Genomic DNA, 113,765 nt, shown 5'->3' with positions numbered 1-113,765 from the left:
GTGCCGTCGAACTCGGCGACCGCCAGCCCCTCGGGCTCGCTGCCCTTCTTGGCGGCGCGGTCGTTGTTCGCGAGGCCGTGCTGCACGGCGAGGCGCTCGAACGTGTTGCCCGCGTCCCAGACGACGTCGCCGTCGGCTGCGTCGAACACCGTCCAGCCGCGGGTGCCGCCCTTCCAGTCGCCCTCGTTCGCGGTGGCGAGCCGGTCGTCGCCGATCCAGGCGATCGCATCGGGTTCGCGCGGCGTCGCGGGAATCGACCCGGTGAGGTCGATCCGCGCGTCCTTCTTCACGTCGATGCCCGACACGGCGACCGAGCCCGCCGAGAACGCGCGGGTCACCTCGCGGGTGGCGAGGTCGATGATCGCGATGCCGTTGTTCTCCTGCAGCGTCACCGCGAGCTCGTTGCGCGAGTTGATCGCGACGTACTCGGGCTCGGGGTCTTCGGGGGTGTCGAGACCGGCTGCGGCGATCACGTCGATGGGCGTGCCGTCGTCGTTCAGGAACGAGACCGCGTCGAGCGTCCACGTCGCCGGGTCGGCCGGGTCGCGGCCGTCGCCGCCGAGCCCCAGCACCTGCACGAACCCGCCGGGCAGCTGCGGCAGATCGCCCTCGTCGCCGCCCTCGGGCGTGAACTCCTCGTCGCGCTGGTTCTCGATCGCGATGGCGGCGTACGCGCCGTCGTTCGAGATGGCGATCGAGTCGGGCTGACCGCCCAGGTCGATCGAGCGCACCACGGTGCGGTCGCTCACGCGCAGCACGTCGAGTCGACCCTTCGGCGCGGTGAACTCGCCGCCGGTCTCGTCGATGACGACGAGCACGAAGTCGCCGTACGCCGCGACCGAGGTCGGCTGGTCGTCGGCGTGGCCGAGTTCGGCGAGCTCGACGGTGCCGGTGCCGACCGGGTTCGACGGGTCGGTCACGTCGACGAACCCGATGCGCTTGCCGAGCGCGTCGGTGTAGACGACCGTGCCGTCGTCGGTGATGGTCGAGATCTCGGCGACGGTCGCCTCGGCCGGGTCGACCCCGTCGGGCACGTTCTGGAACACCGGGTAGGTGGCGGTTCGGGCGAAGGGCGCGACGGATGCCTCGGGCTCGCCGTCGGCCGCGAGCGCCGGCGCTGCGGCCGCGCCGGCCGCTCCCGCCGCGATGATCGAGGCCACGGCGAGCGCGGCGATGGACAGGGGACGTGACATGGGCACACTCCGATACGGGGGCGGTTGCGGGTCACGCCCACGCTGGCGAGCGCACGCGACGCCCGGATGTCACCTCGATGAACGAGCACGGCCTCGAAGATGAACGGATGCCGCGGCATCCTGCGACCCGATCCATACCGTTCTCAGGAACACCCGCCCGAATCGCACCGTATTCAGGAGAACACGCCGTCCACGCGCGCGAACCGACCCATTACGCCTGAGAAACGCATGCAGCGGGGTGTGAGGCGAGCTCCCCCTCACACCACCTCGGCCAGCAGCCCCGGCTCAGCCGTCGTCGGCACCGACCCGAGCGAACGCCAGGCCACCGCGAGCGCCCGCACCGAGGCATCCACCTGGTCGGGGGTCAGGCAGATCGGCAGCCGCAGGAACCGCTCGAACGCGCCGTCGATGCCGAAGCGGGGGCCGGCCGCGACGACGAGGCCCTGCGTGCGCGCCGCGAGCGCGAGCTGCGAGCTCACCGGCGCGCCGAGCTGCACCCAGGTCGCGATGCCGCCGTCGACGTGCGGCACGCGCCACTCGGGAATCGACTCGGCGAGCGCCGCCTCGAGCCGGTCGCGGCCGACGCGCAACTGCTCGCGGCGATGCTCGAGCACCTCGTCCATGCGTTCGACGAGCCGCGCCGCCATGAGCTGCTCGAGGATCGGGGTGCCCAGGTCGCCGGGCGCGCGCGCGGCGACCAGCCGGCGGATCAGCGGCCGCTCGGCGCGGATCCACCCGATGCGCAGGCCGCCCCACACCGTCTTGCCGAGCGAGCCGATGAGCACGGCCGGGCCGTACCCGGCGAACGGCAGCGGCGGGTCGACGCGATCGATATCGAGCTCGGCGGTCGTCTCGTCGGCGATGACGAGCGTGCCCTGCCGTGCGGCGGCGTCGAGCACGAGCTCGCGCGCGTCGGCCGGCAGGGTGCGACCGGTGGGGTTCTGGAAGTCGGGCATGAGGTATGCGATCGCGGGGTTCGCGTGCCCGAACGCCCGGGCGAGCTCGGCGGCCTCATCGTCGGCCTCGCCCGACTCCTGCGGCTGCACCGGCACCGGCACGAGCCGGGCTCCTGCCATGCGCAGCGCCTCGTATGCGTGCGGATACGTCGGCGCTTCGATCACGGCGCGATCGCCGCGACCGACCACGGTGCGGGCGATGAGCGCGATGGCGTGCTGCGCGCCGATGGTCACCATGATCTGCTCGGCCGAGGTGGGCAGGCCCCGCGCGGTGTACCGGTCGGCGAGCGCGGCGCGCAGCTCGGGCAGGCCGATGGGGTCGAAGCCCGAGTCGCCGAGCTGTCGCGGCAGGTCGTCGGCGGCTGCGCGGGCGATCTCGCCGAGCCAGGGCAGCGCCGGCGGGGCGGCCTTCGACAGGTCGAGGTACTCGGCCGACGGCGGTGCCGGCAGGAACGTGGGCGCTCCGCGCAGACGGGCGACGCTGCCCGAGCCGCGCACGCTGTGCAGGTACCCCTGCTCGCGCAGCAGCCGGTACGCGTTCGTGACGGTGGTGCGGCTGAGGTCGAGCCGGTCGGCGAGGTCGCGCTCGGCGGGCAGCCGGGTCTCGACGGGGATGCGCCCATCGAGCACGAGCAGCCGCAGCCGTTCGGCGAGTGCCCGGTAGGCGCTCGCCGGGTCGGCGCCGCGCCAGTCGCCGAGCAGGGCCTCGAGGGCACGGGCGCTCAGGGTGGACTGGGCCATGCGAGCCACTTTAGAAGAATTGGACTGTTGCCGAAAGGCCAATCCTCGAATTGGATGTCTCGTATGCGTCGTCTTCCGTCCTTCCGCGATCCCGCTCCGATCCTGACCCGTCGTCTCGTGCAGCTCTTCGTCGGGTTGTTCCTCTACGGCATCGGCATCGCGCTGATCGTGCGCGGCGAGCTCGGCGCCTCGCCGTGGGACGTGCTCACCCAGGGCATTGCGAAGCAGACCGGCCTCAGCTTCGGGCTCATCACCGTGATCGTGAGCGGCATCGTGCTGCTGCTGTGGATCCCGATCCGGCAGCTGCCCGGGTTCGGCACCCTGATGAACGCGCTGCTCGTCGGGCCGTCGGCCGACGTCGGCCTGTGGCTCATCCCGCCGCACCTCGACCTGTGGGTGCGAGCACTGCTGCTGCCCGCGGGCATCGTGGTGCTCGCGATCGCCACCGGGCTCTACATCGGCGCCCAGTTCGGCCCCGGCCCGCGCGACGGGCTCATGACGGGTCTGCACCAGCGCACCGGCCTGAAGATCTGGATCGTGCGCACGGCGATCGAGGTGACCGTGCTCGCGATCGGCTGGATGCTCGGCGGCATCGTCGGCATCGGCACGGTGCTGTTCGCCGCGACGATCGGCCCGCTCTGCGGGTGGACCATCCCCCGCTTCACGGTCAAGCGAGCGGATGCCTCGCGGCCGGCGCCGCGACGGCGCATCCAGCCCTCCGCGGCCCCGGCCGTCGACTAGCCCACCCGCAACCCACCTACCCACCTACCCACCTACCCACCCACCCACCCACCCGTCGATTGGACGGGATTCGGCGGGGTTCTCCCGCGGCGCCCGCCGAATCGCGTCCAAACGAGGCGGGCTGGAGCGTGGGGGCCCGGGCCGGGGACAGGAGGGGGCGAGGGGCCGAGGGGCGAGGGCCGGGGGCCGGCGCGGCACCGGCTAGAGGTTCGCCTCGGCGTACGCCCGCAGCGCGTCGCGCACGAACGTCGCCCCGGCCTCGCCGCCGTAGTTCGCCGCGAACCGCTCGTCGGCGACGTACATCTCGCCGAGCCCGACCACGTACCCCTTCAGGTCGCCGCCGGGCGTCGCGGCCGGCGTGCCCGGGATGCCCCGCAGCCACTCGACGTGCCGCGCGGCGAGCACCTGCGCAGTCTCGCTGTCGGGCGCGACGCCCGACTCGGCGGCGGCGGTCCAGTCGCGACCGAGTGCGTCGACCCGCGCCGTCCAGTCCCGCTGTCCCTCGGCGCCGAGCTCGCGCCACCAGCGGTCGCCGCGCGCATACGCGTCGGCGCCCCAACGCTGTTCGACTTCCTCGCGGTACTGCGTGTGGTCGAATCCGTCGAACATCTCCTGAGCCATGATCTGCTCATCTCCTTCCACTGCGTGCATGGTCTTCTCGACCGACGCGATCTGTCGCGCCAGTCGTTCGCGCTCCTGCCTGAGCCACTCGAGGTGGGCGGCGAGCGCCCGCGCCTCGGACTGCTGGCCGTCGAGCACCTCGGCGATCGCGGGCAGCCCGAGACCGAGGTCGCGCAGCAGCAGGATCCGTTGCAGCCGTACGAGCGCGCCCTGGTCGTAGTACCGGTAGCCGTTCGGGCCGATGCGGCTCGGCGGCAGCAGTCCCAGGTCGTCGTAGTGCCGCAGGGTACGGCTCGTGGTTCCCGCGAGGCGGGCCACCTCCTGTATCGACCAGTCCATGCCTCTCACGGTAGAGGTTGACGTTGCGTCAAGGTCAAGGCGAAGCATCCGGCCCGCTCTTGCATCTCGACCAAACGCGATATATCGTGTTATTGGTAAACGCGATATATCGCGAGACTTCCAGATCCAAGGAGCCCTCCCCATGACCATCGAGAAGTGGGTCGTCGCCCCCGGCGAGTCCCGGACCATCGACCTCGAACTCGTCCGCAAGCTCAAGGTCGGCCTCATCGGCGGCCGCGTCGACCTGATCGCGCACGACGAACCCGGCGCTCGCGTCGAGATCTCGGGCGTCACGGGCAAAGAACTGTCGGTCACGATCGACGGCGACGCGCTCGAGGTCGACCACCCGCAGCTGCGGTGGGACAACTTCATCGACGTCTTCAACCACTGGCGAGGCAACGCGCGCGCCGAGGTCTCGATCCTCGCGCCGCGGCACGTGCTGCTGAAGCTCGGCATCGTCTCGGGCGACGCGCTGGTGTCGGGGTTCGACGGCGACGCGAAGTTCAGCACCGTCTCGGGCAGCCTGGTGATCGACAACCACGTCGGCGACGTCGAGGTCTCGACCGTGTCGGGTGAGGCGTCGGTGGGCAACCACGTCGGCCGCGTCACCGCGCACTCGGTCTCGGGCGACCTCGTCGTCTCGGGCGACCTCGTCGGGTTCAAGGCCGACACCGTCTCGGGCGACATGATCGTCGACGCGCACGGCACACCCTCGAAGATCGACACGAACACCGTCACGGGCGCGTTGACCGTGCGGTATTCGGCCGGCTCGGGCGCGCGCTACCGCGTGAACACGGTGAGCGGCACCGTGCTCATCGACGACACCCAGTTCAAGGGCATGCTCGGCAAGGGCTTCGAGCGCACGGTCGGCGAGCTCGCGGGCACCTGGCTCGACCTCGGCGCGAACAGCGTCTCAGGCAGCATCTCGGTCATGCAGCGCGAGGCGGCTTCGGCGTCGAGCACGCCGGGCAACGGCGGCTCCGCGGATGCCGCGACCGACGAGGCATCCGCATGACCCCGCCCGTCTTCGCCCATGGCAACCTGCGCCTGTACCTGCTCGCGCTGCTCGACGAGCGGCCGCGGCACGGGTACGAGCTGATCCAGGCGCTGTCCGACCGGTTCGGCGGCACGTACTCGCCGAGCGCCGGCACGATCTACCCGCGTCTCTCGAAGCTCGAGGAGGAAGGGCTGGTCACCAAGGCCACCGACGGCCGCAAGACCGTGTACGAGATCACGGCCGCGGGCCGCGCCGAACTCGAGGCCCGGCGCCCCGAGCTCGATGCGATCGAGGACGAGGTGACCGATTCGGTGCGCCGACTCGCCGAGGGCGTGCGCGCCGAGGTCGGCGAGGCGATGCGCTCATTGCGCGCCGAGCTCGCGAGCGCGGCTCGCGAGGCGAAGCGGGCGGCGAAGGATGCCTCGCGTGAGCCGGCCACGGGCGCCCTCGGGCCGAACGCCGCCGCGATGCGCCTGGTGCACGAGGCCGACCTGGTGCTGAGCGAGTTCCGCCAGCAGGTGCGTCTCGACCTGCGCCGTCAGGCGCAGCAGGGCGGCGTGGTGGATGCCTCGACGGTCGAGTTGCTGCGCACGCGTCTGGCCGCGGTGCGCGACGAGGTGCTCGCAGGCGTTCGCGGCTCGTAGGCCCTCCCCGTTTCCGCGCGCTCTGGCGCTCGATCTCTGCCCACTCGATCTCGGCGCCCGCCGAGACCCGACCGAGCGATCAGCGCGCGAGCGCCTCGGCCGTCTCGGGGTTGCCGGCCCACCAGCCGAGGGTGTGCGCGATGTGCCGGTGCATGAGGTCGCGCGCACCGGCCGCGTCGCCCGCGGCGAGCAGATCGAGCAGCACGAGGTGCTCGGCGGCCGACTCCCCCAGTCGGTCGGACTCGAGCATCGCGACCAGCCCGACGAGCCTCGTGCGCGATCGCAGGTCGCGCACGAGGTCGACGAGCAGATCGTTGCCGAGCAGGGCGGTGAGGCCGAGGTGGAACTCGACGTCGGCCGCGAGATACGCCGGCAGGTCGCCGCGCGAGGCACCCGCGACGATCTGCTCGGCGAACGCCCGCAACGGCTCGAGCCGGTCGGCCGGCAGTTCGGGCAGCACGCGTGCGAGCTGTTCCATCGCGGGCGGTTCGAGCAGCTGGCGCACCGCGACGAGCTGCCGCAGCGCCTCGTCGCTGACCTCGGTCACCCGGAACCCCTTGTTGCGCACGGGCTCGACGAATCCGCGGTGCTCGAGTTCGAGCATCGCCTCGCGCACCGGAGTCGCCGAGACGTCGAACCGTGCGGCGAGCGTCGGCACGGTGAGCAGTTCGCCCGGCGCCAGCTCGCCCGAGATGATCGCCGCTGACAGCGTCTGCTCGACCTGGGCGCGCAGACTCCGGGGCTCGGGCAGGCGCAGCGATTCGAGGGTCATCGCGCCCGCATCCAGTCTTCGATGCCGGCGGCGTCGATGGGCAGCGCGTCGCTCAGCACCTCGGCCCCGGTGTCGGTGACGAGCAGGTCGTCCTCGAGGCGAACTCCGATGCCGCGCAGCTCGGGCGGCACGGTCTCGTCGAAGGTGTGGAAGTACAGTCCGGGCTCGACGGTCAGCACCATGCCCGGCGCCATGGTCGCCCCTTGGTAGGCCTCGTAGCTCGAGGTCGCGCAGTCGTGCACGTCGAGGCCGAGGTGGTGGCCGATGCCGCACACCAGGTACCGGCGGTGGTGCTGGCCGTCGGGCGAGAGCGCCTCGTCGACCGAAACGGGCAGCAGGCCCCAGTCGTGCAGGCCGTTCGCGATGACCTCCATCGCGGCATGGTGGAAGTCGCTGAACGCGCGCCCGGGCGCCACGGCCGCCAGGCCCGCCCGGTGCGCCCGCTCGACGAGGTCGTGCGCCTCGCGCTGGGCGGCGCTGAACGTGCCGTTCGCGGGGAAGGTCCGCGTGACGTCGGCGGTGTAGAACGCGCGGGTCTCGACGCCCATGTCGAGCAGCAGCAGCTCGTCGGGCACGACCGGCCCGTCGCAGCGCACCCAGTGCAGGGTCGGCGCGTGCCCGGCGCTGCCGACGATGGTCGAGTATCCGGGCCCGTTGCCGACGGTGCGCGCGTGCCGGTCGAACGTGCCCTGCAGCCAGCGTTCGCCGCCGCGCTCGACGGCGGTGGGGATCTCGCGGATGACGCTCGCGAACCCGTCGACGGTGTCATCGACGGCACGGCGCAGCTCGGCGATCTCCCACGCGTCCTTGAACATGCGCAGTTCCGCGAGTACGCGGGCCAGGTCGGGTGCGGCGCCGCGATCGAAGGGCGGATGCCACGGGGCCCCGCCGAACAGGACCTCGCCGTTCGAGCCGCCGACCGACGAGGCGCCGACCAGCTCGCCCAGCCGCCCGAGCGCCCGCACCTCGATGCCGAGCGCCGCCGACCAGTCGTCGAGGCTCGGCGCCGATCCGACCCACAGCTCGCCGTGCGCGGCGTCGCGGAAGAACGCGGTGTCACCCGGGTACGCGGGCGGGGGCACGAACAACGTCGCGTCGTGCGCGGAGCCCGCGGGCGTGAGCACGAGCACCGCGTCCTCGATGGCGCATCCGGTGAGCCACGCGAAGTCGCTGTGCGGCCGGAAGTCGTAGAACGTGTCGTTCGCCCGCACGGGCGCCGACCCCGCGGCGACCGCGATGACCCGGCCCGGGAACTGCGCCGATAGCCGTGCGCGGTGGGCGGCCGCCGCCTCGGCTGCGCCGGCCGGCAGCTTCGGGTCGCGGTCGGGGGTTCCCCAGCCGGTCGCCATGTAGTCGCGGAACGCCGGGATCTCGGCGAGCCGCGGCAGGCGCGGGTCGGGCGACGACGGCGCCGGCATCGACGACGCCGCGGCCGGAGCGTGGTCGTGGCCCGCGTGCGTGCCCTGGGCGAGATCGGTCATCCAGCGACTCCTTCGTTCGACGTGCGGTTCGAGACATCCGTGCGGTTCGAGACATCCAGCCTGGGCCCGCCGCGCTCGGCGACCAGCTCGACCAACCGGGGGAACACCCGCGCCGAACCGATGCCGTCGTGCTCGTACTCGTTCGTGACCCACGGCTGCAGGTTGCCGACCCGCCGAGCGGTGTCGAGCTGCAGCCCCGAGTCGACGTACATATCGTCGAAGTAGACGGCGGCGGCGACCGGCACCTCGTTGTCGGCGAGCCGGTCGAGGTCGTACAGCGGCGACCAATCGGCGCGCTCGGCGAGCAGGTGCACCGCATCGCGGAACGGCCGCAGCAGGCGGATCTCGTCGAACATCCAGGGGTACATCATCTCGCCGGTGAGCAGCAGCGGCCGGGCGTCCTCGGCGAACTGCGGATGCTGCGCCAGCTCGGCCTCGGCCGCCCACGCGGTCGGCCCGTTCGCGCCGTGACCGTAGATCGATTCCTGCATGACGGCGAACAGCGGGTTGTCGGCGTACGAGCTGCGGGCGAGCACCTGCGCCAGGAAGGTATCGGTGAACTCGTCGGATGCCGCGTCGAACGCCTCGTCGACCAGGGCGTGCATGCGTTCGTACCCGGGCTTCATGCCGAAGTCGATGCCGAGGCTCTGGAACCGTCGCACGGTCAGGCGGTCGCCGTCGGGCAGGCGCACGTCGTCGGCGGCGAGGCGGTCGGCGATGCGGGCGACGGATGCCACGTGCTGCGGGTAGCGGGCGTAGAACTCGCGGTTCTTGCCCTCGGTGCGGGGATACGTGCGGCGGTACACCTCGGCCGCGTCGGGGTGCACGCTCGCGAGGCCGCCGGTGACGTAGCAGGCCGCGAGCCCCTCGGGCGCCTTCGACAGGTACGTGAGGGTGAGGAATCCGCCATAGCTCTGCCCCAGCGTCGACCAGCGCCGCCCGCCGAACACCGTCTTCCGCAGATGCTCGGCGTCGGCGACGATCGAATCGGCGCGGAAGTGCGCGAGGTACGCGGCCTGCGCCGCGGCATCGCCGACGCGCGCGATCGAGCGCCCGCTGACCGGCGTGCTGCGGCCCGTGCCGCGCTGGTCGAGCAGCACGACCCGGTGGGTCTTCAGCGCCTCGCCGATCCAGCCGTCGGCCGCGGTCGGCCGCGGGCTCTTGCCGCCCGGGCCGCCCTGCAGGTAGACGAGCAGCGGCAGGTCGTCGCCGCGCTTCGCAGGCGCGACGAGCTCGCGCGCGAACACCTCGATGCCCGGCCCGGATGCCGCGCCGAACCAGTCGAGCGGCACCGGCACGACGTGGTCGCGCACGTGCATGCCGGGAATCGTGTACTCGGCTGTGATCATGCCGGCGCTCCTTCCAGGGCGGCCTCGGCCGCGAGCATCTCGAGCCGGCGGCGATCCCACTCGGGGTCGATGCGGGGCACCGCGGCCAGCAGGGTCTTCGTGTAGTCGTGCTGAGGCCGTTCGAAGACCTCCTCGCGGGTGCCCGTCTCGACGACCCGGCCCCGGTGCATGACCGCGACGGTGTCGGCGATCTGGCGCACCACGGCGAGGTCGTGCGCGATGAAGACGTAGCTGAGGCCCAGGTCGTCCTTCAGCTCGTTCAGCAGGTTGATCACGCGCGCCTGCACCGAGACATCCAGCGCCGACACCGCCTCGTCGCAGATCACCAGCTTGGGCGACAGCGCGAGCGCGCGGGCGATGCCAATGCGCTGCGCCTGCCCGCCCGAGAACTGGCCCGGGTAGCGCTGGGCGTGGTCGGGGTTCAGCCCCACCCGCTCCATGAGCTCGCGCGCGAGCCGCCGCTTGCCCTGCTTCGGCGTGATGCGCTGATAGTCGAGCGGCGCCGTGATGAGGCGTTCGACGGTGTGCTTCGGGTTGAGCGACGAGTACGGATCCTGGAACACCACCTGCACGTTCTGGCGGAACGCCGTGAGGGCGCGCCCCGTGGCATCCGTCACATCCTGCCCGTCGAACCGCACCCGCCCGCTCGTCGGAGCGATGAGCTTCGCGATGATGCGCGCCGTGGTCGACTTGCCCGACCCCGACTCGCCGACGATGCCGAGCGTGCCGCCGCGCGGCACCTCGAAACTCACGTCGTCGACGGCGGTGAACCGGGTCTTGCCGGCCACGATGCGGCCGTTGCCGCGCAGCACGAACTCCTTGGTGAGGTGCTGCGCCTCCAGGATCGGCGACGCCTGCGCCTGGCTCTGCTCGCTCACGCCTGCACCCCCTTCAGGGTCTCGAACGGGTCGTCGATGCGCGGCAGCGCGTCGAGCAACGCCCGGGTGTACGTCGCCTTCGGTGCGGTGAAGATCTGCTCGACCGTGCCGCGCTCGACCTCGGCGCCGTCCTTCATGACGAGCACGTCGTCGGCGACCCGGCTGACGACGGCGAGGTCGTGCGTGATGAAGACCATGCCCATGCCGGTGCCGCGCTGCAAGTCCTTCAGCAACTCGAGGATCTGCGCCTGCACGGTCACGTCGAGCGCCGTGGTCGGCTCGTCGCAGATCACGAGGTCGGGCTCGAGGCAGATCGCCATCGCGATCATGATGCGCTGGCGCATGCCGCCCGAGAACTGGTGCGGGTACTGGTCGAAGCGTCGCTCGGGGTCGGCGATGCGCACCCGGTCGAGCGCCTCGATCGCGACCTTCCTCGCCGCCGCGCGACTGCCGCCGCGGTGCGCGCGGTACGCCTCGGTGATCTGCAGGCCCACCGTGTAGTACGGGTTCAGCGACGACAACGGGTCCTGGAAGACCATCGCGATGCGGTCGCCCCGGATGCGCCGCAGGTCGCGGTCGCTGCGACCCAGCAGCTCGTGGCCGAAGAGGCGTGCACTGCCGGTCGCGGTGCCGCCGCGCGGCAGCAGGCCCATGATCGCGAGCGAGGTCATCGACTTGCCCGACCCCGACTCGCCGACGATGCCGAGCGTCTGCCCCTCGTCGACGCGGAAGCTCGAGCCGCGCACCACGTCGACCGGCCCCGACGAAGTCGGGAACGTCACCGTGAGGCGTTCGACCTCGAGCAGCGGTGCCCCGGCGACGGGGATCGAGATCGTGCGCGGCGTGCTCATGATGCTCATGCCGACTTCACCCTCACTCTCGGGTCGAGCCCCGTGTACGCGAGGTCGACGACGATGTTGCCGATCACCACGAGCAACCCCGCCAGCAGGGTCACTCCCATGATGACCGGCTGGTCGTTCTTCGTGATCGAATCGGCGGCGAGCTTGCCGACGCCGTTGAGCCCGAACACCGTCTCGGTGATGAGCGCGCCGCCGAGCAGCCCCGCGAAGTCCATGCCGAACAACGTCACGACGGGTGTGAGCGACGGGCGCAGGGCGTGCCGGCGCATCACGATCGACCCGTCGAGACCCTTCGCGCGCGCGGTGCGCATGAAGTTCTGACCGAGCGTGTCGATGACGTTGGTGCGCACGATGCGCGAGTACATCGCGGCGTAGCCGAACGCGAGCACCAGCCATGGCATCAGGTACGACTGGAACCACAGCACCGGGTCGGCGCTGAACTCCACCGCGCGCGGGAACGGCAGCCACTGCAACTGCACCACGAGCACGTACTGCAGCAGCAGCGCGACGAAGTAGTTCGGCAGGCTGATGCCGGCCAGTGCGCCGAACATGACGGTGCGGTCCCAGCCGGTGCCCTGCTTGACGGCACTGAGGAGTCCCCCGCCGACGCCGGCGAGCAGCCACAGCACGGCCGCGCCGACGGCGACGGTGATGCTGACGGGCATCCGGGCCGCGATCATGTCGGTGACCGACTGGTTCGTCTGGAAGCTGAAGCCCAGGCAGGGGGCCGCGCACTCGATCGCGCCGGGGCCCTCGCCGTAGGTGCGGCCGACGAAGATGCCGGTGAGGAACTGCCAGTACTGCGCGAAGAACGGCTGGTCGATGCCCAGTTGCGAGCGGATCTGGTCGATGCGCTCGGGCGTGCAGGTCTTGCCGCAGATCTGCACCGCCGGGTCGGGCGAGAGCCAGAAGAAGATCGCGAACGTGAACAGCGAGATGAGCGCGAGCACGACGATGCCCGCGAGGATGCGACGGATCAGGGTGAAGAGCATCAGGCGGCGTCTCCCGCGTCGAGCGCTTTGCGCAAGTGGTCGCCGAGCACTGTGAAGGCGAAGACGGTGAGGAACAGGAACGTGCCCGGGATGAGGAAGAACATCGGGTCGACTGCGTACCAGCCGACGGCCGTCGAGATCATCTGGCCCCACGAGGGGGTCGGCGGCATGACGCCGACGCCGAGGAACGAGAGCCCCGCCTCGGTGCCGATGTAGCCCGGCACGGCGAGCGTGGCGAGCACGATGATGGTGCCCCGCAGGTTCGGCAGCACCTCGCGGAACGCGATCCGCAGCGGTCGCGCGCCCGAGGCGCGGGCGGCCTCGACGAACTCGCTGTTGCGCAGCGACATGGTCTGGCCCCGGATGACCCGGGCGGTGTACGGCCAGCCGAAGATGCTGAGCACGATCACGAGCAGGGCCGGCCGATTGCCGGCGGGCAGCGCCGAGAGCAGCGCGATCATGAAGATCAGGGTCGGGAACGCCATCAGGAAGTCCATGACCCGCGAGATGACCTGGTCGGCGACGCCCCCGAAGAACCCGGCGATCATGCCGAGCACGACGCCGACCGTGGTGGTCAGCAGGGTCGCGCTCACCGCGATGAGCAGCGACACCTGGGCGCCGTAGGCCACACGGATGAAGATGTCCCGGCCGTTGCCGGGCTCGACGCCGAACCAGTGCTCGGCGCTGATGCCGCCGAGCGGACCGACTGGCATCCCGCCGAGATCGGAGTCGATCGCGGACGGGTCGAACTCGTACGGGTCCCAGCCGGTGATGGCCGAGAGCACGGGCGCGAAGATCGCCATGAGCGCGATGATCACGATGATCACCACGCTCGCGATCACAGCCGGGGAGGAGCGGAGGGACGCGATGACGCGTCGAGCCGGGGTGGGGGCGCCGCCCGAAGGCAGCGCCCCCTTCGCCTCGGTCTCGACGGCCAGTTCGCTGGGAACCGTCGTCATGAGGCGATCACTCGACGGACTTGAGCCCGATGGAGACGTAGTCGGTGCCGCCCGAGAACCCGGCGTGGCTGTACGCGCCGGCGATGTTCGAGCCGAGCACCATGACGGTCTTCTCGTAGAGCATCGGCACCTGCGGCGCGAGCTCCATGATCTGCTCGTCGAGAGCGCCCCACGCGGCGTTCGCCTCGTCGACGTCGGTCATGAGCCGGATCTCGGCCATCCGCTCGTTCACGGCCGGGTCGTTCAGCTGCGCGATGTTCGAGTTGCCCTTCTCGAAGATCTGCGAGCCCTCGAACAGCGGCGGCAGGAACGTGGCGCCGGTCGGCCAGTCGGGGCACCAGCCGGTGATGGCGGCATCGTGCTGCTGCGAGAGCGTGCCGATCACCTCGTAGTACGTCGACGTGTCGATCAGGTTGAATTCGACCGTGATGCCGGCCTTCGCCAGCGCCTGCTGCACGGCCTCGGCCTGCGCCTGCATCTTGGGCTGGTTGCGGATGTCGAGCACGAACGAGAACCCGTCGGGGTAGCCGGCCTCGGCGAGCATCTCCTTGGCCTTCGCGGGGTCGCCGGTCTGGTCGTCGGTGCCGTAGAGGTCGAAGTCCTGTCGGCCGACGACGGTCGGCGGCAGGATGGTCGTCGCGATGTCGGCGAGCTGGCTGCCGCCCGTGGCATCCTTGACCGCCTGCTTGTCCATGGCGACGTTGATCGCCTGGCGCACGAGCGGGTTGTCCATGCCGGGCTTGGTGGTGTTCATCGCCATGTAGGTGGTGCAGCCCTGCAGGCCTTGCACGGTGCGCGCCTGGATCTCGGGCGTCTGGATGCGGGCGATGGAGGACGCCTGCACCGAGCCGGCGATCGCGTTGCGGTCGTCGCCCTGGCCGGCGATCATCCGCTCGTCGATGGTGGCGCCGTCGAGCCCGAAGGTCCACTCGAACGAGTCGGGGGCGGCGGTGCGCACCTCGTCGGTGTCGGCATCCCAGTGCTCGTTGCGCTCGAGCACGAGGGTGCTGCCGCGCTCGTACTCGGTGACGCGGTACGGGCCCGACGCGATCGGCTGCTGGTCGATCGACGTCGCCGTGACGCCGGCGTCGGCCGGGAACGGCGTGAACGGCGCCTGCCCGACGACCGCGTCGAAGTCGGCGTACGGCTGGTTCAGGTGGAAGACGATGGTCTTGTCGTCGGGCGTCTCGATCGAGTCGAGCGGGCCGGAGGTGTAGTAGCCCTCGTAGCCTTCGGGGATGTCGAGCACGATCTTCGCGTACGGCGAGCCGATCGAGATCGACGGGTCGAGCGAGCGCTCGACCCCGAACTTGACGTCCTTGCTCGTGATCGGGGTGCCGTCCTCGAAGAAGATGTCGTCCTTGAGGGTGTACGTCCAGACGGTCGCGTCCTCGTTGTGCTCGCCGAGCGAGACTGCGAGGTCGGGCACGATCTCGGTGCCCTCGGCGCCTTCGCCGGCGCCCTGCGTGGTGAGGGTGCGGTAGATCAGGCGGTAGAAGTTGTTCACGCCGCCGTCGAAGCCCTGCGCGGGGTCGAGGTGCGAGAAGTCGGCGTTCTGCAGCACGAACACGGTGCCGCCCTGCGCGGGCGTGCCGCCGACGCCGGTGTCGGACGACGGAGTGTTCGCTGCGGTGCCTCCGGCGGTGCAGCCGGTGAGCGCCAGTGAGCCGGCGATCACCAGCCCCAGGAACAGGGTGCGTTGCTTCATCGGGGGGATCTCCTCTTGGTAGGGGTGGTGCGTTCGGTGGTGCAGGTGCGGGTGGTGATGCAGGTGCGTCAGCCGCGACGGAGCCAGACGCGCATGGCGCCCGCGCCGCGGTTGCCCCACAGCTGGTAGGGCACGAGGCGCAGCTCGGTCGGTTCGGTCTCGATCGGCGCGGCCGCGGCGGTGGCCGGATCCTCGCCGAGTTCGGGGTAGAGCGGCCCGGCGGGGTCGGTCGCCACGCGGGCGGTCGCTCGGATGCTTCGCACGGCCGGGTCGGCGTGCTCGGTCACGGGTTCGTGGTCGAGGGTCGCCGCCCGCACGTCGGCGACGCCGAGCACGATGCGGTCGAGGTCGGCGGCCTGGTCGACCTGCTCGGCGCAGTACACGATCGGCCCGCGGGCGACGGCGACCGAGTCGCGCAGCGCGTCGACGCGCGGGTCGGCGCCGTGGGCTCGCACGGGCATCGGCAGCACGAGTTCGAGCTCGTCGCCGGCCGCGAGGGGCCGATCGATGCGCAGCCAGCCGGGCGCGGCATCCGCGGCGAGCGCAGCGCCGTTCACGGCGACGGATGCTCCGCGGCACCAGCCGGGCACGCGAAGCGCGAGCCGCGACGCGCCGGGCTCGGCCTCGCGCACGCGGATCGCCACGCGCTCGTCCCACGGGTAGTCGGTCTCGACGTCGAGCACGAGGCCGCCCGCGGCGATCGTGCCGGTCGCGTACTGGGCGAGCTGCACCTCGTCGCCGGCGAGCGCGGCGAGGTGGTCGGCCAGCTCGGCCGTCCACCGCACGATGTTCGGCGGGCAGCACGGGCAGACGAACCAGGCGCGGCGCAGCGGCTCGCCGGTGGGCTCGGCACCCGACCGTTGCTGGTGGTCGGGGCGGCGTTGCAGCGGGTTGTCGTAGAAGAACGCGCGACCGTCGTCCGAGACGCCGACCGCGTACGCGTTGTGCAGCACGGTCTCGAACACGTCGAGGTACTTGGTCTGCCCGTCGGCGAGGTACATGCGCCACGCCCACTGCATGACGGCGATCGCGGCGCAGGTCTCGCTGTACGACCGCTCACTCGGCAGTTCGAAGCGGTCGCCGATCGCCTCGTCGGAGTGCCGGCTGCCGAGGCCGCCGGTGACGTACAGCTTCGATGCGACCATGTCGTCCCAGAGCCGCTCGAGCGCGGCGTGAAGGTCGTCGTCGCCGGTCTCGAGCGCGACATCCGCCGCCCCCGCCGCGAGGTACGCCATGCGCACCGCGTGCCCGGTGACCGAGTCGAGGTCGCGCAGCGGCGCGGAGTCCTGGAAGTACTCGGCCGGGAAGATGCGCAATTCGACGGTGCCGTGCCCGCGCCGCTCGACGAACAGGCGCGCGAGTTCGAGGTAGCGTTCGTCGCCGGTCTCGCGGGCGAGCTCGACGAGCGCCATCTCGACCTCGGGGTGACCGCACACCTGCGGGTCGCCGTCGGGGCCGAACCGCTCGACGGCGAGGTCGGCGAACCGGGTCGCGACGCCGAGCAGCCGGTCGTCGCCGAGGCGGCGGTTGGCCGCGACCGCGGCCTGGATGAGGTGGCCGAGGTTGTAGAGCTCGTGCCCCCACGCCAGGTCGCTCCACGGCTCGCGATCGACGTCGGGGGCCTGGAAGTAGCTGTTGAGATACCCGTCGTCGCGCTGGGCGCGTGTCAGCAGGTCGACGGCCTCGTCGAAGAACGCGCGCAGGGCGGCGGTGTCGGCGGTGTCGTTGGTGTCGGCGGTGTCGTTCGGCTCGCCGTCGGCGAGCAGGTGGGCGAGCCCTTCGAGTGTCTTCGTCACGTCGGTATCGAGGAACGGGTAGCGCCCGCGATACGGCTCGGAGGCCTCGGGGCCGGTCGGTTCGGCGATGCGGCGCAGGTTGTGCAGGTTGCCCGCGAGGCGGAGCTGGGCGATCACGTGCGGAGCGGTGGCCTGGGCGTTGCGTGCGCGCCAGCCGGCGAGGGTGCCGCCGGTGATGGATGCCTCACCCGCCCCGAGCGGGCGTCGGGCACCGTTGACCGGGTGCACGGCCGGAGCGTGCGGCACGGCGGGCGCGGCGGCGGAAGCGACCTGGTCGCGGATCGGAACTCCGACTGACGACATGGATTCTGTGACCTCCACCCTGCGCACAGCTCTGTACGACGTGACATATTACTGGAATAGTGGGTGACATATTACGTAGATCACCCGCGGTCACGTCAAGCCCTGCGCAGCGATTGCCAGGAACGCGTCAGAGCATCGCCATGATCTGGCGGGCGATCATGCGGCCGGCCCGGCTCGCGCCGACGGTCGATGCCTGCGGGCCGTAGCCGGCGAGGAACACCCGCGGGTCGTTCCACGCGGCGCCCTGCCCGACCGTCACGCCGCCCGACTTCTCGCGCAGCCGCAGCGGCGCGAGGTGCCGCAGCTCGGGGCGGAACCCCGTCGCCCAGATGATCGCATCGGCCTGCGCCGTCGACCCGTCGGGGAACACGACGTGGTCGGCCTCGATGCGCTCGAACATCGGACGCGCGACCAGCAGCCCGCGCTCGATGCCCGCGGCGATGCGCCGGTTCTTCGGAACCCCCGTGCCGCTCACCACCGACGGCAGCGCTCGACCCGACCGGGCCGCCTCATCCTGCTTCGCGACCGCCGCCGACGCGCCCTCGAGGTCGAGCTCCTGCCGGTCGAGCCAGTCGATCGGTCGTCGGCTCACCCACGTGAGCTCGGCCGCGACGTGCTCGAGCTCGAGCATGAACCCGATCGCCGATGTGCCGCCGCCGACCACGATCACGTGCTGGTCGCGGAAGTCCTCGGCGTCGACGTAGTCGGACGTGTGCAGGTGCCGGCCACGGAATTCGGTCATGCCGGGGTAGTAGGGCACGAATGGCGAGCCCCACGTACCGGTCGCATTCACGACGAAGCTCGCGCGCAGTTCGCTGGTCGGCACGGCCGGCCGGCCGGGCTGCTCGAACGTGCGGCGGCGTCGACCGAAGAAGCCGCGCACCCGCTGCTCTTCGACGGGCTGGGGCGAGAGATCCTCGTACTCGATCAGCAGGTCGGCGCCCTCGTTCGAAACGCGGCGCACGCCGACGGGCCGGTGCACGTTCAGCTGGAAGTGCTGCTCGTACCGCCCGTAGTAGTCGGCGATGACCTCACGCGCGGGCAGCGACCGGTCGGCGGTGTCGAACGACAGCCCGAGTTCGGCCATGCCGGGCAGGTCGTTCACGCGGTGCGCGGTGCCGAGCCTCAGCGCAGGCCATCGGTGCTGCCACGCCCCACCCGGCCCGGGCGCGCGATCGAGGATCACGAAATCCTCGTCGGCGACGAGTTCGAACCGTCGCAGGTAGAAGGCGACCGAGAGGCCGGCCTGACCGGCGCCGATCACCGCCACTCTCACGCGTTCGGGCACGGACATCACGTACTCCATCCCATCACGTCAGGCTGGGTGCGCGCAGTGCACACGGGCGCCGTGACGGCCCGCGACGGAGCCGCCCGCGGCGGACAGGGTGCCGGGTCGTGGGTGCTAAACTCGCGTCAGGGAAAACAATTCTTATCAGTGCGAGCCGAGTGATGATCATTCCACTCGGCCTGAAGTCGTAAGGGGGTCACGCATGGGGCGCGGCCGTCAGAAAGCCAAGCACACGAAGGTGGCTCGCGAGCTGAAGTACTTCAGCCCCGAGACCGATTACAGTGCGCTTGAGCGCGAGCTCACCAACTCGCAGCACGATCACTACGACGATGAAGCATCGAAGTGGTCGGAGTATGCCGAGGACGACTCGTACGTCCCCGGAGACAGCCCCCAGCGCTGACCCGGCTCACTCGCCGCCCGCCACCCACGTGGCCGCTCGTTCGGCGAACGCCTCGAGTTCGGCGAGCGTGCCGTTCGGTGTGATCGCGCGCAGCACGACCTCGTCGACCACGTCGAGGTCGTGCAGCCCCGGTGGGTCGGTCACGGTCGCGTCGATCGCGCGGATTCCCAGCCGCGCGAAATTCGCCGCGTAGTTCGGGTACGACGCGTAGCGGGCTGCCTCGGCCTCGAGCTCGCTTCGGGCGGCGTCGTCGACCGCGGTGCGCGCATAGAGCACCGCGCGCACCGGGTGCTGGGCTGCCGGGCGAGCGGATGCCGCGGCATCCGCCTGCAGTTCACGTGCCGCCGCGGCGGCCGCGGGCGCCGTCAGCCAGGTCAGCACCGCGCCGTCGCCGTCGGTCGCGGCGAGCCGACGCATCCGGGGGCCGAGGGCGCCGACGACGATGGGGGCGTCGGTTCGCTCACGCAGGGTCGCGATGCCCTCGCGCACGAGCGCCACCGGATGCCGCGCACCGCCCGACCCGACGCCGAGCACCAGCCGGTCGACGGCGAGCCCCGCGAGGTCGAGCGTGTCGGCGGGCCGCCGGTCGAGCGGAATCACCCCGGTCGCGAGCCCGAGCCGGCTCGTCGTCTCGGCGACCGCCCGCAACCCGGCGAGCGCGTCCCCGCGCGGCACGTCGTTCAGCCACAGCGCGCGGAACCCGAGGCGTTCGAGACGCGGCGCCAGCGCGCGCAGCAGCGAGACATCCGTCGTGCCCGCAAGCCCGAGCGAGACCGCCGCGCGCATCGCCCTACTCCGCGTAGCGTCCGACCAGGCGCACCGCGCCGCCGTCGACGCCCTTGGCGCCTTGTTCCCAGCCCTCGCCCACCGGTGCAGCGATGTCGAGCGACACTGTGCCGACCTGCCAGGCGGGCAGCCCGAGCGTATCGAGCTCTGAGATCACGGCGGATGCCTCGGAGCCGGTGACGACCGCGAAGAACCCGATGCCGAGGTTCCAGGTGCCCTCGGTGGACTCGAGCGTCGTGCCGGCCAACTCGTTCAGCACCCGGAACACCGGCTGCGGCGACCACGTCGACCGGTCGACCTCGGCGCGCGAACCGCGCGGCAGCACGCGTGCCAGGTTCGCGGCGATGCCGCCGCCGGTGACGTGCGACAGCGCGTGCACCGCCTCGCCGTGCGGGCCCTCGAGCAGGCGCACGAGCAGGCCCGAGTAGAGCCGCGTCGGCTCAAGCAGGGCCTCGCCCCACGTGGTGCCGAGCTCTGGCGCGGCATCCGTGTAGCCCAACCCGGCCTCGCGCAGGATGTGCCGCACCAGCGAGAACCCGTTGGAGTGCAGCCCACTCGAGGCGATCGCGATGACGGCGTCGCCGTCGGCGACCCGCTCGGCGCCGAGCGCCCGGTCGGCCTCGACGATGCCGACCGCCGCGCCGGCGACGTCGTAGTCGTCGACGCCCATGAGCCCGGGGTGCTCGGCCGTCTCGCCGCCGACCAGGGCGGTGCCGGTCGCCTCGCACGCGCGCGCGATGCCGGTGACGATCGACGCGATGCGCTCGGGTACGACCCGGCCGCACGCGATGTAGTCGGTCATGAACAGGGGCTTCGCGCCGACCACGACGATGTCGTCGACGACCATGCCCACGAGGTCTTGGCCGATGGTGTCGTGCACGTCGAGCGCCTGCGCGATCGCGATCTTCGTGCCGACGCCGTCGGTCGAGGTCGCCAGCAGCGGCCGCGTGTAGCCCTTCGCGAACGAGAGGTCGAACAGGCCGGCGAAGCCGCCGACGCCGCCGAGGACGCTGGGGCCGTGGGTTCGACCGACCGCCTCCTTCATGAGTTCGACGGCGAGATCGCCGGCAGCGGTGTCGACTCCGGCTGCGGCGTAGGACGAGTTCGCGCTCACCCGTCAAGGGTACCCGGCGCCCCGCCCGCCGCTCCGCCCCCTCCCTCCTGCCTCCCCTTCCTGCCTCCTCCCGTACCGAACTCGGGTTCGCGCACGGCGTGTCGCCTCGACGCGCGGTGCAGATCGCGGCGACACGCCTCCCGACCTGAATCGCGTTCCTCGGGGGAGCGGGTGTGCGGACGTAGAATTCCGGTATGCACGCGGGGGGCGGGCCATCGTGGGTGATTCGCGAGAATGCGACTCGCGCGGTGCTGCTCGCGCTCTACCTGCGCGAAGTGCTGTCGATCGCGTCGCCGGTCGAGTTGCCGCGCCTGCGCGACATCGGCGCGATCGGCGATCGGTTGCCCGTCGATGGACAGGACCGGCTCGAGCGCCAGTGGCGTGAGTGGTGGGCGATGACGGTCGAACCCGAGGCGCATCCGTCGCCGGTTCCGCTCGAGTTGGTCGCCGAGTACGACACGGATGTCGCGCTGCCCGTGAGCGGCGCCGATGACCTCACGCGGGCGATCGTGCCCCACGCCGAGGCGGCGCGCGCCTGGGCCGACTGGGCGCACTCGGGCTACCGGCAGGCGGCCGCGACGCGCCGCGGCGACTCGTATCGCGCATACGCCGGGTCGATCGCCGAGCACGAGCGCGAGGTGGGGCGACGTGCGCACTCGTTCGAGCTGAACGTCGAGGTGATGCCGCTCACCGAGCCGGGCGTGTGGTGGATCGGCAGCATGACCGTCGCCGTCACCGACACGCTGCGCGCCGACGCCGCGGCGTTCGACGACGCCATCCACCCGATCATCGCGGAGCTCGCCTGAGCCGCGTGCTGGTCGAGGAGTGCGAAGCGCGTATCGAGGCCAGGTGACCCTGCATGCGAGACTCGTGCGATGAGCATCTGGTTCGAGGAGCCCGACCTCGCACGGGCGATGTCCCGCAGCACCGACACCGCGATCACCGCCCTCGGCATCGAGATGACCGAGGCGACCGATGATTCCCTGAAGGGCCGCATGCCCGTCGACGGGCGGACGCGCCAGCCCGGCGGGGTGCTGCACGGCGGAGCCTCCGTCGCGTTCGCCGAGACGCTCGCGAGCTGGGGCGCGAGCTTCACCGTCGACCCGGCGCAGTTCTACTGCGTCGGAATGGAGATCAACGCGAACCACGTGCGTCCGGTCGCCGACGGCTGGGTCTCCGGCGAGGCCCGCCCGCTCACCCGCGGTCGCACGACGCAGGTCTGGGACATCCGCATCACCGACGAGAACGGCAAGCTGGTCTGCGTGTCGCGCTGCACCATGGCCGTGCTCGCGAAGCCGTCGGAGTACTGACCGCCTACGGCCCGACTCGGCCCCGCCGTGCGGCGTCGACGGCCGCGAAGACGACCGCGACGGCCTGCTCGAAACGGTGCTCGGGCGGCGCGCCGATGCCGACGACGAGCGCGGGCGGGCGGGCCGCGGCGGTCGACGGCGTCTCCGCGTCGGCCGCGTACTCGGCCAGCCCCACGATGCGCAGGCCCCGCGCGGATGCCTCGGCGACGGCCGCGGCTTCGTCGACGCCGGGCGGCAGTTCGAGCAGGCACTGGATGCCCGCGGCGAGGCCGACCACGCGTGCGTCGGGCAGGTGCTGCGCGATGAGCGCCTCGAAGCGTTCGCGCCGAGCCCGGTACCGGCCGCGGAGCCCGCGCACGCTGCGGTCGTAGCCGCCGGCCTCGATGAACGCGGCGAGCGCGAGCTGCGAGAGCGCGTCGGTGGCCGAGCCGGTGCGACGCCGCGCGTCGAGCACGTCGGCGCGGAGCGCCCGCGGCACGACGCCCCACCCGAGCCCGAGCGCCGGCGAGAGCGCCTTCGACGCGGTGCCGCCGTAGACGGTGTGCTCGGGCGCGAGCGGCTGGAACGCGCCGATGCTCTGCCCGTCGAAGCGGAACTCGCCGTCGTAGTCGTCCTCGATGACGACGCCGCCGGTGCGACCGGCCCAGTCCGCGAGCGCCGCCCGACGACCTCGCGACAGCGGTACGCCCGTCGGGAACTGGTGCGCGGGGGTGAGCAGCACCGCGTCGCAGTGCGGCACATCGAGGGAGGGCGGGCCGGAACCGCCGAGCAGGTCGGTCCGCGCGCCGTCGGCGTCGATCGGCAGCGTGACGAGTTCGAGTCCGGCGGCCTCGAGGATGGCCCGGTGCGAGACGTGCCCATACGCCTCGACGGCGACGCGGCGCGCCCCGCGGGCGACGAGGGCGCGTGCGACGAGTCCGAGCAGACCGCCGAAGCCGTGCGTCACGATCACGTCGTCGGGGGTCGTGCGCACGCCGCGCGTCCGTGCGAGGTACTCGGCGAGCCGTTCCCGCAGCACGAGCACGCCCGCCGGCGCGCCGTAGCCGAGCGCGTCGGTCGGAGCGTCCGCGAGTGCTCGGCGCATCGCGTCGACCCACGCCGACCGTGGGAACGCCGATCCGTCGGGCAGTCCGCCGCGCAGGTCGAGGTCGAACCGCGTCGAGCGGTCGACGGGCGCCGATGACAGCGGGGCCGCTCGCGCGCGGACCCAGGTTCCGGCGCCGACGCGAGCTTCGAGCCATCCCTCGCCGACGAGCCGCCCGTACACCTCGGCGACGCTGTTGCGCGCCATACCGAGGTCGGCCGCGAGCGTGCGACTCGGCGGCAGCCGGGTGCCGGCGGCGAGCCGGCCGTCGCGCGCCGCGGCACGAAGGGCCTCCTCGAGCGAGGCGGCCTTGCGCCGCGGATCGAGCACGAGATGCAGATCCAATCCGGAATTGGCCCACTCAGCCGCCATGCGAATGGACGTTACCAGCGCAACGGCCGCTCCGTAGCGTCGACGACATGACCATCACCACCGATCCGACCGACACCCGAACCGACCCCGCCTCCCCCATCGCGCCGCGGCGCCGCCTCGACTTCGACGGCGTCGCCCCCGCCTTCTCCCGCGCGGTGAGCGCCCTCGACGAGGCGGCCGTGGCCGAAGCCGACCGCGCCGGCATCGAACCGCTCATCCGTGAACTCGTGCGCCTGCGCGCCTCGCAGCTGAATGGCTGCTCGTACTGCGTCGACCTGCACTCGCGCGACGCGCTCGAACGGGGCGAACACGACCAGCGTCTGTTCGCAGTGGCGGTCTGGGAGGAGTCGAACTTCTTCACCGCCCGCGAGCGCGCGGCGTTCGCCCTCACCGACTCGGTCACGCGGCTGAGCGAGACGCATGTTCCCGACGCCGTGTGGCACGAGGCATCCGCGCACTTCAGCGATGACGAGCTCGCGGCGCTGCTCGCCCTGCTGGTCTCGATCAATGCGTGGAACGAGCTCGCCGTCGCGACCCGCGGATGGCGGCCGAAGCTCCGCGCGGCCTGACGCGCCGGCCCGACGCGCCGGCCCGGCGCGCCTGATGCCGGCCCGCTCGGCGGCCCCGCGACATCCGACCGCCGCCCGCTGCGCATCCGAATGCTCAGGTGCGCAGCAGGCGGCGTTCAGCCGGCTCACACGCGCGCGTATGGGAGGATGGAACGTCCAATCGGACGACCTGAACCCCCACCTCGAGGAGCCATCGCTCGCATGTGCGGCATCGTCGGCATCGTCTCCACCGAACCGGTCAACCAGCAGATCTACGACAGCCTCCTCCTCCTGCAGCACCGGGGTCAGGACTCGACCGGCATCGCGACCGCCGACGGCCCCGTCTTCCACATGGCGAAGGCGCGCGGGCAGGTGCGCGAGGCGTTCCGTACGCGCGACATGCGCTCGCTGATCGGCAACATCGGCCTCGGCCATGTGCGCTACACGACCAAGGGCGCCGCGGAGCGCGAAGAAGAGGCGCAGCCGTTCTACGTGAACGCGCCGTACGGCATCATCCTCGTGCACAACGGCAACCTCACCAACACGCGCGAGCTCTCGAGCGACCTGTTCTCGATCGACCGCCGCCACGTGAACTCGACGAGCGACACCGAGATGCTGCTCAACGTGCTCGCCACCGAGCTGCAGGGGCAGATCAAGGGCATGGAGCTCGACCCCGACCAGGTCTTCGACGCCGTCACCCAGGTGCACGAGCGCGTCGAGGGCTCGTACGCGGTGATCTCGCTCATCGCCGGGTACGGCCTGCTCGCGTTCCGCGATCCGTTCGGCATCCGGCCGCTCATCCTGGGTCGTCGGTACACGGATGCCGGGAAGCCCGAGTGGATCGTCGCCAGCGAGTCGCTCGTGCTCGAGAACGGCGACTACGAGATCGTGCGCGACGTCGCGCCCGGCGAGGCCGTCTTCATCTCGCTCGACGGCGAGTTGTTCACGCGCCAGTGCGCGCGCGACCCGCGGCTCATTCCCTGCTCGTTCGAGTACGTCTACCTCGCCCGCCCCGACTCGGTCATGAACGGCATCTCGGTCTACGAGGCGCGGCTGCGCATGGGCGACCGGCTCGCGAACACGATCGCGACCCACATGCCGCTCGGCGACATCGACGTGGTCATGCCGATCCCCGACTCGTCGCGGCCCTCGGCGATGAACGTCGCGCAGAAGCTCGGCATCGAGTACCGCGAGGGCTTCTACAAGAACCGCTACGTCGGCCGCACGTTCATCATGCCCGGGCAGGCGCAGCGCAAGCAGTCGGTGCGCCAGAAGCTGAACGCGATGGGCACCGAGTTCAAGGGCAAGAACGTGCTCATCGTCGACGACTCGATCGTGCGCGGCACCACGTCGCAGCAGATCGTGCAGATGGCGCGCGACGCCGGCGCCAACAAGGTGACGTTCACGTCGGCGGCTCCGCCGGTGCGGTTCCCGCACGTGTACGGCATCAACATGCCGTCGCGGCGCGAGCTCATCGCGCACGGGCGCAAGATCCCCGAGATCGCCACCGAACTCGGCGCCGACCACATGATCTACCAGGAGGTCGCCGACCTGCAGGCGGCGATCACCGAGGGCACCTCGATCACCGAACTCGACCTGTCGTGCTTCACGGGCGACTACGTCACGGGCACGGTCACCGAGGAGTATCTCGAGTGGGTGGAGCGCACCCAGCTCAGCTGAGCGGGCTCGCCCGCGCCCGCGCCGCTCGCCCGCGCCCGCGTCGCTCGCCCGCGCCCGCGTCACACGCACCGACGCTCTGCGCCATTTCGGCGACCAGTGCGCCACTCGGGCTGGCGCGGCGGGCGCCCTGCTGGCGCGGAGCCGAGCAGAGCCGGACGGGGAGGGACGGCGGGCGGATGTCACGCCCCGCGGTCACCGCAGCGCCGGCGTCATGACGCAGTGCTCGCGTCAGGGCTCTGCGCGCTCGGTCCGCTCGGCGCCGGGGGCGAGCGGCGGGAACGATTCGCGTGCCACGAACGCCGCCGTCGTGCCGACGAGCACCAGTGCGGCGCCCGTGAATGCCAGCCACTCGAGCCCGGGCCATGCGAGCACGGCGGCGCCGAGTGCGGCGCCGGCCCCGATGCCGACATTCGCGCTGGCGTTCACGAGGGCCCCGATGACGTCGGGGCTCGCGCCGGCGGTGCGGATCGCCGCCGTCTGCATCATCGATGCGATGCCGCCGAAGGCTGCGCTCCAGACCGCGGTCGCCGTGAGCACGCCGATCAGCGCCGGGAACGCGAAGCCCAACCCCACGAGCGCGACGACGATCAGCACGAGTGCGAGCAACGTGCCCGCCCGCGGCCTTCGGTCGAGCGTGACCGCGGCGAACCAGGTGCCGATGAGGCCGAGCGCACCGAGCGCGAGCAGCGCGGGGCCGAGTCCGGCGAGCGGCAGCCCTGCCGCCAGCAGCAGCACCGCGATGTAGGTGTACACGGTGTACTGCCCGAGGTAGACGACGGTGTTCACTCCGACCACGACGCCGAGCCGCGTGCGCCGCGACGCGCGGCCCAGCCCGCCGTGCGGCGCACCGCCTCCGGGCACGGGCGGCAGCAGCAGCGCGACCACGAGCACGGTGACCGTGCAGCCGGCGGCCAGCAGCCAGAACGACGCCCGCCAGCCGAGTGCCGCACCCAGCGAGGTCGAGAGCGGCACGCCGAGCACGAATCCGGCGGAGGCGCCGGCGGTGATCAGGGCGAGTGCGCGGCCCGTATGTTCGGGGCGCACGAGGCGGGCGCCGTACCCGATGGCCACCGAGAAGAAGAGGGCGTGCGCGAGTCCGCCGAGCGCGCGGCCCGCCGCGAGGTACGCGAAGTCGGGCGCGAGCGCCCCGAGCGCGTTGCTCGCCGCGTACGCGACGAGCGTGGCGAGCAGCAGCGCCTTGCGCGGCACGCGCGCGGTGAGCAGGGTGAGCGGCAGCGCGAGCACCGCCACCATGAATGCGTACACGGTGACGAGGAGCCCGGTGACGCCCTCGGAGATGCCGAGTTCGTCGCCGATGAGCGGCAGCAACCCGACCGGCAGCAACTCGGTGGTGATGGCGAGGAACGTCGCGATCGACAGCGCGAGGATGCCGCCGGCGACGTGGCGGACGCCGCCGGGCCGGAACTCGGGACGCTCACGCCGAGAGGGCACGAGCCATGCTTGCACGCATCTCTCCGTTGATCGACGCGCTGCGCCAGTCGGCGGCCGATTGCGCCAGACCCGCTGCCGCGGAGAACGCCGAAGTGGCGCTGAGGCGGACTCGAGGGAGCCGGGGCGGCACGCTCAGTCGGTGCGGTGCGTCGACTCGTGCTCGACGATGGCGCGGCCGCCGCGACGCGAGAGCGAGCGGTCGATGAGCAGCGCCACGAGCGCGCCGATGCCGACGCCGACCGCGCCGAGCGCGAGCAGCAGGAATCCGAACACCTGCCCGCGGTCGAACTGGTCGTTCTCGGGGAACGCGAACGTGAGGATGAGCGCGACGAGCGCGCCGACGACGCCGCCGGCGAGCAGGAACGCGCCGTAACGCGGAGCGCGGCGCACCTCGACCGTCTCGTCGGTCACCGCAGTCTCGACCGCGACGACCTCGGGCCCGTCGGCCTCGAATGCCTCCACCTCGAGCGCTTCGGGGTCGAGCGCTTCGGGGTCGAGCGGCTGGTTCGGATCGTTCGGGTGCTGCGCGTCGCTCACCCGTCCATTCTCCCACCGAACCCGACTCCCGCACCGAACCCGACTCCCGCACCGAACGCGACGGGGGCCCCGCCGGCTGATGCAGCCGGGAGGCCCCTGTCGCGCGGTGGGCGTGCCGGGGCTACTCGGCTCGCACGGCGCGACGGCGAACCAGCACGAACACGGCCGCCCCCACGGCCACGATCAGCGCGGCGCCGCCGGCCCACCACATCCAGGTGACGTCGACCGGCTGCTCGGCCGAGCCGGCCGCAGCGGCGGTGTCGCCGCCGCCCGTCACGGGCTCCGCCTCGGCCGTCGCCTCGGGCGTCGCCACGACCTCGCCGCACCCGGCTGCGAGCGGCAGCGTGAACGACACGGGGTCGAGTTCCTCGCCAGCCGGGTAGGTGCCGAACGCCGCCGCGCCGTCGGCGGTGAGCGTGGCGGGCACGGCCGACGCCTGCAGCGAGGCATCCGTCGACTGCAGTTCGGCCGAAGCAAGGTCGAGCTCGGCGAACCGCACGCCATCGACGTCGATCGGTTCGCCCGCCTGGGTCGTGCCCGTGACATCCAGCAGCAGGTACGCGCCGTCGGCCGACAGCTCGATGCGCGGGTTCGCGACCGTCGTGTCGAGCGCGCCATCGTGGCCCGTGAACTCGATCGCGCCCGTGAACCCGACCACGCCCGTGCCGATGCCGGCGTCGTTCGCGGGGTCGAGCGCACCCGTGCCGGCCGTCCACGTGAACACCGCGGCGTCCTCGGTCACGGCACCCGAGGTCTGCCAGCCGCCGTTCGCGATGCCGCCCTCGACGTACGCGAGGAAGCTCTGCTTGAAGCCCCAGACGAGGGTCGCGGCATCCACGCGGCACACCCCGGCCGCCTGCTTCGGCGGCACCGTGATGACGAGGCCGCGCGAGACCGAGCCCTGGAACGTCAGCGTGTGCTGCCCCGGCTCGAGCGAGGCCGGCAGCGCGCCCGTCCAGGTGACCACGCCATCGGCGTCGGCCGTGAGGTCGCGGGCGAGCACGATGGGCGTCGAGTACACGACGACCGCGATGTCCTCCTCGTTCGGCTCGAAGCCGCTGACCGAGACCGTGACGACCTCGCCGCCGACGAGCTTCGCGAGCGTCGGCGCGTCGAGTTCGATGCCGGTCGTCGCCGGCGGTGCGGCGGGGATCTCACGCGCGGTGGCCGCCGCAGCGGCCGGGGCAGATGCCACGGTGCCGGTCGTTCCCGCGGGCGCTGCGCCGGGCGTGCCGATCACCGCGGTGATCGGGTCGAGCCGTTCGCCGGCCCCGTAGTAGCCGGAAAACACCCCGGCACCCGAGGCCGTGAGCGTCACGGGCGCGTCGGTGAAGATGGTCGCCCCGTCGACCGTCGAGCGCGCGGCGCGGCCGAGGTCGACCGTCGCGAAGTCGACGCGGCTGCCGTTCGCGGTGACCTCGAGCACGCCCGAGCCCGGCCCGGTGACACGCAGCGTCGGGTTCGACAGCGAGACGTCGAGCACCCCGCCGTGTCCGGTGAACCGCACGGTGCCGGCGTAGTCGGCGGTGCCGAGCCCGGTGATCGGGCTGAACGTGCCGCCGGCCTGACCGAAGCGGAATTCGCCGCCCGACGCGGTCGCGCCACCCTGCACCGAGATGCTGCCGTGCGCGATCGGCCCGGTGATGTACTTCGCGAAGGCCGAGTGCACACCCCAGGTCAGCGACCCGCTGCGCACCACGGGCGGGTGCACGACCGGCGGCGTGGTGGGCTTCGTGCCCGGGCCGGTCGGCGTGCCGGGCCCGCCCGGAGTGCCCGGGTCGGTCGGCGAGGTGCCGGCCGACGTGGTCGTGAACGGCGCGAACGCGTCGAGCGAGCGGTCGGTGGTCGAGAGCCCGTGCGCGGCCGAGCTCGCGACGACGTACGACGTGGCCGGAGCGAGGCGGCCGGCGGGCACGGTGATCGTGGTCGAGAACGCGCCGTCGCGGATCTGGGCGGGGTTCACCCAGGCCTGGGCGATCCACCCCTCGCTCGGCAGGGGACCGGTTCCGTTCCAGACGGATGCCTCGCCGAGCAGCACGTAGGCGCCGAACTGCGCGCCGGGGCCGGTGTAGCCGGTGCCGGTGATCGTGAAGACGTTGGCCTTCGTCGCGTCGACCTTCGCCGACGGCGAGACCGCGAGCTTCGGGGCGGGAGCGCCGGGGTTCGTGCCCGGGTCGGTTCCCGGATCCGTGCCCGGGTCGGTTCCCGGATCCGTGCCGGGGTCGGTTCCCGGCGCGGCGAACGTGACGGTGACCTTCGCGTCCTGGCTGCGGTCGGCCATCGCGGTGTGGTTCGCCAGCGTGTAGACCGCCGTCGACGCGCCCTTCGACGTGACCGCGAACTCCGTGGTGAACGACCCGTCGGCCTCGAACTTCACCTGCGTCGACGACGTCGGGTTCGACGTCACCTGCTTCGCACCGGCCGTGCACCCCGCCGAGATGAACGCGAACGAGAGCTGCTCGAGCGGAATGTCGGTGCACAGGGCGACGTAGATCGGCTGCGCCGGGTTGTAGTTGCGGCCCGTCACCGTCACCGTCTCACCCTCAGCGGCAAGATCCGTCGACTTCGACAGCGTCAGCACCGGCTTGGCCTTCGCGAACGTGACCGTGACCTTCGCGTCCTGGCTGCGGTCGGCCTGGGCGGTGTGGTCGGCGATCGTGTAGATCGCGGTCGAGTCACCCTTCGACGTGATCGTGAACTCGGTCGTGAACGTGCCGTCGGCCTCGAGTTTGACCTGCGTCGACGAGCGCGGCGTCGGCGAGATGAGCTTCGCGCCCGCGGTGCACCCGGCGGAGATGAATGCGAACGACACCTGCTCGAGCGGCACATCGCTGCACAGCGTCAGGTACATCGCCTGCGCCGGGTTGTAGTTCGTGCCGGTCACCGTGACGGTCTCGCCCTCGGCGGCGAGGTCGGTCGACTTCGAGAGCGTGAGCGTCGGCACCGAGGGCGCCGGCTCGCCCTCGCCCGGCCCGCCCTCGCCCGGCTCACCCTCGCCCGGCTCCTCGGCCGCCGCGTAGACCACCGCGGTCTTCGTGTTCTGCGACGGGTCGGCGAAGCCCTTGCCGTGCGCCTTCGAGGTGAAGACGGCCAGGTCGCCCGAGTCCACCGGCGGCGCCGCCAGCTGCACGGTGAACGATCCGTCGTCGGCCATCGGTGCTCGAGCCGGGGTGGATTCCAGCCCGGTCGCGACCCACACGGTGCCGGCCTCGCCGATGCCGGCGGTGTAGAAGTTCGCGCCCGACGCGGCGCCGATGCCGACGTACACGCCGGTGTCGTCGGCCGCGAAGCCGGTGCCGGTCACCGTCACGCTGCCGCCCTCGCGGGGGGCCTCGGTGACGACGATCGAGGGGCCGGTCGCTTCGGCGGCAGCCGGCGCGGCGGCGATGACGCCGCCGCCGACGGCGAGCACCGCGGCGACGAGCCCGGCGAGCAGGCGACGCACGCCACCCGCGGTGAGGCGCCCCGATGGGCGCGGATTCAGGACGGACGGTGTCTTCACGACTCGGTTCTCCAGCGGGTTCGGGCAGGCGGGCGAGCCCGTTCGGGCGGGCGTTCGCAAGGGGGCGGCGCGAACCGCAGTAAGGTAAGCCTTAGCTCAGCGCCGCCGCCAACGCTACGGTCGCCGTCGCGTCCTGTCAAATATGAGGTTAGGCTTACCTCAGCTGCGAATCCATCGGATGTCGCATCCCCCGCTTTCCGCATCGACTCCGGAACGACATCATGACCCGACGCTCCCGCCGCCTCGTCGCGGCCGCCGCGGCCGTGCTCGCCGCCGCGGCCCTCGTCGGCTGCGCGCCGGCCGCGTCGGCGCCGCCCCAGGCGCAGCACTGCGTGGCATCCGGTGTCGCCCTGGCCGATCTCGCCCTCGATGCGAGCCCGCGCGAGGCGACCGGCCCGTCGACCGCCTGCCTGGCCGATGCGAGCGTGGTCGCGCTCGATGCACCCGCTCCCGACCTGCCCGTGACCCTGACCGACGCCGAGGGGCGCGAGGTCACCGTCACCGACACCAGCCGCATCCTCGCGCTCGACATCTCGGGCGCGCTCGCGGCGACCGTGTTCGGGCTCGGCCTCGGCGACCACGTCGTCGGCCGCGACTCGTCGACGGGGTTCCCCGAGGCATCCGAACTGCCCGTGGTCACGCAGGGCGGGCACACGCTCGCGGCCGAGCCGATCCTCGCGCTCGACCCGTCGGTGGTCATCACCGACACGACGCTCGGGCCGAAGGCCGTGATCGAGCAGCTCCGCGAGGCGGGCATCCCGGTCGTCATCACCGAGTCCGAGCGCGACCTCGACACGATCGACACCGTCATCGGCCAGGTGGCGACCGCGCTCGGCGTGCCCGAGCAGGGCGAGCGGCTGAGCGCACGCGTGCACGACGAGATCGCGCAGGTCACGGAAGATATCGACGCGATCGCACCCGATGATCCCGCCGACCGGCCCCGCATGATCTTCCTGTACGTGCGCGGCAGCGCCGGCGTCTACTACCTGTTCGGCGAGGAGTCGGGCGCCGACTCGCTCATCACCGCGCTCGGCGGCATCGACGTCGCGGGTGAGATCGGCTGGCAGGGCATGCGCCCGGTCACCGCCGAGGCGCTCGTGAAGGCCGAACCCGACGTGGTGCTGCTCATGACGAAGGGCCTCGAGTCGGTCGGCGGCGTCGACGGCCTGCTCGAAGCGGTGCCCGCCCTCGCGAGCACGCCGGCGGGCCAGCACCGACGGTTCGTCGACATGGACGACACCGAGATCCTGAGTTTCGGCCCGCGCACGGCCGACGTGCTCGAGGCACTCGCGCGCGCCGTGTACGCGCCGGCGCAGTCGGGCATGGTCGGCGAGGCCGCGAAGTGACGCAGGTGCAGTCGGCCAGGTCGGATGCCTCCGAGCCGGCGCGCTCCGAAGCATCCGGCGCCTCGCTCGAATCCCCGGTGCGCCGCTCCGAGGCATCCGTCGCCCGTCGCGCCTGGCTGGTCACCGGACTCGCGGTCGCGCTCGTGGCCCTGGCGCTCGTCGCCGCCTGCGCGGGGCAGCTGCAGATCCCGCCGAGCGAAGTGTGGAACTCGATCCTCCGCGCGGTGGGCCTGCCGGCGCCCGCCGAGGCGATGCCGAACGCCGACGCGGCGCTCTGGACCATCCGGTTCCCGCGCATCGTGATGGCGATCCTGATCGGCGCCGCGCTCGCCGCAGCCGGCACGCTCATGCAGGCGGTGTTCGCGAATCCGCTCGCCGAGCCCGGGGTGGTCGGCGTCTCGAGCGGTGCGGCACTCGGCGCGGCCGCCGCGATCGTGCTGGGATGGGCCGCCCTCGGCGAGTGGACGATCCCGGTCGCGGCCTTCGTCGCCGGGCTCGCGACGACGCTCGTCGTCTACCTGACCAGCCGCGCCGGCGGCAAGACCGAGGTCGTGACGCTCGTGCTCACGGGTATCGCGGTGAACGCGTTCGCCGGCGGTGCTCTCGCGTTCCTCACCTTCCTCGGCGACACGGCGTCGCGCGAACAGATCGTGTTCTGGCAGCTCGGGTCGCTGAACGGCTCGCGCTGGGCGCAGATCGGGGTGGTGCTGCCGCTCATCGCGGTCGGGGTGATCGCGGCGCTCGTGCTCGCGCGCACGCTCGACCTGTTCTCGCTCGGCGAGCGCGGTGCGCGCCACCTCGGCGTGAACGTCGAGCTCGTGCGGGTCGTCTCGATCGTGGTCGTCGCCCTGCTGGTCTGCGCATCGGTCGCGTTCGCGGGCATCATCTCGTTCGTCGGGCTCATCGTGCCGCACCTCATGCGCATGGTGATCGGGCCGGCGCACCGGCCACTGCTCATCACGAGCGTGCTCGGCGGCGCGGTGCTGCTGCTCGGCGCCGACCTGGTCGCGCGCACCGCGGTGCCGATGGCCGACCTGCCGATCGGCATGCTCACCTCGCTCGTCGGCGGCCCGTTCTTCTTCTGGCTGCTGCGTCGCACCCGCAAGCGGGCGGGAGGCTGGGCATGACGGATGCCGCGACCGCGCACCTGCAGTCCGAGACAGCGTCGGCTGCACCCGTGCTCACCGCCACCGGCCTGGGCGTGAGCATCGACGGCGCGACCCTGCTGCACGACGTCGACTTCGCCGCACACGCGGGCGAGCTGCACGCGCTCATCGGGCCGAACGGCGCCGGAAAGTCGACCCTGCTCGGCGTGCTCGCCGGCGACCGCCGCGCGACCACCGGATCCGCGACCCTGCACACGCGCTCGCTCCACGACTGGCCGCTGCGCGACCTCGCGCGCGCCCGCGCGGTGCTCACACAGCAGCACGACGTGTTCTTCCCGTTCACGGTCGCCCAGGTCGTCGAGATGGGCCGGCGGCCGTGGGCGCGTTCGCCCGAGGCATCCGACGACGACGCGGCCATCGCCGACGCGATGCGCCAGACGGATGTCACGCACCTCGCCGATCGTCGCGTGCCGTCGCTCTCAGGCGGCGAGCGGGCGCGCGCCGCGCTCGCCCGGGTGCTCGCCCAGCGGGCACCGGTGCTGCTGCTCGACGAGCCGACCGCGGCCCTCGACCTCAAGCACCAGGAGGACGTGCTTCGCCTCGCCCGCGCCAGATCGCGGGCCGGGGACACCGTCGTCGTCGTGCTGCACGACCTGAACATCGCGGCCGCCTACGCCGACCGGCTCACGCTGCTCGCCGGTGGTCGGGTCGCGGCGACCGGAACCCCCGCCGAGGTGCTCACGGCCGAACGCATCGAGCAGGTCTACGGGCAACCGGTCGACGTCGTCCCGCACCCCCGCACCGGTGCCCCCCTCGTGCTGCCGCTGCGCTGAGGCCGGGGCGCGTGTCACGGGTCTCGATGCGCGTCTCCGTCGTCGCTCTCGACTCGATCAGCCGTGGTGCCGCGCGCTCAGCGCACGTCGATCACCGGCACCCGGCCCGTGAGGTCGGCGCGCTGGCCGGAGGCGTGCACCGTGCCGGTCGCACGCGCCTCATCCCACGAAGTCGCGCCGGTCGCGAGCGACAGCCAGGTCGCGGCATCCGTCTCGATCACGTTGGGCGGCGTGCCCCGCGTGTGCCGTGGCCCCTCGATGCACTGCACGGCGCCGAACGGCGGCACCCGCACCTCGACGCTCGATCCCGGATGCACCTCGGCGAGCACCTGCAGGGTGTACCTCACTGCGAGCGCGAGCGTCGCCCGGTCGACCGCCTCGTCAGTCCGCCATGCCGCGACGGCATCGCGCCCCTCGAGATCCCCGATCCTCGCCCGTGCCATTCCCCCATGCTGCCACTCGCGCCGCCCGCCAACGCGCCGCCCCACACGCCTGCGCTGCGCCAGTTCGACGCCCAGTGCGCCAGCCCAGGTGGCGCAGACGTCGCCCAAGTGGCGCAGCCGCACCAGCATGCGCACCCGCACCCGCACGCGGGCGCGTGCACCCCCTCGGGTAGCCTTGTCGGGTGCGAATCCTCGTCCTCGGCTCCGGTGCGCGCGAGCACGCCATCATCCTCCGACTCCTCGACGAAGAGTCCGCCCACGAGATCATCGCGGCGCCCGGCAACGCGGGCATCGCGGCATCCGCGACCTCGTCGGCGCGCGGCACGGTGAGCACCATCGCGCTCGACCCGACCGACGGCGTCGTGGTCGCCGACTACGCGTTCGACAACAACGTCGACCTGGTCGTCGTCGGGCCCGAGGCACCGTTGGTCGCGGGCGTCGCCGAACCGCTGCGCACCCGCGGCATCCCGGTGTTCGGTCCGGGCCGGCAGGCGGCGCAGCTCGAGGGGTCCAAGGCGTTCGCGAAGCGGGTGATGGATGCCGCGGGCGTGCCCACCGGCCGTGCCACCCGCGCCGGCACCCTCGCCGAGGCCGAGCAGGCGCTCGACGAGTTCGGGGCCCCCTACGTGGTGAAGGCCGACGGCCTCGCCGCGGGCAAGGGGGTGCTCGTGACCTCCGACCGCGACGCGGCGGTGGCGCACGCCACTCACTACCTGCAGCAGGGTTCGGTGCTCATCGAGGAGTTCCTCGACGGCCAAGAGGTGTCGCTGTTCTTCATCAGCGACGGCGACGACGTGCTGCCGCTCTCGCCCGCCCAGGACTTCAAGCGGCTGCTCGACGGCGACGCCGGCCCGAACACGGGCGGCATGGGCGCGTACTCGCCGCTGCCGTGGCTGGCCGAGCACCCCGACGGCCGCGGCGGCACGTTCGGCAGCGAGCAGGCGTTCGTCGACGAGGTGCTCGAGACGATCGCGCGGCCGACGATCGCGCAGCTCGAGGCCGAGGGCACGCCGTTCATCGGGCTGCTGTACGCGGGCCTCATCCTGACCCCGAAGGGCATCCGGGTGATCGAGTTCAACGCGCGCTTCGGCGACCCCGAGACGCAGGTCGTGCTGCCGCGGCTCACGACCCCGCTGTCGCAGCTGCTGTTCGCGGCCGCGCGCGGCGAGCTGGGCACGCTGCCCCGGCCCGAGTTCGCCGCCGACGCGGCGATCACGGTCGTGCTCGCGAGCGAGGGGTATCCCGAGGCGCCGATCACCGGGCGCCCGATCACCGGCATCGCCGAGGCCGAGCAGGTCGAGGGCGTGCACGTCGCGCACGCGGCCACCGCGGTCGCCGACGGCGCGGATGCTTCGCAGGGCGCGGATGCCACGGCCGACGCCGCGCACGCGCACGGGCTCGTCGCGACCGGCGGTCGCGTCCTCAGCGTCGTCGCGACCGGCACCGACTTCGCCGACGCGCGCGGCCGAGCGTACGAGGCGCTCCGCCGCATCCACCTCGACGGCGGGCAGTACCGCACCGACATCGCGGCCCGCGTCGCGGGCTGATTGGAGCACGCGACATGACCGACACCGCTTCCACCGGCTGGACCCACGTCTACTCGGGCAAGGTGCGCGACCTGTACGTGCCGACGGCCGTGCTCGACGACGACGACAGCTGGACGGGAGACCCGCTGCACCTCTCGCCCGTCGTGCTCGTGGTGGCGAGCGACCGGGTGAGCGCGTTCGACCACGTGCTCGAGCCGGCGATCCCGGGTAAGGGCGCGATGCTCACGCAGCTCACCAGCTGGTGGTTCGAGCAGCTGCCCGACGTGCCGAACCACCTCGCGTACCCGCTCGACGACCGGTATCCCGACCTGCCTGCCGTGCCTGCCGACCTCGCCGAGCGGGCGACGCTGTGCCGCACGCTCGACATGTTCCCGATCGAGTGCGTGGTGCGCGGCTACCTCACGGGCAGCGGCTACGCCGAGTACCGTGAGACCGGCGCGATCGGCGGCCTGCCGCTGCCGGCCGGTCTGCAGAACGGCGATCGGCTGCCCGAGCCGATCTACACGCCCGCATGGAAGGCGCCGCTCGGCGAGCACGACGAGAACATCTCGTACGAGCGCACCGTCGAACTCGTCGGCGAGACCGTCGCGGCGCAGTTGCGCGAGCTCTCGCTCGAGGTCTTCACGCGGGCGCAGGCGATCGCCGAGGCGCAGGGGCTCATCCTCGCCGACACGAAGTTCGAGTTCGGCGCCGACCGCGAGACCGGCATCGTGACGCTCGCCGACGAGGTGCTCACGAGCGACTCGAGCCGCTACTGGGATCTCGACGCGTACGTCTCCGAGACGATCCCCGAGCGGCGCATGGCGAGCTTCGACAAGCAGATCGTGCGCGACTGGCTGGCCGCGAACTGGGATCAGGACGCCACGGAGCATCCGCCGACCCTGCCGCACGAGATCGTGGCGCAGACCGCGGCCCGCTACCGCGAACTGCTCGACCGCCTCGGCGCGTCCTGATTCCTCGGGTCGATCCAGCCGCTTCCCGTTCGTCGACCTGACGAACGCGCCAGTCTGGGCGGGCGAGGGGAGGCTTCCGGTGATCGAGCACGACCTGGCCGAGGCGACCGAGACCGACGCGATCGAGGTGGGCTGGCTCGTGGCCAAGCGCGCGGCCGCGATCCGCGCGGGGGACGCCGAATACCTCGCGTCGCGATACGCGCCCGGTGCGCTGACGTTCGGCTTCGCGCCGCCGTGCAGCGCGATCGCGGGCGCCGCGAGCGACGTGGTGTGGGTGCGCGACTGGTTCGATCGGATGCCGCATCCGCCGCGGTACGCGATCGGCGCGTTGACCGTGAGCGTCGCGGGCGACCTCGCGTTCTGCCACAGCGTCGACGAGGTCCGCGACCGCCGCGCGACCGGGCGCCGGGCGTGGAGCGCCCGGCTCGCACGACGCCGCCGCACCCGGCTCGACGTGACCCTCGGCTACTCGCGCATCGACGGCGTCTGGCGGCTCTCCGTCGAACGGGTGCTGGTGCTCGCGGAATAGCCCTACTGCGGCATTCGTTGCACTCGTGCATGTCCGACCAGCCTCGCCAGCGCGATCTGCTCGCCGCCGATACCGGCATGGGTGCGGTGACGCTGCGTGTCGCCGATCTCGACGCGATGATCCGCTACTACCGCGACGGCGTCACGCTCGATCTGCTGCGCCACGATGGCCCGACCGCGGTGCTCGGGCGCGGCGCGACGCCCATCGTGATCCTCGAGCACGCCCCCGAACTGCGCCATGCGGCGCCGCGCGAGGCCGGGCTCTTCCACACCGCCATTCTGTTCGACACGCGCCAGGCGCTCGCGACCGCCATTCTCTCGGTCGCGAGTCGCTACCCCGGCACGTTCACGGGCAGCGCCGATCACCTCGTCAGCGAGGCGTTCTACTTCACCGATCCCGAGGGCAACGGCGTCGAGCTGTACTTCGACCGCGACCGGTCGACCTGGAGCTGGGTGCACGGGCAGATCGAGATGGGCACGATCTTCCTCGATCCGAACGGCTATCTCGCCGAGCATCTCGGCGAGATCGGGGCGGATGCCGCGACGAGCGGTGACCGACTGGGTTCAGCGGTGGTCGGGCACGTCCACCTGTCGGTCGGCGACGTGGCGAGCGCGCGCGAGTTCTACGTGCACCGGCTCGGCTTCGAGACCACCGCCGAGCTGGGTGGGCAGGCACTGTTCGTGTCGGCAGGCGGCTATCACCACCACATGGCGATGAACACCTGGAACAGCCGGGGCGCCGGTCGCCGACAGCTGGCGCTGGGCCTCGGCAAGGTCGAGATCGTCGTGCCGAGCGCCGACGACCTGGGCGAGCTGGGTGAGCGGATGCGCCACTTCGACGTCGCGACCCGCGACGACGGTCGTACGCTCGCGTTCGACGACCCGTGGGCGAACCTGGTCGAGGTGCGCGCGGCTTCGGTCTGAGGTCGCGAGCCCGCCGCGCCGCCTCCGCGTGCGAGCGCCCGCGCCTACTCCTGCGCCGCGTCGCGGCCGTGGGCCGCGTCGTGGAATTCGCCGAACCCGGGCACAGCTCCCGGCAGCGGCTCGAGATCGGGTCGCGCGCGCAGCCCGTCGAGGATGATCCGCAGTTGCCGCCGTTGGTACGGCAGCATCGCGCCGCCGTACTGGCCGAGCGAGCCGAGCATGTTCGTGAGGATGTTCAGGTCGACCGCGGTGACGTCGGCGCGCAGCGACCCCTCGGCGATCGCGCGTTCGATGATGCCGTCGATGATCGACTCGAACTCGAGGCCAGGGCGGTAGCCGGGGTCGAGCTCGGCGACCCGGCGCATGAGCGCCGGCAGGTACGGCGTGGCCGCGACCCACGCACCGAGCCGGTCGAGGAACCACTCGATCGACTCCCACCCTGTCGGGGCGTCGACGATCTCGGGGCCGAGGTCGTGGAACATCGCGATCGCGTCGTCGTAGAGCTCGCGGATGAGCGCATCCCGGTTGGGGAAGTGCCGGTAGACGGTGCCGGCGCCGACCCCCGCGCGCGCGGCGAGCTCGTCGAGCGGCGCATCGATGCCGCGCTCGGTGAAGAGCCGCTTGGCCTCCTCGATCAGCCGGGCGTGATTCCGTCGAGCGTCACGGCGGTTCGATGTTGCGGAGGTCACCTTCCGAGGGTACCGCCTCGGCGCTGTTGAAACGGAGGGCCTTAAGCCTCCGTTTCGGCGCGCGCGTAGGCTTGCGGTGTGGTCACCGACAAACCCAGCGCCGACGCTCCCGTCGCCGAGAACACGCGGCCCATCGAGGCATCCGTCGTCACCGACTTCAGCGACCGCATGAGCTATGGCGGCTACCTCGACCTCGAGACCCTGCTGGCCGCGCAGCGGCCGATCTCCGACCCCGAGCATCACGACGAACTGCTGTTCATCATCCAGCACCAGACCACCGAGCTGTGGCTGAAGCTGCTGCTGCACGAGCTGCGCGCCGCGTGCGACCATCTCGCCGACGATGAGCTCGCGCCCGCGCTCAAAGCTCTGGCGCGCGTCAAGCACATCTTGAAGACCCTCACCGAGCAATGGTCGGTGCTCGCGACGCTCACGCCCACCGAGTATGCGCAGTTCCGCGGTGTGCTCGGCAACGCGAGCGGGTTCCAGTCGTACCAGTACCGCGCGGTCGAATTCGTGCTCGGCAACAAGAACGCGAAGATGCTGCAGGTGTTCGACGCCGACCCCGCGGCGCAGGCGATGGTGCGCGAGGCGCTCGAGCGGCCGAGCCTGTACGACGAGTTCCTGCGACTGCTGGCGCGCGCCGGGTATCCGATCCCGGCCGACATCCTCGATCGCGACGTGACGACGGCGTGGACCTTCCGCGCCGATCTGGTGCCCGTCTTCGCCGAGATCTACGCGCACACCGATGAGCACTGGGCCGCGTACGAGACCTGCGAAGAGCTCGTCGACCTCGAGGACGACGTGCAGCTCTGGCGGTTCCGGCACCTGAAGACGGTCGAGCGCATCATCGGCTCCAAGCGCGGCACCGGCGGGTCGAGCGGCTCGCCGTTCCTGAAGCGCGCGCTCGAGCTCACCTTCTTCCCCGAACTGTTCGCCGTCCGCACCGAGCTTCCGGAGTGACCGGATGTCACGGCTCGCACCCCTCGCACTCGGTCCGCTCGCACGCCGCGCGCGACGCTCGCTGAACGGCGACCACCCCGGAGAGGTCGGCATCGCCCTGCCGCCGCTGGTCGATCACCACGTGCACCTGATGCTGGTGGGCCCCAGTGACGGCGACGGCGTCGATGCGCTCGCACGCCTCGTCGACGGCGGACTCTCGGGCGTCGTCGACCTCGGTGCGCCGCTCGCGACGGTGGCACCGCTGCGCGGTCGCGGGATGCCGCGGGTCGACGTCGCGGGGCCGTTCCTCACCGCACCCGGCGGGTACCCGATCGGTCGACCGTGGGCGCCGCCGGGCGTCGCGCGTGAGGTGGCCGTCGTCGAGCGGCGTGCTGCGCTCCCGTCGCCCGTCGAGACGGCCGTCTCCGAGCTGCGCGCGTTCGGAGCATCCGTCGTGAAAGTCGCACTCAACGCGACGGCCGGGCCGGTCTTCGACCGCGCAACGCTCGACGCGATCGTGCTCTCCGCGCACGCCCACGGCCTGCCGGTCGTCGCGCACGTCGAGGGCGACGGGATGTCGCGGCTCGCGATCGAGGCGCAGGTCGACGCGCTCGCGCACACCCCGTTCACCGAGCGGCTCGACGACGAGCTCGTCGAGCGGGCGGTCGCGCAGGGCCAGCGCTGGATCTCGACCCTGTTCGTGCAGGGCTACGGCGAGGCGACACCCGACTTCGAGCGCGCCGTCGACAACCTCGCGCGGTTCCACGCCGCGGGCGGCGAGGTGCTGTACGGCACCGATCTCGGCAACGGCGAGCAGCCGGTCGGCGTGCACCCCGCCGAACTCGCCGCCCTCGTGCGGGCGGGGCTCGAGGCATCCGACCTCATCGCCGCGCTGACCGATCCCTGGCCGCGCGCCGCCGCCGTCGAGGGCGTCGCGACCTTCGTCACCGGGGCGCCGCCGACCTCGATCGGCGAGGCACCCGCCTGGCTCGCGCGGGCGCGCGTCGTGCCGACGGAGGAGCTCGAGGAGCTGGGGCCGACGCCGTACGCCGGGGCGCCCGGCTCCGAGACATCCACCGGCTCCGAGACATCCGCCCCCTTCGACCGGGACGTGACCGCATGAGCCTCGATCCGCACCTGGCCTACGCCCGCCGCATGGACCGCGCCGACGGGCTCGCGCACTATCGAAAGCGGTTCCACGGCACCGATGCGCCGCTCGTCTACTTCGACGGCAACTCGCTCGGGCGGCCGCCGATCGCCGCGATCGAGCGGATGCAGCGGTTCATGGAGCACGACTGGGGCGGCCGGCTCATCCGCGGCTGGGACGAGTCCTGGCTGCAGCTGCCGCTCGAGATCGGCGACCGCATCGGCCGCGCCGTGATCGAGGCGAAGGCCGGGCAGACCGTGATCGGCGACTCGACGACCGTGCTGCTGTACAAGCTCGCACGAGCGGCCGTCGATGCGCAGCTGGCGCGGCATCCCGAGCGGCGCGAGATCGTGATCGACACCGACAACTTCCCGACCGACCGCTACGTGCTCGAGGGCATCGCGCGCGAGCGCGGGCTCACGGTGCGGTGGATCGAGGTCGACACGACCCTCGGGGTGACCTCCCAGCAGTTGCGGGCCGCGGTCGGCAGGCACACCGCGCTCGTCGTGCTCTCGCACGTCGCGTACCGCTCGGCATACCTGGCGGATGCCCCCGAGCTGACGCGGATCGCGCACGACGCCGGTGCGCTCATCCTGTGGGACCTCTGCCACTCGGCCGGGTCGGTGCCCGTGCGCGCCGACGCGTGGGAGTTCGACCTCGCCGTCGGCTGCACCTACAAGTACCTGAACGGCGGGCCAGGTTCGCCCGCGTTCGCGTACGTGCGCGACGACCTGCAGCGTGCCCTCGCGCAGCCGATCCAGGGCTGGTTCGGTGCGGCCGACCAGTTCGCGATGGGGCCTCGCTACGAGCCGGTGCCGGGCATCCGCCGGTTCCTCTCGGGCACCTCGCCGATCCTCGCGATGCTGCCGATGGACGAGACGCTCGCGATGATCGAGGAGGCCGGCATCGCCGCGGTGCGTGCGAAGTCGGTCGCCCTCACGACGTTCGCGATCGAACTCGCCGACGACTGGCTCGCGCCCCTCGGCGTGACGCTCGCCTCGCCCGTCGACCCGGCCGAGCGCGGCGGTCACGTGACCCTGCACCACGACGCGATGCGCGAGGTGACGGCCCGCCTCTGGCAGCGCGATGTGATTCCCGACTACCGCGACCCCGGCGGGCTCCGAATCGGCCTGGCGCCCCTCTCGACGAGCTTCGAGGAGGTGCACCGCGGCCTGGATGCCACGCGCGAGGTGCTGCGCCAGGTCATCGCCGAGCGGGCGGGGCTGGGGTAGAGCTGCGGAGCACCTCCTGGTCGAGGCGCGAGCGCCGGCGAGTGTATCGAGATCTCGTGAGCCGCCGCGACGCCCGGCCACCCGCGCTCATCGCCCTCCGTTAGCAGCCTCGTTCCCGCCGATCAACCCCGCAGCTCTCCCAGGCGGCACCGGCGGGCCCGTGCCTACGATGGCCTCGATCCAGCCGACAGGAGGCACCATGACGGATGCAGCGAAGAACAGCGAAGACGGGGTGACCGACGCCGCGACGGCGGCGGGCGAGGCGGCCGGTGACGTCGCCCGCCACGTCGCGGATGCCGCGAAGGACGCGACCGGCGCCGCGAAGAGCGCGGCCCGCAAGACGACTGATGCCGCCAAGGACGCGGCTTCTCAGGCGGTGGATGCCGCGGAGGACGCGCGCGACACGCTCGAGGCGACGATCGACGCGGCCAAGGATGCTGCGGGGGATGTCTCGGACAACCTGAAGTCGGCGGCCTCGCAGGCGCGCGACGCCGGCGCCGACCTCCTCGAGTCTGTGCAGGAGCAGGCCGAAACGCTCACCGGGCGCGGGCGCGAACTCGCCGAGGACGGCGTGGGCTACGTCAAGGCGAAGTATCGCGAGAACCCGGCACTCGTCATCGCGGTCGGCGCCGCGGCGCTCGCGGGTGTCGTGCTCATCATCCGGGGGATCTCGCGCCGCTGAGGCACGCGCGCGTTCGCGTCCTCGCGTCGGTGCCTCGCGCGCTGCGCAGTGCGGCCCGCTGAGCGTGTCTACTCCGCGCGCCAGATCTGCCTGGGGTGGTATCCGTGCTTGCGCAACCAGTGCTCGGTGTAGACGATCCGCTGCGGGGTGATGATCGTGAGCGGGTCGGTCGGGGGTTGGTCGAGTCGCCGACCTCGTTCGACGTGATCGGACTGCCAACGGAACGCCTCCCAGTACGGCCGCGCGTCGGGATCGTCGTGCTCGAGCGTGCGTGCGGTGCCGAAGAGTTGGGCGCCGCCGCTGCTCGCCTGTCCGACGAGCGGTGCGAAGATGCCCGCCGACACCCGCGGATCCCGGCGCAGGTTGCGCGACTTCGGCGACGCGTTCCAGCTCGAATACATGATCTCGAATCCGAGGCTCGAGAACCGCACCGGTGTCGCCGCCGGAGATCCATCGCGCGCGACCGTCGCGACGACGGCCATGTTCTGCGTCGAGAGCAGGTTCAAGATGCGGTCCTCGAGCAGATCGCGCGGCGCGACCCCGTCGGGTGATGGTCCGTTCAACCATGGATTCGTGGTGGGCATCGCTCGTCGTTCCTCTCGCGCGGTCGGATCAGGCCACCCTGCCGGATCCAGCCGGGTGCTCCAATCATGGTGTGGAGAGTCTCATCCTGTGGAGAGGTCTCGAACGTATGTTCGAATCTCGGTAGGCTGAGGGCATGTCGACCGCAGCGCTTCTCACCAGACCCGACAGCGCTGTGCCGGCAACGTCAGACCAGCGATCGCCGTACGCGATCGCGCAAGACTCGCTCGGCCTGCTGGTCGACACCGTGGTGCACGCGGCGCGCGTCGAGGCACGATCGGCATCGGGCTGCGCTCGCCGAGCGGCGCATCGAACTCGAGCCCGCGCGCGATGGCATGGCGTGGTTGCACGCGTTCCTGCCTGCCACCGAGGCGCTGCTCATCCACGACCGACTCACGAGGTTCGCCGCGGCCTGCGACTCGAGCCGGGCTCCGTCCGTCGGCAGCTCCGGCGCCAGCGAAGATACGGATGCCCCGGGCACATCGAACACGGGCACATCGAACACCGGCACATCGAACACCGGCGCGATCGCAGCTGCGATCATCACGGGTCCGCTCGGTTCCGCTGACTCCCGCACGCTCGACCAGCGACGCGCCGACGCGCTCCGCGACCTGTTGATCGATGGTCGCACCGATGACGGGGTCACGGGTCGGTCGATCACGCCGACGGTGGCGGTGACGGTGCCCGTGCTCGCACTGCTCGGTGCGAGCGACGAACCGGCGGCCCTCGACGGGTACGGGCCGATCGACGCCGACGCCGCCCGTCGGCTCGCGGCGCACGCCCCGTCGTTCACGCGCATCCTGACCCACCCGGTCACCGGTGCGGTGCTCGATGTCGACCGGCGTTCGTACCGCCCACCCGCGGAACTCGCCACGTGGGTGCGGCTGCGCGATGAGACCTGCCGATTCCCGGGCTGCAATCGCTCGGCACGCGGGTGCGAGCTCGATCACACCGTCGCCTGGGTCGACGGCGGGCGCACCGCACACGACAACCTCGCCCACCTCTGCTCGGCCCATCACCATCTCAAGCACGAATCGTCGTGGTCGGTGCGGGCCATCGGCGACGGCGCACTCGAATGGCGGTCCCCATCGGGTCGCCGACACACCACCGTGCCCGCCGTCGCCATCGCGCGTGGGTCGAGCAGTGCTCCGCCCGATTCCTCGCACGGTTCCACCCCAGCACGGTTGCGCTCCGATTCACCGCACGGCGCGCCGCCGGCGCGTGCCGCGCCGCCCGACACGCCCACCCCGCCTGATCCGCCTCCGTTCTGAGCCGGGGCGGCATGCCGCCGTGGGTGGTCCATCATGCCGGTGCGAGCGTGCACGGCATCAGCATCCGCACCTGTGCCTGCACCCGCACCTGCACCTGCACCTGCACCTGCACCTGCACCTGCACCTGCACCTGCACCTGCGAGGATCTGCTCATGGACGAGATGCCCCTCATCGGCGGCAACATGAACGCCGTCGTGCGCGTGGGCGACACCGTTCGTCGCGAGACCGGGCCCTGGACGCCGGCTGTACACGCATTCCTCGACGCGGCGCGAGCGGCGGGCATCGACGAAGTCCCGGCGACGCACGGGATCGACGATCGCAGGCGCGAGGTGCTCGACTTCCTGCCGGGCGACCTCCTCGAACATGCCGCAGCCGACGTGAAGTGGTCGAACGGAATCCTGCGCGAGGCGGCCATACTTCTTCGCCGTCTCCACGACGCGAGCGTCGCGCTCGCGCACGAATCGCTCACCTGGCGAACTGCCGCGCACAAACCGGTCGAGGTCATCTGCCACAACGACGTCGCGCCCTACAACCTCCTCGTCGTCGGCTCCTCGCTCAGCGGACTCATCGACTACGACATGGCCTCGCCTGGTCCACGCATCTGGGATCTCGCCTACCTCGCGTACCGACTCGTGCCCTTCGCCGAAGACGCCCGCGACGTGCCATCCGACCTCGATCGACGAGCCCGGGTGCGTGCGCTCATCGACGCCTACGGCCCGGGTGACGGCGACTCCGGCATCCAACCTGACGCGATCATCGACGTGGCCGCGCAGCGCCTCGACGAACTCGCCGATTTCACCGACCGGCGCGCCGCAGCGACGGGCCGCTCCGACCTGGCGGGGCATGCCGCGATGTACCGCCGCGACGCCCATCGCCTCCGCGCGCGCGATCCGATGCGTACCCCGATGCGCACCCCGACATCCACCCCGGCACCCGCCCCCGAGCCGCCCAGGCGCGCCCGCTACAATCGAGGCATCCCCACACTTCCGACACCGGACGGAGAACCGCAGGTGCCCACCATCGTCGTCGACGTGATGCCCAAGGCCGAACTGCTCGACCCCCAGGGGAAGGCCGTCGCCGGCGCTCTCGCCCGCACCGGGCGCACCGGGTTCACCGGCGTGCGCATCGGCAAGCGCTTCGAGCTCACCGTCGACGGTCCGGTCGACGACGCGCTGAAGGCCGAGGTGCAGCAGATCGCCGAGCACATCCTCTCGAACTCGGTCATCGAAGACGTCGTGGCGATCCACTACGAGCAGTCGAACGCCGAACTGGCCGAGCAGGCCGTCGAGACCTCGTCCGGCGACCACGACGGCGCGGTACTCGCCGAGGGCTACGGCGCCCCCGCCGGCGAGACGCACTGAGGCCCGCCATGCGCATCGGTGTCATCACCTTCCCCGGTTCGCTCGACGACCGTGACGCGCAGCGCGCCGTGCGCCTCGCCGGTGCCGAGCCCGTCGCCCTGTGGCACGGCTCGCACGACCTGCAGGGCGTCGACGCGCTCATCCTCCCGGGTGGGTTCAGCTACGGCGACTACCTGCGGTGCGGCGCGATCGCCGCCCTCAGCCCCATCATGACCGAGGTCGTCGACGCGGCGAACTCGGGTATGCCGGTCCTCGGCATCTGCAACGGGTTCCAGATGCTCGTCGAGGCGCACCTCCTCGAGGGTGGCTTGATCCGCAACGACCACGGCTCGTTCGTCTGTCGCGACCAGGTGCTGCGCGTCGAGAATGCCGACACCGACTGGACGAGCGGGTTCGAAACCGGGCAGCAGATCACCATCCCCCTGAAGAACGGCGAGGGCGGCTTCATCGCATCTGAAGACACCCTCGACCGCCTCGAGGGCGAGGGTCGTGTCGTGTTCCGCTACATCGACGTGAACCCCAACGGGTCGCTGCGCGACATCGCCGGCATCACGAACGCCCGCGGCAACGTCGTCGGGCTGATGCCGCACCCCGAGCACGCGGTCGAGCCGGGCTTCGGCCCCGACACGGCGGCAGCCATGCGGTCGGGCGTCGACGGGCTCGCCTTCTTCACCAGCGTCGTCAAACGCTCGCTCGTCGAGGCGTAGCGCCGATCCCGCGAGCGTCGGGTTCGGCGCCCTCAGTTCGAGAAGCAGGCCTTGGTCACGAGCGGTTGCGGCAACGGCCCGTGATACGTATCGCCGGGGAGCGGGCCGACCTCGGGATCGAACTCGAATTCCTCGATCGCGCACACCCGGCCGGTTTCCACCCGCTGCCAGGCGCCGCCGACGGACTGAAGCACGGACGTGTGCTCGTTGCCTGAGCGGATGACGCCGAGCACCATCCAGTCCCCGCTGCAGAGCTGCGCCGCGGGGTCGATCTCCGCATCGGCGCCCAGTGCGGTTCGGGCGGCCTCGATCGAGGCCGCCGAGCAGGTGACCTCCGTCGAGGAGCCGTCGCCGCCCGCACCCATCGACGTCGCCGTGAACATGTCGACCGCGCAGAACCACCCGACTTCCCCGCTCGGGAAGAGCCCGCTCGTTGATCCGCTCCCCCGGAACACCCCGTCGACGACGACCCCGTCGAGCACCGCCATCGTCTGCTCGTCAGCGGCGGCGACGCGCACCTCCCACACCGTGCTGATCCGGGTGAGCGTGCCGTGCAGCACCTGACCCGGCGTGGTCATGCTCGCGTCGGCGCCCGACACGGTGAGAATCTGCCCGGTCAGGGGGAAGGTGCCGCAGTCGTCGGGCTGCGCGGCGATCACGTAGTCGCCGGCGAGCGGCGAGGTCTCCACGGTCGGGACGACGGGCGTCGCCGTCGCGACTGGCGCCGACGGGTCGATCGGGTCGAACGACAGCGACGAGATGATGCGCACGATCGTGCGGTACTCGTCGGAGTCCAGGTAGGCGCGCGCCTCGTCGAGATTCGCGAACTCCAGCGACGAGGGCACCGACGCGTGCTCGAAGTGCGCCGAGAAGCTGACCCCGCCGACCTCACCGGGCTCGAAGACGAGGTGATTGATCGAGTTGTCGCAGGCCTCCGGGCCGGCGATCGGCGCGACCGTGCTGCCGAGCCCGGCGACGACGTGGTCGCCCTCGTCGAGGGTCTCGAACGCGACGATCGGGGCAACCCCCTGGGAGTCGGGCGGTATCGCCATCGCCGTTTCGTCGAGCCGCGCGTACGGATAGGTCGGCATCGACGAGGGGTCGCAGCCCGGCCCGCCGATTCCCCACATGTTGTGCGCGTACGAGAGCCGGGACTCCCCGACGGCGTTCAGGATCTCGTACGCCATCGTGCCCTGTCCGTCGGGATCGGGGCCCGGCGGAAGCACGGTCCAGTCGGCGGGCAGCTGCCATGAGGCGAGCCCGTCGGCGGTCGTGAACGTGAGCCAGGCCGTCTCCGGCTCGGCCGCCGTCGAGCCCGGCGCGCTGGACACCGCCGCCCGGTCGGCAGACGCTCCGCATCCCACCAGGACGACCGATGCGCACGCCACCCCGAGCGCGTACGCGACGCGAGTCCACGCGTGCACGGCCGGAGTCTATCGATGGGAGCGGTGCGCGAGCGAGGAATGCTCATGTCCCAGAACGGGGGTCACCGCCCATCGTCGCCGTGCTCGCCGACGGGTCCGTCGCCGGCCGGCCCGTTATCAGCGGGCTCGTCACCGGCGGGCCCGCCAGCATCGGGCGGGCGCACGATCGGCACCGCCTGCGTGAACTGCTGCGCCCGCTCCTCGGCCTCGGGCGTGCCGGTGAACAGACCGGAGCGGTCGCCGTCGCCGTGGCGCTCCTCGCCGCCCGCGTCGACCTCCGACGTGCCGTCCTGCGGGCGGCGCCGGCCCGAGGCATCCGCTCGGCCGGGCCCCGCACCGGCCGCGCGAGCCACCTCGCCCGCGCCCGCCTCGCCCGAGTCCGCCGCACCCCCGGGAGCCGCGCCACCAGGCGCCGCGCCCCCAGGAGCCGCGCCCCCAGCACCCGCACCACCGCGCACCAGCACTCGCTGCGCTGGTTCCGCGTCGGGCTGCGACCGCTGCACCCAGTGCACCAGCTCCTCGCGGACGTAGCACCGCAGATCGAACAGCGTCGGCGCATCGACGGCGGTCACGAGGACGCGCACGCGCACGAACCCGCCGACCGCATCGGTGACCTGCAGCACCTTCGCCCGGCCGTCCCAGAGGTCGGTGCGCGCGAGGATCGCGTCGAGGTGCTCGCGCATCGCGCCGGGCGACACCCGCCAGTCGAGGTCGAACTCGACGGAGCCGAGGAGCTGGCTGGTCGTGCGCGTCCAATTCTGGAACGGCTTCGTCGTGAAGTACGTGCACGGCAGCACGAGCCGACGCTCGTCCCACAGCCCGACGACCACGTAGTTGAGCGTGATCTCCTCGATGCGGCCCCACTCGCCCTCGACGACGACCACGTCGTCGACGCGGATGGCGTCGCTGAACGCGAGCTGCACGCCCGCGAACAGGTTGCCGAGCACCGATTGCGCGGCGAGGCCGGCGATGATCGACACGATCCCCGCCGAGGCGAGCACCGACGCGCCGAGCGCGCGCACCGAGTCGAAGGTGAAGAGGATGACCCCGATCGCGATCACCACGATCGCGACGACGACAAGCCGACGCATGATCTGCAATTGCGTTCGCGAGCGCCGCGCGAGCCGGTTGTCGGCGACGTCGATGCGGTAGCGCCGCATGCCGAGGTCCGTCAGGAAGAGGAACCCCTGCGCGACGAGCCAGGCTCCCGCTGCGATGAGCCCGATGAGGAAGAGGTGGTCGACGGCCGGCCGCCACTCGTCCTCGGGGAACGCCACGCCGACCGAGATCCACAGGCCGAGGACCAGCAGGAACACGCGGAACGGCCACCGCGTGCGGTCGATGAGGATCGCCGCCCACTCGCGCCGGCGCGCGATCGCGCGCACGATGAGCGACACCAGTGCGGAGACGACGAACACGGCCGCGACCACCACGAGGACGGCGACGGCGAACGAGAGCCAGGACTGCCAGGTCGGGGACATCCGCCCAGCCTTGCGAACCCGCTGAACCGCCGCAAAGGGCGCCCAGCAGGTTGACAGCGCGCGTTCAGGATGGCTCGGAGCCGAGAGGACGGGATGCCGGCGCGGCACGTCGAGCACGGATGCCCCGCCGTGCTGCCACACGCGCGGGGCATCCGCTGCCCTGCTCCGAATCGGAGCCGAGCGCGATGCGCGGCTACGCCGCGTGCGCCTCGTCGGGCTCGGGTTCGCCCGCCTCGGGCTGCTGCGGGACATCCGCGGCCGTGTCTCCCGCCGCGACCGCCGTGTACGCGGCGCGCAGCGCAGCGCCCAGCGACGCATCCACGTTCGTCCAGTAGCCGAAGAACCGCTCGCGGATCTCGTCGATCGAGATCGCCTGCGCCTGACCGGTGAGCGTCACGAGGAAGCGCTCCTTCGCCGAAGCGTCGAACACCTCGCGGTAGAGCGTTCCGGCCTGGCCGAAGTCGCCGTCCTCGGCGTGCAGGGTCGCAGCCGCGCGCACCAGTTCGCCGTCGTGCTCCCACGAGCCCTCGGCGGCGCGTGCCGGGTCGGCGTGCGGTCCGCCGAAGCTGTTCGGCGCGTACACCGGGGTCGTCGGCGCGTTGAAGTGGTGGCGCTGCGCGCCGTCCTGCGAGTAGTTGTGCACCGGCGCGGCATGCGGCGCGTTCACCGGCAGCTGGTTGTAGTTCGTGCCGACCCGGTAACGCTGCGCGTCGGGGTAGCTGAACACCCGCGCCATCAGCATCTTGTCGGGGCTGATGTCGGTGCCCGGCACCTGGTTCGCCGGCGAGAACGCGGCCTGCTCGATCTCGGCGAAGTGGTTCTGCGGGTTGCGGTTCAGCGTGAAGTGGCCGACCTCGATGAGCGGATAGTCGGCGTGCGGCCACACCTTCGTGAGGTCGAACGGGTTGAAGCGGTACGTCTTCGCGTCGTCGTACGGCATGACCTGCACCTTGACGTCCCAGGTCGGGTACTCGCCGCGCTCGATCGCCTCGTACAGGTCGCGGCGGTAGAAGTCGGCGTCGGCACCGGCGATCGCCTCGGCCTCGGGCGCTTCGATCGTCTCGACGCCCTGGCGCGCGATGAAGTGGTACTTCACCCAGAACCGCTCACCCGCGGCGTTGATCCACTGGTAGGTGTGCGAGCCGTAGCCGTTGACGTGGCGCCACGAACGCGGCAGGCCGCGGTCGCCCATCAGATAGGTCACCTGGTGCGCCGACTCGGGCGAGAGGGTCCAGAAGTCCCACTGCATGTCGGCGTCGCGCAGACCCGAGCCGGGCAGGCGCTTCTGCGAGTGGATGAAGTCGGGGAACTTGATCGCATCGCGGATGAAGAACACCGGGGTGTTGTTGCCGACGATGTCGAGGTTGCCCTCGGTCGTGTAGAACTTCAGCGCGAAGCCGCGCACGTCGCGCCACGTGTCGGGCGAGCCGAGCTCGCCGGCGACCGACGAGAAGCGCAGCAGCGTCTCGCTCGTCGCACCGGGCTGGAACACCGCGGCGCGCGTGTAGGCCGAGACATCCCCGGTGATCACGAGCTCGCCGAACGCGCCGCCGCCCTTGGCGTGCACGATCCGCTCGGGGATCCGCTCGCGGTTGAACTGCGCGAGCTTCTCGACCAGGTAGCGGTCGTGCAGCACGGTCGCGCCGTCGGCCCCGACCGTGAGCGAGTGCGCGTCGCTGGCGACCGGGGTGCCGGTCTGGGTGGTCGTGAACTGCGGTGTCGATTCCGACATTCGTCCTCTTTCTCTGGATGGATGGCGTGCGGGCACGCCGAGCACCGCCTCGACCGGGCGGTGGTTCAGGGGGCGGCACCGGCGACGCGGGCCGCCGATCAGATCAGGCGGATGCCTCGGGCTGCGCGGATGCCTCGGGCTGCCGCCTGCAGTCGGCGCAGAGGCCCCAGAAGGTGACCTCGGCCGTGTGGATCGCGAAGCCGCCGGCGTCGGTCGGCGCCAGGCATGGTGGCTCGCCGACCACGCAGTCGACATCGCCGACCGCGCGGCAGCGAGTGCATACGACGTGGTGGTGGTTGTCACCGGTGCGACGCTCGTAGAGTGCGGGCGAGCCGGCGGGCTCGATGCGACGCAGCAGACCCGCGCCGTGCAGGGCATCGAGCACGTTGTACACCGATTGCAGCGAGGTGCCGGGCAGTTCGCCGACGATGCGCTCGTGCACGGTGTGCGCATCGAGATGACCGGTGCCGATCAGCGCCTCGAACACGGCGATGCGCGGTGCGGTCACTTTGAGGCCGACCGAGCGAAGCTGAGCGGCGGTGCGACCTCGCGTGCTCGCCTCTTCCATCGCGCTCGTCGTCATGCGTGCCAACCTAGCGCGATATTTTGAAGAGTTCAAAACACCGAGGAATTCACGGTTCCGAAGGACGCGTCCGTGGAACGACCGCACGTACCGGTCCGGCCGAGCCCCCGCCCGTTCAGTACTGGAGCAGGCTGAACACCCTGAACTCGTCGCCGAACTCCTCGACGAGCGCCGCACGGCCCCCGAGGTCGTCGAGTTCGACCGCGACCGAGATGCCCGCCACGTGCCATCCGGCCCGCTGCACGAGCCGAGCCGCCGCACCGACCGTGCCCCCGGTCGCGAGCACGTCGTCGACGATGAGCACCCGCGACCCCGCGGGCAGCGCGTCCACGTGCACCTCGAGAGCGGCCGTGCCGTACTCGAGCGCGTACTCCTCGCGCAGTACCTCACGCGGCAGCTTGCCCGCCTTGCGCACCGGCAGCACACCGGCACCGCACAGCGCCGACGCGGCCGCGGCGAGCAGGAACCCGCGCGCCTCGACGCCGGCGAGCACGTCGAACTCGCCCGCGAACGGTGCGGTCAGCGACTCCGAGAGGGTGTGGAACGCGGGGCCGTCGGCGAAGACCGGCGTCAGGTCGCGGAACACGATGCCGGGTTCGGGGAAGTCGGGGATCGTGGCGATGTGGCGCTCGACGAGCTCGCGCGCGGCGGTCTGGTTCACCACGACAGGGTACCGACCGCACCTGGGCGCGATGATGGATGTCATGCCAGCCCATCCTCGCCCGTCGCTGAACAAGGACACCACGCTCTGCATCTCGCTCGCGGGCCGCCCGTCGAACCTCGGCACCCGGTTCCACAACTTCCTCTACGACGAGCTCGGCCTGAACTTCGTCTACAAGGCGTTCACGACCGACGACATCGAGGGTGCGATCCGCGGGGTGCGCGCACTCGGCATCCGCGGATGCAGCGTGTCGATGCCGTTCAAGGAGGCGGTGATCCCGCTCGTCGACGAGATCGAGCCGTCGGCCGCGGCGATCGAGTCGATCAACACGATCGTCAACGAAGGCGGCCGGCTCGTGGCATCCAACACCGACTACGAGGCGATCGCGCAGCTGATCGCCGACCACGAGCTCGACCCGGCCCTGCGCGTCCTCGTGCGCGGATCGGGCGGCATGGCCAAGGCGACCGTGGCGGCGTTCCGCGACGCCGGGTTCGGCGAGCTCACCGTGCTCGCCCGCAACGAGACGGCCGGCCGCGCGCTGGCCGATCAGTACGGCTGCGGCTGGGTCGGCGAGGACCCCGCGCCGGGAACGGCCGACGTGATCGTCAACGTCACCCCGATCGGCATGCAGGGTGCGGATGCCTCGAAGCTGTCGTTCTCGCCCGAGCACGTCGCGGCGGCGCGGGTCGTCTTCGACGTGGTGGCGTTCCCCGCCGAGACTCCGCTCATCGTCGCGGGGCGCGACGCCGGCAAGGTCGTGATCTCGGGCGCCGAGGTGCACGCGATGCAGGCCGCACGTCAGTTCGAGCGCTACACGGGCGTGGCGATCACCCGCGACCAGGTCGCCCGGGCGGCCGCGTTCTCGCGGGCGGAGTAGTCGAGGCGACTGCCCGGGCGGCTGCCCGCTCGGGCTCGCGCCGTGCCTGGCGCCCTCGATACCCTCACGCCGAGGCGCGATGCACCGACATCCCGGAGTGAAGCACGATCGGATCGAAGATCCGGTCGTGCTTCGTGCCGCCACGAGCGCGTCCTCGCCTCATGAGCTGATGCGCCTGCAGGGCGCCGCCGGCAATCACGCGGTCGCCGACGCGCTGCACGCGACCGGCTCGCTCGAGGTGCAACGACGCCTCGTGCTCCTGCCGGTGGTCGTCCGACACCGCCCCGCGGGAGTCCCCCGACGCGGTCGACCGCTGATCGCAGCGAACCCTGCGCCAGTGCGAAGATTTCGATTCCACGCGATGCTCGGACGCCCGCAATGGACGGGCAGGGCCGCCCGCCTCGTTCGCGGCCCGAACCAGGAGGTGAACCACGTCATCAGCTTCGAGGTGATCCAGTCCGACCTCATGGCGATCCTCAACCGCTCGCTCCGATCGGGTGCGCCGGCAGTCAACGCCGTGACCCGGCTCACGGACGCGCTCTTCCCCACCCGGCCGCAACCCGAGTACGCGAACATGGCCGTACTCAGGGGCCGAGTTCTCGCGGGGCTCCCGACCCGCCGGCGACCGATCGGGCCGAATCTCCAACGTCACGTGAGTGGTCTGCTCTCGGCGCTCAACAGCTCGCCCGACAACGTGCGACTCGGCGACCGCGCCCTCAACCGGTCGATCGGCCAGTCGATCGACGCCGACTTCCGGCCGGGCACCTTCTGGTTCAGCGGCCGAGCGAACACCTCGGGTGCCGCCGCGCCCGCCGGAGTGGCCGCGCTGCCGCCCGGGGCCCGGACCGCGGGCGCGCCGGCCGGCGTCGGCGGCGCCGGCGGCGTCCACATCGCGAACTGGGTGGAATGCGTTCGCCTGACCGCCGCGCACGAGGCGATCGTGTTCGGGTACCAGAGCGCGTCATCGCAAACCCTCGCGTTCGTCATCAACGGCATCCGCGGCGCAGTCAACCCGGCTGCACCACCCGGGCGGCACCTGTCGTCGACGCAGCCGCCGACAGTGTTCCGCATCGCGTCGCCCTACCCCGTGCTCGTGATGGATCCGCGGGCAGGTCGGATGCCGTTCCTCTTCATGTAAGAGCGGGCACGTAGACTGTCACGGTCAGGCATCCGCCCGCGGCATCCGCTCGCCGCCGTTCTCTGGAGCTCGCCACTCGTGACCACCGAAACCTCCGCCACGACCGCTGCGCCGACGACCGCGGTGCTCGACACCGTCGAGGTCGCCGCCGCGACGCCCGAGAAAGAGCAGCCGTACGCGGCACTCGGCCTGAAGCCCGACGAGTACGAGCGCATCCGCAACATCCTCGGCCGCCGCCCGACCAGCGCCGAGCTCGCGATGTACTCGGTCATGTGGAGCGAGCACTGCTCGTACAAGTCCTCGAAGGTGTACCTGCGCCAGTTCGGCAAGAAGGTCACGCCCGAGATGAAGCAGCACCTCATGGTGGGCATGGGCGAGAACGCCGGCGTGCTCGACATCGGCGAGGGCTGGGCCGTCACGTTCAAGATCGAGTCGCACAACCACCCGAGCTACATCGAGCCGTTCCAGGGCGCCGCGACGGGCGTCGGCGGCATCGTGCGCGACATCATCTCGATGGGCGCCCGCCCCGTCGCGGTCATGGACGCCCTCCGGTTCGGCGCGATCGACCACCCCGACACGGCGCGCGTCGTGCACGGCGTCGTCGCGGGCATCAGCTTCTACGGCAACTGCCTCGGCCTGCCGAACATCGGCGGCGAGACCTGGTTCGACCCGGTGTACCAGGCAAACCCGCTCGTCAACGCGCTCGCGGTCGGCGTGCTCCGCCACGAAGATCTGCACCTCGCGAACGCCCGCGGCGCCGGCAACAAGGTCGTGCTGTTCGGCGCCCGCACCGGCGGCGACGGCATCGGCGGAGCATCCATCCTCGCGTCCGACACGTTCGCCGAGGGCGGGCCGACCAAGCGCCCCGCGGTGCAGGTCGGCGACCCGTTCGCCGAGAAGGTGCTCATCGAGTGCTGCCTCGAGCTGTTCGCGGGCGACCTCGTCGAGGGCATCCAAGACCTCGGCGCGGCCGGCATCTCGTGCGCGACCAGCGAGCTCGCCTCGAACGGCGACGGCGGCATGGCCATCGTGCTCGACGACGTGCTGCTGCGCGACTCCACCCTCACGCCCGAAGAGATCCTGATGAGCGAGTCGCAGGAGCGCATGATGGCGATCGTGCGCCCCGAGAAGCTCGAGGGCTTCCTGAAGGTCGTCGAGAAGTGGGACGTCGAGACGAGCGTGCTGGGCGAGGTCACCGACACGGGGCGCCTGAGCATCACCTGGCGCGGCCAGGAGATCGTGAACGTCGACCCGCGCACGGTCGCCGTCGACGGCCCGGTCTACGAGCGACCCGTCGCGTACCCGACCTGGATCGACGCGCTGCAGGCCGACACGGCGGCTCGCCTCGACCGGCCGGCCACGCCCGACGAGATCCGCGCCCAGTTCCTGCAGCTGGTCGGCTCGGCGAACCAGGCGGATGCCGCGTGGGTCACGAGCCAGTACGACAAGTACGTGCTCGGCAACACCGCGCTCAGCTACCCCGACGACGCGGGCATGATCCGCGTCGACGAGGAGTCGGGCCTCGGCGTCTCGGTCGCCACTGATGCGAACGGCCGCTACTCGTACCTCGACCCGCGCGAGGGCGCGAAGCTCGCGCTCGCCGAGGCATACCGCAACGTCGCCGTCACCGGTGCCGTGCCCATGGGCGTCAGCGACTGCCTCAACTTCGGCTCGCCCGAGAACCCCGAGGTCATGTGGCAGTTCTCCGAGACCGTCGAGGGCCTCAGCGACGCGTGCCTCGAGCTGGGCATCCCCGTCACCGGCGGCAACGTGTCGTTCTACAACCAGACCGGTGACGTGCCGATCCACCCGACGCCCGTCATCGCCGTGCTCGGCGTCATCGACGACGTCGCGCGGCGCCTGCCGAGCGGCTGGCAGGACGACGGGCACAACATCTACCTGCTCGGCGACACCCGCGCCGAGCTCGACGGCTCGGCGTGGGCCGGCGTCGTGCACGGTCACCTCGGCGGTCGCCCGCCGGCCGTCGACCTCGCGCACGAGCAGGCGCTCGCGGGTCTGCTCAACGCGGCCGCGATCGAGGGCCTCGTCGACGCGGCGCACGACCTCAGCGACGGCGGGCTCGCGATCGCGCTGGCCGAGGCGGTGTCGCGCTTCGGCGTCGGCGCCCGCGTGTTCCTCGGCGAGGTCATGGAAGACGCCGGCATCGACCTCGCGACCGCGCTGTTCAGCGAATCGGCGGGGCGGGTCATCGTGTCGGTCCCCCGGGAGGACGACGTGAAGTTCCGCGGGCTGTGCGAGGGCCGGGGTATCCCGGTGCGTCGCATCGGCGTGACGGATGCCTCGTCGCAGGCGCTCGAGGTGCAGGACGCGTTCACCGTGTCGGTCGACGAGCTGCGCGGTGTCAACCGCGCCCCGCTCGCCGACGCGTTCGGGCCGGTCGTCGGGTACTGACACCCGCTGCGCCCTCTGCACCGCTGAACCACCTACCTCTGCACCACCCACCCCTGCGCCACCTACCTCTGCACCACCCACCCCTGCACCACCCACCCCTGCGCCACCCACCCCTGCACCATCCACCCCGCCTCCCCGCCGAGTGTTCCCATTTGCGCCGAGTGTTGCCCGGCGAACGGAAACTTGAGGCGCGAGCGGAAACACTCGGCGGTGGGCAGCGCGCCGGGGCACACGCGGCTGCGGCGCGGGCACGCGCGAGCCACGCGCACGCACCGGGCAGGACGTGGGATCGTGATCGGGTGAGCATGCCGACGGATTCCCGCGACGAGCGCGAGTCGTACTCCGACGCGTACGCGGCACGGCACGGCGGGTTCGCGCTCATCCCGGCGGCGCACGTGTTCCTGACCAGGCCGGCGGACGGCGACGGCAGCGAGCCCGGTGCCGAGCTCGTGCTGCTGCAGCGCCGCGTCGCGACCGACTACTACGACGGATGGTGGGCTGCGTCGGCCGCGGGCCATGTCGAACTCGGCGAGACCGCGTACGACGCCGCCGTGCGCGAGACCGCTGAGGAGCTCGGCGTCGAGGTCGGCCGCCTTCGGCCGCTCACGACCGTGCACCGGGTCGGCCCCGGTCCCGACGACCGCCCGAGCGACCGGCCGACCGAGCAGCGGGTCGATTTCTACTTCCAGGCGGTCGAGTGGGCAGGCGAGCCGCGCCCGAACGACGGCACCGCCGACCTTCTGCAGTGGTTCCCGCTCGACGCGCTGCCCGAGCGCACCGTGCACCACGAACGGCACGTGCTCGAGCTGTTCGCCGCGGGCAGCCTGCCGATCATCACCGACTTCGGGTGGCCGACCCGCTGATCCAGGCGCATCCGGCGGACCGGCGGCGCCAGCTCAGAAGAGCACCGCGCCCGCCACGAAGCTGACCGCCATCGTGCCGAGGCCGATGCCGAGCGTGCGCGTCATCGCCCGCACCACACTCGTGCCCCCCGAGCGCGCGCTGACGATCGCGCTCACCGCGAGCGAAAGCACGACCGCGACGACGATCGCCCACGTCTCGATGGCCGCCGGGAACAGCAGCAGCATGGTGAACGGCACCGCCGCGCCCAGCACGAACCCCGCCCCCGCGCCGATCGCGGCGAGCGGCGGCCCGCTGCGAGGCATCGCCGTTCGAATGCCGTGCTCGGTCTCGAGCTGCGCCGACAGGGCGTCCGCCGCGCTCAGCTGCTCGGCGACCTGCCGCGCGAGGGACGCGTCGAGGCCCCTGCGCTCATAGTGGGCGGCGAGCTCGGCGAGCTCGTCATCGGGTCGCGCGGCGAGTTCGGCGCGCTCTTCGGCGATGAGCGCGAGTTCGAGTTCGCGCTCGCCGGCGATCTCCACGTACTTGGCTCCCGCGATCGAGAGCGCGCCTGCCACGGTCGCGGCGACCGCGCCGACGAGCAACGTGGCTTCACCCGCGCCCGCGCCGGCGAAGCCTTCGAGCACGCCCGCCGTCGCGATGATGCCGTCGTTCGCGTCGACGACGTGCTCGCGCGCGATCGCGCCGAACCGCCCCTTCCCCACGACCCCATCATGCCCCGGTCGGCGGGTGGGCGAGCAGTTCGACGCGCTCGTGGAGGTATCGCGCGAACGGCGCGAGCGCGGTCGGGTCGGTCGGGCTCCAACGCACGAACACGTCTTCGCCCTCGCCGCTGTCATCGCCGCTGCCATCGAGCACGAGCGGCCCGGATGCTCGGGAGCGCGTGAGCTCGTCGAGGTCGATCGCCACCGTATCGAAGTTCACGGTCTCGCCGGCACGGAACCCGCCGCGCACCGCGGCCGCCCGGTACGCCCGCTGCTCGGCGACCGCGTTCGCCGTGATGCTCCGCCGCGCCTCGGGCTCGGCGCGCACGACCCGACCGGTGCCGCGCAGGTCGCCCTCGGGGGTCACGAGCAGCACGCCGAGCCGCCACACGCGGCCGGCACGAGACATCCGCTCGGCTCGTGGAATGCCGAGCACCCGGCGCGAGGCGACGAACTCGGCCAGCGCCTCGTCGCGCGCGCCGGCGGCGTGCAGCCGCTCCGCGGCCTGCGCGACGAGGGCCTGCACCCGCTCCGCGACATCCATCCCCCGATCCCTCCCCGTCCAAGGTCGATTCGCGTGTGGGCGGTCGACACTGCGCGACCTCGCATAGGCGAATCGACCTTGTTCGCGAAAGCGGCCCGCCGGGCCCTCAGTACTTCATGACGATGCGGCCCTCGACCTTGCCCTCCTCGAGGCGCTCGAAGATGTCATTGATGTCGTCGAGCGTCTCGACCGACGAGACCGTCGGGTGGATGAGACCGCGCGCGTAGAAGTCGATCGCCTCGGCGAGATCCTGCCGGGTGCCGACGATCGAGCCGCGGATCGTGATGCGCCGCAGCACGACGTCGAAGATCGACGCCGGGAACTCCCCCGGCGGCAGCCCGACGAACACCACCGTGCCGCCGCGACGCGCCATGCCGACGCCCTGGCCGAACGCCTCGGTGTGCACCGCAGTGACGAGCACGCCGTGTGCGCCGCCGATCTGCTCCTGGATCGCGGCGATCGGGTCTTCCGTCGCCGCGTTGACGACCACCTCGGCGCCGTGCTTGGTCGCGAGCGCGAGCTTCTCGTCGTCGATGTCGACGGCGGCGACGCGCATGCCCATCGCGATCGCGTACTGCACGGCGATGTGCCCGAGGCCGCCGATGCCCGAGATGACCACCCACTGACCGGGCTTCACCTCGGCCTCCTTGAGGCCCTTGTAGACGGTGACGCCCGCGCACAGGATCGGCGCGATCTCGACCTCGTCGACGCCGTCGGGGATACGTGCGGCGAACTTCTCGTCGACGAGCATGTACTCGCCGAAGCTGCCGTCGACGAAGTACCCGCCGTTCTTCTGGTTCGGGCACAGCGTCTCCCAGCCGGTGCGACAGTACTCGCAGACGCCGCAGGCCGTCCACAGCCAGGCGTTGCCGACCTTGTCGCCGACCTTCAGCTCGGTCGTGCCCGGGCCGACCGCGACGACCTCGCCGTAACCCTCGTGCCCTGGGATGAGCGGGACCTTCGGCTTCACCGGCCAGTCGCCGTTCGCGGCGTGCAGATCGGTGTGGCATACGCCCGACGTGATGAGCCGCACGAGCGCTTCACCCGGGCCCGGCTGCGGGATCGGGACGTCTTTCACGACGAGCGGCTGCCCGAGTTCGGTGACGACTGCGGCGCGCATGGTGTCGGCCATTGCTTCCCCCTTCGGAATCGGCCGGCCCCTGCCGGCCACGCCCCACGCTACGCGGATGAAGCATCCTCACGGAAGGTGCGGATGCCTCACTCGGTTCTGCCCTCCCAGACGAAGACGAAGGATGCCTCGGCGGCCTGCGGAGCCGTGTCGAGCACCAGGTACTCGACGATGAGGTACTCCTCGCCGTCCGGGACCATCGTCGTCGGCAGGATGCCCTTGTCGTACTCGTCGAGCGCCTGGAACTCGGCGATCGTGCCGACCCACGGCTGGCCGGTGCCGAGCCGGATCGACAGGCGGACGTGCGGGGCGAGATCCTGCCCGACACTGTCGACGCGCGAGTACAGCTTCACCGTCATCGGCAGCGTGCCGCGGTTCTCGACGCGCGCCATCGCCCACGACGTGTCGCCGGGCGCGAGATTCGTCTCGTCGAACACCGCCTCGGTGAGGTGGTCGTTCCAGAGTTCGACCGTGCCGGTACCGAAGGTGTTCGGCCCGGTCTCGGTGCGCGCGGTAAATGCGGCGAACGACGCGGTGTACACGAGGAAGGCCGCGAGGAGGATCGCCAGCGGGGTCGCCAGCGCGAGCACCCACGAGCGGATGTCTCGGGGCCGGCGTTCGACGCCGGCAGGCTTCACTGCCATGGCGTCCCCCGATCCGTTCGGACGGCGAGGCCCAGCACGTCGGGCGTCACCGGGTCCGGCTCCGGTGCCGGGTTGGCCGGAACTCGTGTGCAGACGGTGTCGTTCACCATGAGCCAGTCGAGCTCCTCGGGCTCCGTCCCGGCGGGCGTGAGGGAGCCGCCGATCCAGTGCACCTCCCAGGGCCAGATTCCACCGGCGATCGTGCCGACGACCAACCGACCGTCGCCCTCATCGAACTGCTCGAACGTGTCGAGGCCACCCGACCACCCGGTGCCGAACTCCTGGTTGCCCGTATAACGCCACGAGATCGTCACCGGCCCCGGAATCGGAGCTTCGGAATCGTTCTGCACGTTGATGCCGATGCTGCCGGGCGCGACGTTCACCGCCGTCACCCGGCAGGTGGCCGGTCCTCGCGGGTTCGTATCCCACGTCGAGGCACCGGTCGCGGTCTGCGCGGTCCAGGCGGCGGACGCACCACGGCCCACTCCTGCGCAGACCAAGACCACGCCCAGCACGACCGCGAGCGCGGCCGCAGTCAGCTCGAGGGCGAGCCGCACGGGCGAGCGGTTCCGCCGATCGGGTTCGGCGACCGGGCGGAACATGCCGCGCAACGCGACCGCCATGACGATGACCGCGAGGGCGACGAGCCACCAGGCACCGGCGGCCGCCCACACGACCGGCAGACCCACGAGCGGCACGAGGATGACGCCGACGCCGACGACGTCGGCCGGATCGACGAGCGTCGAATCGGCGCTCTCGTTCGCGTCGCCCTTCGTGCGGAGCATCCCGTCGTCGTCGATGTCGGCGACGCGGTGCAGCATCAGTCGGTCCGCCCCCGACGGATCGGGGAACAGCACGACCTGGCCCTCCGCGATGACATCGGGCTCGACGGGAAGCGAGAGCGCGACGTCGCCGGCCCGGATGACCGGCGCCATCGAATCGCTCATCACGGTCGTGGCCATGAGGCCGAAGACCTGCGGCGCGACCGCGATGACCGCGAGCGTCGCCACCAGGGTGACGAGCGCGCGACTGAGCGCGATCCGCACGACCGACGGCCAGGGCAGCAGCGAGATCGGCGTGCGGCTCCGAGTCCGCTGCCGGGGACTCGGAGCCCTGGCCGTGACGGTGTTCAGCGCGATCGCCTACCGGCTCTGCGCTTCCCAGACGAAGACGACCGAGGCCGCGTTCGCCTCCTGCGCGGACGGTGCCACGACGTAGGTGATGGTGTACTCCTCGGTGTTGCCGGGTGCGGTCGTGAGTGCGACCTCGCCCTGTGCCGCATCCGTCCACCCGGTTCGCTGCTGGAACGTGGCGAGCGTCCCTGTGAACACCGTTTGAGCGTCCTCATTCGTGATCGTGAGGTTGATGTCCGCAGCGAGATCCTGCGTTCCCGTCGGGTTCTGCGCGTACATGCGGACATCGACCGTCGGGATCGTGCCCGTATACGTGACCGTGACCGTCTTCGTACCCGTCGCACCCGGAGCGAGGTTGACCTCGTTGAAGACCGCCTCGCCCTTCATGTCGTTGTCGATGAGCACGGTACCGGTCGCCCAGTTGTTCTGGCCCGATGGGGTCGTCGCCGTGAACGCCGCGAACGACGCCCGGTAGACCATGAGGGCGGCCAGCACGATCGCCAGCGGGATCGCGATCGCGATCACCCACGCCCGCGTGTTGCGCTTCTCGTCGTCCCTCGTCAGGACGATTGCCTCGGTCATCCCAGCCTCCATACGCGTGGGGCGACCTTGGTAGGGTCTGGAAACCCCACATCAGCAGGCTATTCCGGCGACCTGCGATCGCCCTGTTGACTGCCTGACAATATGCCGCGAACCCGGCGCCTCATCGCGACCGCGACACGAGTTCCAGCAGCGCCATCGCGTACGCCTCCGAGGCATCCGGATGCTCGTACCGCAGCCGCTCGCCCGCGATCTCGACCTCGACCTCGAACGCGTCGTCGAGGCGACGCAGCGAGCGGAACGTGCCGCGCAGCAGCTCGCGCAGCTGGTCTTCGCGCGGCAGCCACACTGCGTCCTCGAGCGTCAACGAGTCGAGCGCCCACTCGGTCGTGCCGTTGAACCCGAGGATGGTGCCGGCCGACGTGCGGTGCGACTCGATCGTCATCTCGCTCACGGTGAAGACGTCGGCGTCGAGGTCGACTTCGACGCCGCCGGGCAGGTCGACCTGGAAGCGGTCGCCCGACTCGGGGTGCCACACGAGACCGGCGCGCTTGAGCGCGACCGCGAGCTCGCGGCTGATCACACGGCCCCTGCGGGATCGGCCGCAGCGGATGCCTCGCCGGCGAGTTCCTCGTGATGCTGGATCACCTCGGCGACGACGAAGTTGAACCACTTCTCGGCGAACGCGGGGTCGAGGTGCGCGTCTTCGGCGAGCGCCCGCAGGCGGGCGATCTGGCGCTTCTCGCGGTCGGGATCGCTCGGCGGCAGGCCGTGCCGCGCCTTCAGCCGCCCGACCTGCTGCGTGAACTTGAAGCGCTCGGCGAGCAGGTGGATGAGGGCCGCGTCGATGTTGTCGATGCTCGAGCGGATGCCGAGCAGTTCGGTCATCGCGGCGTCGCGGTCGTCGATGGAGGTCATGGTTCGAAGATAGGCGACGGCGGGGCATCCGTTCCCCTGTGGATGCCCCGCCGCCTGGCCTGTCGCAGCTTCCGCGCCCGATCAGCGCGGCGTCGCCCGCCGGATCACGAGGTAGCCGCCCATCGCGCAGACAAGGGCGAGCCCGAGCACGATGGTGAATCCGCCGACGATGCCGATGGACGCGAACCACTCGAACAGGCTCATCCAGCTGTTGCTGAACGTCATGACCGCGATGAAGGCCAGGAACAGCGCGATCGCGCTGAACGTCACGACCAGCATGCCCCGCATGCGCCACCGCATGTACACCGTGGTCACGCTCGCGCCGATGAACAGCACCAGCAGCTGCATCGCCAACGTCGTGTAGAAATCGGTGAGCCACCCCTGCTGGCCGTACCAGAGCGAATCGAACATGGCGATGCCGATGCCCCAGCCGTCGGTCGCCTTCTCGATCTGCACGAGCGTGGCGATGGCGATGGCGTTCAGGAACGAGACGATGCCGAACATCGCGCTCGTGCCGATCCAGAAGTCGCGTCGCGTGGTGCCGAAGCCGAGCGCGAACGAGAAGGTCAGACCGATCGCCTGCACGCCGACGACCACGAGGTACCACTGGGGTGAGAGCACGGCCCAGCTGTAGCGCATACCCGCGGCCATGTTCTCGGCGGGGCCGCCCGCACCAGTGATGATGAGCCCGATGACCATCATGATGGCCCAGGCGGAGCCGAGGATGATCCACGGGATGCCGAAGAACACCGACGGGTTGACGGCGTGCAGGCGCACGATGCGCCAGATCTCGTGGGCCCGCGAGCGGGCTTCGGTGCGCACGATCGGCTGATCGATGACGGCGCTCATGCTGCGACCTCCTGGTCGGTCGAGTCGGCACCCAGGTCGGTGCCGGTCAGGTGGATGATGAGCTGCTGGAGCGAGACCGGCGCGAGTTCGAGCCCGAGTTCGGCGGCCGCGACCCGCTCGGCCTGGTCGAGCCGCCCGTCGATCGTGACCGACGCGAGCCCGCCGAGGTTGTCGCGGCCGATGACGGGCCGGTCGGCCGTGAACGACTCGACCGCAGCGCGGGGCCCGGCGATGGTCGTCGCGGACCCCCGCAGTTCGTCGGCGTCGCGGTCGAACAGGATGCGGCCCTGGTCGATGAGGATCACGTGCTCGAGCAGATTCGCGACCTCGTCGATCAGGTGCGTCGAGAGCACGATCGTGCGGGGGTGCTCGGCGTAGTCCTCGAGGAGGCGGTCGTAGAAGATGTGCCGCGCGACGGCGTCGAGGCCCAGGTAGGGCTCGTCGAAGAACGTGAGGGGCGCTCGGCTCGCGAGGCCGACGATCACCCCGACGGCCGACAGCTGCCCGCGCGAGAGCTTCTTGATGTAGCGGTTCAGCGGCAGCCGGAAGTCGGCGATGAGCTGCTCGGCGAACTCGGCGTCCCAGTGCTCGAAGAACCAGGGCGCGGCCTTGAAGACGTGCGCGGCCTTGAAGCTGTCGGGGTAGCGCTGCGACTCGGCGATGAAGCACATGCGGCGCAGCACGTCGGCGTGTTCGGCCGGTTCGCGGTCGAAGACCTCGAGGGCGCCGGCGTCGGGGAACAGCTGGCCCGTGAGCAACTGCATGATCGTCGTCTTGCCGGCCCCGTTGCGGCCGAGGAGCCCATAGATGCGGTTCTCCTCGAGCATGAAGTCGACGGCGTCGACGGCCGTGAACGAGCCGTAACGCTTGGTGAGCCCGGTCGCCCTGGCGACGGTGCGGGTCATGATGCGATCCTCTCTGCGCGGACCATCGCCGCGAGTTCTTCGGGGCCGATGCCGAGCTTCTCGGCTTCGACCATGAGTGGTCTGAGGTACTGCGCGGCGAACTCGGCCCGCCGGCGCTCGATGAGACGCTCCCTGGCGCCGGCGGTCACGAACATGCCGATGCCCCGCCGCTTCTCCACGATGCCGTCGTCGACAAGGCGGTTCACCCCTTTCAGCGCGGTGGCCGGGTTGACCCGGAGGAACGCCGCGAACTCGTTGGTCGACGGGATCTGACTGCCCTCGAGCAGGGTGCCGTCGATGATGTCGTTCTCGACCTGCTCGGCGATCTGGATGAAGATCGGGCGCGATTCGTCCATACCCGCCTAACTCTGTTGGTTCATTACTCGACTAATGAACCACTGAACCGCGGCGATGTCAACCCCCTGCGCGGCATCCGGCCCGGACGCGTTCGAACACCACGAGGTGCCGCTACGGTTACCGGGTGCCGCCCCGCATGCTCCTGCCCCGCTCGGCTCCTTCGCGAGAAGGGGTGTCGCCCCTCGCCATCACGGCGCTGCTGGACCGGCTCGACGAGCAGGCGATCGAATGCCACTCGCTGATAGTCGTGCGTCACGGGCGCATCGTGGCGGAAGGGTGGTGGGCACCGTACTCCGCTGAACAGCCGCACCTCCTCTACTCGCTGACGAAGTCGTTCACCTCGATCGCGGTCGGTCTCGCGATCGCCGACGGCCTGCTCTCGCTCGACGACCGCCTGGTCGACGTGCTGCCCGAACACGTCCCCGACGACGTGACCGCTCAGGGGCGGCGCATCACCACGCACCACCTGCTCTCGATGACCGCGGGGCATCCGACGGACACCCTCGAGGAGGCCTGGCGGCTCGAGCCGGGCGATCTGGTCAGAGGATTCCTGCGACTGCCGTTCGCCGCACCCGAGGGCACGCTCCACACCTACGACAACGCGACCACCTTCATCCTGGCCCGGATGGTGGAACGGGTCACCGGTCGCGAGCTTCCCGCCTACCTCGACGAGCGGCTGTTCGGCCCCATGGGCATCGAGGCGGGCGAATGGGACCGCGTCGCGAGCGGCCTCGCGTTCGGATTCCACGGGCTCCACTTGACGACCGAAGCGGTCGCCGCGTTCGGCGAGCTGCTGCTGCGCGGCGGCCGCTGGGGCGAGCGGCAACTCGTGCCCCGCGACTACGTCGAGCTCGCAACCCGGTCGCACGTCGAGAGCCGCCCCTACGACGAGGGCGGCGTCGGTGCCGACTATCTCAGCGGCTACGGCTATCAGATCTGGATGTCGCGCCACGGCTTCCACGGCAGCGGCGCCTACGGGCAGCACTGCGTCGTCGTGCCCGCCCACGACCTCGTCGTGGTCGTGACGTCGGCCGAGCGCACCGTGCAGCAGGCGCAGGACGCGCTCGACGCCGTCTGGGACTGCCTGCTCCCCGGCATCGACCAGGCAGCCGCACCGGCCGACGACGACGCCCTCGCCGAGCGGCTGCGCACGCTCGCACTGCCGCTGCCCGTGCCCGGCGGTTCCTCCGGGCCGCAACTCCCCGTCGCCGCGACGCTCGACTCCTCGGCTGCGGACTCCGCCCTGCCCGACGGCACGGCGGTGCTGCTCGAACCGACGCACGACGGCTGGCGAGCGCGATTCGAGGGGCTCGTCGACCTCCCGATCGGCGACGGGCACTGGGCTGGCGGCTCGCCGCTCGGGCGCCCGATCCGTGCCGCCGGAGGATGGGACGCCGACGTCTTCGTCGCCGACGTCTACGTCATCAGCAGCCCGCACCGCGTCCGGCTCACGATCGACTCCCGCGAACGGATCGCCCACGCGGTGTGGACCACGGTGCCGTTGACCGGCCCGGAGCTGCTGCGGCACCTCCGAGCCCCGCTGATGACCCGCCCCGACGTCGCGTAGGTGCTCACGGCTCGACGCGGCTCCCCGGCACCCGGAGCCTGCCCTGCGCGAACAGGATGCCGAGCAGCACCAGCACGGCGCCGACCGGTTCGTGCCAGCTCAACTGCTCGCCGAGCAGCACCATGCCGAGCGCCACCCCCACCACCGGCGTCACATAGGTCACGGTCGACACTCCGGTCGGCCCCCAGGCCCGCAGCACGTTGATGTTCCAGATGTAGGCGAGTCCCGTACCGAGCACGCCGAGCGCGAGCAGCGAACCGACCACCTGCCAGTCGAGCGTCACCGGCCCGATCGCGAGCCACGGCGTGAGCGCGAGCATGACCACCGCCGACACCCCGATCGACAGGAACGCGAACGTCGCCGGCGCGATCGGCCGGTGGCTGAGGAACCGACGCTGATACCCGAACGTGAACCCGTAGCAGAGCGTCGCGAGCAGGCACGCGAGCTGTCCCGCCAGACTCCCTGTGAGCCCCGAGAGCTGCCACGGCGCGATCACGACGAGCACCCCCAGGATGCCCAGCCCCACGCCGAACCACCGGCTGCCGCCGAGCCGCTCCACGCGGAACACCAGCGTCGCCATCAGGGCGGTCATGATCGGCGTCGTCGCGTTGTAGATCGACGCGAGGCTCGACGACACGTATTGCTCGGCCCACGCGAAGCTGAGGTACGGGATGACGCACGTCGTGAGCGACACCACGAGGAAGTGCCCCCACACCACGGGTTCGCGCGGCAGCACAGGGCCGGCGGTGCCGGAGGCATCCGTCACCCTGGGCCGCGTGACGAGCACGACCAGGCCGAGCGCGATCGCACCCAGCATGGTGCGCGACCAGGCGACCTGCCCGAACGAGACGCCCTCGAGCGCGACCTTCATGAACAGGAAGCTCGCACCCCACACGAGCCCCATGCCGAGGAACTGCAACCAGGCCGACAGCGCGGAGGGTCGCCGGACCCGGGCGGGCGCGGTGTCGGCGGACGCGGTCGAATCGGTGGTGCGGGAACTCACGCGACGAGCGTACGACCGCGGTCGGCGCACCGCATCGGCCACCGACCACGCTGTCCGGAACCCGCCGAAGGTCGGCAGTTCCGACCCGTGCGAGGATGTTCCGGTGACTGAGCAGTCCGAGCCCGACCGCAAGCCCGAGTCCGACCCCGAGCCCTCGCGGCATCCGAGCCGATGGACCGCCGCGGCGCCGTGGATCGCCGTGGCCATCGCGATCGCGGTCATCGCCGCCGACCAGCTCACCAAGCTCTGGGCCGAGCAGTCGCTCGAACTGGGCGTGCGCACTCGCCTGCTCGGCGATCTGCTCGGGCTCCAGCTCGTGTACAACCCCGGTGCCGCGTTCTCGCTCGGCACGGGCAGCACGTGGGTATTCACGATCCTCGCCGGGGTCGGCGTCGTCGTCGCGGCGTGGTTCGTGTGGCGCACCCGCTCGCGCGCCTGGGCGATCTGCCTCGGGCTGCTGCTCGGCGGCGCGATCACGCACTTCCTCGACCGGCTGCTGCGCAAGCCCGCGTTCGGCCAGGGCCACGTGGTCGACTTCATCGCCTACGCGCACTGGTTCATCGGCAACGTCGCCGACATCGCGATCGTCGTCGGAGCCGTGCTCGCGGTGCTGCTCGTGGTGCGCGGCGTGCCGCTGCGGCCGGCGAGCGACGCCGGTCCTGCGAACGACGCCGGCCCTGCGAACGACGCCGGCCCTGCGGACAACCCCGGGCACGAGGCATCCGACCGGTTCTAGGCTGGAACCCATGACCACCCACTTCGACGTCATCGTCCTCGGCGCGGGTCCCGGCGGGTACGTGGCCGCCATCCGCGCCGCCCAACTCGGCCAGAAGGTCGCCGTCATCGAGGAGCGCTACTGGGGCGGCGTCTGTCTCAACGTCGGCTGCATCCCCTCCAAGGCGCTGCTGCGCAACGCCGAGCTCGCGCACATCTTCCACGACCAGGCCAAGACCTTCGGCATCTCGGGCGACGTGCAGTTCGACTTCGGCGCCGCGTTCGACCGCAGCCGCCAGGTCTCCGAGAAGCACGTCAAGGGCGTGCACTTCCTGATGAAGAAGAACGGCATCGCCGAGTTCGACGGCCGCGGCGTCTTCACCGGCCCGAACGCGATCGATGTGCGCAAGGCCGACGGCTCGGTCGAGCAGCTGACCTTCGCGAACGCGATCATCGCGACCGGGTCGCGCGTGCGGCTGCTGCCCGGCGTGCAGCTCTCCCAGAACGTCGTCACCTACGAGACGCAGATCCTCACGCGCGAGCTGCCGCGCTCGATCGCGATCGTCGGCGCCGGCGCCATCGGCATGGAGTTCGCGTACGTGCTGCGCAACTACGGCGTCGAGGTGACCGTCATCGAATTCCTCGACCGCGCGCTGCCGAATGAAGACGTCGAGGTCTCGAAGGAGATCACCCGCCAGTACCGCAACATCGGCATCCCGATCCTCGCGTCGACCCGCGTCGACACGGTCGTCGACAACGGCTCTTCGGTCACGGTCAGCTACACCGGCGCCGACGGGCAGCCCGGCTCGCTCGAGGCCGACAAGGTGCTCATGGCGGTCGGCTTCGCGCCGAACGTCGAGGGCTTCGGCCTCGAGGCGACCGGCGTGACGCTCACCGAGCGCGGCGCCATCGCGATCGACGAGCGGATGCGCACGAACGTGCCGCACATCTACGCGATCGGCGACGTCACCGCCAAGCTCATGCTCGCGCACGTCGCCGAGGCGCAGGGCGTCGTCGCAGCCGAGACCATCGGCAACGCCGAGACCATGGAACTCGGCGACTACCGAATGATGCCGCGCGCCACGTTCTGCTCGCCGCAGGTCGCTTCGTTCGGGCTGACCGAGCAGCAGGCCCGCGACGAAGGGTACGACGTGGTCGTCGCGAAGTTCCCGTTCTCGGCGAACGGCAAGGCCAACGGCCTGGGCGACCCGGTCGGCTTCGTGAAGCTCGTCGCCGACAAGAAGCACCTCGAGCTGCTGGGCGGCCACATGGTCGGGCCGGATGTCTCGGAGCTGCTGCCCGAGCTCACCCTCGCCCAGAAGTGGGACCTCGGCGCCCTCGAGCTCGCCCGCAACGTGCACACCCATCCGACCCTGTCGGAGGCGCTGCAGGAGGCGTTCCACGGGCTGGCCGGGCACATGATCAACATGTAGCGGTCGCCGCCGGCGCATGTCTGCGCACCGGCAGTGACATGATCGACACGTGACCGAAGGGCGCGTGCGATGAACTGGATCATGATCGTCGTCGGGGTACTGCTGATGGCCGCGGGCGTCATCTGGACCCTGCAGGGGCTCAACCTGCTGCCCGGCTCCGCGATGAGCGGCGTGCTCCTGTGGGTGGTCGTCGGCCCGGTCGTCGAGGTCGTGGGCCTTCTCCTCGTCGTCATCGGGATCGCGCGGCTGCGTCGCAGCTGAGCTGCGCGGGCTCCGCAACGCGAACGTCAAGGCGACAGCCACCGCGAACACCACCGCGACAGCGGAACGGGGTCGGATGTCTGAGACATCCGGCCCCGTCCTCGTTGTTCGACACGCCCTGGGCAGGCATTCCTGGCCGTGTCGAGACGGTCCGGCGGCGGGCTCCCCCGCCCGCCGCCGGGGTCTGGTCGGCTCCGAGCCGACGGCTGCGCGGCCTAGTGCTGCACCGCCTTCTCGGCGCCGATGCCCGTGAGCGAGCGCACCTCCATCTCGCTCTGCTTGGCCGGGTCCTCCTTGGTCTTGTCGAGGATGGTCACGATCCAGCCGAGCAGGAACGCGAGCGGGATCGACACGATGCCCGGGTTCGAGAGCGGGAAGAACGCGAAGTTGATGTCCGCGGTCTTCAGCATGGATGCCTCGGAGCCCGACACGACCGGCGAGAAGATGATCAGCACGAGCGCCGAGATGAGCCCGCCGTACATGCTCCAGAGAGCACCCTTGGTGGTGAACCGCTTCCAGAACAGCGAGTACACGATCGTCGGCAGGTTCGCCGACGCGGCGATGGCGAACGCGAGGGCCACGAGGAACGCGACGTTCTGGCCGTTCGCGGCGATGCCGCCGATGATCGCGACGATGCCGATGACGACCACCGTGCGACGGGCGACCTTCACCTCGGCACCAGCCTCGGGAGCACCCTTCTTCACGACCGACGCGTAGATGTCGTGCGCGAAGCTCGCCGCCGCGGTGATCGTGAGGCCGGCGACGACCGCGAGGATCGTCGCGAACGCGATCGCCGAGATCAGGCCGAGCAGCAGCGGGCCGCCGAGCTCGAACGCGAGCAGCGGAGCCGCCGAGTTCGGGCCGCCGGGCGCCGCGGCGATGACCGACGGGCCGACGAGGGCCGCCGCGCCGTACCCGAGCACCAGCGTGAACACGTAGAAGATGCCGATCAGCCAGATCGCCCAGACGACCGACTTGCGAGCCTCCTTCGCGGTGGGCACCGTGTAGAAGCGCATCAGCACGTGCGGCAGCGCCGCGGTGCCGAGCACGAGTGCGAGGCCGAGCGACACGAAGTCGACCTTCGCGATCTCGGAGACGCCGTACTTCAGGCCCGGGTCGAGGATCGCGGGGTTGTCGGCGACGGCGACCGCGTTGTCGAGCAGCGTCGAGAAGTTGAAGCCGTTGATCGCCAGCACCCAGACCGTCATCACGCCGGCGCCTGCGATGAGCAGCACCGCCTTGATGATCTGCACCCAGGTGGTGCCCTTCATACCGCCGATGAGCACGTAGAGAATCATGAGCGCGCCGACCACGGTGATGACGACGGCCTGGCCGACCTGGTCGCCGACCCCGAGCAGCAGCGACACGAGGCCGCCTGCCCCCGACATCTGCGCGAGCAGGTAGAAGAAGCACACGACGAGCGTCGTGACGGCCGCCGCGATGCGGACCGGCTTCTGCTTCAGCCGGAACGAGAGCACGTCGGCCATCGTGAACTTGCCCGTGTTGCGCAGCAGCTCGGCGACGAGCAGCAGGGCGACGAGCCACGCCACGAGGAACCCGATCGAGTACAGGAACCCGTCGTACCCGGTGACGGCGATCGCGCCGACGATGCCGAGGAAGGACGCCGCCGACAGGTAGTCGCCCGCGATCGCCGATCCGTTCTGCCCCCCGGTGAACGAACGGCCCGCGGCGTAGTAGTCGGAGGCGGTCTTGTTGTTGCGGCTCGCGCGGAACACGATCACGAGCGTGATCGCGACGAAGACGCCGAAGATGCCGATGTTGAGCCAGGCGTTGTCGGCCGCGGCTGCGGTGGTTTCGAAGTGCAGCATCAGCGGGTCGCCTCCTCAGCGGTCGCAGCACCGGCGGCCGACTCGAAGTCGCCGCCCTCGATCTCGTTGCGGATCTGCTCGGCCTTCGGGTCGAGGTTGCGGTTCGCGTAGCTGACGTACCAGGTCGTGACGGCGAACGTGGTGACCACCTGGGCGAGGCCGAGGATCATCGCCACGTTGACGCTGCCCCACACCTGGGTCGACATGAAGTCGTGCGCGTAGCTGGCCAGCAGCACGTAGGCGAGGTACCAGACGAGGCATGCGGCCAGCACGGGGAACACGAAGCTGCGATGCGTCTTCCGCAGCTTCTGGAACTCGGGTGATGCTTGGACGGCTCCGAAATCGACGGGCGGTGCCGTCGTCTCGGAGCTCAGGGCGTCGTTGCCCATAGCGTCTACTCCTTCGAGGGGGGTCGAGGCGAGGCGGCAGCCGCGCCGCTGCGTTCGCAGTGGAACGATTCTGGTGACGGCGGCACTCTGCGGGGGTGCTGCGCCGTTCATCGTCGGTGAACGGCGTCGGCGGTGCGACGAACGGCGCGACGATCGCGACGAACGACGGCTAGTTTTGTCAGGTGCCCGAGTCGACGCTGCTCGCGACCGCGGCCGGCGTGGTCGCCGGCGCCCTGGCGGTCGGCATCGTCGTGCTGTTGCGGCGGCTCGCGCTCGCGTCGAAAGAGCTCGGCACCGACGAAGAGCGGGCCACCTACCGCACACTGCACCTGGCGTCGCGCGCAGCCACCCACCTGCGCGGCGGGCTCGGCGGCGCGGGGCTGGGCGGTTCGGGGCTGGGCGGTGCGGGGCTGGGCGTTTCGGGGCTGGGCGGACAGGACGCGGCCCGACAGGACGCGGCCCGCGCGACGAAGCATCTGCGGGCGCTGCTCGGCTGCGACACGCTCGCCCTCGCCGACGCGAGCGGCGTCGTCGCCGTCGACGGCGACGAGTCGCTCGCCCCGGCGGCCGCGCGGCTCGCGGCCGAGGCGGTCGAGTCGGGTCGTCCCCAGCTGCAGCGGCGGGTCGCCACCGCGTCGGGTGAGACGGATGCCGCGGCCGCGCCGATCCTCGTCGGCCGGCGCGCGGCCGGAGCGATCGTCGCATTCGCGTCGCCCGTGCGCGCCGGACTCGTGCGCGCGACCGGCGAGGTCGCCGACTGGGTGGCCGCACAGGTCGAGCTCGGCGAGCTCGACGCGAGCCGGGCCGCCCTCGCCGAAGCCGAGGTGCGGGCGCTGCGAGCCCAGATCAGCCCCCACTTCATCTACAACTCGCTGAACGCGATCGCGTCGTTCATCAACACCGACCCGGCGAAGGCGCGCGAGCTCGTGCTCGAGTTCGCCGACTTCACGCGGTACTCGTTCCGCCGGCACGGCGACTTCACGACCGTGGCCGAGGAGCTGCGCTCGATCGATTCGTACCTGCGGCTCGAGCGTGCGCGGTTCGGCGAGCGCCTGCAGGTGACCCTGCAGATCGCCCCCGAGGTGCTGTCGACGGTCATCCCGTTCCTGTCGGTGCAGCCTCTCGTCGAGAACGCCGTGCGGCACGGACTCGAGGCGAAGGAGGGCGGCGGGCGCATCACCATCACCGCAGAGGATCAGGGCGCGTTCGCCCAGCTCACCGTCGAGGACGACGGCGTCGGCATCGACCCCGAGGTGCTCGGGCGGGTGCTCGCCGGCGGCCCACCCGGCGACCACGTGGGCCTGCGGAACGTCGACACGCGGCTGCGGCAGGTCTACGGCGACGAGCACGGCCTGGTCGTCGAGACGAACGTGGGCGCCGGTACGCTCGTGCGCATGCGGGTGCCGAAGTCGCAGCCCGGCCGCAGCGTCGACGCGCGCGGCCTCGATGGAAGGATGGAACGGTGATCAGCGTCCTGATCGCCGACGACGAGCAGCCCGCCGTCGACGAGCTCGCGTTCCTGCTGCGGCAGGATCCGCGCATCGGCGTCATCCACGAGGCATCCAGCGGCTCAGAGGCGATCCGCCTGCTCAGCCGCGAGCCGGTCGACGCGGCGTTCCTCGACATCCACATGCCCGGCCTGTCGGGCTTCGACCTCGCCCGGGCGCTGAGCCGGTTCGAGCACACGCCGGCGCTCGTATTCGTGACCGCCGACGAAGAGGGCGCGCTCGAGGCGTTCGACCTCGCGGCCGTCGACTACCTGCTGAAACCGGTGCGTGCAGAGCGCCTCCAGCGCTCGGTGACCCGCGTGGTCGAGGCGCTGCGCACCAACGCGTCGCCGTCGACCGCGACGGGCTCGGTGCCGGTCGCACAACCCGAGATGATCGCGGTAACGCTCGGCGGCACGATCCGCATGATCCGCCGCGACGACGTGCGGTACGTGCAGGCGCAGGGCGACTACGCACGGCTGCACACCGAGGAGGCGAGCTACCTCGTGCGGGTGCCGATGGCCGACCTCGAGCGGCAGTGGGCCGACGCCGGGTTCGTGCGCGTGCACCGGTCGTACCTCGTCGCGCTGTCGCACCTCACGCGCGTACGGCTCGGCGGCGACCGCCCGAGCGTGACGGTCGGCGGGGCCGAGCTGCCGGTCAGCCGGCGGTTGCTGCCGGGCCTGCGCGAGCGGCTCGAGTCGACGACGTTCCGGGCCCGGTCGTGAGCGACGGGCGCGAGCGAGCGGGCGACGGCTCGGGCGAGCTGCCGGATGCTCCGCCGCCGCGTGTGCGCGTGACGGCACCGCGGCCCGGCGGGGCATCCGTCTCCTGGAGCCGGGCGAGCGCGCCGACCAGCGACATCCAGGGCGAGTACGTGCGCTCGCTCATCCGCTCGCAGCTGCGCGTCGCGCTCGTCTGCGCGGGCGGGTTCGTGCTCGCGACCGTGGCGTTCCTGCTCGTCATCTCGCTCGTGCCCGACCTCGACGACACCTTCGTGTTCGGGGTGCCGCTGTCGTGGCTGCTGCTCGCGGTGGGCGTGTACCCGCTCGCGATCACCGTCGCCGTGCTGTACGTGCGCAGCGCATCGCGCAACGAGGCCAGGTATCGCTCGCTCACGGAGGACGCGTGAACGGGGGCGGCAGGTGAACCCCGCGATCGGCTACGCGGCGATCGTCGCGGTCGCGCTCGTGTCGGCGCTGATCGGGTTCTACGGGCTGCGCGTGAGCCGCACGACGAGCGACTTCTACGTCGCGAGCCGCACGGTGCGTCCGTGGTGGAACGCGTCGGCGATCGGCGGCGAGTACCTGTCGGCGGCGAGCTTCCTCGGCATCGCCGGGCTCATCCTGCTCACCGGCTCGGCCGGACTGTGGTTCCCGATCGGGTACACCGCCGGATACCTCATGCTGCTGCTGTTCGTCGCGGCGCCCCTGCGCCGGTCGGGGGCGTACACGATCCCCGACTTCACCGAGGCGCGGCTCGAGTCGCGGTGGGTGCGCCGCGTGACGAGCGTGCTGGTGATCGTCATCGGATGGTTCTACATCGTGCCGCAACTGCAGGGCGCGGCCCTCACCGTGCGCATCACGACTGGGCTGCCGGCGTGGGCCGGGTCGCTCGCGGTCGCGGTCATCGTCGCCGTCGTCGTGGCGGCGGGCGGCATGCGCTCGATCACGTTCGTGCAGGCGTTCCAGTACTGGCTGAAGCTCACCGCGCTCGCGGTGCCGGTGGTCGTGCTGCTGCTCGTCGTCGGCGGCGGTCGCGGGGTCGAGCCCGAACTCGTGCTCGCCGAGGCGTTCCCGGCGGCGTCGGGGCCGGCGTCGCTCGACGTCTACCGCACGGTATCGCTCATGGTGGCGCTGCTGCTCGGCACGCTCGGACTGCCGCACGTGCTGGTGCGGTTCTACACGAACCCCGACGGCTCGGCCGCCCGCCGCACGACCATCATCGTGCTCGTGCTGCTCAGCGTGTTCTACCTGTTCCCCACCGCGTTCGGACTGCTCGGGCGGGCGTTCGCACCCGACCTCGCGGCATCCGGCGACGCCGACGCCCTGGTGCTGCTGCTGCCCGACCGGCTCGTCGACGGCCCGCTCGGCGACCTGCTCACCGCGCTCGTCATCGCCGGGGCCTTCGCCGCGTTCCTCTCGACGTCGTCGGGCCTCGTGGTGTCGCTCGCGGGCGTGATCAGCCAGGACCTGCTCGGCGGCAGCGTGCGCGGGTTCCGCATCGCCGCAGTGCTGTCCACGTTCGTGCCGCTCGTGGTCGCGCTCGTCACATCGTCGTCGGGACTGGCGGGCAGCGTCGGGCTGGTGTTCGCATTCACCGCGTCGACGCTGTGCCCCATCCTGCTGCTCGGCATCTGGTGGCGGGGGCTCACCGCTCGCGGGGCGATCGCCGGCATGCTCACCGGGGCGGTGCTCTCGGGGGCGGCGATCCTCGGCGGCCCCGCGCTCGGAGCGATGTGGCCCGCCGCGGCGTCGGTGTTCGAGCAGCCCGCGGCGTGGACGGTGCCGATCGCGGTGCTCACCACCGTGATCGTCTCGCGCATCGACCGGAGCGGCGCGCCGCGTGGCGCCGACGCGTTCCTGCGCCGTCTGCACGTGCCCGAGGACACGCGCTACCGTCAGCCGCCCACCGCGAGCGCCGGCTCGAGTGGCCAATGAGCGCGCCAACCCGGCCGCGCAACGACGTTCTCAGCCCACTCGATGGGGCATAGGTGGGCGCACAGGTGCGCGCATCGGCGGTGTCGCAGGGCTGGTGGGGAGCACCGATCAATGCACCTCACGGGCTCGAGACGCGTCCGACTCGGTCGGGCGGCCCCTCCACGAGCGGGATCAGCCCAGGGTGATCGCGCCCTCGAACGCTGCGAGGCGGGCGTCGAGGCCGGCGCGCACCCGTGGCCACTCGTCGCGCAGCACCGAGTAGACGGCGGTGTCGCGCCACGAACCATCCGCTCGCCGCCGATCGTGACGCATCACGCCCTCGAAGACCGCGCCGAGCTTCTCGATGGCCCCACGCGAACGCGCGTTGATCGAATCGGCCTGGATCCTCACCCGTTCGAACCCGTGGTCGAACGCGAGCCCGAGCAGCAGCCGTTTCGCCTCGGGGTTCACGGCCGTGCCCCAGACCCGCGGGTCGTACCCCGTCCAGCCGATGTGGGCGCCGTCGTGGCGCACATCGAGGTCACCGATGGTCGACGTGCCGACGATCGTGTCGTGGTCGGGGCCGCCGACGAGCCGGATCGTCCACGGCATCGACACCGCGCTCGGCTGCCATTGCCCGGCAGCGAACTCCGCCCACGACACGTCGTCGCGCGGCAGACCCGCGGGCCCGCCGCCGTACCCGCCCGCGAACACCTCGGCGTGCACGAGTGCGGTGCGAAGGCCCGGAAGGTCGTCGGGCGAGAACGGGTCGAGACGGATGAACCGGCCGATGAGGGGCTCGGCGGGCGGGCGCACAGAAGTGGTCACCGCACGATCTTGCCACGAGGCATCCGTGCTCTACCCGGCACACGAGCGCCGGAATAGGCTGACGGGTGGCGGCGACGCAGCCGCCCACGACGAAGGGGGAACCTCCATGAGCGGGCTCGACGACCTGGCCAAGCAGGCCGGTGACTTCGTGGAACAGAACAAGGACAAGATCCAAGAGGTCCTGAAGAGCGAGCAGGCCGAGGACATCAGCGACAAGGTCCTCGACAGCGTCGCGGATGCCGCGAACAAGGTGACCGGCGGCAAGCACGCCGACACCGTCAAGGACGTGCGCGACAACATCGACAAGTCGGTCGGCAACCAGTAGCGCCAGGGCTGGTCGAGTAGCGAGCGCAGCGACTCTCTCGAGGCTCCGCGTCGCCGCTACTCGACCGTCCGCACGCGCCGCGGATGCCGCTTACCCCCGAGGCATCCGTTCTTCGACCGGGCACCGTGCCACGCGCCGGACGCGCCCCGATTCGGGGCAGGCGAACGGGCTCAGTCGAGCAGGTCGTGCACCTGCACGATCGCGTCGCGCGCCGGGCCCACGCCGATGGCCGAGATGCGCGACCCGCTCATCGCCTCGAGCGCGCGCACGTAGCTCTGCGCGTTCGCGGGCAGCTCTTCGAACGTGCGGGCGCCCGAGATGTCCTCCGTCCAGCCGGGGAACTCCTCGTATACGGGCTTGGCGTGGTGGAAGTCGGACTGCGACACCGGCACCTCGTCGACGATCGTGCCGTCGACGTCGTACGCGACGCACACGGGGATCTTCTCGACGCCCGTCAGCACGTCGAGCTTGGTGAGCACGAAGTCGGTGACGCCGTTGATGCGCGACGCGTAGCGGGCGATCGGCGCGTCGTACCATCCGGTGCGCCGTTTGCGGCCCGTGGTGGTGCCGAACTCGGCGCCGCGCTCGGTGAGGAAGTCGCCCCACTCGTCGAACAGCTCGGTCGGGAACGGACCGGCGCCGACGCGCGTGGTGTACGCCTTCACGACTGCGATGATGCGGTCGATGCGGTTCGGCGCGACGCCCGAGCCGGTGATCGCCCCGCCGCTCGTCGCGTTCGACGACGTGACGAACGGGTACGTGCCGTGGTCGACGTCGAGCATGGTCGCCTGGCCGCCCTCGAACAGCACGGTCTTGCCGGCGTCGAGCGCCTGGTTCAGCTCGAGCGCGGTGTCGCCGACCATGGGGCGCAGGCGCTCGGCGTACGACAGCAGCTCGTCGACGATCTCGTCGACGCCGATGGCGCGCCGGTTGTACACCTTCACGAGCAGGTGGTTCTTCTGGTCGAGCGCTCCTTCGACCTTCTGCCGCAGGATGCCCTCGTCGAAGAGGTCTTGCATGCGGATGCCGACCCGGTTGATCTTGTCGGCGTAGGTCGGTCCGATGCCGCGGCCGGTGGTGCCGATCTGGCGCTTGCCGAGGAACCGCTCGGTCACCTTGTCGAGCGTGCGGTGGTACTGCGTGATGACGTGCGCGTTCGCGCTCACCCGCAGCTTCGAGGTGTCGAGCCCGCGTGCTTCGAGCGCGTCGAGCTCTTCGAAGAGCACCTCGATGTCGACGACGACGCCGTTGCCGATGACCGGCACCACGTTCGGGCTGAGGATGCCGCTGGGCAGCAGGTGCAGGGCGTACTTCTCGCCGCCGATGACGACGGTGTGGCCCGCGTTGTTGCCGCCGTTGAACTTCACGACGTAGTCGACGCGCGAGCCGAGCAGGTCGGTCGCCTTGCCCTTGCCTTCATCGCCCCATTGCGCTCCGACGAGTACGGCTGCGGGCATAGGTATCAGTCCTCTCGGGAGGGGTCGGGTGAGGGTTCGGCAGTGCCGGCGGCATCGGCGGCATCGGCCGCGTCGGCGGCGTCGGCCGCGTCCTGGGCCGCACGAAGGTCGGCGAGCGAGAGCTGCTGGGTCGGGGTGAACTCGCTCGCGATGCGCGCTGGCGCCGAGTCGTCGGCGCTGGCGAGCTCGGCCGCCGCGTTCGCCGCGACATCGTCGAGGCCGAGGGCGAGGGCGGCGCGGCGCTTCGCGTCGAGCCCGCGCAGGTAGGCGCGGTTGGGCTCTTCCGCCCACGACACGGATGCCCCGGGCCTCCACCCGGCGGCCGCGAGCTGGTCTCGGGCGAGGTCGACGGCGACGGTCGCGTAGGCGAACGCCTCGAGCGGGCGGCCCTCGGAATCGGCCAGATCGGCCAGTTCGGTCCAGGCGAGGGGCGACGACGGATGCTCCGTCACGACCCCGTGGACGGCGGAACGGTCGCCGTCGGCGAGTGCCTCACGCACCTCGGGCTCGTCGGCCAGACCGGCCTCGCGCTCAGGCGTTGCTTCGTCTGCAGTCACACTCAACCTTATCGCGAGGCCTTTTCGATGCGTCGAGCGGCGCAATGCGGCGTCGTGGCATCCGCCCGTCGTCGCACCCGACCGCACCCGATTAGGCTGGAGGCCATGTCGAAAGTCCTGTCCAGCCTTCCCGTCGGCGAGCGCGTCGGCATCGCCTTCTCCGGAGGGCTCGACACGTCGGTCGCCGTCGCGTGGATGCGCGAGAAGGGTGCCGTGCCGTGCACCTACACCGCCGACCTCGGCCAGCCCGACGAGCCCGATGTCGAGGCGGTGCCCGGGCGGGCGCTCGAGTACGGCGCCGAGCTCTCGCGGCTCGTCGACTGCCGGGCCGCGCTCGTCGAAGAGGGGCTCGCCGCCCTCGCGTGCGGCGCGTTCCACATCCGCTCGGGCGGCAAGACGTACTTCAACACCACCCCGCTCGGTCGCGCCGTCACCGGCACGCTGCTCGTGCGCGCGATGCGCGAGGACGGGGTCGACATCTGGGGCGACGGGTCGACCTACAAGGGCAACGATATCGAGCGGTTCTACCGCTACGGCCTGATGGCCAACCCGCGCCTGCGCATCTACAAGCCGTGGCTCGACGCCGCGTTCGTCTCCGAACTCGGCGGCCGCACCGAGATGAGCGAGTGGCTGCAGGCGCGCGACCTGCCGTACCGGGCGAGCGTCGAGAAGGCGTACTCGACCGACGCGAACATCTGGGGTGCGACGCACGAGGCGAAGAAGCTCGAAGAGCTCGACGCCGGCATCGAGATCGTCGAGCCGATCATGGGCGTGCGGTTCTGGGACGAATCGGTGCAGATCCCCGCCGAAAACGTGACCGTGCGGTTCGAGCAGGGCCGACCGGTGGCGCTGAACGGGGTCGAGTTCACCGACGCGGTCGCCCTCGTGCTCGAGGCGAACCGCATCGGCGGCCGCCACGGCCTCGGCATGAGCGACCAGATCGAGAACCGCATCATCGAAGCGAAGTCGCGCGGCATCTACGAGGCGCCGGGCATGGCACTGCTCTACATCGCCTACGAGCGCCTGCTGAACGCGATCCACAACGAAGACACCATCGCGAACTACCACGCCGAGGGCCGCCGGCTCGGCCGGCTCATGTACGAGGGTCGCTGGCTCGACCCGCAGTCGCTGATGCTGCGCGAATCGCTGCAGAAGTGGGTCGGCTCGGCCGTCACCGGCGAGGTCACGCTGCGCCTGCGCCGCGGCGACGACTACACGATCCTCGACACCCGAGGCCCGGCGTTCAGCTACGTGCCCGAGAAGCTCTCGATGGAGCGGGTCGGCGACCAGGCTTTCGGCCCCGAAGACCGCATCGGCCAGCTCACCATGCGCAACCTCGACATCGCCGACTCGCGCGCCCGCCTCGAGCAGTACGCGCACCTCGGCATCGTCGGTGGCGCGACCGCCGCGTTGGTCGGCGACCTGCGCGAGGGCCAGGCCGCCGAGATCGCGTCCGGCGCCGGCGAGACCGAGCTGGATGTCGCGACCGACGCGGTGAACGAGGCCGCCGCGTTCGACCTCGGCACCGACTGACGCACTCGCCGGTCGAGCGGAGAGGGCCTCACGAAAACTTGCACACAAGTGTGCAAGATCGTAGACTGGGGTCATGCCCTCCGTCACCGATGCGGAGCGACGCGCACCTCGTCGGGACGCCGTCGCCAACCGTGAAGCCATCCTCATCGCCGCCGCACGCGTGCTCGCCGAGTCGCCCGACGCCCCGCTCGACGTGGTCGCTGCGGCCGCCGGACTCAGCCGTCGGGCACTCTACGGCCACTTCCGCGATCGCGAGGCCCTCGTGCGTGCGCTCATCGCCCACGGTGCCGACCGCCTCAACGCGGTGGCCCGGTCGGCGATCGGCGGCGACGAGCGCGTCGCCCTCGCCCTGCTCGGCGCCCGCATCTGGGAAGAGGTCGAGCAGGTGCGCGTCGTCGCCCGACTCGCGGTCTCCGACGCCTACGTCCAGCTCGCCGCCGAGGCGCTCGCTCCGCTGCGCAGCACGATCCGCGGCATCGTCGAACGAGGCATCCTGAGCGGTTCCCTCCGCGGCGACCTGCCGCCGGGGCTGCTCGCCCGCCTCATCGAAGAGTCGGCGATCGCCGTGCTCGCCGAGTCCGTCCGCAGCGGGCTCGACCGCGCGCAGGGTGCCGGGCTCGTGATGCTGTCGGTGCTGTCGACCGTCGGCCTCGGCTGGCGCGAGGCCGGCGCGCTCATCGAATCCGCACCCGCACTGCGGGCGGTGCGCTCGGCATGAGGGTCGAGCTTCGCGGCGTGAGCAAGGGCCGCAACGGGCAGGTGCTGCCCGCCACGACCGTCGGCTTCGAGTCGGGCCGCGCGACGCTCGTGCGCGCCGAGACCGAACAGCGCCCCACCGTGCTCGGGCTCATCGCGTCGGGCCGCATGCGCCCCGACACCGGCACCGTCACCATCGACGGTCGCGCCGGGTCGGGCACCATCCGTCGCCGGATCGCGCTCATCGACGCGCCCGCGGTCTCCGACCCGGCCCCCGACGTCACGGTCGCCGGGGTAGCGGCCGAGGAGCTCGTGTTCGCCGGCATCCCCTCGAACCCGGTTTCGGTCGCGCGCTGGCTCGACGACCTCGCGCTACGGCAGCTGGCGAGACATCCGATCGCCACCGTCGCACCCGCCGCTCGACTGCGACTGCTCACCGAACTGGCCATTCTGCGTGACGGCGTCGAGGGGCTCGTGCTCGTCTCACCCGACCGCCACGGCGGCGACCCGGTCGAGTGGTGGACCCTCGCCCGCGACCTCGCCGACCGCGGATTCGCCGTGCTCGTCATCGCGGGCGACGCGTCGGCCGCCGCGATCGGCGCGGCCGCGATGCTCGACCGCCTGAACGGACCCGACGACGCCGACGATGCCGACGACCTGCTGCTCGCCGAAGGAGGGCTCGCGTGAAGATCCCGCAGCTCATCACGGCCGAGTTCCGCCGGCTCACGGCGACCCGGATGTCACGCATCGCGCTCGTCGCGCTGCTCGCGGTGCCCGTGCTCTACGGCGGGCTGTACCTCTGGGCGAACCAGGACCCGTACGCGAAGTTCCCCGAGGTGCCGGTCGCACTCGTGGTCGACGACGTCGGCACGCCAGACGCCGACGCGACCGACGGCGTGCGCAACGTCGGCGAGGAGGTTGCCGACGAGCTCGTCGCCGACGGGGCGTTCGACTGGCACGTCGTCAGCGACGCCGAAGCCGCCGACGGCCTCGACCACTCGCGGTACGACTTCTCGGTCACCATCCCCCAAGACTTCTCCGAGGCGCTCGCCTCGGTGTCGACGGATGCTCCGCGACAGGCGCAGCTCGTGCTCTCGACGAGCGACGCCAACAGCTACCTCGCGACCACCATCGGCACGCAGGCCGTCGAGCGGATCCGTGCGGCCGTCGCCCAGCAGGTGAACCGCGAGGCCGCCGACACCCTGCTCACGTCGATCAGCGAGATCCGGTCGGGGCTCGTCGAGGCATCCGACGGGGCCGGCCGCCTCGCCGACGGCGCGGTGTCCGCGGTCGACGGCTCGGCGCAGCTGGCGACCGGATCCGCCGCCCTCGCCGACGGCACGGCAGCGCTCGCAGCTGGCAGCGCACAGCTCGCCGACGGCTCGGCCCGGCTCGTCGACGGAACCGCGCAGCTGGCCGCCGGGGCATCCGACCTCGACGCCGGCGCCGCACAGGTCGCCGACGGCAACGCGCAGCTCGCGGCATCCGCCGACCAGGTGGGCGACGCGGTCGCCGACGCCGCCGCCCGCGTGCCCGAAGCGCGACAGGCGATCGCCGAGGAGCTCGCCGCACGCGGGGTCGACCAGGCGACCATCGACGCGGTACTCGCGAAGCTCGACCCGCTCGCCGACCGCGTCGCCGACGGCAACGGCCGGGTGCAAGAGGTCGTCGGGAAGATCGACGCGCTCGCCGACGGCAGCCGGCAGGTCGCGGACGGCGCTTCCCGACTCGCGGCCGGCACGAGCGAGGCTGCGGCCGGAGCATCCGATCTCGCAACGGGGGCCGCACAACTCGCCGACGGTGCATCCACCGCAGCCGCCGGGGCCGTGCAGCTGCGCGACGGCAGCGCCGCGCTCGCGACCGGCCTGGGCGAGCTCGCCACCGGCGCCGACGACCTGCACGGCGCCCTCACCGACGGCGCCGAGCGGATTCCCGACACCGACGCCGCGACCCGCGCCGCGCAGGCCGCGACCATCGCCGACCCGGTCGACCTCGAGACCAGCGCGGTCACCGCGGCGGGCAGCTACGGCGCCGGGCTCGCGCCGTTCTTCGCCGCACTCGCCGGCTGGATCGGCATCTACGCATTGTTCCTCATCGTGAAGCCTGTGTCGCGGCGCGCTGTGACGGCGCTGCACTCGCCCGTGCGCGTCACGCTCGCCGGATGGCTCACACCCGCCGTGCTCGGGGCGGTGCAGATGGTGTCGCTGTTCCTCGTGCTCGCCGGCGCGCTCGGGTTCCGCATCGCGCACCCCGGCCTGGCCGTCGGCGTGCTGCTCGTCGCATCGGCGACCTATGCGGCGATCATCCTCGCGCTGAACGTCTGGCTCGGGTCGGTCGGGCAGTTCATCGGGCTCGTGCTCATGGTGCTGCAGCTCGTGACCGCGGGCGGCACGTTCCCCTGGCAGACGCTGCCTGCCCCACTCGCCTGGCTGCACCACGTGCTGCCCATGGGGTACGTCGTCGACGCGATGCGGCAGGTCATGTACGACGGCGACCTCGCGCGCGCCGGCGGCGACGCACTCGTGCTGATCGGATGGCTCGCTGCCGCGCTCGTCGTCGCCGCGATCGGCGTGACACGCATGACGCACTTCCGCACGGTGCGCGACCTGCAACCGAGCCTCATCGGGTGAGCGGAGTGCGGTCGAGAGCCACTACCCTGCCTCATCGGGCGTGGAGCCGCCCGGCGCCGGCACACCTCCCGAGTCGTATGGCGGCGGTGGCTGCGGGAGTGATCCCGAGCACCGCAGGTGCGGCCAGTGCCGCCAGCGCGGATGCCGATCTGATCCGTCGCATCATGCGTCCTTCCGTTGGGGATGCACCCGGCGGCGGACGATGACCACCGCGATCGCACCGGTCAGCAGCATCCCGATGCCCGCGATCACCCACGTCGCCCCGTTGAACCCGGCGGGCGGCAACGCACCCGCCACCCCCGACCCGGGCACCGCGGGCTCGGGCACCGCGGGCTCGGGAACCGTGACCGTGACCGTCGCGACCGCCGACGCGTCGCCGTTACGCAGCAACTGGTGACCCGTGTACACGTCCTCGGTCGACGTGCCACCCGAACTCGTCAGCCGAACGGTCGCGGTGTACTCGCCAGGTTCGGCGTACTCGTGTTCCACGGTCGGGGTCGTGGTCACGGTGCTCACGCCGTCGCCGAAGTCCCACGCGTACTCGGCGATCGTGCCGAACTCCACCGTCGAGGCCGACGCGTCGAACGTCACCGGCGAGTTCGGCTCCGAGGCGGTCAGCCGCGCCACCGGCGCCTGATCGGGGGTGATCGTCAGATTCCCGGCGCCTGGGAGTGGTGTCGCGCCGAGCGGGGCGAGTGTGGCAGCGTCGTGCGCCGAGATCCCAGCGACGCGTTCGCCGGCCTCGCCCCACGGGCCGTACCCTGTCGCGAAGACCTTCGCACCGTCGGGCGTGACGATCGGATACGTCCCATAGTTTTCGAGCGGGCTCGAAGCGGCGAGCGTCATCGTCGCGACATCGAGCGACCAAAGTGCGCTCTGCTCTCCTCCAAAGAATTGCTGGGTGCTGAGGTACGCGCGGGTGCCGTCGGGCGAGATCGAGACCGACCCGAGCATGGACGACGAGTCGGTGACGATGCTGGCTACCGTCCCGGTTGCGAGATCGACGCGAAGTGCCCGCTGATTGAAGATGGGATCCACGGAACGCAACCACGCGCCGGAGAGCATGGCGGTCGACCCGTCGGGGGTGATGGCGATGCCTCCGAGGACATCGGTGATCCCGCCGGTGCCCTCGGGGGTCAGCTCGATGGTGTCGATCAGGCTCAGTGTGGCCACGTCGTACGCGCGCAGCTGTGAAGGAGCACCACCGTCCCAGAACCTGCAGACGATCCAGGCAGTGCTGCCGTCGGGGCTGAAGGCCACGTCGACGGGCGCATCAGCCACGGTCTCGACGCAGGGCTCGAACGAGACCACCTCGTGCGTTGCCAGATCGATCTTGTCGCGCGCGGTCATCGCGACCGACCCGTCGGGGCTGACAGCAAGTCCGAAATAGCTGGAGATGGTCGACGTCCAGAGCACGTCGCCCGAGGATGCATCATGAGCCGCGAAAAGCAGCTCATCCTCGCCGCTCGGACCGTCGACCGAGCCAATCGTGTATAGCGTGCGGGCGTCGGGACCGTACGCCACATAGCCTGGCAGGTAATCGCCCCACGGCGACTCACGCACCGAGCCGTCGTCGACGTTCAGCAACGCCACCGCGCCCGTCCACACATTGGAACCTGTGCTGCGGTCGAGGTACCCACGCGTCGCTGCGACTTCCCACGACCGGCCCGTGTCGTCGTCTGGTGGCGTGGCGGCCGTGGCCGTGGCCGCGGGGGCGACCACCACCAGTGCCAGTCCAGTCACCGCGAGCACCGCACCGATTCGTCGCATCATGCGCCCTCTCGTCCATGTTGAACTCGGCGTCGTGTGACCGCCGTCACGCCGGCCACCAGCATCCCGAACCCCACGATCGCCACCCACGCACCCTGGAACCCGGTCGGCGGCAGCTTCGTCGACACCGCAGCCGGCACCGTCACCGTGACCGTCGCGACCGCCGACGCGTCGCCGTTACGCAGCAGCTGCTTGCCGGTGTACACGTCTTCGGTCGACGTGCCGCCCGAACTCGTCAACCGAACGGTCGCGGTGAACTCACCCGGTTCGGCGTACTCGTGTTCCACGGTCGGCGTCGTGGTCACGGTGCTCGCGCCATCGCCGAAGTCCCACGCGTACTCGGAGATGGTGCCGAACTCGACCGTCGAGGCGGAGGCGTCGAACGTGACGGGCGAGTTCGGTTCGGAGGCGGTCAGTCGCGCGATCGGAGCCTGGTCGGGGGTGATCGCCAGTGTTCGGATGCTCCGGTCAGCGACCGGTGTGTCTCGGAGTCTGGCCAGCGATGCGGTTTCGTGCGTGGAGATGCCGGAACGTGCGCCTGCCGGTCCGTCCAGATCCCAGGTCGCGGCGTAGACGTGTGCCCCGTCGGGACTCACTGCGGGATCTGCGTGGACCGCGTTGAGCGGCACCGAGACCGTGACGGTCAGGGTGGCGATGTCGATTGCGCACAGCGCAACGGTGACGGCGGCGGGGATGGGAGCTTCATCGCCGCGGTGGTCGGGGGGCGGGTCTTCGTCCACTCCCGTATCGAGAGCGGAGCCCGGGTTGGAGGCAGCGACGTAGGCGTGGGTGCCGTCCGGCGAGATCGAGATGGTGTTCCTGGTGTCCAGCTCGAGGGTCGCGTACGTTCCGGTCGTCAGATCGACCCGCAGCACGACCGGAATACTCGTGTGTTCACCGGTCGCCTGATAGCTCCTGGAGATCATGGCAGTCGAACCGTCGGGTGTGATCTCAATGCCCTGTGCCACTCCCGGGTAGTGCCCGGGGATCCGAATGGTTTCAACCGGTGCCAGGGTGTCAACGTCATACGCCCGCAGTTCGAGATTCGGAGTTGGGTCGTCAAAACTGCAGGTGTGCCACGCCGTGCTGCCATCCGGGCTGATGGCCACGGCATAGGGAATGCTGTCATCGCCGCAGGGAGAGAAGGTCTCGACCTCGTGCGTGACGAGATCCACCGCAGCCCACCCGGTCATCGCGACGGATCCGTCTGGACTCACCGCCAGCGCCCGACCCGACTGGCCCTCATCAGTGCGAACCTGCCAGAGGATGTCGCCGGTTGCCGCGTCGTGAGCTGCGAACACCGCGCCCAGCGAATCCCAGACGTAGCCGGTTCCGTACACCGTGCGGGCATCCGGAGAGTACGCGGCGTTGAAAGCAAAGTAGTCCGGGAACTGCGCCTGACGTACCGCGCCCGAGCCGGTGTTCATCATGGCCAGCGCCGAGATGTCTCCCTGGCTTGCGAACGGCAGCATCCCGGCGACTTCCCACGAGCGGCCGGTGTCATCGGGGGGCGGGGCCGCGGCGGTGGCCGCGGGGGTGACGGCGAGCACGGCGAGCACCGCGAGGGCTGCTGCCGTTCCGATTCGTCGCATCATGCGTCCTTCCGTTGGGGTTGCACCCGGCGGCGGACGATGACCACCGCGATCGCACCGGCCACCAGCATCCCGATGCCCGCCATCACCCACGTCGCCCCGTTGAACCCGGCGGGCGGCAACTCACCCGCCACCCCCGACCCAGGCACCGCGGGCTCGGGAACCGCGACCGTGACCGTCGCCACCGCCGACGCGTCGCCGTTACGCAACATCTGCTGGCCCGTGTACACATCCTCGGTCGACGTACCACCCGAACTCGTCAACCGAACGGTCGCGGTGAACTCACCAGGATCGGCGTACTCATGCTCCACGGTCGGCGTCGTGGTCACGGTGCTCACGCCATCGCCGAAGTCCCACGCGTACTCGGCAATCGACCCGAACTCCACCGTCGAGGCCGACGCGTCGAACGTCACCGGCGAGTTCGGCTCCGACGCGGTCAACCGCGCGACCGGCGCCTGGTCAGGGGTGACCGTGAGGTCGAAGGCCACGTCGGATTCCCGGAACGTCTCGCTCAGCACGGCCAGCGTATCTGCGTCGTGTGCTGACAGGCGTATCTGGTCGGGCTCGTCCAAGGTCTCATCCAAATGCGAGGCTGCGTACACGCGAGCACCGTCGGGGGTCACGGCGAGTACAGCACCAAGTACGCCATTGTCGGCGAGCGGAGCGGAGACCGCGGTCGTCATGGTGGCCAGATCGATCGCATGAAGCACACCCTCGAAGTCGTCATCGGAGCGTTCGCTGATGTACGCGCGGGCACCGTCGGGCGAGACCGCAGCGTCCAAGCCGAGATCGTGCTCGAACGCGAGGTCTGTGAGTGCGCCCGTTGCCAGATCGATGCGGGTGACGACCGGCACAACCGACCCATCGTCGGCAACCCGATCACCCGTCGATACGGCGACCGACCCGTCTGGGGTGAGAACGATCCGATCCAGGCGGTGGTTCGTGAGCACGAACGTCGCGGTCGGGGCGAGCGTTGCCACGTCGTACCCACGCAGTTCGGTGTCGGGAGAGGGGCGCAAACCCCGGCACAAGTACCAGATCGTGCCGCCGTCGGGGCTGAACGCCGTCGCATAGAAGAACGGCGCCTGACCGACGCACGCGTCGAACCGATCAACCGCGCGCGTCTCGAGGTTCACCAAGCTCGATCCGGTCGCGGCGATGGACGCGTCGGGGCTCAGCGCCACCTCAATGAAGCTGCTGATCCGGGTGATCGACCAGTCCACTTCACCCGTTGCCGCATCGCGTGCCGAGAACGCGGAGAACCACTCTGACACCTCGCCGTCATCGGTCACATTGTCCCCGGTGCTATAGAGCGCACGGGCGTCTGGCGTGAACATGAGCCCGGTGGGTAGGTCGTCGGGCCAGGTCGTCTGCCGCAGGGAACCGTCATCGACGCTGAGGAACGCCAGTGCGCCGACGCCGATCTGTTCGCCGTCTGCCGTCGGGAAGCGAAGGGAGGCCACGACTTCCCACGAGCGGCCGGTGTCATCGGGTGGCGGGGCCGCGGCGGTGGCCGCGGGGGTGACGGCGAGCACGGCGAGCACCGCCAGGGCTGCTGTCGTTCCGATCCGTCGCATCATGCGTCCTTCCGTTGGGGTTGCACTCGGCGGCGGACGATGACCACCGCGATCGCACCGGCCACCAGCATCCCGATGCCCGCCATCACCCACGTCGCCCCGTTGAACCCGGCGGGCGGCAACGCACCCGCCACCCCCGACCCGGGCACCGCGGGCTCGGGCACCGCGGGCTCGGGAACCGCGACCGTGACCGTCGCGACCGCCGACGCGTCGCCGTTACGCAGCAACTGGTGACCCGTGTACACGTCCTCGGTCGACGTGCCACCCGAACTCGTCAGCCGAACGGTCGCGGTGAACTCACCAGGTTCGGCGTACTCGTGTTCCACGGTCGGGGTCGTGGTCACGGTGCTCACGCCGTCGCCGAAGTCCCACGCGTACTCGGCAATCGACCCGAACTCCACCGTCGAGGCCGACGCGTCGAACGTCACCGGCGAGTTCGGCTCCGACGCGGTCAACCGCGCGACCGGCGCCTGATCAGGGGTGATCGTCAGGCGGAAGGAGAGGGCGTCGTCGAGCGGCGTATGACTGAGTGGGGTGAGAGTGGCAGCATCGTGCGTCGAGATCCCCTCGATCGTGTCCCACTCCTCTCGCCCGACGGCGAAGACGTGGTCGCCGTCGGGTGACACGATCGGATCCGTCCCGTAGTTCACGAGCCGACCCGACGCGGTGATGCTCATCGTGGCGATATCGACCGCGTGCAGCGCACCCGAGACGTCGAAAACCCTGCTCGAGGCGAAGTAGGCGTGAGTGCCGTCGGGTGAGATCGAGACCGACCCGGACAACAACAAGTCGGTCGCCAGGTCAGCGACGGCACCGGTGGCCAGATCGACGCGAAGTACGTACCATCCGTACAGCGGCGAGAGCATGGCGGTCGACCCGTCGGGGGTGATGGCGATGCCGCCGCCGACGAAGGCTGAGAACTCTATGGTGTCGACCAGGCTGAGTGTGGCGACATCGTACGCGCGCAACTGGCTGCCGAAACCCGACCGGCCGCACACCAACCAAGCAGTGCTGCCATCGGGAGTCAGAGCGACATCCCAAACGTCATGATTGCTGGTCTCATCGCACGGGTCGAACGACACGACGGAGTGCGTCGTCAGATCGATCTTGTCGCGCCCGGTCATCGCGACCGACCCGTCGGCACTGACCGCCAGGTCATCCCAGCCGGAGACCGTCACGGTCCAGAGCACGTCGCCGGTGGATGCATCATGAGCAGCGAAGAGTGAGACCTCTGCAACCTCTGCGTCGCCGACAGCGCCGACGGTGTACAGGGTGCGGGCGTCCGGCGCGTACGCGAGAGCATTTGGCGCGTAGTCACTCCACGGCGTCTGGCGCAACGACCCATCATCGATATTCAGAAATGCCAACGAGCCCGAAAACGTCCAGGGATCACGGGTGAGATCCAACGAGGCCACGGCGACTTCCCACGACCGGCCCGTGTCATCGTCTGGTGGTGTGGCGGCCGTGGCTGGGGCTGCGGGGGCGGCTGCGATCCCGACCACGGCAAGTGCGGTGAGCGCCCGTGTCGATCCAGTCCGTCGCATCATGCGTCCTTCCGTTGGGGTTGCACCCGGCGGCGGACGATGACCACCGCGAGCGCACCGGCCACCAGCATCCCGAACCCCACGATCACCACCCACGCCCCCTGGAACCCGGCGGGCGGCAACTCACCCGCCACCCCCGACCCGGGCACCGCGGGCTCGGGCACCGCGGGCTCGGGCACCGCGGGCTCGGGCACCGCGGGCTCGGGAACCGTGACCGTGACCGTCGCGACCGCCGACGCGTCGCCGTTACGCAACATCTGCTGGCCCGTGTACACGTCCTCGGTCGACGTGCCACCCGAACTCGTCAGCCGAACGGTCGCGGTGTACTCGCCAGGTTCGGCGTACTCATGCTCCACGGTCGGGGTCGTGGTCACGGTGCTCACGCCGTCGCCGAAGTCCCACGCGTACTCGGCGATCGTGCCGAACTCCACCGTCGAGGCCGACGCGTCGAACGTCACCGGCGAGTTCGGCTCGGATGCGGTCAGCCGCGCCACCGGCGCCTGGTCAGGGGTGACCGCCAGGTCGACGCCGAAGCCGGGCAGTGGCGTATCGCCGAGCACGGCGAGGGTGTCGGCGTTGTGGCGCGACACCGCGTACTCCCACCCACCGCCTGTGTTTTCTTCGGTGATCATGTAGATCCGGCTGCCGTCGGGAGTGACGAGGGGGTTCGCGAACGTGCCCACCGCGAGCGGAAGTGAGGCAATGACCGCGGTCGCATCGAGATCGACCGCGTGAAGTGCGCGGTCGTCGGCGTACCAAGAGCTTGCGACCCAAGCTCGGGCGCTGTCAGGTGACAGCGCGATGCTTCCGGCGGTGAACTGCTCGATCGCGCCGTGTGCCCCAGTGACAAGGTCGATGCGCAGCGTCGTTTCTACCGATGGGGGGGTCGCCAGTGCCGCGTTCGACAGCACCGCGGTCGACCCGTCGGGTGTGATAGCGATGCGCGAGTCGCGGGGATAGAAGCCTGGGATCTCGACGGTGTCGACCAGGCTGAGTGTCGCCACGTCATACGCACGCAACTCGATGCCGGCGGCGGGCAGTGCGGGCCTGCACACGAACCAGGCTCTGCCGTCGGGACTGAACGCGGCGCCAGTCGCAAAGCCGAAGCCACCCGCACACGCGTCGAACGGCGTAGACGCGCGGGTGACCAGATCTACCCTGGCCTCGTCGTTGCCCGTTGTCATCGCGACCGCGCCGTCCGGACTCACGGCGATCATCGGGAAGTATCTCGAGCCGGCATCGCCGGCGGTTGTGCTCCACAGGACGTCACCGGTCGTCGCATCGTGGGCTGTCACGGCCTGATGCTCGTAATCGAGTTCGTCGACGACGAAACCGACGGTGTACAGCGTGCGCGCGTCGGGCGCGTAGGCGAGGCCATCTACGGAGTCGTAGTCCTGCAGCCCGACCTGACGCGCCGAACCGTCATCGACGCTGAGGAAGCTCAGTGCGTACTCACCTGCCGTATCGTCACTGGCCAGTGACGATACGGCAACCTCCCACGAGCGGCCCGTGTCGTCGGCGGGTGATGTGGCGGCCGTGGCCGCGGAGGGGATCCCGAGCAGTGCCAGTGCGACCATCGCGAACACCACTCCGATTCGTCGCATCATGCGTCCTTCCGTTGGGGTTGCACCCGGCGGCGGACGATGACCACCGCGAGCGCACCGGTCAGCAGCATCCCGATGCCCGCGATCACCCACGTCGCCCCGTTGAACCCGGCGGGCGGCAACTCACCCGCCACCCCCGACCCGGGCACCGCGGGCTCGGGCACCGTGACCGTGACCGTCGCCACCGCCGACGCGTCGCCGTTGCGCAGCAACTGGTGACCGGTGTACACGTCCTCGGTCGACGTGCCGCCCGAACTCGTCAACCGAACGGTCGCGGTGAACTCACCCGGTTCGGCGTACTCATGCTCCACGGTCGGCGTCGTGGTCACGGTGCTCACGCCATCGCCGAAGTCCCACGCGTACTCCGCAATCGACCCGAACTCCACCGTCGAGGCCGACGCATCGAACGTCACCGGCGAGTTCGGCTCCGACGCGGTCAGCCGCGCCACCGGCGCTTGGTCAGGAGTGACCGCCAGATTCTCGGCGCCTGGGAGCGGTGGTGTCGCGCCGAGTGGGGTAAGCGTGGCAGCGTCGTGCGCCGAGATCGCTTTGGCACGTTCGCCGGCCTCGCCCCACGGGCCGTACCCTGTCGCGAAGACCTCCGCACCGTCGGGCGTGACGATCGGATGCGTCCCATAGTTTTCGAGCGGGCCCGAAGCTGCAAGAGTCATCGTCGCGATGTCCACAGCCCACAGCGAGTCCTGGCTGTCATCCGATGCCTGCTGAACGCTGAGATACGCGCGGGTGCCGTCGGGCGCGATCGAGATCGACCCCAACATGAACGACGAGTCGGTGGCGATATCGGCGACTGCCCCGGTTGCGAGATCGACACGGACCGCTCGCTGGTTGAAGACGGGCAGATTCAGCCGCGCGCCCGAGAGCACCGCCGTCGACCCGTCGGGGGTCAACGCGATGCGGCCGGTCACATCGTGGGCGAGTTCAATGGTGCGGAGAAGATCGAGGGTCGCGGGGTCGAACGCGCGCAACTCCGCACGGTCAGGATCGCGGAATCTGCAGACGATCCAGGCGGTGCTGCCGTCGGGGCTGAAGGCGACGTCGATCGGACCGTCGTTGACTGTCCCGCCGCACGCGTCGAAAGGAACCACCTGGCGCGTGGTCAGATCGATCCTGTCGTTCGTGGTTATCGCGATTGACCCATCGGGGCTGACCGCCAGTCGTTCTTGGCTGTCAGAGAGGGGTACCGTCCACCTCACGTCACCGGAGGACGCATCATGAGCTGCGAGATGCACCTCAGCATCGAAGATCGTATCGCCGATGCTGATCAGGCCCACGGTGTACAGGGTCCGAGCATCGGGGGCGTAGGCAACATCACCGGGCGCGTAGTCTCCCCACGGCAGTTCACGCACCGAGCCGTCATCGACGTTCAGAAATGCCAACGCGCCCGTGTACACGGTGGAACCGGGGCCCCGGATGAAATCCCAACGCGCCGCCGCGACTTCCCACGAGCGACCCGTGTCATCGGGTGGCGTTGCGGCTGTGGCTGTGGCTGCGGCTGTGGCTGTGGCTGTGGCTGTGGGAACGATTCCGAGCAGGACGAGTGTGGCCACAACGAGCGCCGCTCCGAGGTATCGCATCGCAGGCCCCCCGTGCGTGTCGATGCTGATCAACCTAGTGACGTGTCGTGCGCGGCCGCAAGCGTGCCGGGCAGGCGTGCACCCTTGTCGCGGGGTATCGCTGACGATACGGTGACGACCATCGGCGTGCGCGAAAGGACGGTGACATACCGTGCGACGGATCGGTTCCGCCCTGGCGCTGGCGTCGCTTGCGGTGCTGACGCTGGCTCCTGCGGGCGCGCAGGCCGCGGCGGCCCCTACCGCGGGTCGTTCGTGGGAGGTCGTGACCGGTCTCAACGTTCCCCTGCCGGGCGGCGAGTGGGAAGGGAACTGGGGGGCTCTGGGGTTCGTGACAGCGGATGACGGATCGGTCAGGCAGACGAACCTGCCCGGCTACACGGTGACAGCACTCGCGTATTCGCCCGATGCGCGAACCGTGTACTCGTTCGGCACCTTCGTGGACGACCTCGGGGGAACGGTTGGTGGGTTCGCGGCTTTCGACGCGTCGACGGGAGAGATGATCTGGCAGGACGCAAGCGTCGGGTCGCCGAGGTCACTGGCCGTGAGTCCCGACGGATCGGTGGTCATGCTGCCGCATGCCCGAGGCGACGTGGCCACTCGCGCGTTCGAGCGTTTCGACGGGTGCACAGGCGATGCCACATCGGCGGCTGCGGTGGCGTTCGCCCCTGATGGCGGCACGGTCTGGCTCCTGTGTGCAGGCACGCGATTCAACCCGATCTCCGAGTTGCGTGCATTCGACGCGACAACGCTCGATCCGGTGAGGACGATTCCGCTGGCCGACCACTACGCGCGTGCGCTGGTGCTGACACCGGACGGATCGACCGCGGTGCTCAGTGGCGAAGTCGGCAGAACGGTGGAGGAGTCGGGGGTGCCTGCGGTGACACGGCTGGACCTGACCACAGGTGAGATCACCGATCTCAGGCTCGATCTCGATCTCTCCTACGGGGCACTTGCGATGGCGCCGGACGGCGCGTACGTCTACACGCTGGCCGGGGTGGGGGACGTTACGGCCGAGCTCACTTCGGTCGACATCACGTCGATGACGGTGACCACTTCAACGCCCTTCCCATACGAGACCGGGGATCTCGCAGTCACGCCCGACGGTTCGCGTGTCTATTCGGCGACTCGGTCGACGCCGGCCGGGTCCGAGACGCCGTTGGTGAGCGCGCACGATGCCGGGACATTGGCGACGCTCTCCCAGTCCCCGTTCGAAGCTTCCGGCCTTCTCGGTCTGGCGGTGACGCCGGATCAGGCGCCGATCGCACGGTTGACGGCGTCGGAGCCGAACTCACCGGTGACGTTCGACGCGTCGGGCTCGACCGTGGAGTTCGGGTCGATCGCGGAGTACGCGTGGGACTTCGGTGACGGCACCACGCTGGTCACATCGACCCCCGTGGTCGAGCACGAGTACACGCAGCCCGGTGAATATACGGCGTCAGTGCGCCTGACCAGCTCAGGGGGCACCTCGACCGAAGACGTCTACACCGGTCAGCAGCTCCTGCGCAACGGCGACCCCTCCGCGATCGCGACGGTCACCGTGACTGTGCCCGCAGCACCCGCGCCCGGGGTGTCGGCCGAGCTGCCGCCCACCGGGTTCGACTCATCGGGATTCGGCGGAGCCGGGTTCGCGGTAGCGGCGGCGGCGTTGGTGATCGCCGGTGGCATCGCAGTGGGCCTGGGGAGGCGCCGCGGCCGGCAACCGTGACCTGTTCGCGGAACCGCGCACTCATGCCGGCCGCACGAAGTGGTGACGGGCAGTGCGGCTGAGCCCCGAGGAGCGGAACAGGCGCCGCGCCGCCGCGACGCCCGTTCCCGTGGACGATCAGTGCTCGGAACGCGACCCGGCCTGCGACCGACGGCGCAGCAGGAGCACTGCGCCTGCGACGGCCAACAGCATCGCGAGGGCGATCGGTGTGACGCGCATGACGCACTTCCGCACGGTGCGCGACCTGCAGCCGAGCCTCATCGGGTAGGCGGCGCGCAACCGGCTCCCGCCCTGGTGGGCGGGAGCCGGTCGAGGCTGCGCACCCCGGTCAGCGCACCTCCACCTTCACTGGCGCGGACGCCGTCTCGCCGTTCGCGTTCGCGAACACCGCGACGAGCGTGTGCGCGCCGGGCGCGACACCCGTCAGCGCGACCGTGGCCGCCTGCGCGGCCGGCGTCGCCGCCGTCAGCTCGCCCGAGCCCACCTCGACCCCGTCGAGGAGGAACCGGTACGACGTCGCGTTCGTGCCCCACCACAGGTTCGCGGTGACCGTGAACACGCCGTCTCGATCCCAGTTGTCGTGCGACACCACGGGCTTGGCCGGAGCTGCATCCGTGACCTTCACCGTGGTCGAACTCGCCGCCGTCGCGCCGCGCGAGTTGACGAGCTCTGCGGTGTAGACGTAGGTGCCGTTCGGCTTGCCGGTGAACGCCACCCGTGCCTCTTGCGAGGTGCCGGTGGGGGTGAGCGCCTGCGTGCTCACGAGCACGCCGTTCTCGTAGAGCCGCAGCTCGCGGCCCGGCACGCCCCACCACAGGTTCATGACCACTTCGAACGTGCCGTCGTGCAGGCCGTACGCCCACCCGCTCGTGTTCGACAGCGTGCCCTTGCCTGGGGCCGTCGCGTCGGCGGGCTTCCACTTCGCGTACGCGGTGGCGTCCGCGACGAGCGGTGCGGCGAAGTCGAACGGCGTGGTGAGCGCCGCATCGGTGTACCAGCCGTCGAACAGCCACCAGCCGTCTGCCGACACCGGATCGGCCGGCGCGACGGGTGCCGTGCCGAACGCGACCGACTGCGGCTCGATCGGCTCGCCCCGGTCGCCGACCTCGAACGACAGCGATACCGGGGCCGGGACTCCGAGGCCGCCTGCCGCGGCCGCCGCGCCGATCCCGCCGACCACGGGCAGAACCACGCGGCTCGTCGCCGCGTCGACCGTGACGGTCGCGCTTCCCGTGCCGCCGATGTTGTAGCCCGAGAGGTTCGTCGTCACCACGACGCCGATGCGGTGACCGGCGGCGAACGTGGTGTCATACGGTTCGAGCGGCCACGAGAACGCGTAGGGCTGGCCGGCGACGACCGGCGTGCCCTCGCCCTCGATCAGCGACTCGCGGTTCGATGTGTCGAGCGCGCCCCGGGTGACCCGCCAGGTGTCGACCGTCGACGTGCGGCGGGCGACCTCGAGGTAGCACGCATCGTCGGCGTCGCTCTCGGCGCCCCAGCAGGTCGTCGTCGTGGTGTTCTGCACACCCTCGCCCGTACGGGGCGTCGGCGTCGACGGGCCGTAGTCGACGAGCAAGGCCGACAGGTTCGCCTGGGTGACCCCGAGCGACGCCGCGAGCTCGACCCGGGCGGTACCCGAGATGCGCAGGTCGGTCGTCAGGGGCTCCGACAGGAACACCAGTCGCTGGGCCTGCGAGCCGGCCGGCGTGTTGATCGCATTTCCCTCGGTGATCGACCCGGTCGGCCCGGTGAACGACAGCGACGCAGGCTCGGCCGCCGCCTGCAAGCGCAGCGCACCGGCGGCACCCGGCGCGGTCGCGCCCAGGTAGACGTCGACCGGTTCGGTGCCCGGAACCGGCCAGCTCGCGACATCCTCGTACTGCTCGGGCGCGGTCTCGACCGTGGCCTGCGGCTCGTCCATGATGCCGTTGTCGATGTCGAGCAGCCAGTGGTCGAACCAGCGGTGCAGCGTGTCGACCCACTCGGCGCGACGGAAGTCGAACGGGTCGACGTGGCCGACCTTCGCGAGCCAGATCTTGCGCGGCACGTCGCGCTCGGCGAGCGCGCTCCAATAGTCGCCGACCTGACTCATGCGCACGTTGTCGTCGTTCAGCCCGTGCACGACGAACACCGACGCGTGCAGGTCGTCGATCGAGGTGCGGTAGTCGCGCTCGGCCCAGAACGGGTTGACGTCGCCCGACTCGTCGCCGTCGATGCCGTTCAGCAGCGTGCGAGTCGGGGCGCATAGCGACCGCCGCTCGGGATTCGTGACCGTGTTCGCGAGGCCCGACGGGTAGTTCGTGTTGTGGGCGACGCCGCCGGTGCGCGAGTAGCCGTACCAGTTCGAGATCGCCGAGATCGGCACGATGGTGGTCAAGCCCTCGACGCCCGTGGCGGCGACGCCGTTGGCGAGCGTGCCGTCGTACGACTTGCCGATCATCGCGGCCTTGCCGTTGTGCCAGTCGGCCGTCACGGCCTCGCCGGCGGCGTTGGTGCCCTCGACCCGGCCCTGCAGCCAGTCGATCACGACCTTCATGCTCTGGATGTCTCCGGGCCCGCCGTGCATCGGGCATCCGGTCGACCCGGCGGTGCCGTCCATCTGCGCGAGGATCACCGCGTACCCGCGCGGCACGAAGTAGTTGTCGTAGAACAGCGGCCACGAGTCGTTCAGGCCGTCGGCGTCGGTGTCGGAGATGAATTCGCTCTCGTTGCCCCGCCCGAGCGTCGTGTAGTACGGACTCGGGTCGATGATGGCGGGCACTTCGAGCCCGTCGTCGGACTCGGCCGGACGGATGATCTCGATGCGGGTGACGTCGTCTTGGCCGTCGAGATCCTGGTCGACGCCCGCGACCGGGATGTAGACCCGCTCGCGGATCGCGTCGTCGTAGTCGAACACGGGAGCGCTCACGCCGCCTTCGAGCGTGATCGCGTCGGCGGCCCAGGCGGCGGGCGCGGTGATGCCGCCGAGAGCGAGGGGCAGGGCCGCGAGGGCCGCGCCGATGAGGAGCGGCCCCCGACGGGGTCGCTGCAGACGTGGAACCGATTCGTGGTGCCGAGTGCGTCTCATGCGCTATGCCTACCGGCCGGGCGCGGGAGCGTGTCAAGGGTCGCAGAATACGCGTCACTCTTGACCATGTGTCAACAGGGTGTTACAGCCACTTCCGCGACCGGAACACGAGGTAGAGCACCCCGGCGAACCCGGCCATGAGCGCGAGCGCGAACGGATAGCCGAGCCACCACTCGAGCTCGGGCATGTGCGCGAAGTTCATGCCGTAGATACCCGCGATGAGCGACGGCGCGAAGATGATCGCTGCCCAGCTCGCGACCTTCTTCGACTGCTCGGCCTGCGCGTAGCTCGCCTCGGTGAGCGAGCGCATCTCGTCGTTCTGGCGCTGGGTGACGAGCGTGGCGTGCACCGAGAGAGCGTTCTGCAGCAGCTGCCGGAACCCCTCGCCGCGCTCGACGACGCGGATCACGTGATCGTTCACGTCGCGCAGGTACCGCCGCAGCTCGACGTCGATGTCGTACTTCTCGAAACCGCCCTCGAGCGCGACGAACATGTCGAGCAGCGGCCCGGTCGCCCGCTGGAATTCCATCACCTCGCTCGCGAGGTCGTAGATGCGCCGAGTCACCGCGGGATCCCCCGAGAACAGTTGGTCCTCGATCTCGTCGATGTCGTTCTCGAGGCCGGCCACGACCGGGCCGTACTCATCGACGACCTCGTCGAGCACGGCGTAGAGCACCGCCTCGGGCCCCTTGCGCAACAGGTCGGGGTCAGTCTCGAGGCGGCGGCGCACACGCGAGAGATCGGGCGACTCGGCGCGGCGAACGCTCACCGCGAACGTGTCCCCGATGAAGAGATGCACCTCCCCGAACTCCACCTCCTCCGCGTCGTCCAGGTAGCGGGCGGGGCGCAGCACGACGAACAGCGTGTCGCCGTATCGTTCGAGCTTCGCCCGCTGGTGCCCCTTGCCGGCGTCCTCGACGGCGAGGCCATGCAGGTCGAACTCCCGCGCGACGGACTCCAGCTCGGCATCGGTCGGCCGGTAGAGGCCGATCCAAGCGAAGCCGCCATGCTCATCGAGGGCCTCGAAGGTCTCCTCGAGGCTCGCCGGGCTGAGGACGCGAGCGCCGTCCCGGTAGATGGCGTTGTCGATCACGGGCACGAGCACAGTCTGCCGCGAGACGCGTCAGGAGCCCGCTGCCCGCGCCGCCCAGCGCAGCACCCACGAGTGCATCGCGATCGCGGCCGCCGCGCTCGCGTTGAGCGAACGGGTCGAGCCGTACTGGGTGATCTCGACGATCGCGTCGGCCGCGGCGAGCGCCTCGGGCGTCGAGCCCGGGCCCTCCTGGCCGAACAGGAGCACGCAGCGCTCGGGCCAGTCGAACGCCTCGATCGGCACCGAGCCCGGCACGTTGTCGACCGCGATGATCGGCACGGATGCCTCGTGCGCCCACGCGGCGAAGCCCGCGACATCCTCGTGGTACTGCAGGTGCTGATAGCGGTCGGTGACCATCGCGCCCCGCTTGTTCCAGCGCCGGCGACCGATGATGTGCACGGTGTCGGCGGCGAACGCGTTCGCGGTGCGCACGATCGAGCCGATGTTCAGGTCGTGCTGCCAGTTCTCGATCGCGATGTGGAACGGGTGCCGGCGCTCATCGAGGTCGGCGACGATCGCGTCCATGCGCCAGTAGCGGTAGCGGTCGACGACGTTGCGCCGGTCGCCGGCACGCAGCAGCTCGGGGTCGTAGCGCGGATCGTCGGGCCAGGCGGCCTCGCCGCCCGGCCACGGGCCCACGCCGTGCGCGAGGGCGGGCTCGGCGTGCTCCGGGTCATCCTCGTGTTCGTGGTCCACCCGCCCACGCTACCCGCGCACCGCCGCCCGCAGGCCCGCTCCCGCCCAAGTCGAGGTCGAGGTCGAGGTCGCTTGTTGTCGCCTGCGCAGCCCCGGAGCGACAACGAGCGTCCCCGACACGTGTGTTCGGGTTTTCGGTATACCGAAAACCCAGTAGGGTTTCGGTATGCCGAAAACTGTCGACGTCGACACCCGGTCCCCTCGCACGCGCGACCGCGCCGCATCCGTGCCGCGCGTGGCCTGGCTACTGGGGCCTGCACTGGTCGCGGGCGTCGCCTACCTCGACCCCGGCAACGTCGCGAGCAACATGACCGCCGGAGCGCAATACGGCTACCTGCTGGTGTGGGTCGTGGTCATCGGCAACGTCATGGCGTGGCTCATCCAGTACCTGTCGGCGAAGCTCGGCATCGTCACCGGCCGCAGCCTGCCCGAGGTGCTCGGCGCGCGGCTGCGCAACCGGTGGGCGCGACGCGCGTATTGGCTGCAGGCCGAACTCGTCGCGATGGCCACCGACCTCGCCGAGGTGATCGGCGGCGCGGTCGCGCTCAACCTGCTGTTCGGCGTGCCCCTCCTCTGGGGCGGGCTGATCACGGGAGCGGTCTCGGTCGGGCTGCTCGTGCTGCAGCAGCGGCGCGGCGCGCGACCGTTCGAGTTCGTGATCATGGGGCTGCTCGTGATCATCGCGGTCGGCTTCACGGTCGGCGTGTTCATCGCGCCCCCCGACCCAGCCGGGCTCGCCGCGGGCCTCGTGCCCCGGTTCGAGGACGCGAACTCGGTGCTGCTCGCGGCATCCATCCTCGGCGCGACGATCATGCCGCATGCGATCTACGCCCACTCGGCGCTGAGCCGCGACCGGTTCGTGCGAGGCGGAACCACGGCCCTGCCCGCCTCTGAATCGAACGGGCAAGAAACGCGCCACCCGCGCGAACAAGGCGCGTTCCCCGCCCACTCGATGCGAGTGGAGGCGGCAGCACTGGATGCGCCGGATGCGCCGCGTCCTCCGGGAACATCGACGACGCTGCCGACCGACCTGCTGGTGCGCGCGACCCGCGTCGACGTGACCGTGGCGATGGCGATCGCCGGCACCGTGAACCTGTGCATCCTGCTGCTGGCCGCGGTGAACCTCGCGGGCGTCGAGGGCACCGACTCGCTCGAGGGCGCGTACGCCGCGATCGGCGCATCGCTCGGGCCCGTCATCGCGACGCTGTTCGCGGTGGGGCTGCTCGCGTCAGGACTCGCATCGACGAGCGTCGGCGCCTACGCCGGCGCCGAGATCATGCACGGCCTGCTGCGCGTGCGCATCCCGCTGATGCTGCGGCGGCTCATCACCCTCGTGCCGGCGCTGGTCATCCTCGCGCTCGGATTCGACCCGACTCTCTCGCTCGTGCTCAGCCAAGTCGTGCTGTCGTTCGGCATCCCGTTCGCGCTCATCCCCTTGATCGCGCTGACGGCGCAGGCGGGCCTGCTCGGGCGGTGGCGCAACCACTGGGCCACGACCGCAGCGGGCGTCGCGTCATCCGTCTTCCTGATCGCCCTGAACGCGCTGCTGCTCTGGCTGGTGTTCACGGGCGCATAGCCCGCGAGCGAGCACCGACCCGGCCCATCCGACGGGCCGCGTCAGGCGACGATGAGCACGGCCACCACGACGACCCCGACGAGCGCCGACGCGGCCGCCACGACGAGCAGCGCCGGCGCGGCCGGAGTCGCAGGGCGTGCGCCCCGTCGAATCCCTCGACCCGGGCGGCGGCGGCCACTCGGCACGAGCGGCACGCCGAGCCCGTCGCCGTCGGCGAGGGAGACGACCCGGCGCGACCCGACCGGTTCGCGCCCCGCGCCGGTACGGCCGGGCGAATTGGGATGCCGAGCCACCGTCGCGCGGAACTCGGGATGCAGCTCGGCGATCGCGGCGAGCACCTCGGGCGGTGTCGTGCGCGAGAACAGCGCCTCCCACGCGGCGGAGCGGTCGCGGTACGGACTCACACGACCCCCTTCCCCGGCCTGCCCCGTCCTGGCCTGTGCGTGCGGCGTACTGCCCACCTCGACTCAACCAGAGACCGGCCGCCCGCGCGAGTTCGGAGACGACCGAACCGGAAGAACCGAACGCACCCGGAATCCGGTCGACCCGACCCCCGAACTGGCGTCACGGGTACGCCGCGCACCGCCGACTCGCCGATGGAGGATGAAACGGCAGCCGAACCCCGTCGGCAGCGACCGCGCATTCCGGAGGAACATCCGATGGCCGACGCCACCCCGAACGACGACATCGCCGCGCTCGCCTCCGACCTGCGCGCCCTGCGCCTGGCCGCCGGCAGTCCCACGCTCGGCAAGCTGCAGCACGACACGGGCATCTCGAAGACCGTGCTTTCGGACGCGTTCGCTGGGCGGCAGCTGCCCTCGGCGCGCACCGTCGACCGGGTCGTGCGAGCCTGCGGAGAGGATCCCGCTCGCTGGGTGCGCCGCCGCGACGCGATCGCGACGGGGAGTGCCGCGACGCTCGCCACCGCGACGTCTGGCCGTGTGACGAGCGATGCCCAAGCATCCAGCGCCCAACGATCCAGCGCCCAACGATCCAGCGCTGACGCATCCAGCCCGGGTGCATCCAGCCCGGGTGCATCCGCGACGGAGGCCGACCGTGAGCCGCGCGCGGGTTCGACCGCCCGCCGGCCGCTCAGGCGTGGCGCGATCGCCGCCCTGGTCGCCGGCGCGTTCGTGCTCGGAACCCTGGCGAGCGCGGGCGTGAGCGCCGCGGTCACCGCCGCCGCACTCGATCAGGCGCGCGCCGAGGCCCGCGAGGCTGCGATCAAAGAGCTGACGGATGCCCCGATCAACCCCCGCGCGCAGATCAACGTGCACAACGGCGTCGATCCGGCGCTCACGCCGTGCGTGAACGACGCCGAGGTCGCCACGAGCTCGGACCGCACGAACCACACCCGGCTCGAGATCATCTGGTCGAACAAGTGCTACGCCGGCTGGGGCCGCGTCACCCGCTACGACGAGCAGGTGTCGGGCAACAGCGTGACCGTCTCGATCTATCCCGAGACCGCTCCGCAGGGTCCCGACCGGCAGAGCGCGACCGAGCCGAACGTGCAGGGGGCGTATACGACGCTCGTCGTGCGGCCGACGCCGCAGACCCGGCTCTGCGCGGTCGGCGCGATCACCGTCGACGGCGAGAGCATCGACCTCGGCGAGCCGCTGTGCATCTGAGCGGGTCGACGGCTGAGCGCGAGGCGCGTCCGCCGGTATCCTGACCTCGATGCCCGGCAGCCCGAGTCCCGCGATCGAGGACTACCTGAAGACGGTGTATGCGCACACCGAGTGGCAGCCCGACCCCATCACGCCGTCGGTGCTGGCGTCGAAGCTCGGCGTCGCGCCGTCGAGTGTCACCGAGATGGTGAAGAAGATGGCCGCGCAGGGACTGGTGTCGCATGCGCCGTATCGGGCGGTGCGGCTCACCGACGAGGGGCGCCGGCAGGCGCTCGCGGTGGTGCGCCGGCACCGCCTCGTCGAGACCTGGCTCGTGCGCGAGATGGGCTACGCGTGGGACGAGGTGCACGACGAGGCCGAGGTGCTCGAGCACGCCCTCAGCGACCGGCTGCTCGAGGCGATCGACGCCCGGCTCGGGCGCCCACGGGTCGATCCGCACGGCGACCCCATCCCCCACCGCGACGGCACCGTCTCGCGTGAGCCGTTCGTGCTGCTCGCCGAGGCCGAGCCGGGTCACCTCGGGCGGGTGATCCGCATCAGCGACCGCGACGGCGCGGTGCTGCGCGAACTCGACGTGGCCGGCATCGGCCCCGGCGTCGTGCTGCAGGTGACAGATGTCTCGGCCGACGCGGTGACAGTGAAGGCCGGCGCCGAGGCATCCGGTCGCAGCCTGGCGCGCGAAGTCGCGTCGGCCATCTGGCTCACAGCGTAGCCGCGGCTGCCGGGCTGCTGGTCGAGGAGCAGCGGCGCGCAGCGACGACGGAGGTCGGGATCAACGCGAGGCGGTCTCGAGACGCGTCCGACTCGGTCGGACGCTCCTCGACCGGCGCAACGCGCCTCAGGGACATCCCGGATGCCTCGCTGCCGACGCCGCGGAAGGATCGACGCATCGGCCGCGGAACGACCCGCCCGGCTCCGGAACGGAGGACCCATGCACCCGCAGTTCGCACCCTACGGCGACGATCGCGGAGCCGTCGCATGATCCTGATCGCAGCCGGGCGCGACGACGCCCACGCCGTCGCCGTCGCCGACTGCCTGCGCGACACCGGCGTCAAGGTCGTGCGACTCGACACGGCCGACCTGGCCGGCGCGGGATCGCTCGAACTCGCATTCGGCGCCGGCCACCACCCCGAGCTCACCCTGCACACGGGCACTGAGCCCCACTCGGATGACCCGGCTGCCACCGACCCCGTCGACCTCGCCCGTGCCACGGTCGGCTGGTGGCGCCGGCCGGGGCCCGTGGCACCCGCCGATCATGTTCCGCACGAGGTGCTCGAAGGCGTGATCGCATCGCTTTCGATCGACTGGCTCAACCCGCCCGCCGCCGAGGACGCGGCCCGCCACACCCTCGTGCAGTGGACCGCCGCCGCCGAACTCGGCTTCGCCCTGCCGCACACGATCGTCACCCGCGACCCCGACCGGGCCCGCGCCTTCGCCATACGCCATCGCGTCGCCGGCGTGGTGACGAAATCGCTGCGCCCGCACACCGGCACCGGCGAGACGCATCGGCTCGAGGCATCCGACCTGACCGTCCTCGACCGCGTTCGCCACTCGCCCACTCTGCTGCAGGAGTACGTCGACGGCGTCGACCTGCGCGTCACGGTCGCGGGCGACGAGGTGTTCGCCGCCGAGGTCGACGGGTCGGGCACGCTGCGCCCGTGGGAGCTGCGACGCGGCCGCGAACCGGCCCTCATTCGCCCGGCCGAGCTGCCCGGCAGCCTCGGCGCGGCGCTCGTCGGACTCGCCCGCCGACTCGGCCTCGGCATCACGACGGTCGACCTGCGCCGCACCGCCGACGGACGCCACGTGCTGCTCGACCTCGACCCCTCCGGCTCCTGGCTGTTCGTGGAGCGCGCCACCGGCCTGCCGATCACCGACGCGGTCGCCGACGTGCTCGCCGCGCGCGACGGCGCGAGCCTTCGCCCTACGCTTGAGGCATGGGACGACGCGACGAGGTCGAGTGCTGGCTGACCGACATGGACGGCGTGCTCGTGCACGAGAACCACGCCCTGCCGGGTGCCGCCGAGCTGCTGCAGCAGTGGGAGGACACGGGCACGCCCTATCTGGTGCTCACGAACAACTCGATCTTCACCGCGCGCGACCTCTCGGCGCGGCTGCGCGCGTCGGGGCTCAACGTGCCCGAAGACCGGCTGTGGACGTCGGCGCTCGCAACGGCTGACTTCTTGAAGCAGCAGGTGCCCGGCGGGTCGGCGTTCGTCATCGGCGAGGCCGGCATCCTCACCGCGCTGCACGAGGCGGGCTTCGTGATGACCGAGACCGACCCCGACTTCGTCGTCGTCGGCGAGACCCGCAACTACTCGTTCGACGCGATCACCAAGGCGATCAGGCTCATCGGGCGCGGCGCTCGGTTCATCGTGACCAATCCGGATGCCACGGGCCCGAGCGCCGACGGTCCGCTGCCCGCCACCGGAGCGATCGCCGCGCTCATCACCAAAGCGACGGGCAAGGAGCCGTACGTCGTCGGCAAGCCGAACCCGATGATGTTCCGGTCGGCGTTGAACAAGATCGGCGCGCATTCCGAGAACACCGCGATGATCGGCGACCGCATGGACACCGACATCGTCGCCGGCATCGAGGCGGGCCTGCACACTGTGCTGGTGCTCACCGGCATCAGCGACCAGGCCGAGATCGAGAAGTACCCGTTCCGCCCCGACGAGATCGTCGAGGGCGTGTTCGAGCTCGTGGCATCCGAGCCCGCCGAGACCGAGCTGTAGCGGCGCCTACCGCTGGTCGAGTAGCGCGAAGCGCGTATCGAGACCCGGTGACCCGCCGCTGGAACCGAGGGCAGGTCACGAGGTCTCGATACGGTCGCTGCGCTCCCTACTCGACCAGCGGATGGCTACGGCAGCTCGAGTTCGCGCGTTCGGTCCCACGGCTCGGTCCAACCGAGCGCATCGAGCAGGGCGTCGAGCACGCCCGCCGTGAACCCCCACACGAGGTGTTCGACACCCGACACCGTGACGAGCCACCCGGGCCCACGCCACTCCTGACCCGCGCGGCGCAGCACCGTCGTATACCGGTTGGCGGGATCCAGCAGGTCGGCGACCGGCGTGCGGAACACGTGTGCTGACTCGGCGACATCGACCACCCCGACCGGCGTCTGCCGGGACCACCAGCCGAGCACCGGGGTGACGACGTGACCCGACACCGGAACCGGGATCTCGGGCAGCGCGCCGAGCACGTCGACGCCCGACGTTTCGAGGCCGGTCTCTTCCCGCGCCTCGCGCAGGGCGGCAGCGACGGGTCCGTCGTCGCCCGGATCCATCCGCCCGCCCGGGAACGCGACCTGCCCCGCGTGCGAGCGCAGCGTCGCCGCGCGTTCGAGCAGCAGCAGGTCGAGGTCGCGCGACACCGCACGCGCCTGTGCGTCGTGGTCGGCAGGGCGCCCGTCGAGCACGCCGAAGAGGATGAGCACGGCGGCCGGCCGCGGATCGGGCGCCTCGGGCAGGCCCCGGGCGTCGCGCCACTCGGCGAACATCCCGCTCTTTCCGACGAGTGCCGCGAGCTCGGCTCGCGCCGCGGTGGACGACTCCGTGGTCATCCCTCGAGGCTAACCCCCGAACCGTGGCCCAGGGGCGCAGTCAGCCCGCAGCCGCTGCCGGTGCCGCTGCCGCTGCCGGTGCCGGTGCCGGTGCCGCCTCACGGAACGCCGAGATGCCATTGGTCGACGGCGCCCGCTCGCCCTCGACGAGCGCGACGAGCCCATCGAGTTCGGCGACGGTCTCGGGCGAAAGGCTCGCCCCCACCGCGACGAGGTTCTCGTCGATGCGCTCGGCGCGACGCGTACCGGGGATCGGCACCACCGGGACATCCAGTTCGCGACCGCGCGCGTAGAGCCACGCGAGCGCGAGCTGCGCGCGCGTGAGGCCCTCGCGCTGCGCTGCACGCTCGGCGATGGCCAGCGCCTCGAGATTCCGCGTGAGCGCCTCCTCGCCGAACCGGGGGAACCGCCGGCGCGCATCATCGACGGCGAGGCCGGCGCCCACGCCGCCTGCGAAGAACCCGCGTCCAAGCGGCGAGTATGCGACGAAGCCGACCCCGAGCCGACGTGCCGCTGGGATGACCTGCGCCTCGACATCGCGGCTCCACAGCGACCACTCGCTCTGCACGGCGGCGATCGGATGCACCGCGACGGCGCGCTCGAGCTCGCTCGCCGTGACCTCGCTCACGCCGATGCGGTCGACCAGGCCCTCGGCTACCAGCTCGGCGAGCGCGCCGACGCTGTCCTCGATCGGCACGCGCGGGTCGACGCGGTGGAGGTAGTACAGGTCGATGCGCTCCGTGCCGAGCCGTTCGAGGCTGGACCGTACCGACTCGCGGATGTACGTGCGGTCGCCACGGAAGCGGACGCCGTCGGCGTCGGGCTCCCGCAGGATCCCGACCTTCGTGGCCAGCACCACCTCGTCGCGTCGATCGGCGAGCAGGCGGCCCACGAGCCGCTCGTTCTCGCCGCCGCCGTAGATGTTCGCGGTGTCGATGAACCGCACTCCGGCGTCGACCGCGTGGTGCAGCGTCGCCAGCGCGACATCGGGGTCGACCGGCCCGTACGAGCCGCTGAGGGCCATTCCGCCGAAACCCTGGGCTGGGACGACGAGGGCGTCGCCGAGGGCGACCTCGGGGATCGGGGCGTGCGAGTCGGCGGTCATGCGTAGCTCCTTCGGGATGCGGGCGGGCGATCAGTTGGCGGCGAGCGGAACGGGCGGCACCGGCGCGGCGAAACGCAGCGGCGGCACCGGCACGTCGAGGTTGGCCCCGCCGCGGTAACGAGCCGCGATGTGGTGATCGGGCAGCCGGTCGCCGCGGCCGAACAGCCGGTCGCGCAACGTCGTGGGGGCGCCCGAATCCTCGACGAGCCGGCCTCGACGGCGAAGCTCGGGCACGACGAGCTCGGCGAAGTCGCGCGCGGTGTCGAACGAGTGGTACTGGCGCAGGTTGATGCCGTCCACGCCATCGTCATCGAGCCAGCGCTCGATCTCGTCGGCGACCACCGAGGGCGTGCCCGCGACGAAGTATCGGCCCTCTCGGCTGCCCTGCAGGCCGTCGAGCGCCGCGCCGACCGTCTTGTCGAGCGGCAGGAACGGCACCTCGGATTCGGGAACCCCCGAGCGCCGCACCGCCTCAGCGACGGTGATGTCGCGCGGGTAGGCCGTGAGGTCGACGCGCAGACCCGAGTGGGCGAGGATACCGTCGAGGCTCACGTGCTCGCGGTAGGTGCGCCACTTGTCGGCCGCCTCCTCCTCGGTGCGACCGACGACGACCCCGGCCTGCACGATGAACCTCAGGTCGGCGCGTGAGCGGCCGTGGCGCTCGGCCGAGGCGGTCATCTCGGCGGCGTTGCGACGGAAGTCTTCAGTGGTGCGCCCCCCGGTGAAGACGAGCTCGGCGTGCCGACCGGCGAACTCGATACCCGCCGGAGAGCCGGTGGCCTGGTAGAGCACGGGGGTGCGCTGCCTCGACGGGTGCACGATGTGCGGGCCGGCCACGCGGAAGTGCTCACCGACGTGGTCGATGTACCGCACCTTCGAGGCATCCGTGGCGATGCCCTGCTCGCGGTCGTAGACGACCGCGCCGTCGTCCCACGAGCCCTCCCACAGCTTGTAGAGCACGTCGAGGTACTCGTCGGCGATCTCGTACCGCCGGTCATGCGGGACCTCGCCTTCGAGCCCGAAGTTGCGTGCCGCATTCGGCAGGTAGCTCGTCACAATGTTCCAGCCGAAGCGGCCGCTCGTGAGGTGATCGAGGGTCGATGCGCGGCGCGCGAACGCGAACGGCGGTTCGTACGTCGTCGAGAACGTGGCGCCGAAGCCGAGCCGCTTCGTGACCGCCGCCATCGCGGGGATGACGAGCAACGGGTCGAGGTTCGGCGACTGCAGCCCCTCGCGCAGTGCCGTCTCGGGCCCGCCGCGGAACACGTCGTAGGCACCGATCACATCGGCGAGGAACACGCCGTGGAACCCGCCGTCCTCGAGGATCTCGGCAAGCTCGGTCCAGTAGCCGAGCTCGTCGAACCGGTGCCGGTTGTTGCCGGGCAGCGGCCACAGCCCGTGCGTGATGTGGCTGATGCACGCCATCTCGAACAGGTTGAGGATGAGCGGCTTCTTGTCGGTCATGCGGATGCCTCCTGCGCGGACTCGGCGGTGACGGACTCGGCGGTCGCGGATCTGCCGGGTGCGCGCCACTCGGGCAGGGTGCCCTCGAGTTCGAACAGCCCGATCGCACGCTTGCGCTGCACGGCGGGGTTGTGCGAGGCGACCGTGCGAGCATTCCGCCAGTGCCGGTCGAGGGCGAAGCCGCGCCCGACCGCGCTCGCTCCACCGACCTCGAACAGCTCGGTCAACGCGCCCAGCACCAGGGGCAGCACGATCTGCTGCAGTCGGAACACGTCGAGCATCGCATCGCGGAGGTCGCCCGCGGTCACGTCTCCGGTCTCCCGTCGCACGAGCACGGCGTCGAGCTTGCGCGCTTCCGCGAGCACCAGGCTCCTCGCCGCGTGCGCGGTCGCGCTCAGTTCTCCGACGGTCGCCTGCACGAGCGGATCGAGTCGGGGCAGCGTCTCGCCCGCGGAACCGAAGATGCGGCGCCTCGGTCGCACGAAGGCGACGGTGTCGCGCAGCGCCGCGTCGGCGATGCCCGCCACGACGGCGAGGAGCACGAGCTGGAACACGGCGGCGAGATGGTGGCCGCGGCCCTCGTCTTCCCCGCGCACGACGATGTCGCCGGGGTGCACGGGCACGCGGTCGAACGTGGTCGTGCCCGAGCCGGTCAGGAGTTGGCCGAACCCGTCCCAGTCGTCGATCGAGCGCACACCCGGGTGCGAGGCGTCCACCGTGATTCCGACGCGGTCGTCGCCGTCGAGCGCGCTCAGGTGGATCCAATCGGCGTAGATGCTGCCCGTCGTGTAGTACTTCGTGCCGGTCACGAAGACGTCGTCCCCGTCGCGCTCGATCGTCGTCGTGAGGTCGGCGGTCTCCTGTCGCTCGGACTGCGCGTTGCCGATGAGGTCGCCGGCGGCGATACGGGTGACCCACGCCGCTTCGTGGTCGTCGAGCGGGCGACCTGAGTCGATGCCGTCGTACCGGAGGCCTTCGACGAACGCGATATGACCCCGATACAGGTGCGCGAGGCTGGGGTCGGCGGACGCCAGGTCGATGAGGCGGTCGAAGAAGTCCTCGAGCCCCAGCCCGGCGCCGCCCAACTCGGCCGGCAGGCGCAGGCTCGTGAATCCGAGCCGGCGCAGCTCGGCGACCTCGTCGTACAGCAGGACGCGATCGCGCTCGCGGTCCGCCGCACCGGGGCGGACTCGCTCGAGCAACGCGCGGAACGCATCGTCGAAACCATCGGTGCGAGCCGGATGCGCCGCCCGACCATCGGTCTCCTCTTCGATCCGGACCTCGTCGCGGATGCCGTGCACAGTCATGCCCGAGACGGTAGCCCGAGGTCTCGCGACGCGGGTCGCCGGCGACGTTCCGAGTCGACTCGTGACCGCATGTTGAGCCGTGTGACGCTCCGTATGACGGATTCCGGTCACACGCGTTCACGGAGGGCAACGTCGGGGTGGGCGGCTCGCGGCGTCCCTAGCATCGGCTCCACGTCGCTCACCCGGGCGGCACCGCCGCGGGGCCCGTCGAAGCAAGGGCCCCATCCGACAAGGAGACATCGCATGGCCAGGTACACCCGACGCGTCGCAGGCGCGGCAATCGCCGCACTCCTCGCCGTGGGGCTCGGCGCCTGCGCGCCCGCTCAGCCCGGCGCAGGCAGCCAGGAGAAGGAGGGCGGCTCGATCGTCTACCTCGACGCCGAACTGTCGTCCAACACCCAGCTGCAGTCGAGTGGCACCTGGCAGGACAGCGCGTACGTGCAGAACATCACCGACCGGCTCATCTATCGCGATCCCGAGACGGGCGAGTTCGAGCCGTGGATCGCCGAGGACTGGACGATCAGCGACGACGGGCTCGTCTACGAGTTCGTCATCCGCGACGGCGTGACCTACAGCGACGGCACGCCGCTCGACGTGGCCAGCGTGAAGCGCAACCTCGAGTGGCAGGCGAACGGAGACGCCGACAAGGGCATCCCTGCGAACAACTGGTTCCCGACGATCGTCTCGATCGATGCCGACGAGGCGACACGAACGGTCACCGTGACCCTCGACCAGCCGTACGCGCCGTTCCTCGCCGTGCTCTCGTTCTGGCGCACGTCGCTCGTCGCCGACGCGACCATCGACGCGAGCCTCGAAGCGCAGTCGCAGATCTCGGGCCTCATCGGCTCGGGCCCGTTCTACGTGAAGAGCGAGACGTACGGCGAAGAGATCGTGCTCGCCAAGCGCGAGGGCTACGACTGGCCGCACCCGGGTTCGGAGCACACCGG

Annotated in this window: 104 protein-coding genes and 2 pseudogenes (2 of these 106 running past the window's edge); 47 read left to right on the top strand and 59 right to left on the bottom strand. The window is 71.0% G+C overall.

The features are described 5' to 3' along the window. Together FLP10_RS10660 and yczR are read right to left on the bottom strand one after the other, a co-directional pair. Positions 1–1,193 carry the start of an esterase-like activity of phytase family protein gene (locus FLP10_RS10660; RefSeq protein WP_149160836.1) on the bottom strand. Its footprint begins 1,693 nt before the window's first position, so only the first 1,193 of its 2,886 coding nucleotides appear in the window; its start codon is at positions 1,191–1,193; its stop codon lies beyond the left edge, outside the window. Between the two features lie 257 nt (positions 1,194–1,450). After that, positions 1,451–2,890: a MocR-like transcription factor YczR gene (yczR, locus tag FLP10_RS10655; RefSeq protein ID WP_149160835.1), complete on the bottom strand. Its 1,440-nt coding sequence runs from the start codon at positions 2,888–2,890 to the stop codon at positions 1,451–1,453. Between the two features lie 63 nt (positions 2,891–2,953). Between yczR and yczE the strand changes: the two genes are divergently transcribed. Further along, positions 2,954–3,631: a membrane protein YczE gene (gene yczE / locus FLP10_RS10650; protein WP_149160834.1), complete on the top strand. Its 678-nt coding sequence runs from the start codon at positions 2,954–2,956 to the stop codon at positions 3,629–3,631. A gap of 201 nt (positions 3,632–3,832) precedes the next feature. On the opposite strand, the gene FLP10_RS10645 is transcribed toward yczE, so the two are convergent. Next, complete coding sequence (locus tag FLP10_RS10645) at positions 3,833–4,591, bottom strand: MerR family transcriptional regulator (protein ID WP_149160833.1); 759 nt, start codon at positions 4,589–4,591, stop codon at positions 3,833–3,835. Between the two features lie 142 nt (positions 4,592–4,733). Between FLP10_RS10645 and FLP10_RS10640 the strand changes: the two genes are divergently transcribed. Further along, positions 4,734–5,606 carry a DUF4097 family beta strand repeat-containing protein gene (locus FLP10_RS10640; protein WP_210418382.1) on the top strand — a complete coding sequence of 291 codons (873 nt, stop codon included), beginning with the start codon at positions 4,734–4,736 and terminating at the stop codon, positions 5,604–5,606. Next, on the top strand, positions 5,603–6,232 hold the full coding sequence (locus FLP10_RS10635) for a PadR family transcriptional regulator (protein WP_149160832.1): 630 nt from the start codon (positions 5,603–5,605) through the stop codon (positions 6,230–6,232). Before FLP10_RS10640 ends, FLP10_RS10635 begins: the two co-directional genes overlap by 4 nt. A gap of 79 nt (positions 6,233–6,311) precedes the next feature. Here the strand turns inward: FLP10_RS10635 and FLP10_RS10630 are convergent, their stop codons facing one another. From FLP10_RS10630 to FLP10_RS10585, 10 genes are all read right to left on the bottom strand, one after another. Then, entirely contained in the window at positions 6,312–7,004 is a 693-nt protein-coding gene (locus FLP10_RS10630) for a GntR family transcriptional regulator (protein ID WP_149160831.1), read from the bottom strand. Continuing rightward, positions 7,001–8,485 carry an aminopeptidase P family protein gene (locus FLP10_RS10625; RefSeq protein WP_342780515.1) on the bottom strand — a complete coding sequence of 495 codons (1,485 nt, stop codon included), beginning with the start codon at positions 8,483–8,485 and terminating at the stop codon, positions 7,001–7,003. Before FLP10_RS10625 ends, FLP10_RS10630 begins: the two co-directional genes overlap by 4 nt. Continuing rightward, on the bottom strand, positions 8,482–9,834 hold the full coding sequence (locus FLP10_RS10620) for an alpha/beta fold hydrolase (protein WP_149160830.1): 1,353 nt from the start codon (positions 9,832–9,834) through the stop codon (positions 8,482–8,484). The genes FLP10_RS10625 and FLP10_RS10620 overlap by 4 nt, the downstream gene beginning before the upstream one ends. Beyond that, positions 9,831–10,712, bottom strand: a complete 882-nt coding sequence (locus FLP10_RS10615; protein WP_149160829.1) for an ABC transporter ATP-binding protein — start codon at positions 10,710–10,712, stop codon at positions 9,831–9,833. The genes FLP10_RS10620 and FLP10_RS10615 overlap by 4 nt, the downstream gene beginning before the upstream one ends. After that, positions 10,709–11,572 carry an ABC transporter ATP-binding protein gene (locus FLP10_RS10610; RefSeq protein ID WP_210418381.1) on the bottom strand — a complete coding sequence of 288 codons (864 nt, stop codon included), beginning with the start codon at positions 11,570–11,572 and terminating at the stop codon, positions 10,709–10,711. The genes FLP10_RS10615 and FLP10_RS10610 overlap by 4 nt, the downstream gene beginning before the upstream one ends. Beyond that, positions 11,569–12,564, bottom strand: coding sequence for an ABC transporter permease (locus FLP10_RS10605; protein WP_149160828.1), 996 nt, complete (start codon positions 12,562–12,564; stop codon positions 11,569–11,571). The genes FLP10_RS10610 and FLP10_RS10605 overlap by 4 nt, the downstream gene beginning before the upstream one ends. Next, complete coding sequence (locus FLP10_RS10600; protein WP_149160827.1) at positions 12,564–13,523, bottom strand: ABC transporter permease; 960 nt, start codon at positions 13,521–13,523, stop codon at positions 12,564–12,566. Before FLP10_RS10600 ends, FLP10_RS10605 begins: the two co-directional genes overlap by 1 nt. Before the next feature lie 7 nt (positions 13,524–13,530). Continuing rightward, positions 13,531–15,231: an ABC transporter substrate-binding protein gene (locus FLP10_RS10595; RefSeq protein ID WP_149160826.1), complete on the bottom strand. Its 1,701-nt coding sequence runs from the start codon at positions 15,229–15,231 to the stop codon at positions 13,531–13,533. Positions 15,232–15,299: 68 nt separating this feature from the next. Next, positions 15,300–17,330 carry a glycoside hydrolase family 127 protein gene (locus tag FLP10_RS10590; protein WP_149160825.1) on the bottom strand — a complete coding sequence of 677 codons (2,031 nt, stop codon included), beginning with the start codon at positions 17,328–17,330 and terminating at the stop codon, positions 15,300–15,302. A 127-nt stretch (positions 17,331–17,457) separates the two neighbouring features. Then, a complete protein-coding gene (locus FLP10_RS10585; RefSeq protein WP_149160824.1) occupies positions 17,458–18,624 on the bottom strand; it encodes an NAD(P)-binding domain-containing protein in 1,167 nt (388 codons plus the stop codon). 196 nt (positions 18,625–18,820) lie between these two features. Here FLP10_RS10585 and FLP10_RS10580 point away from each other — a divergent pair, with 196 nt between their 5' ends. After that, entirely contained in the window at positions 18,821–19,018 is a 198-nt protein-coding gene (locus FLP10_RS10580) for a DUF3073 domain-containing protein (RefSeq protein ID WP_149160823.1), read from the top strand. A gap of 6 nt (positions 19,019–19,024) precedes the next feature. On the opposite strand, the gene FLP10_RS10575 is transcribed toward FLP10_RS10580, so the two are convergent. Together FLP10_RS10575 and purM are read right to left on the bottom strand one after the other, a co-directional pair. Continuing rightward, positions 19,025–19,804, bottom strand: a complete 780-nt coding sequence (locus FLP10_RS10575; RefSeq protein ID WP_149160822.1) for an LLM class flavin-dependent oxidoreductase — start codon at positions 19,802–19,804, stop codon at positions 19,025–19,027. Between the two features lie 4 nt (positions 19,805–19,808). Next, a complete protein-coding gene (gene purM, locus FLP10_RS10570; RefSeq protein WP_149160821.1) occupies positions 19,809–20,918 on the bottom strand; it encodes a phosphoribosylformylglycinamidine cyclo-ligase in 1,110 nt (369 codons plus the stop codon). A 194-nt stretch (positions 20,919–21,112) separates the two neighbouring features. Between purM and FLP10_RS10565 the strand changes: the two genes are divergently transcribed. Both FLP10_RS10565 and FLP10_RS10560 read left to right on the top strand, forming a co-directional pair. After that, positions 21,113–21,724 (top strand): zinc-binding alcohol dehydrogenase, encoded by a 612-nt coding sequence (locus FLP10_RS10565; protein ID WP_149160820.1) that lies wholly within the window; start codon positions 21,113–21,115, stop codon positions 21,722–21,724. 69 nt (positions 21,725–21,793) lie between these two features. Beyond that, complete coding sequence (locus FLP10_RS10560) at positions 21,794–22,228, top strand: hotdog fold thioesterase (protein WP_149160819.1); 435 nt, start codon at positions 21,794–21,796, stop codon at positions 22,226–22,228. Positions 22,229–22,232: 4 nt separating this feature from the next. On the opposite strand, the gene pdxR is transcribed toward FLP10_RS10560, so the two are convergent. Then, positions 22,233–23,657, bottom strand: coding sequence for a MocR-like pyridoxine biosynthesis transcription factor PdxR (gene pdxR / locus FLP10_RS10555; protein ID WP_246149994.1), 1,425 nt, complete (start codon positions 23,655–23,657; stop codon positions 22,233–22,235). Positions 23,658–23,731: 74 nt separating this feature from the next. Here pdxR and FLP10_RS10550 point away from each other — a divergent pair, with 74 nt between their 5' ends. Together FLP10_RS10550 and purF are read left to right on the top strand one after the other, a co-directional pair. After that, positions 23,732–24,253: a carboxymuconolactone decarboxylase family protein gene (locus tag FLP10_RS10550; protein ID WP_149160817.1), complete on the top strand. Its 522-nt coding sequence runs from the start codon at positions 23,732–23,734 to the stop codon at positions 24,251–24,253. Positions 24,254–24,454: 201 nt separating this feature from the next. Beyond that, positions 24,455–25,912: an amidophosphoribosyltransferase gene (gene purF / locus FLP10_RS10545; RefSeq protein ID WP_149160816.1), complete on the top strand. Its 1,458-nt coding sequence runs from the start codon at positions 24,455–24,457 to the stop codon at positions 25,910–25,912. Between the two features lie 228 nt (positions 25,913–26,140). Here the strand turns inward: purF and FLP10_RS10540 are convergent, their stop codons facing one another. The 3 genes from FLP10_RS10540 to FLP10_RS10530 all read right to left on the bottom strand — a co-directional run bounded on the left by FLP10_RS10540 (position 26,141) and on the right by FLP10_RS10530 (position 31,403). Beyond that, on the bottom strand, positions 26,141–27,364 hold the full coding sequence (locus FLP10_RS10540) for an MFS transporter (RefSeq protein WP_149160815.1): 1,224 nt from the start codon (positions 27,362–27,364) through the stop codon (positions 26,141–26,143). 132 nt (positions 27,365–27,496) lie between these two features. Next, entirely contained in the window at positions 27,497–27,901 is a 405-nt protein-coding gene (locus FLP10_RS10535; protein WP_246149993.1) for a hypothetical protein, read from the bottom strand. 121 nt (positions 27,902–28,022) lie between these two features. Further along, positions 28,023–31,403, bottom strand: a complete 3,381-nt coding sequence (locus FLP10_RS10530) for an HtaA domain-containing protein (protein ID WP_149160814.1) — start codon at positions 31,401–31,403, stop codon at positions 28,023–28,025. Positions 31,404–31,624: 221 nt separating this feature from the next. On the opposite strand from FLP10_RS10530, the gene FLP10_RS10525 reads away from it, so the two are divergent. The 3 genes from FLP10_RS10525 (at position 31,625) to FLP10_RS10515 (ending at position 34,688) form a co-directional block, all read left to right on the top strand. Continuing rightward, positions 31,625–32,749, top strand: coding sequence for a heme/hemin ABC transporter substrate-binding protein (locus FLP10_RS10525; RefSeq protein WP_149160813.1), 1,125 nt, complete (start codon positions 31,625–31,627; stop codon positions 32,747–32,749). Positions 32,750–32,826: 77 nt separating this feature from the next. Further along, on the top strand, positions 32,827–33,876 hold the full coding sequence (locus FLP10_RS10520) for a FecCD family ABC transporter permease (protein WP_149162214.1): 1,050 nt from the start codon (positions 32,827–32,829) through the stop codon (positions 33,874–33,876). Next, a complete protein-coding gene (locus FLP10_RS10515) occupies positions 33,873–34,688 on the top strand; it encodes a heme ABC transporter ATP-binding protein (protein ID WP_149160812.1) in 816 nt (271 codons plus the stop codon). The genes FLP10_RS10520 and FLP10_RS10515 overlap by 4 nt, the downstream gene beginning before the upstream one ends. A gap of 77 nt (positions 34,689–34,765) precedes the next feature. On the opposite strand, the gene FLP10_RS10510 is transcribed toward FLP10_RS10515, so the two are convergent. Further along, entirely contained in the window at positions 34,766–35,131 is a 366-nt protein-coding gene (locus FLP10_RS10510) for a sterol carrier family protein (protein WP_149160811.1), read from the bottom strand. Positions 35,132–35,313: 182 nt separating this feature from the next. On the opposite strand from FLP10_RS10510, the gene purD reads away from it, so the two are divergent. The 4 genes from purD to FLP10_RS10490 all read left to right on the top strand — a co-directional run bounded on the left by purD (position 35,314) and on the right by FLP10_RS10490 (position 39,083). Beyond that, the gene (purD, locus tag FLP10_RS10505; RefSeq protein WP_149160810.1) at positions 35,314–36,678 is read left to right on the top strand and encodes a phosphoribosylamine--glycine ligase; all 1,365 of its coding nucleotides are present in this window, start codon (positions 35,314–35,316) and stop codon (positions 36,676–36,678) included. Between the two features lie 14 nt (positions 36,679–36,692). Continuing rightward, positions 36,693–37,631, top strand: coding sequence for a phosphoribosylaminoimidazolesuccinocarboxamide synthase (locus FLP10_RS10500; protein ID WP_149160809.1), 939 nt, complete (start codon positions 36,693–36,695; stop codon positions 37,629–37,631). 79 nt (positions 37,632–37,710) lie between these two features. Then, positions 37,711–38,160, top strand: coding sequence for a Cif family virulence factor (locus FLP10_RS10495; RefSeq protein WP_149160808.1), 450 nt, complete (start codon positions 37,711–37,713; stop codon positions 38,158–38,160). Between the two features lie 29 nt (positions 38,161–38,189). Beyond that, on the top strand, positions 38,190–39,083 hold the full coding sequence (locus FLP10_RS10490; protein ID WP_149160807.1) for a VOC family protein: 894 nt from the start codon (positions 38,190–38,192) through the stop codon (positions 39,081–39,083). A gap of 44 nt (positions 39,084–39,127) precedes the next feature. Here FLP10_RS10490 and FLP10_RS10485 read toward each other — a convergent pair whose 3' ends face one another. Next, positions 39,128–39,772, bottom strand: a complete 645-nt coding sequence (locus FLP10_RS10485; protein WP_168209170.1) for a TetR/AcrR family transcriptional regulator — start codon at positions 39,770–39,772, stop codon at positions 39,128–39,130. A gap of 78 nt (positions 39,773–39,850) precedes the next feature. Between FLP10_RS10485 and kynA the strand changes: the two genes are divergently transcribed. The 4 genes from kynA to FLP10_RS10465 all read left to right on the top strand — a co-directional run bounded on the left by kynA (position 39,851) and on the right by FLP10_RS10465 (position 43,772). Then, the gene (gene kynA / locus FLP10_RS10480) at positions 39,851–40,732 is read left to right on the top strand and encodes a tryptophan 2,3-dioxygenase (protein WP_281286418.1); all 882 of its coding nucleotides are present in this window, start codon (positions 39,851–39,853) and stop codon (positions 40,730–40,732) included. Positions 40,733–40,736: 4 nt separating this feature from the next. After that, positions 40,737–41,834 carry an amidohydrolase family protein gene (locus FLP10_RS10475; protein WP_210418380.1) on the top strand — a complete coding sequence of 366 codons (1,098 nt, stop codon included), beginning with the start codon at positions 40,737–40,739 and terminating at the stop codon, positions 41,832–41,834. Beyond that, on the top strand, positions 41,831–43,090 hold the full coding sequence (locus FLP10_RS10470; RefSeq protein WP_149160804.1) for a kynureninase: 1,260 nt from the start codon (positions 41,831–41,833) through the stop codon (positions 43,088–43,090). Before FLP10_RS10475 ends, FLP10_RS10470 begins: the two co-directional genes overlap by 4 nt. Before the next feature lie 199 nt (positions 43,091–43,289). Then, complete coding sequence (locus tag FLP10_RS10465) at positions 43,290–43,772, top strand: hypothetical protein (RefSeq protein ID WP_149160803.1); 483 nt, start codon at positions 43,290–43,292, stop codon at positions 43,770–43,772. A gap of 68 nt (positions 43,773–43,840) precedes the next feature. Here the strand turns inward: FLP10_RS10465 and FLP10_RS10460 are convergent, their stop codons facing one another. Then, positions 43,841–44,356: a pyridoxamine 5'-phosphate oxidase family protein gene (locus FLP10_RS10460; protein WP_149160802.1), complete on the bottom strand. Its 516-nt coding sequence runs from the start codon at positions 44,354–44,356 to the stop codon at positions 43,841–43,843. A gap of 66 nt (positions 44,357–44,422) precedes the next feature. On the opposite strand from FLP10_RS10460, the gene FLP10_RS17585 reads away from it, so the two are divergent. Next, positions 44,423–45,625: an HNH endonuclease signature motif containing protein gene (locus FLP10_RS17585; protein WP_210418379.1), complete on the top strand. Its 1,203-nt coding sequence runs from the start codon at positions 44,423–44,425 to the stop codon at positions 45,623–45,625. A 31-nt stretch (positions 45,626–45,656) separates the two neighbouring features. Here FLP10_RS17585 and FLP10_RS17825 read toward each other — a convergent pair whose 3' ends face one another. After that, positions 45,657–45,779 carry a hypothetical protein gene (locus FLP10_RS17825; RefSeq protein WP_281286417.1) on the bottom strand — a complete coding sequence of 41 codons (123 nt, stop codon included), beginning with the start codon at positions 45,777–45,779 and terminating at the stop codon, positions 45,657–45,659. On the opposite strand from FLP10_RS17825, the pseudogene FLP10_RS17705 reads away from it, so the two are divergent. The 3 genes and pseudogenes from FLP10_RS17705 to purQ form a co-directional block, all read left to right on the top strand. Next, positions 45,778–46,272 (top strand): annotated as a pseudogene (locus FLP10_RS17705) (phosphotransferase); the annotation flags it as partial. The gene FLP10_RS17825 and the pseudogene FLP10_RS17705 overlap by 2 nt on opposite strands. 363 nt (positions 46,273–46,635) lie before the next feature. Continuing rightward, positions 46,636–46,869: pseudogene (purS, locus tag FLP10_RS17445) on the top strand (phosphoribosylformylglycinamidine synthase subunit PurS); the annotation flags it as partial. A 125-nt stretch (positions 46,870–46,994) separates the two neighbouring features. Beyond that, positions 46,995–47,693, top strand: a complete 699-nt coding sequence (gene purQ / locus FLP10_RS10445) for a phosphoribosylformylglycinamidine synthase subunit PurQ (protein ID WP_149160800.1) — start codon at positions 46,995–46,997, stop codon at positions 47,691–47,693. A gap of 32 nt (positions 47,694–47,725) precedes the next feature. On the opposite strand, the gene FLP10_RS10440 is transcribed toward purQ, so the two are convergent. The 5 genes from FLP10_RS10440 to FLP10_RS10420 all read right to left on the bottom strand — a co-directional run bounded on the left by FLP10_RS10440 (position 47,726) and on the right by FLP10_RS10420 (position 53,574). Next, complete coding sequence (locus FLP10_RS10440; protein ID WP_149160799.1) at positions 47,726–49,117, bottom strand: hypothetical protein; 1,392 nt, start codon at positions 49,115–49,117, stop codon at positions 47,726–47,728. Positions 49,118–49,179: 62 nt separating this feature from the next. Continuing rightward, complete coding sequence (locus FLP10_RS10435; protein ID WP_149160798.1) at positions 49,180–50,598, bottom strand: mechanosensitive ion channel family protein; 1,419 nt, start codon at positions 50,596–50,598, stop codon at positions 49,180–49,182. 193 nt (positions 50,599–50,791) lie between these two features. Further along, positions 50,792–52,330 (bottom strand): catalase, encoded by a 1,539-nt coding sequence (locus FLP10_RS10430; RefSeq protein ID WP_149160797.1) that lies wholly within the window; start codon positions 52,328–52,330, stop codon positions 50,792–50,794. 103 nt (positions 52,331–52,433) lie between these two features. Continuing rightward, a complete protein-coding gene (locus FLP10_RS10425) occupies positions 52,434–52,913 on the bottom strand; it encodes a Fur family transcriptional regulator (protein ID WP_246149992.1) in 480 nt (159 codons plus the stop codon). Between the two features lie 115 nt (positions 52,914–53,028). Next, positions 53,029–53,574 carry an adenine phosphoribosyltransferase gene (locus FLP10_RS10420; RefSeq protein WP_246149991.1) on the bottom strand — a complete coding sequence of 182 codons (546 nt, stop codon included), beginning with the start codon at positions 53,572–53,574 and terminating at the stop codon, positions 53,029–53,031. A 43-nt stretch (positions 53,575–53,617) separates the two neighbouring features. On the opposite strand from FLP10_RS10420, the gene FLP10_RS10415 reads away from it, so the two are divergent. The 4 genes from FLP10_RS10415 (at position 53,618) to FLP10_RS10390 (ending at position 58,864) form a co-directional block, all read left to right on the top strand. Further along, the gene (locus FLP10_RS10415; RefSeq protein ID WP_149160795.1) at positions 53,618–54,451 is read left to right on the top strand and encodes a shikimate 5-dehydrogenase; all 834 of its coding nucleotides are present in this window, start codon (positions 53,618–53,620) and stop codon (positions 54,449–54,451) included. A 79-nt stretch (positions 54,452–54,530) separates the two neighbouring features. After that, positions 54,531–55,589, top strand: coding sequence for a hypothetical protein (locus tag FLP10_RS17440; protein ID WP_168209169.1), 1,059 nt, complete (start codon positions 54,531–54,533; stop codon positions 55,587–55,589). A gap of 78 nt (positions 55,590–55,667) precedes the next feature. After that, positions 55,668–58,001: a phosphoribosylformylglycinamidine synthase subunit PurL gene (gene purL, locus FLP10_RS10400; RefSeq protein WP_149160792.1), complete on the top strand. Its 2,334-nt coding sequence runs from the start codon at positions 55,668–55,670 to the stop codon at positions 57,999–58,001. A gap of 305 nt (positions 58,002–58,306) precedes the next feature. After that, positions 58,307–58,864: an NUDIX domain-containing protein gene (locus FLP10_RS10390; protein WP_149162212.1), complete on the top strand. Its 558-nt coding sequence runs from the start codon at positions 58,307–58,309 to the stop codon at positions 58,862–58,864. Positions 58,865–58,897: 33 nt separating this feature from the next. On the opposite strand, the gene FLP10_RS10385 is transcribed toward FLP10_RS10390, so the two are convergent. The 11 genes from FLP10_RS10385 to FLP10_RS10340 form a co-directional block, all read right to left on the bottom strand. Further along, positions 58,898–59,566, bottom strand: coding sequence for a VIT1/CCC1 transporter family protein (locus tag FLP10_RS10385; protein ID WP_168209168.1), 669 nt, complete (start codon positions 59,564–59,566; stop codon positions 58,898–58,900). A 7-nt stretch (positions 59,567–59,573) separates the two neighbouring features. Further along, positions 59,574–60,110 carry a hypothetical protein gene (locus FLP10_RS17435; protein ID WP_168209167.1) on the bottom strand — a complete coding sequence of 179 codons (537 nt, stop codon included), beginning with the start codon at positions 60,108–60,110 and terminating at the stop codon, positions 59,574–59,576. Between the two features lie 106 nt (positions 60,111–60,216). Continuing rightward, positions 60,217–61,242: an alcohol dehydrogenase AdhP gene (gene adhP / locus FLP10_RS10380; protein WP_210418378.1), complete on the bottom strand. Its 1,026-nt coding sequence runs from the start codon at positions 61,240–61,242 to the stop codon at positions 60,217–60,219. An 86-nt stretch (positions 61,243–61,328) separates the two neighbouring features. Next, entirely contained in the window at positions 61,329–61,883 is a 555-nt protein-coding gene (locus FLP10_RS10375; protein WP_149160789.1) for a TasA family protein, read from the bottom strand. After that, on the bottom strand, positions 61,874–62,929 hold the full coding sequence (locus FLP10_RS10370; RefSeq protein WP_168209166.1) for a signal peptidase I: 1,056 nt from the start codon (positions 62,927–62,929) through the stop codon (positions 61,874–61,876). The genes FLP10_RS10375 and FLP10_RS10370 overlap by 10 nt, the downstream gene beginning before the upstream one ends. 96 nt (positions 62,930–63,025) lie before the next feature. Further along, positions 63,026–63,598 (bottom strand): hypothetical protein, encoded by a 573-nt coding sequence (locus tag FLP10_RS10365; protein ID WP_149160787.1) that lies wholly within the window; start codon positions 63,596–63,598, stop codon positions 63,026–63,028. Between the two features lie 121 nt (positions 63,599–63,719). Beyond that, a complete protein-coding gene (locus tag FLP10_RS10360; RefSeq protein ID WP_149160786.1) occupies positions 63,720–64,139 on the bottom strand; it encodes a pilus assembly protein CpaE in 420 nt (139 codons plus the stop codon). Further along, entirely contained in the window at positions 64,136–64,474 is a 339-nt protein-coding gene (locus FLP10_RS10355) for a chorismate mutase (RefSeq protein WP_149160785.1), read from the bottom strand. Before FLP10_RS10355 ends, FLP10_RS10360 begins: the two co-directional genes overlap by 4 nt. An 81-nt stretch (positions 64,475–64,555) precedes the next feature. After that, a complete protein-coding gene (locus FLP10_RS10350) occupies positions 64,556–65,323 on the bottom strand; it encodes a hypothetical protein (protein WP_149160784.1) in 768 nt (255 codons plus the stop codon). Continuing rightward, positions 65,320–66,228: an ABC transporter ATP-binding protein gene (locus FLP10_RS10345; protein WP_149160783.1), complete on the bottom strand. Its 909-nt coding sequence runs from the start codon at positions 66,226–66,228 to the stop codon at positions 65,320–65,322. Before FLP10_RS10345 ends, FLP10_RS10350 begins: the two co-directional genes overlap by 4 nt. Then, positions 66,225–66,584 (bottom strand): GntR family transcriptional regulator, encoded by a 360-nt coding sequence (locus FLP10_RS10340; protein WP_149160782.1) that lies wholly within the window; start codon positions 66,582–66,584, stop codon positions 66,225–66,227. Before FLP10_RS10340 ends, FLP10_RS10345 begins: the two co-directional genes overlap by 4 nt. 173 nt (positions 66,585–66,757) lie before the next feature. Between FLP10_RS10340 and FLP10_RS10335 the strand changes: the two genes are divergently transcribed. Further along, positions 66,758–68,152, top strand: coding sequence for a serine hydrolase domain-containing protein (locus FLP10_RS10335; RefSeq protein WP_149160781.1), 1,395 nt, complete (start codon positions 66,758–66,760; stop codon positions 68,150–68,152). 4 nt (positions 68,153–68,156) lie between these two features. On the opposite strand, the gene FLP10_RS10330 is transcribed toward FLP10_RS10335, so the two are convergent. After that, positions 68,157–69,083, bottom strand: a complete 927-nt coding sequence (locus FLP10_RS10330) for a DMT family transporter (RefSeq protein WP_246150369.1) — start codon at positions 69,081–69,083, stop codon at positions 68,157–68,159. Between the two features lie 175 nt (positions 69,084–69,258). Between FLP10_RS10330 and lspA the strand changes: the two genes are divergently transcribed. The 3 genes from lspA to FLP10_RS10315 all read left to right on the top strand — a co-directional run bounded on the left by lspA (position 69,259) and on the right by FLP10_RS10315 (position 71,563). Further along, a complete protein-coding gene (gene lspA / locus FLP10_RS10325) occupies positions 69,259–69,891 on the top strand; it encodes a signal peptidase II (RefSeq protein WP_168209057.1) in 633 nt (210 codons plus the stop codon). A gap of 10 nt (positions 69,892–69,901) precedes the next feature. Beyond that, a complete protein-coding gene (gene lpdA, locus FLP10_RS10320; RefSeq protein ID WP_149160778.1) occupies positions 69,902–71,302 on the top strand; it encodes a dihydrolipoyl dehydrogenase in 1,401 nt (466 codons plus the stop codon). 69 nt (positions 71,303–71,371) lie between these two features. Continuing rightward, the gene (locus FLP10_RS10315) at positions 71,372–71,563 is read left to right on the top strand and encodes a hypothetical protein (protein WP_149160777.1); all 192 of its coding nucleotides are present in this window, start codon (positions 71,372–71,374) and stop codon (positions 71,561–71,563) included. Positions 71,564–71,778: 215 nt separating this feature from the next. Here the strand turns inward: FLP10_RS10315 and FLP10_RS10310 are convergent, their stop codons facing one another. Together FLP10_RS10310 and FLP10_RS10305 are read right to left on the bottom strand one after the other, a co-directional pair. Next, positions 71,779–73,392 carry a solute symporter family protein gene (locus tag FLP10_RS10310; protein ID WP_149160776.1) on the bottom strand — a complete coding sequence of 538 codons (1,614 nt, stop codon included), beginning with the start codon at positions 73,390–73,392 and terminating at the stop codon, positions 71,779–71,781. Continuing rightward, positions 73,392–73,781 (bottom strand): DUF485 domain-containing protein, encoded by a 390-nt coding sequence (locus tag FLP10_RS10305; protein ID WP_149160775.1) that lies wholly within the window; start codon positions 73,779–73,781, stop codon positions 73,392–73,394. The genes FLP10_RS10310 and FLP10_RS10305 overlap by 1 nt, the downstream gene beginning before the upstream one ends. A 182-nt stretch (positions 73,782–73,963) precedes the next feature. On the opposite strand from FLP10_RS10305, the gene FLP10_RS10300 reads away from it, so the two are divergent. From FLP10_RS10300 to FLP10_RS10285, 4 genes are read left to right on the top strand one after another with little or no spacing between them, the layout of a single operon-like run. Next, positions 73,964–75,247 carry a sensor histidine kinase gene (locus tag FLP10_RS10300; protein WP_149160774.1) on the top strand — a complete coding sequence of 428 codons (1,284 nt, stop codon included), beginning with the start codon at positions 73,964–73,966 and terminating at the stop codon, positions 75,245–75,247. After that, positions 75,244–75,996 carry a LytR/AlgR family response regulator transcription factor gene (locus FLP10_RS10295; protein WP_149160773.1) on the top strand — a complete coding sequence of 251 codons (753 nt, stop codon included), beginning with the start codon at positions 75,244–75,246 and terminating at the stop codon, positions 75,994–75,996. Before FLP10_RS10300 ends, FLP10_RS10295 begins: the two co-directional genes overlap by 4 nt. Next, positions 75,993–76,400 carry a DUF63 family protein gene (locus tag FLP10_RS10290; protein WP_246149990.1) on the top strand — a complete coding sequence of 136 codons (408 nt, stop codon included), beginning with the start codon at positions 75,993–75,995 and terminating at the stop codon, positions 76,398–76,400. The genes FLP10_RS10295 and FLP10_RS10290 overlap by 4 nt, the downstream gene beginning before the upstream one ends. Before the next feature lie 13 nt (positions 76,401–76,413). Then, positions 76,414–77,928 (top strand): sodium/solute symporter, encoded by a 1,515-nt coding sequence (locus FLP10_RS10285; RefSeq protein ID WP_149160772.1) that lies wholly within the window; start codon positions 76,414–76,416, stop codon positions 77,926–77,928. Positions 77,929–78,099: 171 nt separating this feature from the next. On the opposite strand, the gene FLP10_RS10280 is transcribed toward FLP10_RS10285, so the two are convergent. Continuing rightward, entirely contained in the window at positions 78,100–78,735 is a 636-nt protein-coding gene (locus FLP10_RS10280) for a GNAT family N-acetyltransferase (RefSeq protein ID WP_149160771.1), read from the bottom strand. A 106-nt stretch (positions 78,736–78,841) separates the two neighbouring features. On the opposite strand from FLP10_RS10280, the gene FLP10_RS10275 reads away from it, so the two are divergent. Then, on the top strand, positions 78,842–79,060 hold the full coding sequence (locus FLP10_RS10275; RefSeq protein ID WP_149160770.1) for an Rv0909 family putative TA system antitoxin: 219 nt from the start codon (positions 78,842–78,844) through the stop codon (positions 79,058–79,060). A 170-nt stretch (positions 79,061–79,230) separates the two neighbouring features. Here FLP10_RS10275 and FLP10_RS10270 read toward each other — a convergent pair whose 3' ends face one another. After that, complete coding sequence (locus FLP10_RS10270) at positions 79,231–80,517, bottom strand: adenylosuccinate synthase (protein ID WP_149160769.1); 1,287 nt, start codon at positions 80,515–80,517, stop codon at positions 79,231–79,233. A gap of 5 nt (positions 80,518–80,522) precedes the next feature. Then, a complete protein-coding gene (locus tag FLP10_RS10265) occupies positions 80,523–81,074 on the bottom strand; it encodes a DUF3151 family protein (protein ID WP_168209165.1) in 552 nt (183 codons plus the stop codon). A 105-nt stretch (positions 81,075–81,179) separates the two neighbouring features. Between FLP10_RS10265 and argG the strand changes: the two genes are divergently transcribed. The 4 genes from argG (at position 81,180) to FLP10_RS10245 (ending at position 85,933) form a co-directional block, all read left to right on the top strand. After that, entirely contained in the window at positions 81,180–82,607 is a 1,428-nt protein-coding gene (argG, locus tag FLP10_RS10260; RefSeq protein ID WP_149160767.1) for an argininosuccinate synthase, read from the top strand. A gap of 73 nt (positions 82,608–82,680) precedes the next feature. Next, entirely contained in the window at positions 82,681–83,325 is a 645-nt protein-coding gene (locus FLP10_RS10255) for a TetR/AcrR family transcriptional regulator (RefSeq protein WP_149160766.1), read from the top strand. A gap of 17 nt (positions 83,326–83,342) precedes the next feature. Beyond that, complete coding sequence (locus FLP10_RS10250) at positions 83,343–83,990, top strand: hypothetical protein (RefSeq protein WP_210418377.1); 648 nt, start codon at positions 83,343–83,345, stop codon at positions 83,988–83,990. Next, the gene (locus FLP10_RS10245) at positions 83,987–85,933 is read left to right on the top strand and encodes a YhgE/Pip domain-containing protein (protein ID WP_149160765.1); all 1,947 of its coding nucleotides are present in this window, start codon (positions 83,987–83,989) and stop codon (positions 85,931–85,933) included. The genes FLP10_RS10250 and FLP10_RS10245 overlap by 4 nt, the downstream gene beginning before the upstream one ends. A gap of 162 nt (positions 85,934–86,095) precedes the next feature. Here the strand turns inward: FLP10_RS10245 and FLP10_RS10240 are convergent, their stop codons facing one another. From FLP10_RS10240 to FLP10_RS10215, 6 genes are all read right to left on the bottom strand, one after another. Then, the gene (locus tag FLP10_RS10240) at positions 86,096–87,706 is read right to left on the bottom strand and encodes a PKD domain-containing protein (RefSeq protein ID WP_149160764.1); all 1,611 of its coding nucleotides are present in this window, start codon (positions 87,704–87,706) and stop codon (positions 86,096–86,098) included. Next, complete coding sequence (locus FLP10_RS10235) at positions 87,703–89,298, bottom strand: PKD domain-containing protein (protein WP_149160763.1); 1,596 nt, start codon at positions 89,296–89,298, stop codon at positions 87,703–87,705. Before FLP10_RS10235 ends, FLP10_RS10240 begins: the two co-directional genes overlap by 4 nt. Then, positions 89,295–90,875, bottom strand: coding sequence for a PKD domain-containing protein (locus FLP10_RS10230; RefSeq protein ID WP_149160762.1), 1,581 nt, complete (start codon positions 90,873–90,875; stop codon positions 89,295–89,297). Before FLP10_RS10230 ends, FLP10_RS10235 begins: the two co-directional genes overlap by 4 nt. Then, a complete protein-coding gene (locus FLP10_RS10225) occupies positions 90,872–92,287 on the bottom strand; it encodes a PKD domain-containing protein (protein WP_210418376.1) in 1,416 nt (471 codons plus the stop codon). Before FLP10_RS10225 ends, FLP10_RS10230 begins: the two co-directional genes overlap by 4 nt. A gap of 128 nt (positions 92,288–92,415) precedes the next feature. Beyond that, the gene (locus tag FLP10_RS10220; protein ID WP_149160760.1) at positions 92,416–94,023 is read right to left on the bottom strand and encodes a PKD domain-containing protein; all 1,608 of its coding nucleotides are present in this window, start codon (positions 94,021–94,023) and stop codon (positions 92,416–92,418) included. After that, complete coding sequence (locus FLP10_RS10215) at positions 94,020–95,417, bottom strand: PKD domain-containing protein (RefSeq protein WP_168209164.1); 1,398 nt, start codon at positions 95,415–95,417, stop codon at positions 94,020–94,022. The genes FLP10_RS10220 and FLP10_RS10215 overlap by 4 nt, the downstream gene beginning before the upstream one ends. 349 nt (positions 95,418–95,766) lie before the next feature. Between FLP10_RS10215 and FLP10_RS10210 the strand changes: the two genes are divergently transcribed. After that, positions 95,767–97,320, top strand: coding sequence for a PKD domain-containing protein (locus tag FLP10_RS10210; RefSeq protein ID WP_149160758.1), 1,554 nt, complete (start codon positions 95,767–95,769; stop codon positions 97,318–97,320). A 328-nt stretch (positions 97,321–97,648) separates the two neighbouring features. Here FLP10_RS10210 and FLP10_RS10205 read toward each other — a convergent pair whose 3' ends face one another. The 3 genes from FLP10_RS10205 to FLP10_RS10195 all read right to left on the bottom strand — a co-directional run bounded on the left by FLP10_RS10205 (position 97,649) and on the right by FLP10_RS10195 (position 102,176). Continuing rightward, positions 97,649–100,387: a CocE/NonD family hydrolase gene (locus FLP10_RS10205; protein WP_149160757.1), complete on the bottom strand. Its 2,739-nt coding sequence runs from the start codon at positions 100,385–100,387 to the stop codon at positions 97,649–97,651. An 82-nt stretch (positions 100,388–100,469) separates the two neighbouring features. Beyond that, a complete protein-coding gene (locus FLP10_RS10200) occupies positions 100,470–101,486 on the bottom strand; it encodes a magnesium and cobalt transport protein CorA (protein ID WP_149160756.1) in 1,017 nt (338 codons plus the stop codon). Between the two features lie 24 nt (positions 101,487–101,510). Then, positions 101,511–102,176: an RNA methyltransferase gene (locus tag FLP10_RS10195; RefSeq protein WP_149160755.1), complete on the bottom strand. Its 666-nt coding sequence runs from the start codon at positions 102,174–102,176 to the stop codon at positions 101,511–101,513. A 166-nt stretch (positions 102,177–102,342) separates the two neighbouring features. On the opposite strand from FLP10_RS10195, the gene FLP10_RS10190 reads away from it, so the two are divergent. After that, the gene (locus tag FLP10_RS10190; protein ID WP_149160754.1) at positions 102,343–103,752 is read left to right on the top strand and encodes an Nramp family divalent metal transporter; all 1,410 of its coding nucleotides are present in this window, start codon (positions 102,343–102,345) and stop codon (positions 103,750–103,752) included. 41 nt (positions 103,753–103,793) lie between these two features. On the opposite strand, the gene FLP10_RS10185 is transcribed toward FLP10_RS10190, so the two are convergent. After that, on the bottom strand, positions 103,794–104,156 hold the full coding sequence (locus tag FLP10_RS10185; RefSeq protein WP_168209163.1) for a variant leucine-rich repeat-containing protein: 363 nt from the start codon (positions 104,154–104,156) through the stop codon (positions 103,794–103,796). A gap of 255 nt (positions 104,157–104,411) precedes the next feature. Here FLP10_RS10185 and FLP10_RS10180 point away from each other — a divergent pair, with 255 nt between their 5' ends. The 4 genes from FLP10_RS10180 (at position 104,412) to FLP10_RS10165 (ending at position 108,115) form a co-directional block, all read left to right on the top strand. Continuing rightward, positions 104,412–105,380, top strand: coding sequence for a DUF2690 domain-containing protein (locus tag FLP10_RS10180; protein WP_168209162.1), 969 nt, complete (start codon positions 104,412–104,414; stop codon positions 105,378–105,380). Positions 105,381–105,429: 49 nt separating this feature from the next. Next, a complete protein-coding gene (locus tag FLP10_RS10175; RefSeq protein WP_149160751.1) occupies positions 105,430–106,092 on the top strand; it encodes a metal-dependent transcriptional regulator in 663 nt (220 codons plus the stop codon). A 266-nt stretch (positions 106,093–106,358) separates the two neighbouring features. Beyond that, entirely contained in the window at positions 106,359–107,351 is a 993-nt protein-coding gene (locus FLP10_RS10170) for an ATP-grasp domain-containing protein (RefSeq protein WP_149160750.1), read from the top strand. After that, positions 107,318–108,115 carry an HAD-IIA family hydrolase gene (locus FLP10_RS10165; RefSeq protein WP_149160749.1) on the top strand — a complete coding sequence of 266 codons (798 nt, stop codon included), beginning with the start codon at positions 107,318–107,320 and terminating at the stop codon, positions 108,113–108,115. The genes FLP10_RS10170 and FLP10_RS10165 overlap by 34 nt, the downstream gene beginning before the upstream one ends. Before the next feature lie 125 nt (positions 108,116–108,240). Here FLP10_RS10165 and FLP10_RS10160 read toward each other — a convergent pair whose 3' ends face one another. The 4 genes from FLP10_RS10160 to FLP10_RS10145 are packed head-to-tail and all read right to left on the bottom strand — an operon-like array spanning position 108,241 to position 112,818. Continuing rightward, positions 108,241–108,942: an NUDIX hydrolase gene (locus FLP10_RS10160; RefSeq protein WP_149160748.1), complete on the bottom strand. Its 702-nt coding sequence runs from the start codon at positions 108,940–108,942 to the stop codon at positions 108,241–108,243. A 40-nt stretch (positions 108,943–108,982) separates the two neighbouring features. Further along, positions 108,983–110,047, bottom strand: a complete 1,065-nt coding sequence (locus FLP10_RS10155; protein ID WP_149160747.1) for an aldo/keto reductase — start codon at positions 110,045–110,047, stop codon at positions 108,983–108,985. A 30-nt stretch (positions 110,048–110,077) separates the two neighbouring features. Further along, positions 110,078–111,511: an NtaA/DmoA family FMN-dependent monooxygenase gene (locus FLP10_RS10150; protein ID WP_149160746.1), complete on the bottom strand. Its 1,434-nt coding sequence runs from the start codon at positions 111,509–111,511 to the stop codon at positions 110,078–110,080. After that, the gene (locus tag FLP10_RS10145) at positions 111,508–112,818 is read right to left on the bottom strand and encodes an acyl-CoA dehydrogenase family protein (RefSeq protein ID WP_149160745.1); all 1,311 of its coding nucleotides are present in this window, start codon (positions 112,816–112,818) and stop codon (positions 111,508–111,510) included. The genes FLP10_RS10150 and FLP10_RS10145 overlap by 4 nt, the downstream gene beginning before the upstream one ends. Before the next feature lie 243 nt (positions 112,819–113,061). Here FLP10_RS10145 and FLP10_RS10140 point away from each other — a divergent pair, with 243 nt between their 5' ends. Continuing rightward, on the top strand, positions 113,062–113,765 hold the 5' portion of the coding sequence (locus tag FLP10_RS10140; RefSeq protein WP_168209161.1) for an ABC transporter substrate-binding protein. Its footprint extends 922 nt past the window's final position; only the first 704 of its 1,626 coding nucleotides appear in the window; the start codon lies at positions 113,062–113,064; the stop codon falls past the right edge of the window.

The sequence above is a fragment of the Agromyces intestinalis genome (assembly GCF_008365295.1).
Classification (GTDB): domain Bacteria; phylum Actinomycetota; class Actinomycetes; order Actinomycetales; family Microbacteriaceae; genus Agromyces; species Agromyces intestinalis.
The sequence above is the reverse complement of the archived record's forward strand: the minus strand, read 5'-3'. Positions and strand labels throughout refer to the sequence as shown.

What these genes read in the sequence shown, in the direction of transcription:
- FLP10_RS10160 (WP_149160748.1), bottom strand. Translation starts at nt 108,942, where the DNA reads ATGACCACGGAGTCGTCCACCGCGGCGCGAGCCGAGCTCGCGGCACTC.
- FLP10_RS10350 (WP_149160784.1), bottom strand. Translation starts at nt 65,323, where the DNA reads ATGAGCGCCGTCATCGATCAGCCGATCGTGCGCACCGAAGCCCGCTCG.
- FLP10_RS10205 (WP_149160757.1), bottom strand. Translation starts at nt 100,387, where the DNA reads ATGAGACGCACTCGGCACCACGAATCGGTTCCACGTCTGCAGCGACCC.
- FLP10_RS10560 (WP_149160819.1), top strand. Translation starts at nt 21,794, where the DNA reads ATGAGCATCTGGTTCGAGGAGCCCGACCTCGCACGGGCGATGTCCCGC.
- FLP10_RS10525 (WP_149160813.1), top strand. Translation starts at nt 31,625, where the DNA reads ATGACCCGACGCTCCCGCCGCCTCGTCGCGGCCGCCGCGGCCGTGCTC.
- FLP10_RS10500 (WP_149160809.1), top strand. Translation starts at nt 36,693, where the DNA reads ATGACCGACACCGCTTCCACCGGCTGGACCCACGTCTACTCGGGCAAG.
- FLP10_RS10465 (WP_149160803.1), top strand. Translation starts at nt 43,290, where the DNA reads ATGACGGATGCAGCGAAGAACAGCGAAGACGGGGTGACCGACGCCGCG.
- FLP10_RS10220 (WP_149160760.1), bottom strand. Translation starts at nt 94,023, where the DNA reads ATGATGCGACGAATCGGAGTGGTGTTCGCGATGGTCGCACTGGCACTG.
- FLP10_RS10575 (WP_149160822.1), bottom strand. Translation starts at nt 19,804, where the DNA reads ATGCGCGCGGCGGTCTCGCTCGGGCTTGCGGGCACGACGGATGTCTCG.
- FLP10_RS10305 (WP_149160775.1), bottom strand. Translation starts at nt 73,781, where the DNA reads ATGGGCAACGACGCCCTGAGCTCCGAGACGACGGCACCGCCCGTCGAT.
- FLP10_RS10475 (WP_210418380.1), top strand. Translation starts at nt 40,737, where the DNA reads ATGTCACGGCTCGCACCCCTCGCACTCGGTCCGCTCGCACGCCGCGCG.
- FLP10_RS10605 (WP_149160828.1), bottom strand. Translation starts at nt 12,564, where the DNA reads ATGCTCTTCACCCTGATCCGTCGCATCCTCGCGGGCATCGTCGTGCTC.
- FLP10_RS10510 (WP_149160811.1), bottom strand. Translation starts at nt 35,131, where the DNA reads ATGGCACGGGCGAGGATCGGGGATCTCGAGGGGCGCGATGCCGTCGCG.
- FLP10_RS10165 (WP_149160749.1), top strand. Translation starts at nt 107,318, where the DNA reads ATGGGACGACGCGACGAGGTCGAGTGCTGGCTGACCGACATGGACGGC.
- FLP10_RS10270 (WP_149160769.1), bottom strand. Translation starts at nt 80,517, where the DNA reads ATGCCCGCAGCCGTACTCGTCGGAGCGCAATGGGGCGATGAAGGCAAG.
- FLP10_RS10550 (WP_149160817.1), top strand. Translation starts at nt 23,732, where the DNA reads ATGACCATCACCACCGATCCGACCGACACCCGAACCGACCCCGCCTCC.
- FLP10_RS10590 (WP_149160825.1), bottom strand. Translation starts at nt 17,330, where the DNA reads ATGTCGTCAGTCGGAGTTCCGATCCGCGACCAGGTCGCTTCCGCCGCC.
- FLP10_RS10435 (WP_149160798.1), bottom strand. Translation starts at nt 50,598, where the DNA reads ATGTCCCCGACCTGGCAGTCCTGGCTCTCGTTCGCCGTCGCCGTCCTC.
- FLP10_RS10340 (WP_149160782.1), bottom strand. Translation starts at nt 66,584, where the DNA reads ATGGACGAATCGCGCCCGATCTTCATCCAGATCGCCGAGCAGGTCGAG.
- FLP10_RS10150 (WP_149160746.1), bottom strand. Translation starts at nt 111,511, where the DNA reads ATGACCGACAAGAAGCCGCTCATCCTCAACCTGTTCGAGATGGCGTGC.
- FLP10_RS17435 (WP_168209167.1), bottom strand. Translation starts at nt 60,110, where the DNA reads ATGGATGTCGCGGAGCGGGTGCAGGCCCTCGTCGCGCAGGCCGCGGAG.
- FLP10_RS10630 (WP_149160831.1), bottom strand. Translation starts at nt 7,004, where the DNA reads ATGACCCTCGAATCGCTGCGCCTGCCCGAGCCCCGGAGTCTGCGCGCC.
- FLP10_RS10145 (WP_149160745.1), bottom strand. Translation starts at nt 112,818, where the DNA reads ATGACTGTGCACGGCATCCGCGACGAGGTCCGGATCGAAGAGGAGACC.
- purF (WP_149160816.1), top strand. Translation starts at nt 24,455, where the DNA reads ATGTGCGGCATCGTCGGCATCGTCTCCACCGAACCGGTCAACCAGCAG.
- FLP10_RS10635 (WP_149160832.1), top strand. Translation starts at nt 5,603, where the DNA reads ATGACCCCGCCCGTCTTCGCCCATGGCAACCTGCGCCTGTACCTGCTC.
- argG (WP_149160767.1), top strand. Translation starts at nt 81,180, where the DNA reads ATGTCGAAAGTCCTGTCCAGCCTTCCCGTCGGCGAGCGCGTCGGCATC.
- FLP10_RS10175 (WP_149160751.1), top strand. Translation starts at nt 105,430, where the DNA reads ATGCCCGGCAGCCCGAGTCCCGCGATCGAGGACTACCTGAAGACGGTG.
- FLP10_RS10375 (WP_149160789.1), bottom strand. Translation starts at nt 61,883, where the DNA reads ATGGCAGTGAAGCCTGCCGGCGTCGAACGCCGGCCCCGAGACATCCGC.
- FLP10_RS10365 (WP_149160787.1), bottom strand. Translation starts at nt 63,598, where the DNA reads ATGACCGAGGCAATCGTCCTGACGAGGGACGACGAGAAGCGCAACACG.
- FLP10_RS10390 (WP_149162212.1), top strand. Translation starts at nt 58,307, where the DNA reads ATGCCGACGGATTCCCGCGACGAGCGCGAGTCGTACTCCGACGCGTAC.
- FLP10_RS10315 (WP_149160777.1), top strand. Translation starts at nt 71,372, where the DNA reads ATGAACTGGATCATGATCGTCGTCGGGGTACTGCTGATGGCCGCGGGC.
- FLP10_RS10155 (WP_149160747.1), bottom strand. Translation starts at nt 110,047, where the DNA reads ATGACCGCCGACTCGCACGCCCCGATCCCCGAGGTCGCCCTCGGCGAC.
- purQ (WP_149160800.1), top strand. Translation starts at nt 46,995, where the DNA reads ATGCGCATCGGTGTCATCACCTTCCCCGGTTCGCTCGACGACCGTGAC.
- FLP10_RS10170 (WP_149160750.1), top strand. Translation starts at nt 106,359, where the DNA reads ATGATCCTGATCGCAGCCGGGCGCGACGACGCCCACGCCGTCGCCGTC.
- FLP10_RS17825 (WP_281286417.1), bottom strand. Translation starts at nt 45,779, where the DNA reads ATGAGCAGATCCTCGCAGGTGCAGGTGCAGGTGCAGGTGCAGGTGCAG.
- lpdA (WP_149160778.1), top strand. Translation starts at nt 69,902, where the DNA reads ATGACCACCCACTTCGACGTCATCGTCCTCGGCGCGGGTCCCGGCGGG.
- FLP10_RS10595 (WP_149160826.1), bottom strand. Translation starts at nt 15,231, where the DNA reads ATGAAGCAACGCACCCTGTTCCTGGGGCTGGTGATCGCCGGCTCACTG.
- FLP10_RS17585 (WP_210418379.1), top strand. Translation starts at nt 44,423, where the DNA reads ATGGTGTGGAGAGTCTCATCCTGTGGAGAGGTCTCGAACGTATGTTCG.
- FLP10_RS10235 (WP_149160763.1), bottom strand. Translation starts at nt 89,298, where the DNA reads ATGATGCGACGAATCGGAACGGCAGCAGCCCTCGCGGTGCTCGCCGTG.
- FLP10_RS17440 (WP_168209169.1), top strand. Translation starts at nt 54,531, where the DNA reads ATGCACCGACATCCCGGAGTGAAGCACGATCGGATCGAAGATCCGGTC.
- FLP10_RS10255 (WP_149160766.1), top strand. Translation starts at nt 82,681, where the DNA reads ATGCCCTCCGTCACCGATGCGGAGCGACGCGCACCTCGTCGGGACGCC.
- FLP10_RS10310 (WP_149160776.1), bottom strand. Translation starts at nt 73,392, where the DNA reads ATGCTGCACTTCGAAACCACCGCAGCCGCGGCCGACAACGCCTGGCTC.
- FLP10_RS10355 (WP_149160785.1), bottom strand. Translation starts at nt 64,474, where the DNA reads ATGACCTCCATCGACGACCGCGACGCCGCGATGACCGAACTGCTCGGC.
- FLP10_RS10645 (WP_149160833.1), bottom strand. Translation starts at nt 4,591, where the DNA reads ATGGACTGGTCGATACAGGAGGTGGCCCGCCTCGCGGGAACCACGAGC.
- yczE (WP_149160834.1), top strand. Translation starts at nt 2,954, where the DNA reads ATGCGTCGTCTTCCGTCCTTCCGCGATCCCGCTCCGATCCTGACCCGT.
- FLP10_RS10640 (WP_210418382.1), top strand. Translation starts at nt 4,734, where the DNA reads ATGACCATCGAGAAGTGGGTCGTCGCCCCCGGCGAGTCCCGGACCATC.
- FLP10_RS10600 (WP_149160827.1), bottom strand. Translation starts at nt 13,523, where the DNA reads ATGACGACGGTTCCCAGCGAACTGGCCGTCGAGACCGAGGCGAAGGGG.
- FLP10_RS10565 (WP_149160820.1), top strand. Translation starts at nt 21,113, where the DNA reads ATGCACGCGGGGGGCGGGCCATCGTGGGTGATTCGCGAGAATGCGACT.
- FLP10_RS10230 (WP_149160762.1), bottom strand. Translation starts at nt 90,875, where the DNA reads ATGATGCGACGGATCGGAACGACAGCAGCCCTGGCGGTGCTCGCCGTG.
- FLP10_RS10470 (WP_149160804.1), top strand. Translation starts at nt 41,831, where the DNA reads ATGAGCCTCGATCCGCACCTGGCCTACGCCCGCCGCATGGACCGCGCC.
- FLP10_RS10240 (WP_149160764.1), bottom strand. Translation starts at nt 87,706, where the DNA reads ATGATGCGACGAATCGGTGCGGTGCTCGCGGTGACTGGACTGGCACTG.
- FLP10_RS10580 (WP_149160823.1), top strand. Translation starts at nt 18,821, where the DNA reads ATGGGGCGCGGCCGTCAGAAAGCCAAGCACACGAAGGTGGCTCGCGAG.
- FLP10_RS10460 (WP_149160802.1), bottom strand. Translation starts at nt 44,356, where the DNA reads ATGCCCACCACGAATCCATGGTTGAACGGACCATCACCCGACGGGGTC.
- FLP10_RS10625 (WP_342780515.1), bottom strand. Translation starts at nt 8,485, where the DNA reads ATGACCGATCTCGCCCAGGGCACGCACGCGGGCCACGACCACGCTCCG.
- FLP10_RS10585 (WP_149160824.1), bottom strand. Translation starts at nt 18,624, where the DNA reads ATGTCCGTGCCCGAACGCGTGAGAGTGGCGGTGATCGGCGCCGGTCAG.
- FLP10_RS10490 (WP_149160807.1), top strand. Translation starts at nt 38,190, where the DNA reads ATGTCCGACCAGCCTCGCCAGCGCGATCTGCTCGCCGCCGATACCGGC.
- FLP10_RS10425 (WP_246149992.1), bottom strand. Translation starts at nt 52,913, where the DNA reads ATGACGACGAGCGCGATGGAAGAGGCGAGCACGCGAGGTCGCACCGCC.
- FLP10_RS10620 (WP_149160830.1), bottom strand. Translation starts at nt 9,834, where the DNA reads ATGATCACAGCCGAGTACACGATTCCCGGCATGCACGTGCGCGACCAC.
- FLP10_RS10415 (WP_149160795.1), top strand. Translation starts at nt 53,618, where the DNA reads ATGCCAGCCCATCCTCGCCCGTCGCTGAACAAGGACACCACGCTCTGC.
- FLP10_RS10610 (WP_210418381.1), bottom strand. Translation starts at nt 11,572, where the DNA reads ATGAGCATCATGAGCACGCCGCGCACGATCTCGATCCCCGTCGCCGGG.
- FLP10_RS10345 (WP_149160783.1), bottom strand. Translation starts at nt 66,228, where the DNA reads ATGACCCGCACCGTCGCCAGGGCGACCGGGCTCACCAAGCGTTACGGC.
- FLP10_RS10180 (WP_168209162.1), top strand. Translation starts at nt 104,412, where the DNA reads ATGGCCGACGCCACCCCGAACGACGACATCGCCGCGCTCGCCTCCGAC.
- yczR (WP_149160835.1), bottom strand. Translation starts at nt 2,890, where the DNA reads ATGGCCCAGTCCACCCTGAGCGCCCGTGCCCTCGAGGCCCTGCTCGGC.
- FLP10_RS10275 (WP_149160770.1), top strand. Translation starts at nt 78,842, where the DNA reads ATGAGCGGGCTCGACGACCTGGCCAAGCAGGCCGGTGACTTCGTGGAA.
- FLP10_RS10190 (WP_149160754.1), top strand. Translation starts at nt 102,343, where the DNA reads ATGCCGAAAACTGTCGACGTCGACACCCGGTCCCCTCGCACGCGCGAC.
- FLP10_RS10430 (WP_149160797.1), bottom strand. Translation starts at nt 52,330, where the DNA reads ATGTCGGAATCGACACCGCAGTTCACGACCACCCAGACCGGCACCCCG.
- adhP (WP_210418378.1), bottom strand. Translation starts at nt 61,242, where the DNA reads ATGGCCGACACCATGCGCGCCGCAGTCGTCACCGAACTCGGGCAGCCG.
- FLP10_RS10515 (WP_149160812.1), top strand. Translation starts at nt 33,873, where the DNA reads ATGACGGATGCCGCGACCGCGCACCTGCAGTCCGAGACAGCGTCGGCT.